Genomic DNA, 115,343 nt, shown 5'->3' on the forward strand with positions numbered 1-115,343 from the left:
GCTTCACATCGCGATGTACCAGACCCGCTTCGTGCACCTTGTGCAGAATTTCGCAGAGCTGGGCGATGGCCGATGCGGCTGCGGCAAGCCGTACAGGGCGCGTCGACAGCATGACGTCGTGCAGAAGTTCGCCCTCCACGAACTCCATGACGACACAGCGTCGGTTCTGAAAGGTACCTCTGTCGATGAGCCGGGGAATTCCGGAAATCTCGGACAGGCGGCCGGCCACGGAAGCCTCGTGGTCCAGTTCGTCGCCGATCGACGCGTACCAGCCTTCCGACTCGAACTCGCGAGGCTTCTGGAGCTTGACGGCCACCTTCCGGCCGGAAGGGACTTCGCGGGCGGCGTAGAGCATGCCCTGCGCTCCGCTCCCCACCATCTCCATCAACTCGAAGCGACCCAGGGCGAGTTCCCTCGAACGAACCATGAAGGTCCCCTCATGTACGGAAAGAGAAAGGACAGCAGCATGGCAGAAGCCTGGTCACTCCCCGACGGGATCCTCCGGGAATCGGACACAGTCGTCGTTCCCTTGGGGATGCTCAAGGGCAGTGACTTCCGTTGCCCCGCCGCCGACGCGTTGAAGGCCCGGGGGTACAGGGCCCAGATTCCCGTACGACGTCCCAAGGAACGGCTGGAGCACTTCACCTTCGGACCGTTCATGCGTGCGCTTGACGCCGGACCGGACCACAAAGGCTCCGCGGACGTGTCCGGAGGGAAGCCCGCCCACGACGGTCTGGTCCAGTGGACCGAGCACGCACTGGCGACGTATCGCGCGGCGTTCCCGTCCCACCCGGACTCGCCGATGGTGGAAGAACCCACCCCCTGGGCCTATCGACACCAGCTTCCTTCCCCGGACCGGCGAGGAGCCCGCGAATACCGGATCACCGTCTGGGGGCGTTGCCTTCGCTCGGCTGACGGCACGACGCGCGAACTGCGCCTTCCCGTCAACCGGCTGAGGGCCGCACCGTCGAGCGCGGGGCATGTCGCCGCAGCGGCGTTCGTCCTCGCCGAAGGCCGGCCAGGGCCCAAGCCCGCCCGCGTACGCGTAGTGGAGTTCGCCCTGCTCGACGGCCAGGTCAGGGTGCTGTTCGAAGGCACCCGTACAGAAGCCCTCGAGGCGTACCGGTCCCATGGCAGCCAGGCCCTCGCCGCCGTCCTCGACACCCCGGAGTACCGTCCGGGTTCCGCCTGTGCCGCATGTCCCTTCCTCTCCGCCTGCCCGGCCCTGCGCAAGGCGCCGGGGCTGCTGACCCTCGACGCCCCGGGCAGGACCCGGCGCACCTGGTCCGTGACCAACGGCCGCAACTACCGGACGTGCCCCGCCCGCGACCACCTGCGGCGCCTCCGCATCCCGGCCGTCGACGCGATCGAGAAGGGGGCGGACGTCGAACGGGGCCGTGCCGTCCACGCCTACCTGGCCACACGCCACGGCGACGGACCGACCCGCCCGTGCACGGCGGACATCCCCGAGAGGTGGGTGCCCGAGGAATACGAACTGTCCGAACAGGACCGTGCGCTCGGCGCCCTGCTGCTGTCCAGGCACGCCGCCGTGTGCCCGCTGCGTCAGGTACGGGACCGGAGCGACGTACGGCCCGAGGCCCGTGTCGTACGGTACGACTCCACCGCCGACGTGGTGGCCATCGCGGCTCCCGACCTCCTCTACCGCGACGGCGGCTCCTGGGTATGGCGGGAGACCAAGACCTCGCTCGCCGAACGGCGCGGCCGGGTGCCGCTCCTGGAGCGGTACCCCCAGCTGGCTCTGGGGGTCGCCCTGATCGCACGCGGTGACCTCGGGGGTGACTCCTCGGGATCCCGGATCGAACTGGAGACGCTCCGACCCGGGGGCGCCGACCTGGAGATCGTCGACCCCTTCGATCCCGGGACCCGGACCGCCGCGGACAAGGTGCTCAAGGAACTGACGGACACCTGGCACGGCGACAGCCGATTCGAGGCGACGCCGGGCAAGGAATGCGCGCGCTGCGAGATGGCCCGATGGTGCTCCGCCAAGCAGGAACCGGAGGTGGCCGCTTGACCTCCCAGGAAGCACGGCAGCGGACGCCTGGTGCCCTAGGGGACGACGCGGAGGCGTACGCCGCGCTCGCGCGCACAGTGGTCGACCTGGCGGCCGGGACCCGCCTGCGTGCGTTCGCGCTGCCCTATCCACCGGCGGCCCAACTCCTCTTCGACCGGATCGTACTGAGGTGTCTGGGCAGGGGCGAGACACCTCCCCGCAGCCTGCCCGACCTCCTGATGTGGTGCAGGGACGCGACACTCGGCCATCGGCTGTTCGGCCTGCCGCAGGGAGGGGAGGAACAGGCTCTGGTCCACCCCGACCGGCTGCTCCCGAGCCGGACGTGTCTCGAATGGGCGTCGCACGGCGAGGACGGCACGCCCGAACAGCAGGCCGTGCGAATCCTGGCCGAACTCGCCGACAGATGCGGCCCCGTGGACCGCTACCGACAGTGCCGGGCCTTCCTCGCCCGGCATCCGTCGGTCAGCATCCAGGACAGGTTTCCCGGCTCCGGACGATGGAACCCGACGGTGTGGAACCAGGTGAAACATCTGTACCACCCCGTCCCGGAGAACCTGCTCAGGAAAGGGGTGCTCGCTCTCTGCGCCGTATGCCGCATGCCGGCCCTCTCCAAGAATCCCCTTCCGGAGTCCCCGTCGGGCACCGCCCCCGTCTGCGAGAGCGAGAGCTGCGGGCCCGCGGCCGCGGCGAGCCTGATCAGGGAACCGGGCCGGCATCTCCTCCTGGAAGGGTCCCTGCGCGTCTTCCTCGCCCTGCCCCACCGGACGGAGCGTGACGTGCTGGCCCGACTCGCACGCGCCGGCATCACCCCCACGTTCCTCCCCTCGGGCCTGGGGGCCCACCGCATCGAGGGCGAGGGGACGGGAAGGCGCCTGATGAAGGTGTACGACCGTCGGCAGCCCGCCCTTCTCGCCTCCCGGGTGACCGAGACCTCAGCCGCACCGGACGAAGGCCGTGTGCTGGTCGTCGTCCCCCGGCAGACGAGTCAATCCCCGGGCTATCGCGCCGCGTTCGAGGCGGGACTCGGCACCGGCCCGCGCGGACGGGCCGCGCTGGTTCCTCCCGAAGGGGTGGTCCGCAGCCTCCGCGACCGGCGAACGTCCCGGAAGGAAGAGAAGGAGGAGAACGAGGATGCGTAGTCTCGCCCGCGCTCTGCCGCGCGTGCTGAACGAACTTTCCACCCATGCCGGACCGCACGTGGGAAAGCACCTGCTCGAAGCGCTGTGCCAGGTGGAGATCGGCCTGCACCTGCAAGGGAAGCTCACACCGGAAAGCCCTGCCGCACACGCCTGGGTGCTGTTCAGCGGCCACGAGTTCGCGAAGGCTCGAGGGGTCTCTCACACTCCGGAACACGAGGCGATGCTCAGGGTCGGCCGCTACTCGATGTGGACCCTGCGCCGACGACGAGCCTGGCGGGAGGCACTCCTGCACTACCAGCGCTTCGACCCCTCCCTGCGCGCCTTCGACGTGCCCGACCCGAGCCTGCCGGCGACCCCTGGGCATCCGTTCGTCGCGACCGGGCGTCGGGCCACCTACGACGAACTGCTCAAGGCGGCACCCCCGCTCGCGGGCAGGCAGCCCGACGTGGCGCAGGAAGGCCCGCACGCCTTCCCGGTGAGCCGCACACTGGCCGTCGTGGACCTGCCGTCCGTACCCCCCGCCCCCCTGGTGGCACACGACGTGGACGCCCTGCCCCCGGGCAAGGGGGAACCGCTGACCTTCTGTCTCGATGACCTGCGGGAGACAGCCGCGGAGATGGACGACAAGCGATACGCGAACTGGGTCGGCCGACTCGACGATCTCGTTCTGTCGACCAGCAGTGGGGAGGGGTTCGTCCGGGCCGAACGGTTCACCGTCGACCGCGTCCAGCACCTGCTGGGCATCGTGGGCGCGGGCAAGAGCACCCTGCGCGACATCATCGCGGTACACCTGGTCACCCGGCACGCCAAAAGGGTCACCATCGTGGTCACCGATGTCGCCGAGGTCCTCAAGCTGGTGGAACTCTACGGGACCCATACGAACGGGGCCGCCGCTCCCGTGCTCGGCGCCGGTGGCAAGGAGAAGCACGCCCAGCGTCTGCACCGGCGGCTCGCGGGGCGCGGGGAGCACCGGCTGCTCGCCCATGACGATCCGGCTTTCGCCCACCTGAGCACCTCATGCGTACTCAGCCTCATGCGCCGAGGACCCGCCGACGAGCCGCTGGCCTTCGGGGAGGCACCCTGCACCCGCTTGAAGCCCCCTGTGACCCAGCCCCGGAAGAGAGTGAACGGCAAACCCGCGCCCGAATGGCGGGAGCAACCGGTGAGCTGCCCCTACTGGGGGTCCTGCCCACGCCATCACTCCTCCCGGGAGCTGGTGGCGGCGGACATCTGGGTGGCGACCCATGCCAGCCTCCTGGACTCCAGGCCGCCCACCGCTCAGAACGGCGAACGCATCCAGTACCTGGAACTCGCCTGCCGACGGAGCGACCTCGTGATCGTGGACGAGGTGGACCGTGTCCAGATATACCTCGACCAGGCGTTCGCTCCCGCCGTGCTGCTGGCAGGAGGCGCCAAGAACGGCTTCATCGACGAGCTCAACGACCACAAGACACGTGAACTCTCCGTGGCCGGACGGACCCAGCTCTCCGACCGCGAGGTGGAGATCTTCAACGCCGCGTTGAACACCTCCACCGCCGCCACCGACCGCCTGTACGGGATGCTCGTCGCCGACCACGACCTGCGCACCTGGGTGCGCACCGGCTACTTCAGCGCCTGGACGCTTCAGCTGGGCCTCCTGGACGAGCGCTATCCGAGGTCTGCGGACGAAGGCGGGCCCGACCCGTTCCGCGCACCGCGCCAGGCACTCGCCGATCGGCTGGACGCCTTCCGGGACAACCCCTTCGGCGACCGGCCCCGGATGACCGTCGAAGAATTCGGCGAACTCACCGGGCTCCTCAGCGAAGTGCTGCACACCGGAAACCCCGAGACCACCCGGCGACGAGTGACCGAGGTGATGGACCGCGTCTTCGCCATGGAGCCCTGGATGAAGGCGAAGGAGGAGCGGTACGTGGAGGAGCACGCCGCATGGGAACGGGAAGCGCACCGGCAGCGGGGAAAACGACGGGGGAAGGAGCCCCAGCCCCCTCAGACTCCTACCGCCTGGCACGCCGAACTCGCCAAGCGCTTCGAGTTCACCCTGCTGCTGTGCGCCCTCGAACCGAAGCTCGCCCTGATCAGCGCGATGTGGCCGAGAGTCGAGGCGGCGCTCAAGCTCGGGCACAACTCCATGTACCGCCGCCCGGAAGCCTATGGCCCCATGGTGCCCGAGGCCCCCATGGGCAACCTGCTGGGATTCCAGTTCCGGGTCAGAGGACAGGACCGCGGCGGCGTCCGCAGCGGCGAGCTCACCTTCTTCCGGTGCAGTGGCATCGGCCGCGAACTCCTCCGGGCGATGCCTGATCTCGCCACCGTCGACGGACGTCCCGGTGCGCACGTCCTCCTGATGTCCGCCAGTAGCTGGGCAGGGAAGTCCAGCAGATACCACGTCGATGTCCCCGTCGGTGTGATCATCGAACCGCCGCCGGAGGCGGCTGAGCGCATCGGCGAGGAGAGCCTGATGCGATTCGAGTTCGTCGAGGGGGACGAGGAAGGCACCAAGCTGAGGCTCTCGGGATCCAGCCCGGAGGACCGCCCCGAAGTACTGCGGCGCATGACGCGATGGCTCGGCGCCTCGGCGGAGACCGCCACGCACGGCGGACCGCTGGAAAGGGAACTGAGGGAACTCCCCGATGGCCGGGACCAGATCCTCCTGCTGGTGGGCAGTTACGAGGAAGCACGCCTCGTGGCTGACACCCTGCACAACCTCAACTCACGCTGGAAGGACAAGGTCCTGCGGCTCGTCTCCGACGACGAGAAGGTCGACGACGAAGGAGACGGCGACTCCTCCGCCCGGACCTTGCGCCGAGGAGACGTCGAGCAACTCGCTGAATGCGATGCGGACATCCTCGTGGCGCCGCTGCTCGCCGTCGAACGTGGTCACAACATCCTCAACGAGGACGAGCAGGCGGCCATCGGCACGGTGTACTTCCTCGCCCGCCCCAACCCCCACCCCAACGACCTCTCCCTGGCGGTCCACTCGATCAACGACTGGATCGGCCGCGTCCGGGCGAGCGGCGAATTCGCCCGCTGGGTCCGCGACGCCGCAACGATGGACGAGGGGGCGGAGGAAGTACGAGCACAGGCCCGCCGCCGCTGGTCCCAGGTGCTGCGACGGAGCATGGCGTGGAGCCGTCTTGAGGAGGCCGACAGGATCCAGGTGACCTGGGACATGCTGGTCCTGATGTGGCAGGTCATCGGACGTCTGGTCCGCGGCCACGTACCTGCGCGGGTCGTCTTCGTCGACGCCGCCTTCGCGCCGAACCTCGCGGCGGATCCGCCCCTGCTCGACACCCCGGAGAGCAGCCTCCTGCACAGCGTGCTCTCCGTGCTCGACCCGTACCTCGTGGAGGGAAGCACCGAGCCCCCGCGCGACCGGTTCATCGTCCGCGCCCTCTACGAACCGCTCTGGAAGAGCCTGCGCCGCTGCCTTGAGGTACCGGCCGCCACCACCGAGACCGACACGCGACGAGGAGGAGACACATGTACCGAGTAATCCGCACCGCCGCCTACGAGCCCGACCCGGCCCACGGCCCTTGGACCGAGCCCCTGCACGTGGTGCGTCTCGAGGACGAACTCCACAAGGAACTCCTGAAGGTGTACGACCGGACCCGGAACGGGGAAGGACCGTCACGCTCCCTTCCCCTCCGTCGGCTCGACGCCCTGCTCCGCGCCATGGCCCCCGGAGTCCTCGCCACCGCGCGCGGCGCCGGTGGCGACGGCACGATGCCATGGCTGTACGCACGGGAACCCGTGCCACGGGAGGTTGTCGCCCCCCTCGTCGCCACCTGGGCAGCCGGGATGCTGCGGGCCCACGACGACGAGAACGAGGGGGACGACCTCGTACCGGACACCGCGCTGGACGATCTCGACAGAGCCCTCGGAAAACTGCCCCGTTGGGAGCGCGAATCGGTCGACCTCACCGAGACCACGACATCGTTGGGCGGGACGGCCGAGCCAGCCCGGCGGCTGTTCCGGCTTCTTCCGGAGCGGATCGCCTTCCATCTGGCACAGCGCCCCTTCCGGGCCCGGGGCACGGAGCTGGCCTTCCGGGTCGTCACCGCCGACCACGGCACGGAGCTGGTCTCCTGGCCGCCCCGGCAGTACGTCAGCAAGGGGAAGACCTGGTACTACTCGGCGCTCCTCACCGTGACCGTGCAGACCGTCCCGTTCATGGCGCGCTTCAGGGTGCACGTCTCCTACGGCATTCGTCGCTGGACCACCCGATTCCCGGCCCCCTCTCGTGGAGCGAGAGGGGCGACGGTGCTCCTGGACTCCCCTCTTCCCTGGCCCGACGGCCCCGACAGGGGCCACCGGCTCGTCACCAACGCGGTGGGGTTCGACTGGCGAAGGGGACGCCTCGCCTGGCGCGGGCACAGCCCCGCACTCCTGATCTCCGACCTCGACATCGTCCACCGCTACCCCGAGCCGGCCGAGTTGTGCGCGAAGCCGGAGAAATGGCTCGCCGGCGCGGGAGGCATCATGGCCGGCGTCGTCCACAGCTCCGCGCACGGTGCACATGGGGTCGGACCAGGACTGATGCCCCAGGAACGGGCGGAGCTGGACGAGTGGGTCGAGGAAGGGCTGGCGCCGATGTTCCGCCGGGTTCCGGATCTGACCCGGGTCACCCGGCGGAACATTCCCGCCCTCCTGTCCCGGCAGACCACTACGGAAGCCCCCGCCCGGGAGACCGCCGCGACGACCGCCAGGCGCGGCGTCCTCACCGGGGCACTCTCCGGCGGTCCACTCGACGTGGAGGTCCTGTGGCAGTCGGAGGAGACCCGGGAGGCCCTGCACACGGCCCTCTCCGACGTACTCGGAATGCCGCCGGGAGACAGGACCGGAGGACCGGAGGACGAGCGCTGGCACTGGCGAGGGAACGGTATCGACCTCAGGGTCCGGGCCCGCTCGGCGGGCGAGTTGGTCTCCTCACTGGAGGTGTCGGGAGACCGGAGGCGGCGCCGTGCGGCCCGTCTGGCGGAGGCGGTCGAGAGGCGGTCCGCACTCGTGGCCGATCACCTGGCGAGCCCGGACGGGGCGCGCGGCGCCGCGATCATCGAGATCGCGGGAAAGGACCGCTTCCCCGATCCCGACACCGATCCGAAGCACGCCTTGCGCATCGCCTGTGCCCGCCAGGAACGAGTCAGTCAGTTCGTCAACCTGCCCGAGGACTCGGCCGCGTCGCTGCCGCACCGGGCCCGGTGGGCCTGGTTGGACACGCTGCGTCAGCTCGGTGCCATTGAGCCCCCCGCCCACCGCGCCGGTGACGGGATTCCGGCGGACCTGCAGTACGCCGCCCTGTGGCTGGTGCGTCACACGCGCCGGGGACCGACCCGAAGCCCCGCACGTCGGCTGATCGCCGTACGCGTCCGGAGCGACGGCGGGCGGAGCACAGTGGAGGGGTGGAACGCGGAGCGGGCCGCCTGGGTGCCCTACCCCGACCTGCTGCTCTCGCTCGTGTCGGAAGCCGCTTTGACGGAGCCCGCCACGGTCGAACAGCACATTCGTTCGGTGCTGTTCCAGCTGAGGGACCGGCCGACGCTGCTCCTCGCGGACGTGGGCAACCTCCGGCAAGGCTGGCCTGGCCTCAAGCACGGGAACCTGGCCAGGGACCGGCTCTCCTTCGGCGAGGGGACGGCCCAGCGGCTGGCCCTCTACGGCCCCGATCTGCGGATCGTCCTCACCCGCGACGCGAACGGGCGGGACGAGGTGCCCGAGTGGTACGCGCACGACGGAGCGGGGAAAGCCGGCTTCTCCCAGGGTGTCTGGGGTCAGGACGAGCCCGACCGTCGAGTCTTCGTCAGCACGGCGGAGGTTCCCCACACCGCGACCCTGCCGAAAGGGCTCAGGAAGATCGTGCCGTCGACGGCGGCGGGCCGCACGGCGCCGGGCAAGACCGCCTGGAACCCAGCCCATCTGGAGCTGACCGTCCTCGGTTGTCTGACCGAATCGGCCCTGGCCGGAGCCGGTCGGCCGGACGTCCCCGCCGACCGCCCGGAGGAGTGGGCGACCCTCGCCCATCAGCTCCGCTTCCACGACGACTACCCGCCTCTGTCGCGCCCCTTGCCTCTCCATTTGGCCCGCCTGGCGGGGGAGTACGTCCTGCCTCTGGACACGAGCACACCTTGACGGCACCGAAGGCCGCAGCTCCCGGATCCCCGGGAGCGTGACGGCCCCAGATTGCCCAGGGCCAGCTTCGTCCCGGCCAGGTTTTCCAGCGGGGGAGCAGCGGAGAGGACCCGCGCGGTAGTCAACTGTGCTCCGTAGAGCCTGAAATCAATGGTAGATAAGCCACTCGGCTACCCTATGGGGCGGGTCAGCTTTTCGAGCGACTGACAGTACGTTTGATTGGTCAACAGGAAATCAACGACTGGCCTGCATTTGCGACGCTGCCCTTCGTTGAACTCAACCCAAGCGCCGTCTGGCGGGTTGAATCTCTGGACGAATCTGCGGTCGATGACTTCGAAGAGTTCGTATGAGAGCCCATGGCGTGCCATTAGTTCCGGGTCGTGAGGCCCCATGCCGTCGAAGTGGTAAAGGCTGAAGTATTCGGCTGCACCGTCGGACAGGATCTGACCCATCACCTCTGTCGGATCTGTCGGTTGTGTCTCGCCATCCCAGCAAGCGAATCCTTTGAAGATTCTCGTCTCGCCATGGGTGTCTATAATGAGTTCCAGGACTGGAAACGCCGAGGTGCTCTCATGGCGTATGGCGTGGCCGATGGCCGTGATGACATCCTGCGGATGGAAGATCCGCAGTGAGACTGTCGCCATTTTTTCCAGGTAGCCCAGCACGCTCTCCAAGCCGCTACTCCAGTTGAAGTTGCCTTCAAGGAACTGTGCCAACCGCCCGAGTGAATTCTCCCATCCGGGTGGGTGTCGCGGGGACGCCAGGATTTCGAGCCAACGGGAGTGCTCGCCAGCCTCGGAGAGCATTAGACCGATCAGCCCGTCGTCGGGCCACAGCATTCCTGAGGAGAAGCGGCCGCCGCGGATGACTCGGTCGACCTTCCAGGAATTCAGGATCTGGCGGAGCTTGTCCGGGTACCCGATTTCGATGGCCTCCGGGGTGATCCGCCGGGATGCCTGATAGGTGAGCTGATCATACTCGACGTATTCGGGGGACGTGTATGGCACTAGAGGGCGTCCGTCGGCGAAGTGCATGGAGACGGCAGCGTAGATGGCATGCTGATGGATAACGTGGCGGCTCTCCCCGTTGTGGTCGAGCAGCGCGAGGACGTAGTCGGAGATACCGGCGTGCCGCATCCCGTCGGCAAGCTCCAGTGCACCAGCGGACCTGGAATCATCGTCGCCGTATAGGAAAATGCTGTGCCACGGTAACAGTCTGGCGGCGGTTGGATCAGTAACCAGGGGCACCGGGACAATAGCGGTAACCCGCCCGGTGTCGTCCAGTATCAGCTGCTTCGCCTCGGCAGTGAACTTGACGTTGCGAACAAAGTCGGAGAACGGGACCAGGAGTTCCGACCAAGAGGTCGACAAAAGAATGCAGCGCAACCTTTCAAGGCCGATCCCGTGCCCGGCTCGAATAAGCATTGTGTACTTGAAGAGCTCGTGGATCGCTTGTCGAGATGTGGATTCACTGCGCTTCAGCTCGATGATGACCAGATTGCCCAGTGCGTCCCGCGCCAGGATATCCACGAAGCCGCGTGCGCCTTGTGTGTTCCTGAGGTGAAACTCGACTCCCACGAGCGAGAGTCCGGGCTCGATGAGCGCGAGGTTTTGAGCCAGCTCGTCCCGAATGTCAGCCTCGCTCCGGTCAGCCACCTTGGCCCCCGCCCTCCCGCAGCTCACGTTCGGCCTGTCTGACACGAATGAGCATATCCCGGGTTTTGCGGCACTGGGGGTGCTTCGTTGGATCGGCGGCTGCGTCCCGGCTTGGAAAGTCGGTGCTTTCTCAAGGTTGTTGAGTCCGGGCGGGGGCGTTACGGCCGTTGTTGCTGCAGTCGTGGGCTGGCGCTGCGGTGGTGCTTGCCGTGGCGACGTCGCAGGTCTCGGGTCGTATCCTCACTTCTCATGGCGACTGGCCTTCGGCCTGGCCTGTGCCGATGAAATGGCTCTTTCGCGTAAATGTTTCGGCTGGCCAGAGGAATCCCTGACCAGCCGAAACAGCAAGCGATCGAACCGCGTCTCCGCAGCTCGCGACCCTCTTACAGGTCGTAGTAAAGCTCGAACTCGTGCGGGTGCGGGCGGAGCTGGATCGGGGCGATTTCGTTGGTGCGCTTGTAGTCGATCCAGGTCTCGATCAGGTCCGAGGTGAAGACGCCGCCGGCCTGGAGGTACTCGTTGTCCTCCTCCAGGGCGGTGAGGACGGCCTCCAGGTTGGTCGGGACCTGGGGGACGTTCGCGTGCTCCTCGGGGGCCAGCTCGTAGAGGTCCTTGTCGATCGGCTCCAGCGGCTCGATCTTGTTCTTGATGCCGTCGATGCCCGCGAGCAGCAGCGCCGAGAAGGCGAGGTACGGGTTCGAGGACGGGTCCGGCGCGCGGAACTCGACGCGCTTGGCCTTCGGGTTGGAGCCCGTGATCGGGATACGCATGGCGGCGGAGCGGTTGCGCTGCGAGTACACCATGTTGACCGGCGCCTCGAAACCCGGCACCAGGCGGTGGTACGAGTTCACCGTCGGGTTGGTGAAGGCGAGGAGCGACGGGGCGTGCTTGAGGATGCCGCCGATGTAGTAGCGGGCGGTGTCCGAGAGGCCCGCGTAGCCCGTCTCGTCGTAGAACAGTGGGTCGCCGTTGGACCAGAGCGACTGGTGGACGTGCATGCCCGAGCCGTTGTCGCCGAAGATCGGCTTCGGCATGAAGGTCGCGGACTTGCCGTTGCGCCAGGCGACGTTCTTGATGATGTACTTGAACAGCATCAGGTCGTCGGCCGAGGCCAGCAGCGTGTTGAACTTGTAGTTGATCTCCGCCTGGCCGGCGGTGCCGACCTCGTGGTGCTGACGCTCCACCTGGAGGCCGACCCGCTCCAGCTCCAGGGACATCTCCGAGCGCAGGTCGGCGAAGTGGTCGACCGGCGGGGCCGGGAAGTAGCCGCCCTTGTAACGGACCTTGTAGCCGCGGTTGTTCTCCTCCGCACCGGTGTTCCAGGCGCCGGCCTCGGAGTCGATGTGGTAGAAGCCCTGGTTCGCCGAGGTCTCGAAGCGGACCGAGTCGAAGACGTAGAACTCGGCCTCGGGACCGAAGTACGCGGTGTCGGCGATGCCGGTGGAGGCGAGGTACGCCTCCGCCTTCCGCGCGATGTTGCGCGGGTCGCGGCTGTACTGCTCGCCCGTGATCGGGTCGTGGATGAAGAAGTTGATGTTCAGCGTCTTGTCGCGCCGGAAGGGGTCCACCCGGGCCGTCGACAGGTCGGCACGGAGCGACATGTCGGACTCGTGGATGGCCTGGAAGCCGCGGATCGACGAGCCGTCGAAGGCCAGCTCCTCCGCCGGGTCGAAGGCCGTGGCCGGGATCGAGAAGTGCTGCATCACGCCCGGCAGGTCACAGAACCGGACGTCGATCATCTTGACGTCGTTGTCCTTGATGAACTTGTTGACCTCGTCGGCGTTCTGGAACCCGTGCTTCGCGGACATCCAACTCCTCCTACTCCCGGCCCGGGGAGGGGCGGGGTTGCGGCTCGGTCGTGACGGCCAGTGCGGTGGCCACGCTGGACCCGACCATAGGCAGACGGGATTTCTCAAGCATGACCCATTTGTTTCGTCGAAGTTAACCGGGCTGGGTGCCTTCCGGGGGCCCCACCGCCTCCCGGACCCGCTCTCCCCACCCTCCCTTCCCGCCCCGCCGCCCCTCCTCTTCGTCCCGCTTCACCCACCCGGCCCCGGGTGATCCACGGCGGGCGCAGTACCGTGGTCGGGTGGACAACAGGCAAGCACTCGGATCTTGGCTCTCCGGACCCCGCGCGGCGGCGGAGGAGGCCGGTGTCGACTTCGGCTACCGCGGCCAGCAGCTGGGGCTGCCCGCCGAGGGGCCCGGTTCGATCGCCCGTCCCGGGCGGCGGCTCGGTGCCCTCGCCGTCGACTGGGCCCTCTGCACGCTGATCGCATACGGCCTGATCACCGACGGCTACAACCAGGCCACCGGCAACTGGGCGCTCGTCATCCTGCTCGTCCTGAGCATCCTGACGGTCGGCACCGTGGGCTCCACCCCCGGCAAGCGCCTTTTCGGTCTCCGCGTCGTCTCCGTGCACGGCGGGCGCCTCGGCCTCCCGCGCGTCGCGCTCCGCTCGCTGCTCGTCTGCCTGGCGCTCCCGGCCCTCATCTGGGACCGCGACGGCCGAGGCCTCCACGACCGCTTCTCCGGCGCCGTCCAGGTCCGTATCTGACCCCCAGGCCCCCAGGTCACAGGCCCGCCCCTGTCGGCGAACCAGGGCCGTAGCGCACCCCCGCCGAGCCTCGGCGGGCCCCGCAGCCGCCGTGTCGCCCGTACCCGCCCGTTCCGCCCGTACCCGCCCGTACGCGCGGCCCCCGTGCCCGTACCCGCCCACGAGAAAGGCCCCGGACCGATCGGTCCGGGGCCTTTCTCGTCAGGTCGGGCGTCAGCGCATCTTTCCGCCGCGCGGCATCCGCATGCCCTTGGGCATCGGGCCCTTCGGCAGTGGCATGTTGCTCATCAGGTCGCCCATCGCCCGCAGCCGGTCGTTGGCCGCGGTGACCTGCGGCCCGGTGAGCACCCGGGGCATCTTGAGCATGGTCGTACGGATTTTCTTCAGCGGCACCTGGCCTTCGCCGTCGCCGACGATGAGGTCGTGCACCGGCACGTCCACCACGACGCGGTTCATCCGCTTCTTCTCGGCCGCCAGGAGCGTCTTGACCCGGTTCGGGTTGCCCTCGGCCACCAGCACGATGCCGGCCCGGCCGACCGCCCGGTGCACCACGTCCTGGCTGCGGTTCATCGCGACCGCGGGGGTCGTCGTCCAGCCGCGTCCGACGTTCTGTAGAACCGCCGCCGCCGCTCCCGGCTGACCCTCCATCTGCCCGAAGGCCGCGCGCTCGGCACGCCGTCCGAAGACGATGGCCGCCGCGAGGAGCGCCAGGACGAAGCCCAGGATGCCCAGATAGACCGGGTGACCGATCAGGAAGCCGATCGCGAGGAGGACACCGAGTACGACGATGCCCACGCCAGCGACGACAAGTCCGACCTTAGGGTCGGCCTTCCGGGTCATCTTGTACGTGAGGGCGATCTGCTTGAGCCGCCCCTGGTTCGCAGCGTCAGCGCTGCCCGTGTTTGCCTTCCTCGCCATGCCTTGAAGTTTACGTGGCCCGTGACGCGCGGCCCGACGCGACCTCCATCACGCGCTGGGCCTCGACCCGGTCCTTGGCGTGGCGGCGGTCTTCGAGGACCGAGTTCCAGGCGTTTCGCCGGGCGGTGCGCTGTCCGGAGCCGAGGAGCAGCGCTTCCACGGCCCGCAGGGCGCCGGTGACGGACGGGATCGCCGTGACGCGCAGACGCGTCGATACGGCCGGCATGGCGGGGTCCTCCCTCGATTGCCGCGGATGGGACGAGGCGGGGGTGTGAGCAGGGGCCGCGGTGAGTGAAACCAGGCTCACAGGTCGGTGTTACCAGGGTGTGACCCGGCGGTCAAACACTGATGAAACGTTGGTACGGCCGGTCGGCGCAGCCCCGGGACGACGGAGCGGCCCGTACGTCCCCGCTGAGCTGCGGGGCCGTACGGGCCGCGTCACATCCGGCCACTACCGGCCGGTAATCACTCGTGCTCGGATTCACACGCCCTGCGTGGAAGCCCGCTTCTCCATGGCCTGCTGGAACAGCCGGCCCGCCCGGTACGAGGAGCGGACGAGCGGTCCCGACATCACGCCGGAGAAGCCGATCTCGTCGGCCTCCTCCTTCAGCTCCACGAACTCCTGGGGCTTCACCCAGCGCTCCACGGGGTGGTGCCGGACCGAGGGGCGCAGGTACTGCGTGATGGTGATCAGCTCGCAGCCCGCGTCGTGCAGCTGCTGGAGCGCCTCGCTGATCTCCTCGCGGGTCTCGCCCATGCCGAGGATCAGGTTCGACTTGGTGACCAGACCGTAGTCACGCGCGCGCGTGATCACGTCGAGCGAGCGCTCGTAGCGGAAACCGGGGCGGATCCGCTTGAAGATCCGCGGCACGGTCTCGACGTTGTGAGCGAAGACCTCGGGGCGCGAGTCGAAGACCTGCTCCAGAAGCTCCGGCACCGCGTTGAAGTCGGGGGCGAGCAGCTCGACCTTGGTCCGCCCGTCGGCGCGGTCCGCCGTCTGCTGGTGGATCTGGCGCACGGTCTCCGCGTACAGCCAGGCACCGCCGTCCTCCAGGTCGTCGCGCGCGACGCCGGTGATGGTGGCGTAGTTCAGGTCCATCGTGACGACCGACTCGCCCACCCGGCGCGGCTCGTCCCGGTCCAGCGCCTCGGGCTTGCCCGTGTCGATCTGGCAGAAGTCGCAGCGCCGGGTGCACTGGTCACCGCCGATGAGGAAGGTGGCCTCGCGGTCCTCCCAGCACTCGAAGATGTTGGGACAGCCCGCCTCCTGGCAGACCGTGTGCAGGCCCTCGCTCTTCACGAGACTCTGCATCTTCGTGTACTCGGGCCCCATCTTCGCCCGGGTCTTGATCCACTCGGGCTTGCGCTCGATGGGGGTCTGGGCGTTCCGGACCTCCAGGCGCAGCATCTTGCGTCCGTCGGGTGCGACTGCGGACACATCGGCTCCTGTAGCTTCGATTCTTCGGCGCACACCAGGGTACGCCGTTGCTTCCCATGTCTGATGACGTCTGGCCAACCTCTGGCCAGGGCCAGGCATTCCTCAGGCCGAGGCCGTCTCCACCGCGCGCCCCGTCTCCACCGGGCGTACGGCGTCCGCCTGCCCGGCCTCCGGGCGTTCGATCTCGCGCGGCTTCGGCTCGGCGTTCTCCAGGATCTCCCGCAGGTGCCTCTCCAGCACCGGCAGGACCTCCGCGATCGTGATGTCACGGCCCAGCTCGTTCGCGAGCGAGGCGACGCCCGCGTCCCTGATGCCGCACGGGATGATCCGGTCGAACCAGGTGTTGTCCGGGTTCACGTTGAGCGCGAAGCCGTGCATGGTGACGCCCTTGGCGACCCGGATGCCGATCGCGGCCAGCTTGCGGTCCTCGCGGCGCTGCCCGGCGTTGGACGGGGCGTACTCGGGGCCGTTCAGGCGGGGGTCGAACTCCTCGTCGGCCAGCCGCGGATCGAAGTCGAGCGACAGACCGCCGAGCGACGGGCGCCGCTCCACCGGGTCGCCGAGGACCCAGACGCCGCTGCGTCCCTCGATCCGGGTCGTCTCCAGACCGAACTCGGCGGCGGTGCGGATCAGCGCATCCTCCAGACGGCGGACATGGGCGACCACGTCCACCGGGCGGGGCAGCTTCATGATCGGGTAGCCGACCAGCTGGCCGGGGCCGTGCCAGGTGATCTTGCCGCCCCGGTCCACGTCCACCACGGGCGTCCCGTCGAGGGGGCGCTCGCTCTCCGTCGTGCGCCGTCCGGCGGTGTAGACCGGCGGGTGCTCCAGGAGCAGACAGATGTCCCCGGTCTCGTCGGCGAACCGCGCGGCGTGCACCTCGCGCTGCTTGTCCCAGGCCACCTGGTAGTCGACGGCTTCCGCGCCGAATCCCAGGCGGACGAATCGCAGCTCACTCACGGCCATGCCTCCTCATGGGTGCCGTCGGACCGGGGACCGGGGATCATCCCGGGCCGGCGCGGCACCGTGCGTCATTCGCGCCCCCGCAACTGTACGGCGGTGCCGGGGACACCCCTCCGGCAGGTGGACGGGGACCCCTGCGTCAGCGATGCCGCCAATCCTCACACGATCGGATGAATGTGGGGCGAAGCAGGCAGTACGGACCGTATAGACCGCTAAATTCGCGCCGTTCCATGAGGGTCCGACGGGACGGACGCCCGGACCCGGAAGGCAGGAGACCGCACAGCTGATGACGGAACGACCTCCGCAGCGCATCCCGAACCGCCAGCTCGCCGCGCTCATCGCCGAAGCGGGCTTCTCCCACGCGGGACTCGCGAGACGGGTGGACCAGCTCGGTCTGGAGCACGGCCTCGATCTGCGGTACGACAAGACGTCCGTGACCCGCTGGCTGCGCGGCCAGCAGCCGCGCGGCACCACGCCCGCACTCATCGCCGAGGTCTTCACCCGCAGGCTCGGCCGCCGCCTCTCCGCCCAGGACCTCGGCCTCGACGCCTGCGCGCCGGTCTACGCGGGCCTGGAATTCGCCGCCACCCCCGAGGAGGCGGTCGACATCGTCAGCGGGCTCTGGCGCAAGGACTCCGGCAGCCACGCCGAACTCCGCAAGATCGCCTTCACCCCCGCGGGCCTCGTCGTGCCCAGCCGGGACTGGCTGATCGGCCGCGCCGACGACCGGGTCGCCCGAGGCGAACCGGCCCCCGCCGCCCGCACCGCGCCCGCCGCCGCCCGCGCAGGACAGGACGGCGGCCCGACCTCGTACGCCTCCCGGTACACCCCGGACGGGCGTACGCCGGACGGACGGTCCCCGTACGACCCCCGGAGCGGGCAGGAGGGGCGCGCCCCGCAGGACCCCCGGGTGCCCGCGCAGAGCAGGGTCTCGCTGCCCCGGCAGCGCGGCACCGACCGGGGGCCCGGACAGCGGGTCTCCGGCGGCGACATCGCCGCCCTCCGCTCGGTCGGCGAACTCTTCCGCACCCTCGACCACGCCTACGGCGGCGGCCACGCCCGCCAGGCACTCGTCCGCTATCTGGAGCACGAGACCGAGCCCATGCTGCGCGGCACCTACGGGGAGGCCACCGGGCGCCGGCTCTTCGCCGCCGCCGCCGACCTCACCCGGCTCGCCGGGTGGACCTCGTACGACATCGCCGCCCACGGCCTCGCCCAGCGCTACTTCGTGCAGGCGCTGCGCCTCGCCCAGGCGGCCGGGGACCGGGCCTACGGCTCGTACGTGCTCCTCACCATGAGCTGCCAGGCCGTCTACCTCGGCCACGGGCGCGAGGCCGTGCAGCTGGCCCGGGTCGCCCAGCAGGGCGTGGGGCCCGCCGCGCCGCCCGTCGTCCAGGCGATGCTGCACGCGGTCGAGGCGCGCGGCCACGCGGTCCTCGGCGAGGCCCGCGCGTGCAGCGCCTCCCTCGTACGGGCCGAGCTGGCCCTCGGCGCAGCCCGGCCCGGCGACGAAGTGCCCTACTGGGCCCGGCCGTTCGACGAGGGCCAGCTCGCCGACGAGACGGCACACTGCCACCGGGACCTCCAGCAGTACCGCACGGCCGCCCAGCACGCCGAGCGCGCCCTGCAACTCCGCGCCCCCGGCTACGCCCGCAGCCGCCTCTTCTGCCGGGTGGTCCTGGCCACCTCCCGGCTCGCCCTCGGCGAACTCGACCAGGCCTGCGCCCTGGGTGCGGAGGCCGCCCAGCAGGCCGCCGAGATGCGCTCGGCCCGCGCGGTCGAATACGTCCGCGACTTCGAACGCCGTCTGGAGCCCTACCGCGACGCGGCGGCGGCCCGCACCTACCGGGACCGCGTCGCGGCGTTCGGCTGACACCGCCGCCCGGCCAGGACCTGCCCGGTCGCCGCCCCGTGGAGGGGGTGGCGACCGGGCGGTTCGGCGTGCGGGTCCTGACCGGGCGGCGGTGAGGGGATGCGGTACGGAGGTTCAGAGCGAGGGTTCGGTACGGGGGCGCGGTGCGGGAACGGATTCGGTACGGGGACGGGGCGCGGGGACGGGGCGGGTGGGTGCCCCGGCCCGTCCCCTCCCTCTCCCTCTTCCTCGTCGTCGTCGCCCGGTTCCTCAGGCCGCCGTCTCCTCCTCCCCCCACGGCTCGCCCAGCGGGATGCCCAGGTCCGTCAGGAGGGCCTCGGCGGCGTGGTGGCCGGAGATCAGGGCGCCCCGGGGGGTGCTCGTCGCGCGGTGGTCGCCGCAGGCGTAGAGGCCCGCGAGGAGACGGACCGGGCGGCGGGCGTCGTGCGGGGGAGCCATCGCGGGGACCGCGTCCGGCGTGTGGTGCAGGGCCAGCAGCTCCCAGTCGTCGGTGGACGTGCCGTACAGCGTCGCCAGGTGCTTGCGGACCCGGCGCTCGGTGTCGTCCGGCGGTGTCCCGAGGAGCGCCGAGGTGATCAGGGCCCGGCCCCGGGGCGCCCGGCTCGGGTCCACCGCGCTCATCACCGAGGTGTGCACGACCGGACCGCCCGGATCGGACTCCAGGAACAGCGACGGGTCGCCGGTCGGCGCCACGGGCGCCGTGTGGTGCAGCACCGTCACGGAGTGGAAGGCCGGGGTCCGCAGCCCCGGGAGCAGCTCGGCGGCGGTCCTCGCCCCGGTGGCGATCACCACCGCCCTACACCGGAACACGCCGTGCTCGGCCGTCGTGACCCGGGAGATCGACGCCTCGGTGACCCGGACTCCGGTCCGTACCGTGCCCGCGGGGAGCGCCGCCGCCACCCGTTCGGGCAGCGCCGCCGAACCGCCCTCGGGCGCGGCCAGCCTGCCCCGGGCGAAGGCCCGCAGCGCGAGGTCCGCGCGCCGGCTCGACATGCCGAGGTCCGGATCGCCGAGGAGCGCGGCGAGCAGCGGCCGCAGCACCCCCTGCACGGTCCGGGTGGGCAGCCGGGCCGTCAGCGCCTCGCGCGCGGTCCGCTCGGGGCGGGCCAGGAGCCGGGCGGTGGGGGTCGAGGCGAGCCGGACCAGCGACGCGCCCAGCCGCGCCTGGTCCAGCGAGGCCGCCGGATGCCGGGGGGCGCTCGCGAGGGCGCGCGCCACGCTGAACGCTCCCCCCACGCCCCGGTGGCCCATGCCCCGGGCCCCCGCCGCCACCCGGCGCGGGTGCGGCGCGCCCCACCGCGCGTACCGCCCGTCGTTGTGGACGAGCACTCCGGGGGTGAAGGGGCGCAGCACGAGGCCGTCGAGCCCCGGGACCGCCCGTAGATCCTCGTACGACTGGGTGAGCAGCGGCCCCACCCGGTCGAGCCGGAAGCCGTCGACGGTCTCGGTCGCCATCCGGCCCCCGATCCGGGGCTCGGCCTCCAGGACGGCGACCGAGAGTCCGGCGCCGGTCAGCCGGTGGGCGGCGGCGAGACCCGCGAGCCCGCCCCCCACGATGACGACGTCGACATCGGTACGCCGTACGGTCCTCGCGCTGTTCGTCCTGTCCGTCTGCGTGGTGTCTGCGCTGTTGAGCACGTGCCCCTCCCCAGGTCGGCCCGGCCAGTGGGGTGCCTATGCCCCCGACGGGCCTTCGGAATGCCCGAGTTCGCCGTTCTCGTCGAGCGTAGGCAGCGCTCCCACGGACGCCATCCGCGCGCGCCGGGGTGCATGCGGCACGGGGGAAGCACAGAGGCGTCCGGGGCGGGAGAGGGGCGGCCCGGCGGGGCCGGACGGGGGTGGCCGGGGCGGGGCTCGGGCGGCGGGTTCAGTGGCGTGCGGCTCTGATCGAGTCGTCGATCGTCGGGAACGCGAACGTGAATCCGGTCTCCGTCAGGCGCCCCGGCAGCACCCGCTGACTGCCCAGCACGTCCTGTGCGAAGTCGCCGAGGACGAGCCGCAGGGCGGGCGCGGGGACGGTGAGGAGGGTGGGGCGGCGCAGCACCCGGCCCATCGCCGCCGTCACCTCGCGGTTGGTGACCGGCTCGGGGGCGGTCAGATTGACCGGTCCCGAGAGCCCCGGGGTGTCGACGAGATGGCGCAGGGCTGCCACCTCGTCGTGGAGGGAGATGAACGACCAGTACTGGCTTCCGTCCCCCATCCGGCCGCCGAGTCCGGCCCGGAAGAGCGGGAAGAGCCTGCCCCAGGCCCCGCCCTCGCGGGCCACGACCAGACCGGTGCGGGCGTAGGAGACACGGATGCCCGCGTCCTCGGCGGGGGCGGCGGCGGCCTCCCACTCGACGCAGACGGAGGGCAGGAATCCGGTGCCGGCGGGGGCGCTCTCGTCGACCGCGCGGTCGCCGGTGTCGCCGTACCAGCCGAGCGCGGTGCCGCACACCAGGGACTCCGGCGGCTGGGCGAGGGAGGCGAGGGCCTGGGCGATGGCGGTGGTGCCGAGGACCCGGCTGTCGCGGATCTCGCGCTTGTACGCCTCGTTCCAGCGCCGTTCGCCGACGCCCGCGCCCGCGAGGTGGACGACGGAGTCGACGCCGACGAGCCCGGCGGCGTCGACGTACAGGCGTTTCGGGTCCCACTCGACCTCGTCGGCGGTACGGGCGGGGCGGCGCACGAGGCGGAGGACGTCGTGACCGTCGGCGCGCAGGGAACGGACCAGGGCCGAGCCGATGAGCCCGGAGGCCCCGGTGACGGCGACGCGCTTGCGGAGGGTGGAACGCTGCATGGGCCCATCCTGCCCGCTGCGGCCGGGGGGGCCGCGCGGTCCGGTGGGGGAGAGTCGCGCGATGCGGGGAGAGTCGCGCGGTCCGATGGGGGAGAGCCGGGCGGTCCGGTGGGGGGAGAGCCGGGCGGTCCGGTAGGGGAGGTCGCGCTGACCGGTGGGGGAGGGCTCGCCCTGGGGTGGGTGGAGGGCTGTGCCGTCCGGCGGGTGGAGGTCGTGTCACGCGGTGGGTGGAGGGACTGTGCCGCCCAGCGGGTGGAGAACGTGTCATACGGGGGCTGGAGGCCGTGTCGTGTGGTGAGTGGCGGGGCATGGCCCGGGGGCCCGTCGCGTGGCAGAGTGGCCGTCATGAGCGCGCCGGAGACGTCGATTCGGGTGGCCCGTCGCGAGGACGGGGACGTGCTGGGCGAGTTGGACCGGGTGAGCTGGTCGCCCCTGCACGCGGTGCTGCCCGCGCCCGTCCCGCCGTACGGCCCCTTCTTCGACGAGCGGCACCGGCCCGAGGACTGTCTGGTCGCGGAGCGCGCGGGCGCGGTCGTCGGGTACGTCCGTACGGTGCCGCCGACGGAGCTGGCCGCGACGGCGCACGTACGGCAGGTCCAGGGCCTCGTCGTCGCCGGGTCCGCCCGGGGGCGGGGGGTGGCGCGGGCGCTGCTGAGGGCCGCGATGGACCGGGCGCGGGCCGACGGCGCCGTCCGGATGACGCTGCGGGTGCTCGGGCACAACGCCCCGGCCCGCGCGCTCTACGCCTCCGAGGGCTTCGCCGTCGAGGGGGTGCTGCCGGGGGAGATGTTCCTCGACGGCGCCTTCGTGGACGACGTCCTGATGGGGCGGTCGCTCACCGGTTCCTGAGGGCGTCCGGGCCCCCGGGCACCGCGAGGAGGGCGCGCAGACAGCGGACGGCGAGGTCGGCGGGCGAGCCCTCGCCGGTGGCCGGGCCGTCCGTCTCGGCCCAGGTCTCCAGGGCGATCCGGATCGCGCTGGTGGTCGCCGCCGCCGTGAGCCGTACCTCCAGCGGGTCGGCGTCCGGTCCGGCGAGTCCGGCGACGACCTCCCGCAGCCGCTCCTCCGACTCCTGGTTGACCCGGTACCAGACGGCCCGCAGCGCGGGGTCCTCGGCGGCGGCGCGCAGCAGTCCGCGCGTCCATCCCAGCTCCTCCTCGCCTTCCGCGCCGGCGGGGGTGAGCGAGGCGGCGATGGAGGCTTCCAGGGCCTCGGGGAGCGAGGCGCCGGGGCCGGTGGCGGCGAGGAGGCCGCGCCAGTGGTCGGCGCCGCCCGCGAGGAGCGGGCCGACGGCGTCCTGCTTGGAGCGGAAGTAGCGGTAGAAGGTGCGCAGGGCGACACCGGCCCGCAGGGCGATGTCCTCGGCGGTGGTGCCGTCGGGTCCGTGCTCGGTGAAGAGTTCGGCGGCGGCGCGCGCGATGTCCAGCTGGGTGGCGGCCTTGCGGCGTTCCGTCAGCGTCCGGGTGGGGGGCGTGGGGCCCGGGGGCTTGTTGCTCACACCACGAAGCGTACGCGGACGCCTGCCGGGCATGCACGTCATGCATGCATGGCAAAACGTGCCACTTGGGCGTACGGTGGCAAGCGTTCCACCGGAGGAGAGTTCCCCGGAATCTTGGTATCGAGAGGTTTCGTCATGAACCAGCTGACCCGTTACGAAGGACGCCGCGCCCTCATCACCGGCGGCGGCTCCGGCATCGGCCAGGCCACCGCCCTGCGCCTGCTCGCCGAGGGCGGCCGGGTCGTGGCCGCCGACATCAGCGAGGACGGCCTGAAGGACACCGTCGCCAAGGCGGGCGACGCAGCCGACCGCCTCACCACCGTCACCGTGAACATCGCCGACGAAGCCTCCGTACGCGCCGGTGTCGCCGCCGCCGTCGAAGCCCTCGGCGGCCTCGACGTCCTGGTCAACGCGGCCGGAATCCTGCGCTCCTCGCACACCCACGAGACGAGCCTCGACTCCTTCGAGCAGGTGCTCCGGATCAACCTCACCGGCACCTTCCTCATGATCCGCGAGGCGATCCCCGCCCTCCTCGAAGGCAACGGCTCCGCCGTCGTGAACTTCTCCTCCACCTCCGCGCTCTTCGCCCACCCCTACATGGCGGCCTACGCGGCCAGCAAGGGCGGCATCCAGTCCATGACCCACGCGCTCGCCGCCGAGTACGCCAAGCAGGGCATCCGCTTCACCGCCGTCCAGCCCGGCTCCATCTCCTCCGGCATGACCGACGGCTCCGGCGCCAGCCGCCAGTCCGTCGGCCCCGGTCTGCCCGCCGACGCCGACATGGCGCTCTTCACGAAGCTCATGCCGGCCCTCGGCGAGGGCTTCGCGGGCCCCGAGACCGTCGCCGGGGTCGTCGCCATGCTGGCCTCCGACGACGGCCGGTTCATCACCGGCACCGAGATCCGCATCGACGGCGGAACCCACTTCTGACCCACGGCCACCCGGCCGGGCGGCGGGCGGGCACGGGCCTGTGACTTACGGCGTCAGGCCGGACGACGGGCAGGTACGGGACCCGGGCCCTACGGCGTCAGGCCGGGCGGCGGGCAGGTACGGGACCCGGGCCCTACGGCGTCAGGCCGGGCGGCGGGCAGGTACGGGACCCGGGCCCTACGGCATCGGGCCGGGCGGCGGGCGGTACGGGCCGGGGCGCACGGCACCCGGACCCGTACCGCCAGAACAGCCCAGGTCCCCCGCCCGCCCCCCGTACGCCCCTACGCCGTCCCGAACCGCTCCCACAAGCGCGGGAAGCGGGCCGCGAGCATCTCGTCGTCCCCCAGGTCCAGCGGCGCGCCCAGCGGCTCAGGGCCCGGTGCCGGCAGCCCCAGGTCCGGGGTCTCCGCCCCGGTCAGCCGCTCGTACGCCTCGTCCGCCGCGAAGCCGATCTCCTCGCCGTCCCCGTCGATCTCCACGTCGAAGTCGCCGAGCAGCTCCGCCAGCGCGTCCGGATCGTGCACCGCCCCCTCGTACACCTCCCGTCCCTGGCCGATGAGCCAGCAGCGGAAGGAATCGAAGGTCTCGTCACCCGCCCCGTCGAACAGCACCGCCGCCGCGCCCCACAGATCCCACAGGAACGCGCGGTTGAACCGGGCCTCGAAATGGCGCGCGTAGTCGAGCACGGAGTCGGGGTCAAGCCCGGTCAGCCGTTCCACGAGCAGCTCGGCCTGCTCCTCGGGGTCGCCCTCGGCGGCCTCGCGGCCGGCGTCGATGATCTCCCAGAACTCGGTCTCGTCCATCACGAGCACCAGCATCGTGGCTCCCCGCGCCCGACGCACCCGGAAAGCCCCGGGGAATCCGGCAGCCCGGGAATCCGGTGGGCCCCGGCGCTTCGGGAAGCCCCGGGAATCCGGACAGGAGATGTCGGGCATTCCTGCCACGCTGAGCCGCATGGAAACGAAGACGACGCCGAACCAGCCACTACGAGGACGGATCTGCCTGGTCGCCGGGGCCACCCGGGGAGCGGGCCGGGCCATCGCCGTCCAGCTCGGCACCGCCGGGGCCACCGTGTACGTCACCGGGCGCACCACCCGGGAGAAGGTCAGCGAGGTCGGCCGGGCCACCGAGACCATCGAGGAGACCGCCGAACTGGTGACGGCGGCGGGCGGCGAGGGCGTCGCCGTCCCCACCGACCATCTGGACCCCGCACAGGTCGAGGCGCTCGTCGCCCGGATCGACCGCGAGCGGGGCCGCCTCGACGTCCTCGTCGACGACGTCTGGGGCGGCGAGCACCTCATCGGCGGGGTCTTCGGCAAGAAGACCTGGGAGATCGACCTCGCCGACGGGCTGCGCATGCTGGAACTCGGCGTCCGCACCCACGCCATCACCACCCGCCTCGCCGCGCCCCTGCTGATCCGCCACCCCGGCGCCCTCCTCGTCGAGGTCACCGACGGCACCGCCGCCTACAACGGCACCCGCTTCCGCGAGAACGTCTTCTACGACCTCGCCAAGAACGCCCCCATCCGGATGGCCTTCGGCCTCGGCAAGGAACTGGCGGAGCACGGCGGCACCGCCGTCTGCGTCACCCCCGGCTGGCTCCGCTCCGAACAGATGCTCGCGGGCTTCGGCGTCACCGAGGAGAACTGGCGGGACGCTACCGCCGAGGTCCCCGACTTCGCGGTCTCCGAGTCCCCCGCCTTCCTCGGCAGGGCCGTCGCCGCCCTCGCCGCCGACCCCGACCGCGCCCGCTGGAACGGCCTCTCCACCTCCAGCGGTGAACTGGCGAAGGAGTACGGCTTCACCGACACGGACGGCTCACGGCCGGACGCCTTCGGCTTCATCATCGCGGGCGAGACGGGGACGCCGAAGGTGGACGACTACCGCTGAGACGGGAAAGGGGGGACGCTCCCGGTGCCGGGCGCGGCGGCGAGGGGCCGCCACGCCCGGCCGTGGGGGGCGCGCCCGGTCGCGGGGGAAGGCGACCGGGCGCGACGGGGCGGGGATGCCGCCCGGACTACGAGCCCTGGCCTGTGGGCTCCGGCCTCGACGTGACCACCGAGTGGCCCTGGCCTGTGGGCTGTGTCCTCGGCGCGATTACCGAGGAGTCTCGATCCGGACGGCCTCGGTGCGAGCATCGAGGAGTCTCGATCCGGACTACGGCCTCGGTGCGATTACCGAGGAGTCCCGGCCCGGACTACGGCCTCGGCGCGAGCACCGACGTGCCGTCGTGGACCGTGATGGCCTGGGCCGGGCAGACGTCGGCGGCTTCGAGCACCCGGTCGTCCGGCGCGACCGCCTCGGTCAGGGGCCGCGCGTGCTCACCGTCCACGGCGAACACCTCGGGCGCGATCGCGGCGCACATGCCGGACCCCATGCACAGGCCGGAATCGACCCTCGCGTTCCAGGACACCGCGCTCACCAGCCGATCGGCATGACGCGCGGACCGCGCACCAGCATCTCGGACTTCCAGGTGATGTCACCCGCCAGGTGAAGCCCCGGGAAGCGGGTGACCAGCGCCACCATCGCCTCCTGGAGTTCGAGCCGGGCCAGCGGCGCGCCCAGACAGTGGTGGGCTCCATGGCCGAAACCGAGATGCTGGTTGCCGTCGCGGGTGATGTCGAGCACCCCGGGACCGGAGAACCGCAGCGCGTCCCGGTTCGCCGCGCCCGTCGCGACCATGACCGGCTCCCCGGCCCGTACGAGCGTGCCGCCGACCTCCATGTCCTCGGTGGCGTACCGCGCCTGGGCCGCGCCGCTGCCCAGGGGCACGAACCGCAGCAGCTCCTCGACCGCCGAATTGATCAACTCGGGGTTCTTCCTGAGCAGTTCGAACTGCTCGGGGTGGTCGAGCAGGGTGAGGGTGAAGTTCGGGATCTGCGAGGCGGTCGTCTCGTGACCGGCCACGAGGATGCCCACGCAGAGGTCGACCAACTCCAGCTCCGACAGCCGGTCCCGGCCGTCGCGGGCCTCGATCAGGGCCGTCATCAGATCGTCCCGGGGCGCCGCGCGGTGCTCCGCGATCAGCCCGGCCATATAGGCGCGCAGCTCCTCGCGGTTCGCCTCGAACTCGGCCGCCGTCAGCGAACTCGTCGACAGGGCCGCGTCGCTCCACGCCCGGAACAGCGGCCGGTCCTCGGTCGGGACGCCGAGCATCTGGCAGATCACCGCGACCGGGATCGGCAGTGCGTAGAGGTCCACCAGATCGGCCGGCGGACCCGCAGCCTCCATCTCGTCGAGCAGGGTCGCCGTCAGCTCCCTCACCTGCGGGCGGAGCTTCTCCACCTGCCGTACGGTGAACGCCCGTGCGACCAGGGACCGCAGCCGGGTGTGGTCCGGCGGGTCCATGCTCAGGATGCCGCTGTCCCGGCTGCCCTCCGACTGGCGGGGCTCGTCGCGGCCGACCCCCATGGCCCGGCTGAAGCGCTGGTCGCCGAGGACGAACCGGGCGTCCGCGTACCGCGTGGCGAGCCAGGCGGGCTCACCGAAGGGGAGCCGGACGCGTAACAGGCCCGGCTGCTCGCGCACCCGCTCGTACTCCTCCGCGAGCTGAAGCCCCTCGGCGGTGTTGAAGGGGTAGGCGAGGGGGGTGGTATCGGCTGTGGTCACTAGGTCCTCCTAGTTGTAAGCACGTGCTTACAACGCTAGGACCGGTGCTCGAAGAGGTCAACATCGCTTTACGGCCGTTATCCTGACGGGCCGTCCGAGAGGAATGTCATGGACCGATCCGTCAGCGCTCGCGGCCGAGCGGGGGCCCTCACCGCCGACGGGGCGCCGGGCGGTGAGCGGCGCAGGGACGCTGCCGCCACGCGCCGCCGCATCCTCGACGCGGCCCGCGACCTCTTCGCCGAGCGCGGCTACGAGGCCGCCACGGTGCGGGACATAGCGGAGCGCGCCGGAGTCAACCAGGCCCTGATCTTCCGCTACTTCGGCTCCAAGCAGGGGCTGCTGACCAAGGTCGTCACCCGGGACGGCCTCGAACAGGTGCGGGCCACACCCCCCGAGGAACTGTTCGAGACGGCCCTCCGCTCGATGCTCACCGGCGGCCCCGACGGCACCGGCGACCGGTCCCTTGAGGTCTATCTGCGCTCCCTCGGCCGGGGCGAGGAGACGGACGAGGCCCTGCGCGAGCTGGGCGAGAAGTACCAGAGCGCCCTGGCGTCCCTCTCCGACGCCGAGGACGCCGTGCTCCGCGCCGACCTGGCGATGGCCTGGCTGCTCGGCATCGGCCTCCTGCGCTCGGTCGTCGCCCGCGACCCCCTGGCGAGCGCCGACCCCGACGAGGTCTGCCGCCTCGTACTCCCCAGGCTGGAAGGACTCTGGGAGGCACGGGGGGAGGAGGGGTAGCGAGCCCTGGCGCCCTCGGGGGACTTCCCGTACGTCTCCGGGGGGACTTCCCGTACGTCCGAGGGGACTCCCCGTACGTCCGGGGCAGGCATCCGTACGCCTCCAGGCGGCCCCCGTGTGTTCGTGGCGGACCCCGTACGTCTCCTGCGGCCCGCGTCCGGGCCAGGCCCCCGTGCCTCTCAGGCCGTTCCCTCGTACACCGCCGCCGTCCGCCGGGCCGCCTCCGCGAAGCGGGTGCGCAGGGAGGCGGGGGACACGACCTCCACGTCCGGGCCGAGGCCGAAGAGCTGGGCGAAGGCGACGTCCTCGTCCTCGACCCGGAGCGTCACCGTCACCCGGTCCGGACCGGGGGCCCCGTCGGCCCCGGCGGACCTGGCAGCCCCAGCGGTTCCGACGGCCCCGTCGGTCCTGTCCATCCCGCTGGTCCCGCCGGTCCCGCTGGTCCTACTGGTCCCGTCCGTCCCACTGGCCCGAGCCGCCCCGCCGTTCCCGTCCGCCCCGCCGGGCCCCGTCGTCAGTGCCTCCTCCGCCGCCGCTCGGTCCGTCACGTGCGGCAGGCGGCGGGCCCCCCTTTCGGTGAGGCGCAGGACCACCTCGGTGCGCAGGAGCGAGTGGGCGAACTCCGCCGACCGCTCCGCCCAGAAGGCCGCGAGGTCGAAGTCCTCGTCCCGCTCGAACCGCTCCTCCTCGGCCTCCACCGAGGTGAACCGGTCCACCCGGTACGTACGGAAGGACGATCCGGCCCGCGCGCACAGGTACCAGACGCCCGCCTTCAGGACGAGCCCGTACGGCTGGAGCACGCGCTCCACCTCGGTCTCCCGCCGCCGGTAGCGGGCGCGTACCACCCGGTCGTCCCGGGCCGCCTCCGCGAGCGGTACGAGCCACCGGGGCGTCTCGGGCTCCTGGTACCAGCCCGGCGCGTCCAGATGGAACCGGCGGCCCACCGCGTCGGGCGCGTCCCGCAGCGAGGGCAGCAGGGCCGCGCTGACCTTCAGCCGCGCCGAGGCAGCCGCCTCCGCGAGGCCGAGATCCCGCAGCGCGTCCGGCAGCCCGGACAGGAAAAGCGCCTCCGCCTCGCCGCGCGCGAGCCCCGTCAGCCGGGTGCGGTACCCGCCGACGAGCCGGTACCCGCCGATCCTGCCCCGGTCCGCATACACGGGAACCCCCGCCTCGGAGAGGGCGAGGGCATCACGGGTGACGGTCCGCTCCGACACCTGGAGTTCGGCGGCCAGTTCGGCGGCCGTCATCGAGGGGCGGGACTGGAGCAGCAGGACCATCTTGATCAGTCGGGCGGCGCGCATGAGGCCATCATGCGCGCCGCCACCGACAACCGGGCTCTACAGCCCGTAGCGCTCCCGCGCCTCCTTCACCGACGCGGCCGGGACCTCGCCACGGCGGGCCAGCTGCGCGAGGGCGGCGACCACGATCGACTGCGCGTCGACACCGAAGTGGCGGCGGGCCGCGTCACGCGTGTCCGACAGGCCGAAACCGTCCGCACCGAGCGAGGTCCAGTCCTGCTCGACCCACTGCGCGATCTGGTCGGGGACCTGGCGCATGTAGTCCGAGACGGCGAGGACGGGGGAGTCGACACCGGCCAGCGCCTTGCGCAGGTACGGCACCCGCTCCTCGCCGCGCAGCAGCGCCGCGTCCGCCTCCAGGGCGTCGCGCCGCAGCTCCGTCCAGGAGGTCGCGGACCACACGTCGGCGCCCACGCCCCACTCGGCGGCGAGCAGCTTCTGCGCTTCGAGGGCCCAGTGGATCGCGGTGCCCGAGGCGAGCAGCTGGATCCGCGAGGCGTTCGCGGGCAGCTCGATCCCGGCGGTCTCCGCCGTGTTGAAGCGGTAGAGGCCCTTGACGATGCCCTCGTCGATCCCGGCCGGCTTGGCGGGCTGCGGCATCGGCTCGTTGTAGACGGTCAGGTAGTAGAAGACGTCCTGGTCCTCGCCCTCGGCGGCCTCGCCGTACATCCGGCGCAGACCCTCCTTGACGATGGCCGCGATCTCGTACGCGAACGCCGGGTCGTACGACAGGGCGGCCGGGTTGGTCGCCGCGATCATCGGCGAGTGCCCGTCGGCGTGCTGGAGGCCCTCGCCCGTCAGGGTCGTACGGCCCGCGGTGGCGCCGACGAGGAAGCCGCGGCCGAGCTGGTCGCCGAGCTGCCACATCTGGTCGGCGGTCCGCTGCCAGCCGAACATCGAGTAGAAGATGTAGAACGGGATCATCGCTTCGCCGTGCGTGGAGTACGCGCTGGACGCGGCGATGAAGTCGGCCATCGAACCGGCCTCGGTGATCCCCTCGTTGAGGATCTGGCCGTTCTTGGCCTCCTTGTAGTACATCAGCTGGTCGCGGTCGACCGGCTCGTACGTCTGCCCCTTCGGCGAGTAGATGCCGAGCGAGGGGAAGAGCGACTCCATGCCGAAGGTGCGGGCCTCGTCCGGGACGATCGGGACCCAGCGCTTGCCGGTCTCCTTGTCGCGGATGAGGTCCTTGACCAGCCGGACGAAGGCCATCGTGGTGGCCATCGACTGGGCGCCGGAGCCCTTGTCGAAGGCGGCGAAGGCCTTGTCCGCGGGGGCGGGCAGCGGGGCGAGCGGGTGGGTGCGGCGGGCCGGGGCCGGGCCGCCGAGGGCCGCGCGGCGCTCCTGGAGGTAGCGGACCTCGGGCGAGTCGGCGCCGGGGTGGCCGTACGGCACCTGGCCGTCGACGAACCGCGCGTCCGGGATGGGGAGCTCAAGGAGGTCCCGCATGTTCTTGAACTCGTCCGTGGTCAGCTTCTTCATCTGGTGGTTCGCGTTCTTCGACGCGAAGCCCTCACCCAGGGTGAAGCCCTTGACGGTCTGCGCGAGGATGACCGTCGGCGCGCCCTTGAACTCCAGGGCAGCCTTGTACGCGGCGAACACCTTGCGCGGCTCGTGGCCACCGCGCGAGAGGTGGAAGCACTCCAGGATCTTGTCGTCGCTCAGCAGTCGCGCCATCGCGACGAGCGCCGGGTCCTTGCCGAAGAAGTCCTCGCGGATGTAGGCGGCGTCGCGGGTCTGGTACGTCTGGACCTGCGCGTCCGGCACCTCGCGGAGGCGGCGGACCAGGGCGCCGGTGGTGTCGAGCGCGAACAGCTCGTCCCAGGCGTTGCCCCACAGGGACTTGATCACGTTCCAGCCGGCGCCCCGGAACTGGGCCTCCAGCTCCTGGACGATCTTGAAGTTGGCGCGGACCGGGCCGTCGAGGCGCTGGAGGTTGCAGTTGATGACGAAGGTCAGGTTGTCCAGACCCTCGCGGGCGGCGAGCGCGAGGGCCGCGGTGGCCTCGGGCTCGTCCATCTCGCCGTCGCCGAGGAACGCCCAGACGTGCGAGGCGGAGACGTCCTTGATGGAGCGGTTCGTCAGGTAGCGGTTGAAACGCGCCTGGTAGATCGCGGAGAGCGGGCCCAGACCCATGGAGACGGTGGGGAACTCCCACAGCCAGGGAAGGCGGCGCGGGTGCGGGTAGGAGGGCAGGCCGTTGCCGCCGGACTCCTGCCGGAAGTTGTCGAGCTGGGCCTCGTCCAGGCGCCCGTCGAGGAACGCGCGGGCGTAGATGCCGGGGGAGGCGTGGCCCTGGATGTAGAGCTGGTCGCCGGAACCGTCGGCTTCCTTGCCCTTGAAGAAGTGGTTGAAGCCGGTCTCGTACAGCCAGGCGGCCGACGCGAAGGTGGCGATGTGACCGCCGACGCCGTACTTCGAGCCGCGGGTGACCATCGCGGCCGCGTTCCAGCGGTTCCAGGCGGTGATCCGGCGCTCCATGGCCTCGTCGCCGCCGAACTCGGCGACGGAGGGCTCGGCGGAGGTCGGGATGGTGTTGAGGTAGTCCGTCTCCAGGAGCTTCGGCAGGGCGAGGCCCGCGCCTTCGGCGTGCTGGAGGGTGCGGCGCATCAGGTAGGCGGCCCGATGGGGGCCGGCGGCCTTGGTGACGGCGTCCAGGGAGGCCGCCCATTCGGCGGTCTCCTCGGTGTCACGGTCCGGGAGCTGGTCGAGCTCACTCGGAATCTTGCCTACGGGATCGGTCATGATCGCCGCCTTCCGGACAGGTGGGGTGGAGATGGGGCCCTTGTCTGGCAGGACAGGGCGAAGGGCCGGGTGTGGCCCGCCGAAGACTGTAAACCGTCGATCGATGATCGATCAAAGGGTTGAACGAGGAAACCTCTTCAGATCGAGAAAGTCGGCACAGGGTGCCGCGAAAGAGGGCACCGGGTGCCTTGTTTTCGCAGGTGAGAACGGCTTTCTGAGAGGCATCTCGCACGAATGAGCGAAGCCTCACCAAGGAAAGACTTCGAACGTGGATACGTCGACGGATCTATCGAGACTTCGAATACGAGTTCCAGGGAGGGGCGGGGGAGCCTGGAAGGGGCCTGGAGGGGGCCTGGAGGGGCCTCCTGGGGCTGCGGAGACGGCCTCATGGCTCCCTCGGGGGTTCCCGGGGTCCCGGTGCGTGCCTCAGGCGCGTGGCGCGCACCCCAGGACGTGCGCCTTCACCAGGGCGCCGATGTTCGGGTCGCCCCTGCGGAAGGCCTCCACCAGCTCCTGGTGCTCCTCCGCGTACGACTTCTGGACCGTGCCGAGCCAGCGGATCGACAGGGCCGTGAAGACCTCGATGCCGAGGGTCTCCCAGGTGTGCAGCAGCACGCTGTTGCCCGCCGCCTTCACCAGCTCCCGGTGGAAGGCCACGGTGTGCCTGACCTGCGCGGTCCCGTCGGCGGTCGCGTCGGCCTCGTAGAGGGCCGCCACGTGCGGTTCCAGGGTCGAGCAGTCCGCCGCGAGCCGGCCGGCCGCCAGCTCGGCCGCGATCTGCTCAAGACCGGCCCGGACGGGATAGCTCTCCTCCAGGTCGGCGGCGGTCAGATTGCGGACCCGGACGCCCTTGTTGGGCGCCGACTCGATCAGCCGCAGCGACTCCAGCTCGCGCAGCGCCTCGCGGACGGGCGTCTGGGAGACCTCAAGCTCGGTGGCGATCCTGCGCTCCACGATGCGCTCGCCCGGCTTCCAGCGGCCGCTGACGATCCCCTCCACGATGTGCTCGCGGATCTGCTCGCGCAGCGAGTGGACGACGGGGACGGTCATGTAGCGGCTCCTCGGGGAGTGTGGGCTCTCAAGACAATACGGCGGCGCCCCCGCCCGGAAACACTTCCGGGCGGGGGCGCCGCAGGTGAGGCTCGTTACGTTGCCTTCCGGCGTACGTCGGTACGCCGGATTCCGGCTACGTCGTCACAGCCCGAGGTCGACCTCGAACTCGCCGGCCTCCAGGATCGCCTTGACCGAGGTCAGGTAGCGGGCGGCGTCGGCGCCGTCCACCAGACGGTGGTCGTAGGACAGGGCGACGTAGGTCATGTCGCGGATCGCGATCGTCTCACCCAGGTCCGGGTGGTTGATGACGACCGGACGGCGCACGGTGGCGCCGATGCCCAGGATGGCGACCTGGTTCGGGGGCACGATGATCGTGTCGAAGAGCGCGCCGCGCGAACCGGTGTTGGAGATGGTGAAGGTCGCACCGGCCAGGTCGTCCGGGGTGATCTTGCTGGCGCGCACGGCGCCGGCCAGCTCCGCGGTCTTCTTGGAGATACCGGCGATGTTGAGGTCGCCCGCACCCTTGATGACCGGGGTCATCAGACCCTTCTCGGAGTCCACCGCGATACCGATGTTCTCGGTGTCGAAGTAGGTGATCGTGCCCTCGTCCTCGTTGATCCGGGCGTTGATGACCGGGTGGGCCTTCAGCGCCTGGGCCGCCGCCTTCACGAAGAACGGCATCGGGGAGAGCTTGACGCCCTCACGGGCGGCGAACGCGTCCTTGGCACGGCCGCGCAGCTTCATCAGCTTGGTGATGTCGACCTCGACGACCGAGGTCAGCTGGGCCTGGCCGTGCAGCGCCTTCATCATGTTGTCGCCGATGACCTTGCGCATGCGGGTCATCTTGACGGTCTGACCGCGTAGCGGGGAGACCTCAAGGGCGGGGGCCTTCGGCGCGGCGGCGGCCGGAGCGGCCTGCGCCGGAGCGGCGGCCTTGGCCTTCGCGGCCTCGGCGGCGGCGAGGACGTCCTGCTTGCGGATGCGGCCACCGACGCCCGAACCCTTGACGGCCGTCAGGTCGACACCGTTCTCGGTGGCGAGCTTGCGGACCAGCGGGGTCACGTAGGCGCCGTCCTCCGCCGGGGCGGCCGGAGCGGCCGGGACCGGGGTGACGACGGCCGGGGCGATGACCGGAGCCGGAGCCGGGGCGGCCGGAGCCGGGGTGGCCACGGGGGCGGCCGGAGCCGGAGCCGGAGCGGCCACGGGGGCGGCCGGGGCGGGCGTGGCGAGCGGGGCCGCGCAGAAGCCGCAGCGGTCGCCGATCAGTTCCATGGCGCACCAGTGGCAGGTCTCGCGCCGTACGGAGGCGACGAGTTGGTAGAGGACGGGCAGGTCGGGGAGGTACGCGGTGAACTCGACGAGTTTCCCGGTGCCCCACCAGCCGGGCGAGGCGCCGGGGAGCGCGGTCTCCTGGACGGGGCCCTGGACTCCCCAGCGGGGGACGAGGGTCGCGGTGGGCCATTCGGTCGGGAGCGCACCGCGTGCGAGAAGGAGTTCGGTGCCGAAGTCGGGCCCGGCGAGCGGCGTTTCGGAATTGCCTATGCGAACGATCTGCGGGGTGGGGGCGGCGAGGACGGCGAAGTGGGCGCCGGGGAGCCAGCTCTTGAGGTGGGAGCCGAGGGTGACGGGGACCCGGTCGAGGCGCGAGACGCTGCCGAGGACGGCTCCGGCGTAGATGTAGTGGGCGAGCAGCCGGGCGGCGGAGGCGAGGACGCCGGGGCTGAAGTCGCAGCCCGCGAGCTGGCGGAGCTGGCGGACGAGGACGGCCGCGCCGAGCGGCGGCAGGTCGGTGCGGACCAGGGCGATCCGGTCGCTTTCGAGCAGGCTCCGGACGACGCGCAGACGTCGCTCGACGGCGGGCGGGTCGGAGGTGGGGCAGACGACGACCACGTGCCCGTAGCGGGCGAGGAGTTGCTGCATGTCGGCGAGGGAGGCGTCGAGCGAGCGGTTCTCGGGGGGCGGCAGGACGGTCGCCTGCGGGGTCCCGGGGTCGGCCGGGGGCAGCACCAGATCGGCGCTGGTGACCGCGATCGCTGTCGGCACGTCGGACCCCCCGTCCCCGTCGGCCTCCCGCCTCCCGGGGGCCGCGGATCACTTACCGCGTCCACGGCGTCACCGCGGGCCGCCGTCGCCTCTGCACCTTATCCACGCCACCCGGGGTGGTGAACACACAATCCGCCAAGCTCCTCCCTTTTCTTGGGACTCGGGCCCGTTCCGGAGGCCCTGACGCACCCGTCCCTCTCGCCCCGGTCGAACAGCGTTTACTGCCAGAGGTCTTGACAAGTCGATTGGTCTGGACCAGCTTGTTGCGACAACGGTGGCCACCGTCCGAACTCCCCCCTACCTCGCCGTACCCCCCATACGAGCCTCCCCGTACGACGGCGTCACGACGGCGTACGACACCTCCTGATCCCCCAACTCCCCCACTCGGAGGATGCACGTGGACCGCACCACCACCCGCCCGCACGGACGCCGCTGGCTCGGCGGAGCCATCGCGCTCGCCGTCGGCTCCGGGCTCGTCCTCGTCGGCGGAGCCGGCACCGCCCAGGCCGCGGACGTCAACGTCGCCAAGAACGCCGGGTTCGAGAACGGCCTCGCCAACTGGTCCTGTTCCGCCGGAAGCGGCGCCGTGGTCTCCACCCCGGCCCGCACCGGCGCCGGCGCGCTCAAGGCCTCCCCCGCCGGTCTCGACAACGCCAAGTGCGTGCAGACCGTGGCCGTGAAGCCCAGCTCCACCTACACCCTCAGCGCCTGGGTCCAGGGCGGCTACGCCTACCTCGGCGCCGCCAACACCGGCACGGGCACGGGAACCGTCTCCACCTGGACGCCCGACAGCCCCAGCTGGAAGCAGCTCACCACCACCTTCACCACCGGCGCGAGCACCACCTCCGTCGACATCTTCACCAACGGCTGGTACGGCACCTCCCCGTACTTCGTCGACGACGTCAGCGTCTACGGCCCCGACGGCGGTGGCGGCCAGGACCCCGACCCGGTCATCCCCGCCACTCCGGCCGGTCTCGCCGCGGGCACCACGACCTCCTCCTCGGTGCCGCTGAGCTGGACCGCCGTCCCCGGCGCCACCGCGTACAAGGTCTACCGCGACGGGGGCAACCCGGTCACGGTCTCCGGCACCTCGACGACCGTCACCGGTCTCTCCGCCGACACCGCGTACCAGTTCCAGGTCGCCGCCACGAACACCGCGGGCGAGTCGGCGAAGTCCGCCGCCGTCGCCGTCCGGACCGCCAAGGCCACCGAGCCCGGCCCCGGCCCGGCCGTGCCCAAGCACGCCGTGACCGGCTACTGGCAGAACTTCAACAACGGCGCGACCGTCCAGAAGCTCCGCGACGTGCAGTCGCAGTACGACATCATCGCCGTCTCCTTCGCGGACTCGACGACCACGCCCGGCCAGATCACCTTCAACCTGGACCCGGCCGTCGGCTACACCTCGGTCGCCGACTTCAAGGCCGACATCGCGGCCAAGAAGGCGGCGGGCAAGTCCGTCATCATCTCGGTCGGCGGCGAGAAGGGGAACGTCTCGATCAACAGTGACGCCTCCGCCACCGCCTTCGCCAACAGCACGTACGCCCTGATGCAGGAGTACGGCTTCAACGGCGTCGACATCGACCTCGAACACGGCATCAACTCGACCTACCTGACCAAGGCGCTGCGTCAGCTCTCCGCCAAGGTGGGCTCCTCGCTGGTCATCACGATGGCCCCGCAGACCATCGACATGCAGAGCACGGGCACGGAGTACTTCAAGACCGCGCTCGCCGTGAAGGACATCCTCACGGTCGTCAACACGCAGTACTACAACAGTGGTGCGATGCTCGGCTGTGACGGCAAGGTCTACAGCCAGGGCTCGGTGGACTTCCTCACCGCGCTCGCCTGCATCCAGATCCAGGGCGGTCTCGACCCGTCGCAGGTCGGCCTGGGCGTCCCCGCCTCCAGCCGGGGCGCGGGCGGCGGCTACGTCGACCCGTCGGTCGTGAAGAACGCGCTCGACTGCCTGACCAAGCTCACCGGCTGCGGCACCTTCAAGCCGGCCCAGGCCTGGCCGACCCTGCGCGGCGCGATGACCTGGTCCACCAACTGGGACGCGACGGCCGGCAACGCCTGGTCGAACGCGGTCGGCCCGCACGTCCACGGCCTGCCGTAACTCCTGGCACCCGAACCGTCGTACGACCGGCCCACCGCTCGGGCCGGTCGTACGGCAACCCCGCTCGCAGCGCCGCCGCTCCCCCGGCGGCGCTGCGGCGTTTCCGGGGCACGGAGGGGGGGCACGGGGGACACGGCGGGGGGCGGCTCAGGCGGGCAGGAAGCGGGCCAGGACCGCTTCCAGGGCCTCCGCCCACGCGTCGGCCTCGGCCGCCCGGCGGCCGGTGACCTCGCAGGCGTAGCTCTCGCCGCCGTACAGGACGACGGTGACCCGCAGCCGGCGGCCGCGCCCGGTCCGCTCGTGCCGTACGGCCCCGATCTCCTCCCAGCCGAACTCCGCTTCCTCGCCGAGGAGATGGAGCCGGACTCCGGAGCCGTCCACGACGACCCCGCACTCCCGGTCGGCCACCGAGAACTCCGGCACCGGCGGCGGGGCGGTCGGCTGCGGGGGCACGAGGGGAGGCGGCGGGACGAGCGCCGGGAGGACGTCCGGGGCCGGGTCCGGGAGCGGCGCCGGGAGCCCGGCCGGGGCCGCCGGGAGCGCCGGGACCCGCGCGGCGAAGCCCTCGGGGACCGCGTCCTGGACGTCGTACGCGCCGGAGGCACCGGAGACCCCGGAGACCCCGCTCTGGGCGCCGTACGCCTCCGGCACCGCGTCCCGTACGCCGGAGGAGACCGGCACCGGCACCGAAGCCGGAGCCCGCGTCGGCGCCGGAGCCCGCGTCGGCGTCCTCTCCGTGAGCGCGTCCAGGATCTCCTCCGGAGTGGGCCGGTCGGACGGGGACTTGGCGAGGCAGCGGGCCACGAGTCCGCGCAGGGGCTCCGGTACGGACTCCAGGTCGGGGGCCTCGTGCACGGCCCGGTACATGAGTCCCATCGGCGTGCCCGAGCCGAAGGGGCGGCCGCCCGTCGCGGCGACGAGCACGGCGCCCAGGGCGAAGACGTCGGTGGCGCCGGTGACCTCCTCGCCGAGCGCCTGTTCGGGGGCGAGGTAGCCGGGGGTGCCGAAGGCCGCGCCGGTGGCGGTGAGCCGGGTCGACTCGACCGCGCGGGCGATGCCGAAGTCCAGGACCCGGGGCCCGTCGGGGGCCATGACGATGTTGCCGGGCTTGAGGTCGCGGTGGACCAGACCGCAGGCGTGGATGGCCGCCAGGGCCTCCGCGAGGGCCGCGCCGAGGGCGCGCAGCCGCGCCTCGTCCATCGGGCCCTCGGCGGTCACCAGGGCGGCGAGGGTGGGGCCCGGGACGTAGGCGGTGGCGAGCCAGGGCGGTTCGCCTTCGGGGTCGGCGTCGACGACCTGCGCGGTGTGGAAGCCGCCGACCCGCCGGGCGGCGGCGACCTCGGCGCGGAAACGGGCGCGGAAGTCGGGGTCGGCGGCGAGTTCCGGCCTCGCCACCTTGACGGCGACGGCGCGCCCGCCACGCGACCGGGCCAGATAGACGGTCCCCATGCCGCCTTCGCCTAGCTTGTGTTCGATGACGTATCCGCCGATGAAGGTCCCCACGGGGCCAGTATGGCCGAACCCTCCACCTTGATTTGTTCATGACATGGCCGCACCATGTGGCCGGACCCCCGCACGCATCGGTCGCACACCCCACACTCCCCACCCAGGAGACAGCATGCGACGTCCCCTCCGCCCCAGGAGAGCCGCCGGCCTCGCGGCGCTCGTGGCGCTCGCCCTCGCGGCGCCCCTCTCCGCCCTCTCCACACCCGCCGGGGCCGACCCGGCGCCGCCCGCCGCCCGTATCGCCTCCGGCGCCGAGCAGACCATCCGGCAGTACGAGGTCGCCGGTCCCGCCACCCCGGAGGCCCGTACCGCGCTCGCCGCCCTCGGGGTCTCCGTCGACGAGGTCGACGCCCGCTCGGTGGTGGTCAGCGCCGACACCGCGCAGCTGAGGCGGATCCGGGCCCTCGGCTACCGGGTCACCGCCCTTCCCGGGCCCCCCGACCGGGGCGTGGCGGGCGCCTCCGCCCTCGGTCCGCTCGACTTCCCCGCCGCCGACGCGAAGTACCACAACGTCGCGGAGGCGAACGCGGAGATCGACCAGCGGATCGCCCAGTACCCGACCCTCATGAGCAAGCGGGTCATCGGGAAGTCGTACGAAGGCCGGGACATCATCGCCGTCAAGGTCAGCGACAACGTCGCCACCGACGAGAACGAGCCCGAGGTCCTCTTCACCCACCACCAGCACGCCCGCGAGCACCTCACCGTCGAGATGGCCCTCTACCTGCTGCGCGAACTGGGCGCCGGATACGGCACCGACCCCCGGATCACCAGCATGGTGAACGGGCGCGAGATCTGGATCGTCCCCGACCTCAACCCGGACGGCGGCGAGTACGACATCGCGACCGGCTCCTACCGCAGCTGGCGCAAGAACCGGCAGCCCAACTCCGGCTCCTCCTACCTCGGCACCGACCTCAACCGGAACTGGAACTTCAAGTGGGGCTGCTGCGGCGGCTCCTCCACCTCCAAGAGTTCCGAGACCTACCGGGGTCCGGCCGCCGAGTCCGCGCCCGAGGTGAAGGTCGTCGCCGACTTCGTACGTTCCCGGGTGGTCGGCGGGAAGCAGCAGATCACCGCGGCCATCGACTTCCACACCTACAGCGAGCTGGTGCTCTGGCCCTTCGGCTGGACGACCGCGGACACCGCGACGGGCATGACCCAGGACGACCGGGACGCCTTCGCGAAGGTCGGCACGAGCATGGCCGCGAGCAACGGCTACACGCCCGAGCAGTCGAGCGACCTGTACATCACGGACGGGTCGATCGACGACTGGCTGTGGGGCAACCAGAAGATCTTCGCCTACACCTTCGAGATGTACCCGACCTCGACCGCCGGGGGCGGTTTCTACCCGCCCGACGAGGTCATCGAGCGGGAGACCGCCCGCAACCGGGACGCCGTCCTCCAGCTCCTGGAGAACGCGGACTGCATGTACCGCTCGATCGGCAAGCAGGCCCAGTACTGCGCCTGACGGGCCGTGGACGGACGAGGGCGCCCCGGCCGGATTCCGGCCGGGGCGCCCTCCTCGCGCGGGGTCGGGGTTCAGCCCAGGACGGCGAGGGCGTCGATCTCGATGAGCAGGCCCGCCGGGAGGCCGACGTAGACGGTCGTACGGGCGGAGGCGGGCGCCTTGAGGCCCTGCTCCTCGAAGTACTGGTTGTAGATCTCGTTCATCTCGGCGAAGTGGTCCACGTCCGTCAGGTAGACGCGCGTCATCATCACGTCGTCCCAGCTCGCGCCGCCCTCCTCCAGGATCGCCTTGACGTTGGCGAAGGTCTGGAGGGTCTGCTCGCGCAGGGTCGGGCCCGCGACGGTCGGGGCCTGGCCCTCGACGGCGGGCAGGAAGCCGACCTGGCCCGCCACCTGGAGGATGTTGCCCTTCCGCACGCCGTGCGAGAACTTCGCGGGCGGGGCGGTGTGGGTGGCGGGGGTGATCGCGGTCTTCTCGCTCATGCGGTGTCCTTGGTCGGGGCGGTGCCGGAGTACTCGCGGCTGATGGCGTCCGCGGTGCGGCGCACCTGCGGGAGGAGGGTGAGGAGTTCCTCGGCGGTGACGACGACATTGGGCGCCGAGACCGACATCGCGGCGACGACCCGCCCGTCGGCGCCGCGGATGGGCGCGGCCACACAGTTGATGGACTCCTCGTGGCCGCCGAGATCGGTGGCCCAGCCCTGTTCGCGTACGGTCGCCAGCTCCTTGAGGAAGGCGGCGGCGTTCGGGGTCGAACGGGGCGTGTACGGGGGGTATTCGAGCTTCGCGGCGATGGCGCGGCGCTCGGGCTCGGGCAGGTCGGCGAGGAGCAGCTTGGCGACGGCGGCCACGGTGATCGCGACGGGCTTGCCGATGCGCGAGTACATCCGGACCGGGTAGCGGCTGTCGACCTTGTCGATGTAGAGGACCTCGCCCTCCTCGTGGACCGCGAGGTGCACGGTGTGCCCGATGCGCTCGTTGAGCGCGGTCAGGTACGGGTGGGCGATCTCGCGGATGTCGAGGTTCTCCACGGCTTCCTGGGCGAGGGCGAAGAGCCGGGCGCCGAGCCGGTAGCGCTGGTCCTGCTGCCGGTGCACGAGCCCGTGTTCGTGGAGGGTACGCAGCAGGCGCAGGGCCGTGGACTTGTGGACGCCGAGGGCCTCGGCGACCTGCCCGAGGTCGGCGGGGCCCTGGGCGAGCAGCGGCAGGATGCTGAGGGCCCGGTCGACGGTCTGGCTCATGGCGTGCGTACCTCCTGGTCGTCCCCGGTCCAGCCGGGGCCGAGGTGAAGTGTGCCCCAGGCCGTGTCGTCGAGTGCGGCCAGCCGGTCGGCGTGGGCGCGGCGGGGCGGGTCCGCGAGGTCGCCGGGGACGGTGAGGGCGGCGGCGGCCATGAGGTGTCCGTGCCGGATCGCGGCCCGGGTGCCGAGCCCGCGCAGGGTCGCGGAGAGGAACCCGGCGGCGAAGGCGTCCCCGGCTCCGACGGGGGCGACGACGTCGACGCGGGGGGCGGGGACGCGGACGACGACGGGCTCCCCGCCGTCGGCGGCGCCGGTCCGGTCGACGGCGAGCGCGCCGTGCTCGCCGAGCTTGACGACGAGCACGGTGGGCTCGGGGAGGGCCGCCACGACGGCCTCGGGGTCCGGCAGGCCCCACACCTGGGCGGCCTCGTCGGCGCCGACGAAGACGAGGTCGGCGCGGCGGGCGAGGTCGAGGAGGACGGGCCCCGCCTCGGCCGGGCCGCCGGGCCAGAGCGTGGGCCGGTAGTTGAGGTCGAAGGAGACGAGCGGGCGGCCCGGCCGGGGCGCGGTGAGTTCGCGCATCAGGGCCAGACAGTCGGCGGAGAGGGCGGCGGTGATGCCGGAGAGGTGCAGGATCCGGCCGTCGGCGACGGAGTCGTACGGGACGGTGTCCGGCGACATCGCGGAGGCGGCGGACCCGGCCCGGTAGTAGGCGACCTCGTGGGCGTCGGTGGCCCGGTCGGCGGCGGTGCGGAAGTAGATGCCGGTCGGCCGGCGCGGGTCGCGTCCCACGGCCCGCACGTCGACGCCCCGGGCGGCGATGGCCTCGACGAGGTGGTCGCCGAAGCCGTCCCGCCCGACCCGCCCGACCCAGCGGACCCGGTGCCCGGCGGCGGCGAGGGCACAGGCCACGTTGGACTCGGCGCCGCCGATCGCGCGGGTGAACGCGGGCACGTCGGCGAGGCGCCCCGGCCGCGTGGGCAGGAACGTCACCATGGACTCGCCGAGACAGACGACGTCGGGGGTGGTGGGGGTGTCGGGGGTGTTGGGAACGGTGGGGATGGCGGGAACGGTGCCGGTGACGGACGGGGCCGCCACTCGCGCCGGTTCGCCACCCCCCGCCGGGGCCGCCACCCGCGCCGGACCCTCGCTCCCCGCCGGGGCAAGCGCCCTCTCCGGACCCTCGCTCCCCGCCGGAGCCGTCACCCCGGCCACGCCCTCGCTCCCCGCCAGGCTCGCCGTCACAGTCGACTCCTCGATCCCGGTCAGACTCGCCGTCACGGTCGGCCCCCCGCTCCCCGCCAGGCTCGCCGTCACGGTCGGCCCCCCGCTCCCGGCTGCCGCCGGTCTGTCGCCCGGCGTCCCGGGACCCCCCTTCCGAGCCGTGTTCCGGCTCGGTTCCGTGGGCGTGTGTCCGCTCACTCTCGGGCTCCCCGTGGTTCGACCGCTCCGGATTCCATTGACCCGGCCTCGGCCCGGATGTTAGACAGCCATGAGCAAAATGCGCAATGAGTGTTGCACACTCTGCAACACCATGACGAGGAGGCCTCATGCCCGACCTGGCGAACGAGCGCGTCGACCACCGCTTCAAGGCCCTGCCCCCGGACGCCGAGGGCCTGACCGTCGGCCAGCTCTCCGCCCAGCGGCGCAACCTCTTCACCGGCGGCTTCACCACCCCCGTCCTGGCCCTCTCCGCCGAGTCCGTCGAGCACAACCTGCGGCTTCTGGAGACGTACGCCGACCGCCACGGCCTCGCCTTCGCCCCGCACGGCAAGACGTCCATGGCCCCCCAGCTGTTCGACCGGCAGCTGGCGCACGGCGCCTGGGGCATCACCGCCGCCGTGCCCCACCAGGCCCGTGTCTACCGGGCGCACGGCATCGCCCGGATCTTCCTCGCCAACGAACTCGTCGACGCCGTCGCGCTGCGCTGGCTGGCCGCCGAACTCGCCGCCGACCCGGACTTCCGCTTCGTCTGCTACGTCGACTCCGTGCGCGGGGTGGAGCTGATGGACGAGGCCCTGCGCGGCGCCGGGGCGACCCGCCCGGTGGACGTCGTCGTGGAGCTGGGCGCGGGCGAGGGGGCCCGTACCGGGGCGCGTACCGAGGCGGAGTGCGCGGCGGTGGCCGACGCGGTCGCCGCCACCGGCACGCTCCGGCTCGTCGGCGTCGCCGGATACGAGGGCGAGGTGCCGGACGCCGACCCCGAGCGGGTACGGGCCTGGCTGCGCCGGCTGACCGCCCTCGCCGCCGCCTTCGACGCGGCGGGCCGTTTCGGCCCGGCGGTCGGCGAGATCGTGGTCAGCGCGGGCGGCAGCGCCTGGTTCGACGCGGTCGCCGAGGTCTTCGCGGAGCTGCCCGAGCTGTCCCTGCCGGTCCTGCGGCTGCTGCGCTCGGGCGCGTACGTCTCCCACGACGACGGGCACTACCGGGAGCTGACCCCCTTCAACCGGGTCCCCGACGAGGGCGCCCTTGAGCCCGCGTTCCGGCTCTGGTCGCAGGTGGTCTCCCGGCCCTCGCCCGGTCAGGCGTTCACCAACGCGGGCAAGCGCGACGCCGCCTACGACCTGCACCTGCCCGAGGCGCAGGTGGTCCGCGACGGGCGGACCGGCGAGATCCGCCCCGCCGACGGCATCACGGTCACGGGTCTTTCCGACCAGCACGCCTGGGTACGGACCGGGGAGGGCGCCGATCTGGAGGTCGGCGACTGGCTGGGCATGGGCCTCTCGCACCCGTGCACGTCCTTCGACAAGTGGCAGCTGATCCCGCTGGTGGAGGCGGACGGCACGGTCGTCGACTACGTCCGCACCTTCTTCTGAGCGGCCCGGGAACGACAGCGGAAACGGCAGCAGGAACGGACAGGAGTACCCCCATGGACCTCGTCTTCCGTGACGCGGAGGTCGTCGACGGCACCGGAGCGCCCTCGTACCGCGCCGACGTGGGCGTCGAGGACGGCAGGATCGTCTCGATCGTGCGGGAGGCGGCGGCAGCGGGCTGTCAGCGCCCCACCGCCCGGCGCACGGTGGACGCCGAGGGCCTCGTCCTGGCCCCCGGCTTCATCGACATGCACGCCCACAGCGATCTGGCGCTGCTGCGCGACCCGGAGCACCTGGCGAAGGCGGCGCAGGGCGTGACCCTGGAAGTCCTCGGCCAGGACGGACTGTCGTACGCCCCGGTGGACGACCGCACCCTCGCCGAGGTGCGGAAGGCGATCACCGGCTGGAACGGCTCCGGGGACGACGTCGACTTCGACTGGCGCTCGGTCGGCGAGTACCTCGACCGGCTGGACCGGGGGCACGGCGGGCGGGGCATCGCGGTCAACGCCGCCTATCTCGTCCCGCAGGGCACGGTCAGGATGCTCGCGGTCGGCTGGGAGGACCGGCCGGCCACCGGCGCCGAGCTGGACCGGATGCGACGGCTTGTCGCCGAGGGTCTGGAGCAGGGCGCGGTCGGCATGTCGTCGGGCCTGACCTACACCCCGGGGATGTACGCGCCGGACGCCGAGCTGACCGAGCTGTGCCGGGTCGTGGCCGGGTACGGCGGCTACTACTGCCCGCACCACCGCTCGTACGGGGCGGGGGCGCTGCGGGCGTACGAGGAGATGGTCCGGCTGACCAGGGAGGCGGGCTGCGCCCTGCACCTGGCCCACGCCACGATGAACTTCGCGGAGAACGAGGGCCGGGCGCCGGAGCTGCTCGCGCTGCTCGACGCGGCCATCGACGCGGGCGCGGACATCAGCCTGGACACGTATCCGTACACGCCCGGCTGTACGACCCTGGTGGCGCTGCTGCCGAGCTGGGCGGGCGAGGGCGGCCCCGAGGCGGTCCTGGCCCGGCTGCGGGACGACACGGAGGCCGAGCGCATCCGGCACCATCTGGAGGTCGTCGGCTCGGACGGCTGCCACGGGGTGCCGGTCGACTGGGACACGATCGAGATCTCGGGGGTGACGGAACCGGGGCTCGCCCCGTACGTGGGCCGCCGGGTGGACGGCTGGGCGACGGCCCGCAGGCTCCTCCTGGAGGACCGGCTCGGCTCGACGATCCTCCAGCACGTGGGCCATGAGGAGAACGTCCGGACGATCATGCGGCACCGGGCGCACACCGGCGGTTCGGACGGCATCCTCCAGGGCACGAAGCCGCATCCGCGCGCGTACGGCACCTTCCCCCGGTACCTCGGCCGGTACGTACGCGAGCTGGGCGTCCTCTCCCTCGAAGAGTGCGTGGCGCATCTGACCGGCCGCCCGGCGGCCCGGCTGCGGCTCCAGGACCGGGGCAGGATCCGCGAGGGGTACGTGGCCGACCTGGTGCTCTTCGACCCGGAGACGGTCGGCGCGGGCTCGACGTACGAGTCCCCCAGAACCCTGCCGACGGGCATCCCGCACGTCCTGGTCGACGGCCGCTTCGTGATGGAGGACGGCCACCGCACGGACGCCCTCGCGGGAAGGTCGATCCGAAGGGGCCGGTAGGACGCCTGACGCCGGGCTGGGGGTACGGGCCCGGCCCGGAGGGTCCTGGGGGCGGAGGGTCCTGGGGCGGGAGGCCCTGGGGGCGGGGGGTACGGGCCCCGAGCCCCATGAGCCCAGGCTCGTGAGCGGGCAGGGCCTATCGCCCGGCGGGCTCCGCGCCGCGCCCCTTCGGCTCGGTGCCCGGGGCGGAGGCGCCCGAGGTCCCGGCGTCCGAGGTCCCGGCACCCGAAGCTGCGGCACCAGAAGTCGCGGCACCCAAGGTCCCGGCGCCCGAGGTCCCGGCACCAGAAGTCGCGGCACCCAAGGTCCCGGCGCCCGAGGTCCCGGCGCCCGAAGTCGCAGGTGTCGTGACCGGCCACGGATCCCGTCGCATCCACAGCAGCCCCGCCGCGAGGACCGCGCCCGCTGCGGCGAAGCCGTACCAGGGGGTGTGGCCCGAGGGGGCCGTCTCCCAGACGAGGGCCGCCGAGAGGACCGCGAGGAACTGGCCCGCGCGGCTGTGCCAGGCCGCCGCCGCGACCGCCGTGGTGCCCCACAGCAGGTACCAGGGCTGGACCATCGGCGAGAGCGCCACCAGGGCGACCAGGGCGAGGCCGAGGCCGAGGACCGGGTCGAGCCTGCCGCGCCAGGACCGGCGGGCCAGCTCCAGGACGACGAGGGCCGCGAGGAGCAGCCCGAGCTTCTGCACCGCGCCCTTGACCGGCTCGGGGTCGTCGCCGAAGAGCAGCCCGAGGCCGAGCCCGAGGTCGCTGCTGGCGGAGAGCGCGGTGTGGATGGTCCCGGCGACGCTCTGCGTCCGCAGCCAGCCGAAGCCGGTCCCGGCCGCCACCGTCGCGGCGGCGGCGACCGCCGAGGCGACGAGCCCCGGCAGGACGAGGCCCTTGAGGAGCCCCCGGACACCGCCCGCGCCCCGGGCGACGATCACGCCGATGAACAGCAGTGCCACCGCCGCCGGGGACTTGACCATCATCGCGAGGCCGACGAGGACGGCGCCGAGGACCCACCGTCCGCGCACCGCGAGCAGGACGCCCGCCAGCATCAGACCGGCCATCAGACCGTCGTTGTGCATGCCGCCGACGACATGGATCAGGACCAGCGGGTTGAGCGCGGCGAGCCAGACGGCCCCGTCGCGTCCGCCGCGCCCCTCGGCCAGTCCCCGTACGGCCCACACGATCAGGAGGAGCGCGCCCACCGCGAGCAGCCGCATGCCGAGGACGGCGGGGACGATCGCGCCGCCGGTCAGCGCGGTCACGAGCCGGGCCAGGACGAGGAAGGCGGGCCCGTAGGGGGCCGGGGTGTCGGTCCAGTGGCCGCCGACGGAGGCGGCGGCGTCCGCGCCCAGTTCGTCGGGGCCGAGGAGGGCGGGCCCGCCGCCGTACACGTCGTGGCCCTCGATGACCATGGCGCCCTGTGCGATGTAGCTGTAGACGTCGGCGCTGTGCAGCGGCGGGGCCAGGAGCAGCGGCGCGGTCCAGCAGGCGAGGGTGGCGCGGACGCCGGGGCGCCCGCCCCGGGCGAGGAGGACGCCGTACCGCCACCAGGCGGCGACGAGCAGGGCGAGACCGAGGTACGCGAGGAGGTTGCCCGCGGTGGCGAGCGCGGAGCCGCGCGGCTCCCACAGCCCCCAGCCGCCGCGCACCGGCAGCGTTCCGGCGGCCCAGCCGCCCGCGGCGACGGCGAGCGATCCGCCCATACCCAGCCACCGGCATCCGGAGGCGCTGAAAACCCACATGGGGGCCCAACCTATCCCGCCACACCGGCCCCGGAACTCACACCGCCCCCGCCCGTCCCTGCTCGTCCCCTCCTCCTTCTCCCCGCTCCTCCCCCGACGTGGTCCAAAACACGCGGCGGCCGGGGCCGCACGGCCGTAAGCTCGCGTCATGCAGGTGATCCAGTCCACGAAGCTCGCCAACGTCTGTTACGAAATCCGGGGTCCGGTGCTCGAAGAGGCGATGCGGCTCGAAGCCGCGGGTCATCGCATCCTCAAGCTGAACACCGGCAATCCGGCCGCCTTCGGTTTCGAGTGCCCGCCCGCGATCCTGGAAGACGTGCTGCGCAACCTCTCCGACGCGCACGGCTACGGCGACGCGAAGGGCCTGCTCGCGGCCCGCCGCGCGGTGATGAGCCACTACGAGACCAAGGGCATCCCGCTCTCCGTCGAGGACATCTACCTGGGCAACGGCGTCTCGGAGCTGATCCAGATGTCGATGCAGGCGCTGCTCGACGACGGCGACGAGGTCCTGGTCCCGGCGCCGGACTATCCGCTGTGGACGGCGTCGGTCTCGCTCGCGGGCGGTACGGCCGTGCACTACCGCTGCGACGAGCAGGCGGACTGGATGCCGGACCTCGCGGACATCGAACGGAAGATCACCGACCGCACCAAGGCGATCGTGATCATCAACCCGAACAACCCGACGGGCGCGGTCTACGACGACGAGATGCTGCGCGGGCTCACGGAGATCGCCCGGCGGCACGGTCTGGTGGTCTGCTCGGACGAGATCTACGACAAGATCCTCTACGACGGCGCCACCCACACCCCGACGGCGGCGATCGCGCCCGACCTCCTCGTCCTGACCTTCAACGGGATGAGCAAGAACTACCGGGTGGCCGGTTTCCGCTCCGGCTGGCTCGCGGTCTGCGGCCCGAAGCACCACGCCTCCTCGTACATCGAGGGCCTCACGATCCTCGCCAACATGCGCCTCTGCGCGAACATGCCGGCCCAGCACGCGGTGGCCGCCGCGCTCCAGGGCCGGCAGTCGATCGAGGATCTGGTGCTGCCGGGCGGGCGGCTCCTGGAACAGCGGGACACGGCGTACGAGCTGCTGACCCGGATCCCGGGCGTGACGTGCGTGAAGCCGAAGGGCGCGCTGTACCTGTTCCCGAGGCTCGACCCGAGCGTCTACAAGATCAAGGACGACCGGCAGATGGTCCTGGACCTGCTGCGGGCGGAGAAGATCATGGTGGTGCACGGGACGGGGTTCAACTGGCACGAGCCCGACCACTTCCGGATCGTCACGCTTCCTGCGGCGGTGGACCTGGCGGACGCGGTGACCCGGATCGGACGCTTCCTCGACGGGTACTCCCAGCGCTGACACCCCAGGGCCCGCACCGACTGATCCCGGGCCGCACCGGACGGCCCCGAGCCCGAGCAGCCCCGGGACCGCGCCACCCGGCCCACGCCCCGGCCCCGGCCCAGGGCCCGCACCGAAACGAACCCGGCCCACACTTCGGACAGCACTCAACTTTAGACAGAATCTAAGCTAGGATGGCTCCCGAGCACCCAGGAGGCCATCCCATGTACGAACCGATCCGCACCAAATCGGTCCACCGGATGGCCGACGACGCCCAGAGCGCGTATCCGCACCGCTCCCGCGAGGAGGAGCTGGACATCCAGCTCGCCGGACACCTCGCCGCCCTGCTCGCCGTCACCGACGAGCTGGGCGACACCGAGGCGGGCGATCTCCTCGCCCGGCAGGTGGCGCGGCTGCGCGGCGCACCGCCCGCCCGGCACTCCGGACCGGGCGGCGCGCCCGCCCGCGAGCTGCACCGCAGGGCGCACGCCCTCGCGGGCCGCGCCCTGGTCGTCGCCGCCTCCCGGGCGGACACGGTCGTCGCGATCCTCGCCGCCGGGCGGATGGACGCGCACACCGCCGCCCTGGCCGGGGAGACCCTGGTCGGCGCCCCCTGACGGCCCCGGTCCGCGCGGCACGAACCGCGCGGACCGGGCGCCACCCAACCACCGGCACCACTTCGGCCCACCCCGCGAGCGGCGGCCCCCGCTCCGGTTCGGTACCGGGATCGCCCCTTCACCCCTCGTCCACCCGACTCCCCCCGGAACGTGGGTTTCCGCGAGCACGCTGCCCGCGTGAGACGCATCCTGGGAATCGTCCTGGCCGCCCTGCTCCTCGGCGGCGTGGCAGCCGTCCTCGTGACGGGCGGCGACAAGGACACGGGCACGGCGACGAAGACCGTGCGAGGAGTGATCGGATCGGAGAAGAGCGAGTTCTTCGCCGACCCCGAGGTGGTGAAGGCCCTCGCCGCGAAGGGCTTCACCGTGGTCACCGAGACCTCCGGGTCCTGGGACATGGGGCAACTCCCCCTCGACGGCTACGACTTCGCCTTCCCCGCCTCCAGGGGCCCGGCCGACGAGCTGCGCGCCAAGGCGAAGGGGAAGGACCGGGCGGCGACCGCGCCCCTGCGCCCCTTCTACTCGCCGCTCGTCGTCGTCGCGCACAGCGCCGCCGCCCGGGTCCTCGCCGCCAACGGTCTGGCGGCCCTCGGCCCGCGCGGCACCAGCGGCACCCTGCGCATGGACGCCTATCTGGCGGCGGCCCGCGCCGACCGGACCTGGCAGCAGCTCAAGGGCTCCGCCGACCACACCGAGCTGCGCGGCACCCTCTTCATCACCTCCACCGACCCGCTGGCCTCCAGCTCCGGCGCCCTCTACCTGGCCGCGGCGAGCTATGTCGCCGACGGCGGACGGGTCGCGGGCGACAAGGCGGCCGTCACCCGCACGGCCCCGCTCCTGCGCAAGCTCGTCCAGGTCCAGGGCGCCCAGCAGACGGGCTCCGACGCCCCGTTCCGTGACTTCGTGAGCGGTGCGGGCAATCCCCTCGTCCTGGTCTACGAGTCCCAGGTCGCCGCCCAGTTGCTGGCCGGGCTCCCGATGGGCGACCTCGTCGTCCTCTACCCGGACACCACCGTCACCAGCGACCACACCCTCGTCCCGCTCACCGAGAACGGCCGCGCACTCGGCGAACTCCTCGCCGACGACCCGGAGTTGCGACGGCTCGTGGTCCGCCACGGCTTCCGGCCGCAGGGCGCGTCGAACGAGTTCACCACCGCGACGGCGGCCCACGACACCTATCTCAACCAGACGCTGACCGGAGTCCGCCAGGCGCCCGTGCCCACCGGCGAGGTGCTGCGCGAGATGGCCCGCCGGGCCCGCGACCAGGGGGACACCCCATGACCACACCCAGGGACCCGAGGATCCCCGCCTCCCCGAGAAGACCGAGCGCCCCGACGCCCCCGAGCACCCCGACAGGCACGAGACACACGATGTCGCTGACCCCGCCCGAGCACACCACCCCGCACACCACCCCGCACACCACCCCGCCCGACCCCCCGCTCGTCCTCACCCCGCCCGAGCCCGTCCCCCCGGTCCGCGCCGAGCAGGCCTCGGGGCTGGTCCCGCTGGACGAGGCGACCCGCGCGGAGATGACCCGCCGGGCCGCCGCGTACGTCGGCTCGCTCGGCGGACTCGATCCGCGCTCCCCCGAGTTCACGGGCCGGATCGACGAGATCGCGGACCTGGGCGCGGGCGAGCTGCGCTCCGCCGCCCAGCAGTCGAACCGCATGCTCGACCGCACGGTCCGCTCGCTCGGCTCCGGTGGCGGCGACGCCCGGAGCCGTGTCGGCGCGAGCCTCGTCGAACTCCGGCGCACGGTCGAGGACCTGGACCCGAAGGACACCCCCGCCAAGGGCCTCAAGGGCCTCCTCGCGAAGCTCCCCGGCGGCAACCGGTTCCGCGACCACGTCGCCAGGTACGCCTCCGCGCAGGCCACGCTGAACGCGATCGTCGGCGCGCTCCGCAGCGGTCAGGACGAACTGCGCAGGGACAACGCCGCGTTGAACACCGAGCGGGCCGTGCTCTGGGAGACCATGGGCAAGCTCCAGGAGTACGCGGTGCTCACCGAGGCCCTGGACACGGCTGTGACGGAGCGCGTCGCCCGGACGCCCGACCAGGCCCAGGCGGACGCCCTCCGCGCCGACGTGCTCTTCCCCGTCCGGCGGAAACACCAGGACCTGCTGACCCAACTCGCCGTCTGCGCCCAGGGATACCTGGCCATGGACGTGGTCCGGCGCAACAACGACGAGCTGGTCAAGGGCGTCGACCGGGCGGCGACGACGACCCTCTCGGCACTGCGGATCGCGGTGCTGCTCGCCGCCGCCCTGGAGAACCAGCGGAAGGTGGCCGAGCAGGTGGACGCGGTCCGCGCGACCACCGAGGCGCTGATCCGGGGCAACGCGGAGATGCTGGCGACCCAGGCGGGCGAGATCCAGCGGATCGCGGCCGACCCGGCGGTCGGCGCGGAGACCCTGCGCACCGCCTTCCGGCAGATCCACCGGACCCTGGACGCCATCGACGCCTACAAGGCGCAGGCGACGGAGTCGATGGCGGCGACCGTCGACGCGCTGTCGGCCGAACTCCGCGAAGCAGGCGCCCAGCTGGCCCGCAGCCGCCGCCCCGGCCCCCTGGAAGGAGGCGACCCCGCGTGAACCCCCGCAGCGCCCCCGCCCCCACCGACCCGAGCACCGTGACAAGGACCCGCGTGAGGACCCGTACGCTCGCCCGCCTCACGGCCTGCGGCCCGGCCCGGCCCCGGACCCGTACGGCCCCCGGGTCCCCCACGGCACCCGGCGCCGCCCCCCGCGAGCCCCGCTCCCGCCCCCTCGCCCGTCTCCTCTCCTCCCTCGCGCTGGCCCTCCTCGTCACCGCCACCGGCACCGCCTGTTCCTCCTCCGACGGCGAGGGCCCCGCCCCGCACGGGCAGGAGTACGCCCCGGGCACCCTGCGGGTCCTCGCCTCATCCGAGCTGGCCGACATGGCGCCCGTCCTCGACGAGGCGCGCGCGAGGACCGGCGTCACCGTCCGGCCCACCTACGTCGGCACCCTCGACGCCGTCGAGCAGATCGCCTCGGGCGCGGCGGAGAAGTCGTACGACGCCGTCTGGCTCTCCTCCAACGCCTATCTGCGGCTGCGCCCCGACACTGCGCGCCGGATCACCGGCGAGACCCCGGTGATGGCCTCGCCGGTGGCCCTCGGCGTGCGTCCCGAGGCCGTCGCCCGGCTCGGCTGGGACCCGGCGCGGGTCACCTGGTCGCAGCTGCACCAGGCGGTCGCCGCCGGGAAGCTGACGTACGGCATGACCGATCCGAAGCGCTCCAACTCGGGCTTCTCCGCGCTGGTCTCGGTGGCCTCCGGGCTCTCCGGCGCCCAGTCGGCGCTGACCGGGAAGGACGTGGCGGCGGCCACTCCCCGGCTGAAGGAGTTCTTCCGGGGCCAGCAGCTGACCTCGGGTTCCTCCGGCTGGCTGGCGACGGCGTACGCCCGCAGGACCGATGTCGACGCCCTGGTCAACTACGAGTCCGTGCTGCTCTCCGCGCCGGGGAAGCTGACCGTGATCCGGCCGTCGGACGGGGTGGTGACGGCCGACTATCCGCTGACCCTGCTCACCTCGGCCCGCCCCGAGGCGAAGGAGGCGGCCGGACGCCTCACCACGTATCTGCGCACCCCCGAGGCGCAGCGGAGGATCACCGCGACGACGCTGCGGCGGCCGGTGGTCGCCGGGGTGGAGCCCGCTCCGGCGCTGGCCCGCGAGCCCCGGCGCGAGCTGCCGTTCCCGGGCAGCCGGGCGGTGGCGGACGGGCTGCTCGACGCCTACGACAACACCCTGCGCAGGCCCTCCCGCACGGTCTACGTCCTCGACACCTCGGGCTCCATGGAGGGCGAGCGGCTCGACCGGCTGAAGTCGGCCCTGGTGGAGCTGACCGGGGACTTCCGCGACCGGGAGGAGGTGACCCTGATGCCGTTCGGCTCGGGGGTGAAGCGGGGCGAGGTGCGGACGCGCACGGTGGACCCGGCGTCCCCCAGGGCGGCGCTCGACGCGATCGCCGCCGACGCGCGGAGGCTGTCCGCATCGGGCGGCACCGCGATCTACTCCAGTCTCCAGGAGGCGTACCGCTTCCTCGGCAGGTCGCCCGGGGACACGTTCACCTCGATCGTCCTGATGACGGACGGGGACAACACCGACGGCGACCCCGCCACCGCCTTCGACGGCTTCTACGGCTCGCTTCCCGAAGCCCAGCGGCACACCCCGGTCTTCCCGATCCTCTTCGGCGACTCCGATCGCGGCGAGCTGGGCCACATCGCGGACGTGACCGGCGGGAAGCTCTTCGACGCCACCCGGGGCTCGCTCGACGGCGCGTTCGAGGAGATCCGTGGCTACCAGTGACGGGCCCCTCGCCCGGCTCGCCCGGTACCCCGGGTCCCGGAAGAACCTGGCGGGCTGCGTCGGCGGGCTCGCCGGGGTGGGCCTCGCGCTCGCCGGGACGGCCGGCCCGCTGTGGCCGCTCGTGGTCGCCGGTCTGTACGCGGCGGGGGCACTGCTCGCGCCGCCGGAGCGTCCGGACACCCCGGACTTCGCGACGGGGGGCGACCGGCTCGACGGGCTGCGGACGGACTTCGCGGCCCTGCGCGCCTATCTGGCCGAGGTCGAGCTGCCGTCGGCCGCGCGGGCGTCCCTCGCCGAGCTGGACGGACTCCTCGAAGCGCTGCTCGCGCCGGGCTGGGTCAGCGACCCCGAGCAGCTGCACGTGCTGGCCCGCGCGGTGCGCCAGGACGTCCCGGAGGCCGTCGACACCTTCGTACGGACCCGGTGGTGGTCCCGGTTCGCCCCGGGCGCCGAGCCGCCGGAGAGCCATCTGGAGCGGCAGCTCGCGGCGCTGCGCGAGGAGGTGGGGGCGGTCGCCGCCGCCCTGCGGGACGCGGAGGCGCTGCGGCAGCACATCCACACCCGGTACGTGGAGGAGCGCGGCGACCGGGGCGCGGGCCCGTGACGGCCGGAGGGCCGGGACGTGCGCCGGCCCCCGGAGCCTGAGGGGGCTCCGGGGGCCGGATGCGTCGTGGTGAGCCGTCGTGACCCCACTGGTCAGGGCGGAATGTCGGGGCAACCCACCACGAGTCTCGGAGGGACTAGCCGAGGCGCTCGACGAGCGCGTGGTACTGGTCCCACAGCTCCTTCGGCGTGTGGTCGCCGAAGGTGTTCAGGTGGTCGGGGACGAGGGCGGCCTCCTCGCGCCACACCTCGCGGTCGACCGTGAGCAGGAACTCCAGGTCCTCGGCCGGGAGGTCGAGGCCCTCGGTGTCCAGGGCGTCGGCGGTCGGCAGGACGCCGATCGGGGACTCCACGCCCTCGGCCTTGCCTTCGAGGCGCTCGACGATCCACTTCAGGACGCGGCTGTTCTCGCCGAAGCCGGGCCAGACGAACTTGCCCGCGTCGTTCTTGCGGAACCAGTTCACGTAGTAGATCTTCGGCAGCTTCGCCGGGTCCGCGTCGGCGCCGACCTTGACCCAGTGGGCCATGTAGTCGCCCATGTTGTAGCCGCAGAACGGCAGCATGGCGAAGGGGTCGCGGCGCAGCTCGCCGACCTTGCCCTCGGCGGCGGCGGTCTTCTCGGAGGCCACGTTGGCGCCGAGGAAGACGCCGTGGTTCCAGTCGAAGGACTCGGTGACCAGCGGGACGGCGGAGGCGCGGCGCCCGCCGAAGAGGATGGCCGAGATCGGCACGCCCTTCGGGTCCTCCCACTCCGGCGCGATGATCGGGCACTGTCCTGCGGGGACGGTGAAGCGCGCGTTGGGGTGGGCGGCCAGGGTGCCGGACTCCGGCGTCCAGTCGTTGCCCTTCCAGTCCGTGAGGTGGGCGGGCGCCTCCTCGGTCATGCCCTCCCACCAGACGTCGCCGTCGTCGGTGAGCGCGACGTTGGTGAAGACGGAGTTGCCCCACATGGTCTTCATGGCGTTGGCGTTGGTGTGCTCGCCGGTGCCGGGCGCGACGCCGAAGAAACCGGCCTCGGGGTTGATGGCGTGGAGCCGCCCGTCCTCGCCGAAGCGCATCCAGGCGATGTCGTCGCCGATGGTCTCCACGGTCCAGCCGGGGATCGTGGGCTCCAGCATGGCCAGGTTGGTCTTGCCGCAGGCCGACGGGAAGGCGGCGGCCACGTACTTCGCCTCGCCCTGCGGCGGGGTCAGCTTGAGGATGAGCATGTGCTCGGCGAGCCAGCCCTCGTCACGGGCCATGACGGAGGCGATGCGCAGCGCGTAGCACTTCTTGCCGAGCAGGGCGTTGCCGCCGTAGCCGGAGCCGTACGACCAGATCTCGCGGCTCTCGGGGAAGTGCGAGATGTACTTGGTGCTGTTGCAGGGCCACGGCACGTCCTCCTGGCCCTCCTCCAGGGGGGCGCCGAGGGTGTGGACGGCCTTGACGAAGAAACCGTCGGTGCCCAGCTCGTCGAGGACGGGCTGACCCATGCGGGTCATGGTGCGCATGGAGACGGCGACGTACGCGGAGTCGGTGATCTCGACGCCGATGGCGGAGAGCGGGGAGCCGACCGGGCCCATGCAGAAGGGCACGACGTACATGGTGCGGCCGCGCATGGAGCCGCGGAAGATGCCCTTCTCCCCCGCGAACAGCTCCTTCATCTCGGCCGGGGCCTTCCAGTGGTTGGTCGGGCCCGCGTCCTCCTCCTTCTCGGAGCAGATGAAGGTCCGGTCCTCGACGCGCGCGACGTCGGTCGGGTCGGAGGCGGCGTAGTACGAGTTCGGGCGCTTGGCCGGGTCGAGCTTCTTGAAGGTGCCCTTGGCGACGAGCTCCCCGCACAGGCGCTCGTACTCGGCCTCGGACCCGTCGCACCAGACGATGGCGTCCGGCTGGGTGATCTCGGCGATCTCGTTCACCCAGGAGACGAGCTCCTGGTGCTGGGTCGGAAGGTTCTGGGGAGCCGCGTTGTCGCGCGCCACGATCGCTCCTTGTCGAGGGTTTCTGTCTGGTGTGCCCCGTGGGGGCCGCGACCCGGATGCTTCGTAGCTGCTCATCCGGTGCCGACCGCACTCATTTGATCATCCGCCCGTTGCGCCCATATGTCCAGGGGGGTGCACACGTGAGCAGCGCCACTCGTATCCAGGACTTACGGCACCGTAGGTACGATTCGTTTTCATGACTGCCGCCACGCCGGAAGTGCCCCCGATCGAACTCCCGACGAAGCCCCGCCTCCGAGGCTGGCTGCATGCCGGGATGTTCCCCGCCGTGATCGTCGCGGGGCTCGTCCTGGTCGCCCTCTCCGACTCGCCCCGCGCCCGTATCGCCTGCGGGATCTACGTGCTCACCGCCTGCCTGCTCTTCGGCATCAGCGCGCTCTACCACCGGGGGAACTGGGGTCCGCGCGGCGAGGCGGTGCTCCGGCGCCTCGACCACGCCAACATCTTCCTGATCATCGCGGGCACCTACACCCCGCTCACCCTGCTGCTCCTGCCCGATTCCACCGCCGAGCCGCTCATGTGGGCGGTCTGGGTCGCCGCCGCGGCGGGCATCGCCTTCCGGGTCTTCTGGGTCGGCGCCCCCCGCTGGCTGTACACGCCCTGCTACATCGCGATGGGCTGGGCCGCCGTCTTCTTCCTCCCCGACTTCATGCGCACGGGCGGCATCGCCGTCCTCGTCCTCGTCGTCGTCGGCGGACTGCTCTACAGCGCGGGCGGCGTCATCTACGGCATCAAGCGCCCGAACCCCTCCCCGCGCTGGTTCGGCTTCCACGAGGTCTTCCACTCGCTGACCCTGGCCGCCTTCATCGTGCACTACGTCGGCATCTCCCTGGTCGCCTACCAGCACTCCTGACCCCGCGGGGCCCTCAGGGCTCCGCCGGGCCGCCCAGCGCCCGCCGGACGATCCGCGCCGACTCCGGATGGTCGGCGCACCCCCACACCCCGTGCGGGCAGTAGTCGGTGAGCGTCTGGTAGACGGGCCGGTGGACCGCGAACCAGTCGAGCATCGCCCGGACGTACGCCGGGTCGTCGCCGTTCCTGAACAGCCCCCACTCGGGATACGAGACGGGCTTGCCGTGCTCCGCCGCGAAACGCACGTGGTGGGCGAGCCCGTACGGCTCCGTCAGCTGCTCCTCGAAGGTCGACCCGGCGGGCTGGTCGTAGGCGTCGAGCCCGATCACGTCGACGACGTCGTCCCCCGGATAGCACTCCGGCCAGGGCACCGCGTCCCGCCCCCGGCTGGCCGTGAAGTCCAGCCGGAACCGCTGCCCCCGCACCGCCCGCAGCACCCCCGCCACCCGCCGGAAGTACGCCTTCCAGGCCGCCGGGTCCGGACCGCAGCGATGGCTGTACGTGGTGCCGTTCATCTCCCAGCCCAGGACCAGGACCGCGTCCCCGAGCCCGTGCCCGACGAGCCGCTCCCCCAGGATCCTGAAGTGCCCGTCGAAGGCGCCCGCCGCGCCCGCCCGCAGCCCCGCCCGCACCTCGGCGTCCGGCAGCCCCTCCTCGCTGCGGTCGAGCAGCGGCACGTTGAGCACGAAGAGCCGGCCGGGTCTGGCCCCCTTCCAGCGCGCCCACGGCCCGAAGAGCGCCGGGTGCCCCTCGATGTTGGACCAGCGGTCGCCCGGCAGATAGGTGTGCCCGACGGTCAGCGCGTCCCCGCCGAGCCAGGCCTGCGCCCGTGCGATCCGGCGCACCCCGGCCTCGTCGGAGCCGGTGAAGAAGCCCGAGGGCACCCCGGTCAGCGGATCGGGGTCGAGGACGGCGGCCCGGCCGGTCTCGGGCGCGATCCGGCCGGCCGGGAGCAGCAGGACGAAAAGGGCCGCGAGCAGCACGGTCAGTGCGGCTCGCGGCCAGGCGCGGCGGCGGGCCACGTCAGCTCGTCCAGAAGTCCCACCAGCGGGTCAGGATCAGCATCCCGATGATCCCGATGTGCAGGAGCGGCGGGGCGAAGGCGAACTCGCCGAAGAAGGTCCGCAGCCCGCCGGGCGCGGGGATCACCCCGTGCCGCACGTTGTGCGCGGTGACGTACCAGAACATGACGATCGTGGCGGCCCAGGCCAGACAGCACCAGAGGCAGAGCGCGTTGATCTCGTACAGCGACTGGTACATCAGCCAGGTGCAGAAGCCGACGCCGAAGAGCGTCCCGGCGTTCAGACCGAGCCAGAGCCAGCCCCGGTAGCGGGCCCCGGCGAGGAGTCCGGCGCCGAGGGCGACCACGACGGCGTAGGTGACGAGCCCCAGCATCGGGTTGGGGAAGCCGAAGACGGCCGCCTGCTCGCTCTTCATGACACTGCCGCAGGAGACCACCGGGTTGAGGCTGCACCCCGGCTGGAAGCCGGAGTCCTCCAGGAGGAGGAACTTGTCGATGGTGATCACCCAGCCGGAGAGCGTGCCCGCCGCCCCGGTGACCATCAGCATCCAGGCGAAGGCCCGGCCCGCTCCGATCGGCCCGGCGGTCTCCCGCCCGGCCGTCCCCTCCTGCCGCCGGCCCGGCACTGCGCCCCGTACGTCCACCGTCGCCATGACGCGGTCCCCTCCCCGCTCAGCCCTGGAGACGGCGGGCGGGCATCATCACATGGGCGCACGCGGCGAGGGTCTCCTCGTCGGAGACGTAGGCGCGCAGCAGCGCCTCGTCGACCGGGCGCCCGGGGGCTCCCCCGGGCCAGGGGCGCACCGAGCAGAGGAAGTAGACCTGCCCGGACTCGCGGGCCGCCGCCTGCCATTCGGCGGGCACCGGGCACTGCACCTTCAGGAAGGGCAGGCTGAGGACGGCGGAGCCACCCTCGACGAGCAGCGAGGCGTTGATCCCGGTGTCCTTGGCGAGGTCGAAGAGCCGGTCTCCCACGGAGAGTCCCATGGTCTCCAGGGCCGCCCGCATGGCCTGCTGACCGGCCTCCGGTCCGTCCCGGCCGTCGCCGAGCGAGTACGCCATGAGGAAGGGCGTACCGGCCGATTCGGCGGAGGGCTCGCTGGACCACGGGATCACCGTGAGAGTTCCCAGCGGAGAGGCGCTGCGCGCCGAGGAAACGACGTTGGAAGTGGTCATGGATCCGGATGCTAGTGCTCCAACCACCCTTTCCCCGCGCCGTTTTCACCCGAACGGTAGACATTCGCAACGCCGGTCGTCCGTACCGCAACGAACCCGGGGTTTCATCGTTGTGCCCTAAGGGCTCTTCCTCCTGTGGCGGAAGGACCCCCTGTCGACCCCGAGGAGATCACCTCATGATCATCCCGCGCCGCGTCGCCCTGCGGTCCCTCTACACCCTGGCCGTCACCGCGTTCACGGGGGGTGCGCTCGGCCGCGTCGCGGGCCGCCCGCCCTCGGGGGAACGCCCCGAGGATCCCCTCGATCCGCATGCCTTCGACGAGATGTACCGGGGGCGCCGGGTGCTGGGGCTCTCCGCGCCCGGCGGGGCGCCGCTCGCCTTCGTCGACGGCTGCCCGCTGCATCTGATGCGCTGCGCCGACGGCGGCTACGTCACCCCCATCGACCACTACGAGACCCATCCGACGCCGCTCGCCGCCGTCCGCGCGACCGTGGACGAGCTGGGGACCGCCCCGCTCTCCCCGCTCGCGGGCGCGCACGGCGTCCACACCGCTCCGACGGGAGGGAGCCCGCGTGGTGTACACGCGTAAGAACCAGCGCGATCTGACCAGGGCCGAGCGGCACGCGTTCGTCGCCGCCGTCCTGGAACTCAAGAGGACGGGGGCGTACGACGACTTCGTCCGGACCCACATCGACTACTACACGTCCGACGGCGAGGGGAAGCTGCGGACGGCCCACATGGCGCCGAGTTTCCTGCCCTGGCACCGCAAGTTCCTGCTCGACTTCGAGACGGCGCTGCGGCGGCTCGACCCCGGGGTCTCCGTGCCCTACTGGGACTGGACGCAGGACAGCAGTCCGGCGTCCTCGCTGTGGGCGGAGGACTTCCTCGGCGGCAACGGGCGGCGCAGCGACCTCCAGGTGACGACGGGGCCGTTCGCGCACTCCGCCGGGCAGTGGGAGATCACCCATGCGATGACCCGGCAGACGTTTCTGACCAGGGACTTCGGCCGTCCGCGCGATCCGATCACGCTGCCGACGGCGGCGCAGCTCGACGAGGTGACACGGGAGCGGGTGTACGACGCCTCGCCGTGGAACTCGACGAGTTCCACGGGCTTCCGCAACCGGGTCGAGGGCTGGTCGGGGGGTCAGGGCAACGACCGGTTCCGCATCCACAACCGGGTGCACCGGTGGGTCGGCGGGATGATGCTGGGCGGGGGTTCGGTGAACGACCCGGTGTTCTGGCTGCACCATTCCTTCGTCGACCTGGTCTGGTCGCGCTGGCAGCAGCGCAATCCGGGGGCCGGTTACCTTCCGGCGGAGCCGCCGCCCGTGGGTGACCCGCAGCGCGGGAAGGTGGTGGCCCGGAACGAGACGATGGCGCCCTGGGGGGTGACGCCCGCCTCGATGTTCGACCACAGCCGGATCTACCGCTACGTGTGACGGGGCGGCCGCGGACACGCGTGTCCCCCCGGCCCGAAGGACCGGGGGGACACGCGTCGGCATGGCTGGTCAGCCGCCGTAGCCGTAGCCGCCGTCGCTGTGACCGCCGCTGGCGTTGACGCAGGTGTTGCCGAAGGCCGGGTTCAGCAGACCGATGACGTTGATGGTGTTGCCGCAGAGGTTGACCGGCACGTGGACCGGGACCTGGACGACGTTGCCGGAGGCGACACCGGGCGAGTGGGCGGCGAGGGCCTCGGCGCCCGAGTCGGCGACGGCGAGGCCGGCTCCGGTGAGGGCAACGGCACCCGTGCCGGCGAGAACCGCGGCAGCCTTCGCGATGCGAGACATCAGAAACTCCTTGGACTGGAAAGCGGCCGCAGGGATCACGACCGTTGTGTCCCTTTCAACGCGGGGCGGCGGGGCGGGTCACGGCCTTTGCGCCGAAAGAGAAGAAGGAAAACCGAAAAAATGGCCCGCGGTCCGATTCCCGGCCCGTCATGCGAAAGAACGGGGCGTTTTCGGACCGCGGGCGACGCGTGTGCGAAGGGGTTTTCGTACGGCGCGGCGGACGGTCGTACGTCAGTCCGTCGCGGGGGCCAGTCCGAGCTGCGGGTCCAGGGCTCCGCTGAGCACCGGGGAGAGCAGTCCGAGCTGGGGGTCGCCCAGGTCGGGGAGGCCGTCGAGGCCGTTGCCGCGCGGGGCCGTGAGCGGGTTGCCGAGGACGGCGCCGGGGGTGGACGTCAGGATTTCCGAGTGCGGGCTGCTGAGCCGGGCGTGGCCGGGGTCGCTGTCCCGGAGAAGCTCGGGCAGCGGGGCGTCGACGAGGGTCCCGGGCAGGGTGCCGGTGAGCGGGACGCTGGGCAGGGCGAGGCCGGGCAGGGTGCCGAGGCCCTTCTGGAAGCCGGTGGGGGCGCCGGGCACCGGGACGGGCACGCCGGTCGCGATGGTCGGCGCGTCCATCGGCAGAAGCGGCTCCAGACCCTGGAGCGGGACGACCACCGGAGCTTCGACGGCGGCGGCGGGGGCGGCCAGGGCTGCGGAGGCGAGTGCGGTCATGAGGAGTCCCATGCCCGCGTGAGAGCGCAGATTCATATGAGGTGAACGACGTCGGTGGCCGAAACGTGGCGGGGTATATCCGTGTGCGGCCATGCGCCGGGCATGCGCCGGGCCCCCAACGGGTGACGTCGGGGGCCCGGTTGACGCCGCCTCTCCGGGGTCCGGGGAGGGCGTCCGTACGGGGTCAGTGACGGCGGGTGGCCGCCGCCCGGCCGCCGCGCACCCGCAGGAAGGTGCCGCCCGCGATGAGCGCGGCGCTGAGGGCTGCCGCTCCCCACAGCGCGGGGTCGTTGCCGGTCTCGGGGAGGTGCGGCGGGGAGGTGGGGGGCGTGGTCGGCGGGCTCGTCGGAGGCGTGGTGGGGGGCAGCGTGGGCGGGGTGGTGGGGGGTGTGGTCGGAGGCGTGGTCGGCGGGGTCGTGGGGGGTGTGGTCGGCGGGGTGGTGGGCGGCGTCGTCTCGCCGTAGCCGGGCTCCTCGCCGTACTCGTAGCCGCCGGGCTCCTCGCCGTAACCGGTGCCGGGGTGCTCGCCGTATCCGGTGGGCTCGGGGCTGGGCTCGCCGTAACCGGTGGGCTCGGTGGTGTGCTCGCCGTATCCGGTGGGTTCGGTGGTGTGCTCGCCGTAGCCGGTGGGCTCCCCGTAGCCGGTGGGCTCGGAGGTGTGCTCGCCGTAACCGGTGTGCTCGGGGGCGGGCTCGCCGTACGCGGGGGCCGAGGGCTCGGCGATGGGCTCCGCGTAGCCTTCGGCGGTGGGCTCGTTGTATCCCTCGGGCTCGGCGTAACCCTCGCCGTAGCCCTCCTCGCGGCTCTCTTCGCGGCTCTCCTCGCGACCGGCTTCGGCGTTTCCGCCTTCGGTCTTGCCGGTGGCCTGCTCCTGGCTCTTGCCGCCGCTCGCGGACTGGTCCTGGGGCGCGGAACCGGCTTCCTCGTGGTGCCGGCCGGACTGGTCGTGGTCGTTGTCGGACCCATGGGCCTGGGCGCCGGATTCCTCGGTCTGATGATCGGGTCGCTCCGCGGGGGAGCAGAGATCGCCGACGGCGGAGGAGATGAATTCGCCGAGTTCCCTGGTCTTGGCACAGACGTCGGCGGAGAGCGGAGCCCCCGCCTGGGCCCGGCCGACGGCGAGGCCGTTCGGGCCGTCGCCGGTCTGGGAGTTCACCGCCAGGGCCAATCCGCCGCTCAGGGACAGGATTCCGGTCGCTGCCGCCGCGGTGAGTACTTTCCTGCTGATGATGGACCGCATACCGCTCTTCCTCTGGAGAAAAGGGAGAGGCCGACGAGGATCCCCCCTCGCTCCGACCGGCCTGATCCACGCCGAACGTTCGCGTGTGACTGGCCCAGAGGGTATAGGTCGGCACACATCGCCCCGCGTGGACCACACGGCGGCCAATCTGAAAATCATTCAATCAGCCGACCGTGTGGAGAAGATCCGGAAGGATCCGCAATTCCCGGGGAAAGGCGACGCGCTGAGGTGGTGTCAGCCACCCAGCGGCAGGCCACTGCCCAGCGGGAGACCGCCGAGGAGCGGCGCCGCCTTGGTCAGCTTGTTCAGCTGGGAGGCCGTGTCCGTGATCTTCTTGACCGGGGAGCCTTCCGTGGTGCTGCTCAGCGCGTCCGACTTCAGACCGTTGGCGGCGATCGCCTCCAGGCCACCGTTCAGGCTGGTCGGGGTCAGCGCGTCGGCGGCCATGGCGGGGGCGGCGGCGCCCAGCGCCATCAGCGAACCGGCGACGACCGCGGCGACCTTGGTGGGCTTCATGGGAAATCCTTCCTCTGTTCTTTCAAGTCGCGTACGACAAGGGGCCCTTGAGCGCTCCCCGTACGGCGTTCTGCTTCTGTAACGAGAGGTACGCCCCCCGGAAACTCCGGGAGGGAGGTTTTCTCGACATGCACCCGATCGATATCGACCGGTGCTATTTGCCGATCACGCGCCCCCGAATCGATCACACGTACGTCCGACGCACAGAAATCGGAACCGGAACCGGCCGCCCGGGAGGCGTACGCGCGTTCGCCCTTCGTCCGTACGGGATCGCCGCTCCCTCGCGGAGCCTGCGGTTATAGCCCTCCGCTACCGCTGAACTACGCAGCGCCACACCTCCGTTCGGGTGAATTGCGGTGTGCGGCCTGCCCTTCGGAGGGGGTGCGCCGTTGCACCGGTCGGCACCCCGGGGGTGCCGACCGAGGGGCGATCCCGCCCCCGCAAGGAAAAAGCCGGTGCGCCCGCCCCCACGGGACGGGTGCACCGGCCGGGAAAGGACCGGTCAGACGTGCGCGATCAGAAGTTTGCGCAGGTGTTGCCGAAGGCGGGGTTCAGCACACCGACCACATCGACCGTGTTTCCACAGAGGTTGATCGGAACGTGGAGCGGAATCTGGAGGACGTTTCCGGAGAGGACTCCGGGCGAGTTGACGGCGGCGCCCATGGCGCCCGAGTCGGCGATGGCGGCACCGGTGGCACCGGCCACGGCGGCTGCGGCGCCCACGGTCAGAACGACGGCCTTGGCGATACGGGACATGGGGAACTGCTCCTCGGTCGGAATTCAACGCGGAGTGCGCGGACCGTCAGGCCCGGCTCCTTCAACAACGGCTCCGAATTCCATCGGTTGCTCTCCCGAACGGGTGACGTTCAACCGATCTTTGGGCCATAAGAGGGCCGCGAGAGGAAGGCGACGCGGAATGGCGCAACACGCTCAACGAGGAACCGGCCGCACGGATACGGGAGTTAGTATGTCCGGACATCTCATGCTCACCACCGCCCCGTACCGAGGTTATAACGGAACCGGACGCCGCTTCCGGTCCCGTCTCCCCTCCACTCCTTTCCTGTCTTTCACACGGACGACGTCCTCCCCCGTTCCCCTTCTCCCTGCCCCCGCGGGTCTTCCCTTCCTCCTCTCATCAAAGCGGAGAACCTGTATGCGGAATTCAGCGCCTGTCGCCGTGCCTCGCAGCGTGTCGCACACCCTGCCGTGTGCGACGGAATCCGGTCTCCCCGAATTCGGCACCGCCCGGCGCTGACGTGCTGCCTTCACTCGACACGGACCCCGCGTCCGTCACCGTCCTGCACACCGTCCAGCCCGGCGACGGCGGAGTCGCCCGGGTCGTCGTCGACCTCGTCCGCGCCCAGCTCGCCGCGGGGCTGCGGGTCGCCGTCGCCTGCCCGCCCGGCACCCCCCTCTCCGCCGCCGTCCGCGCCGAGGGCGCCGGAACCCTCGACTGGCAGGCCGGCCGGGACCCCGGCCCCGCGCTCCTGCGCGAGACCCGCGACCTGGCCCGGCTGATCCATGCCGTCCGGCCCACCCTCGTCCACGCCCACAGCGCCAAGGCGGGGCTCTGCTCCCGGCTCGCCGTCCGGGGCCGGATCCCCACCGTCTACCAGCCGCACGCCTGGTCCTTCGAGGCGGTCCAGGGGACGACCGCGGCCCTCGCCCGCCACTGGGAACGGTTCGGCGCCCGCTGGGCGGACCGGATCCTCTGCGTGAGCGAGGCGGAGCGGCGTACGGGCGAAGCCGCCGGGGTCGCCAGGGGCTCCAAGGGCTCCAGGGACACCGGGGACACCCGGGACTCTCGGGAATCCGGTGGCACCCGGGAATCCGGTGGCACCCGGGACACCAAGGCCGCCAGAGACACCGGAAGCACTGGGGACACTGGCGGCACTGGCGGCACGGGGAGTACCAGGAGCACCGGAAGCGCCGGAAGCGGCAGGGGCTCCGGGAAATGGTCCGTCGTCCACAACGGCGTGGACACCGCCCGGTTCGCCTTCTCCGGCCCGCCCCGCAATCCGGCGCCCACCGCCGTCTGCGTGGGCAGACTCTGCCGCCAGAAGGGCCAGGACGTACTCCTCGCCGCCTGGCCCGCCGTCCTCGCCGACGTGCCCACCGCCCGGCTCGTCCTGGTCGGCGACGGACCCGACCGCGAGCGGCTGCGCGACCGCGCGGGCCCCTCGGTGCGCTTCACCGGGGCCGTCGACGACACCGTCCCCTGGTACCGGGCGGCCGACGTCGTCGTCCTGCCGTCCCGCTGGGAGGGCATGGCCCTGGCGCCCCTTGAGGCCATGGCGACCGGCCGGCCCGTCGTCGTCAGCGACGTCGACGGGGCCCGCGAGAGCCTGCCGTCCGCCCACCGCGCCCCGTGCCTGGTCCCGCCCGAGGACCCGGCCGCGCTCGCCACCGCCCTCGGCCGCCTCCTCGGCAGGCCGGAGCTGCGGCACCGCCTGGGCCGAGAGGCCCACGAGCACATCCTCAGCAGTTTCGATGTCCGGCACACCGCCGAGGCCGTCGCGGACGTCTACCGCGCACTGGCCGGAGCGCGGGGTGCCGAGCACAGAGAGCCGATTGCGCAGTGACCACGGAAAGCACCAGCGTCCCCTCCTCGCCGGGCCCCTGGCCCACGGCGGGCCCGACCTTCGGCCTGGCCCCCCTCGTCCCGCGCCGCACGCCCCGGCTCTCGCTGCCCGCCCGCCGACGCCCCCGAAGCCGCTCCGGCACGGCCCCGCTCGTCGCCGCCGACGCCCTGGCCACCCTCACTGGCGCCCTGTTCCTCGGCCCCTCCCACCACGACATCCGGCTGCTCCTTCCGGTCGTGGCCCTCGTCCTGCTCCTCGACGGACGCGCCGGACTCCACCGCCCCGCCGCCTACACCCGGGCCCTCGACGACCTGCCCGCCCTCGCCTCGCGCGCGGGGCTCGTCTGGTGTCTCGCGGCCGCCTCGGTCGCCGCGTACTCCCCCGCCCTCGCCCTCGGCCCGCGACGGCTCTGCGCCGCCTACGGCGCCCACGTCGGCGCCGCCGTCCTGGTCCGGGCGGTGCTGCTGGCCCGGCGGCGGCGGATCGCGCGGGCCCACCCCCGGTCGACGCTCGTCGTCGGCGGGACCGGGGCCGCGCGCCGGTTCGCCACCGCCGCCGACCGGCACCCGGAGTACGGGCTGCGGCCGGTCGGCATCGTCGGCGTGCCCGCGCAGGGCGGCGCGGCCAGGACCGGCGGGGAGCCCGGCCTGCCGGTGCTCACCACCGCCGAGGAGATCCACCGGGCCGTCATCCAGAACGCCGTCCGCGACGCCGTCTTCCTCGACGACGACCCCGGACTCGTCCGGCTCCTCCAGCGGTACGGCTGCGCCACCTGGCGGGTCGGCGGAGAACAGGCGGGCGGGCCGATGGGCGCCCATGTGTGGGGGTACGCCCGGCGCCCGATCGTCCCGCCGGACGAGCGGCGCGGACTGGCCGCCAAACGGGCCCTCGACCTCGCGCTCGTCGTGCCCGCGCTCGCGTTCGCGCTGCCGGTCCTGCTGCTGTGCGCGCTCTCCGTACGCCTCTCGGACGGGCCCGGGGTGCTGTTCCGGCAGGAGCGGGTGGGCCAGTACGGGCGCCACTTCACGCTGCTGAAGTTCCGTACGCTCCGCCCCTCCGACGAGACCGAGTCGGCGACCCGCTGGAACGTGGCGGACGACCGGCGGATGAGCGCGGCGGGGCGCCTCCTGCGCAAGACCTCCCTCGACGAGCTGCCCCAGCTGTGGAACGTACTCCGCGGGGATATGAGCCTGGTCGGACCCCGGCCCGAACGCCCTTATTTCGTCGCCCAGTTCAGCAAGGTCCACACCGGTTACGCGGCCCGGCACCGGATGCCCGTGGGGCTCACCGGTCTGGCGCAGGTGCACGGGCTGCGCGGCGACACCTCCATCGAGGACCGCTGCCGCTTCGACAACCACTACATCGACCACTGGTCGCTCTGGCAGGACGTCTGCATCCTGCTGCGCACGGCCGCCGGCGTCGTCCGGCACACGGGGAGCTGACCATGGCCACGGCCCTCACCGTGCCGGCGGTCACCCCGGACGTCCGCGATCTGCTCCGCCGCGCCGGAGTCCTCTCACCGGTCCTCGCCGTGCTCGCGCTGCTGCTCGTCCCCGGCGGCGGCAGCCGGGACGGCACCGGCGGCACGGGCACGGTCGCCGACGCCGCCTCCGGGCTGCTCGTCCTCGTCTGTCTCGTCCGGGTGGTGCGCGGCGGGCACCGGCCGCTCACCCGGACGGCGGCCGTCGTCCTCGGCCTTCCCGTCCTCGGCGTCTGTCTGGCCTCGGTCACCTCCGCCGACCCGGCGGCGAGCCTGCCGGGCGTCGCCCGCTACCTCCAGCTCTTCGTCCTCGTCCCGGCGGCCGTGCTCCTCACCGTCCGCGACCGGCGGGACTTCGCCGTCGTCGTCTGGGCCCTGGTCGGACTCGCCCTGCTCCAGGGCGCGGTGGGCGTCGTCCAGTACCTGACCGGGACCGGCGCCTCCTACCAGGGCGAGGACATCCGGGCCGTCGGCACCTTCGGGCCCGTGGACGTCATGGGGATGGCGACCGTCGTCTCCTACGGTCTGGTCGCCGTCACCGGGATCGCGCTGGGGTCCCGGGCGGGCCGGACGCGGACGGCCGCGCTCTGCTGCGGTGCGCTGCTCGTCGTCCCGCTCGTCCTCTCCTTCAGCCGGGGCGCGTGGATCGCGACCGTCCTCGCCTGCGGGGCGCAGCTGCTGCTCTCCGGGCCCGCGCGGGCGGTGCGGGTGGCGCTCGCGGCGGGGGCGCTCGGGGTGGTCCTGGTCGGCGGTCTCGGCATCGGCTCGGCGATGGTCGAGGAGCGGGCGGCGAGCATCACGCGGGTGGCGGACGCGCCGGACCAGTCGGTCACCGACCGGTACACGATGTGGGCGGCGGCCGGGCGCATGTGGCGGGCCGAACCGGTCACGGGCGTCGGACTCAAGGGCTTCCCCGCGTACCGCGACTCGAACGCCTCGATCGCGCTGTCCTCGGGCAGCGACACGGCGGGCGCGGGCGCCGGATACGTGCGGCAGCCGCTGCTCTCCCCGCACAACATGTACCTCCTGGTCCTGAGCGAGCAGGGCCTCCTGGGGCTGCTCGCGCTGACCGGCGGCTGGCTGGTGCTGCTCGTCCGGGGGCTGCGCCGGCGCCGCTCGGGCGCGGAGTGCGCCCTCGTCGCCACGGGGCTGCTCGCCTGGCAGCTCGTCGACTTCGCGTACGCGGACATCGGCGGCCCCTCGACGGTCCTCATGTCGGTGGTACTGGGCCTCGCCGCCTGGTGGGCCCTCACGGAGGCCGGGAGTGCGTGACCCCGGGGCCGGCCGGCCGGAGACACCGAGGGACGGGGGGCACCCGAAGACACCGTGGGACCAGCAGAACCCGGGCCCTCACGGGGCCACCGGGACCGGTGGGACGCCGGGGGATGGGGGGTCTGGGGGGTACGAGGGACCCCCCGGGGTGCCCGGGTACGGCACTCGGGCCCCGGGGTCTGTAGAGCCTGCGGGGTCTGTTGCGCCTGCGGGGTCTGTAGAGCCTGCGAAGCCTGTAGCACCTGCGAGGTCTACGGGACCCACCGGAACCCGGGGGCGCACGGGAACCGCCGGGGCTCCCGGGGCCGCCGGGGCTCCCGGGCCCGCTGGGGCCGGTGCGATGCCGGGGGCTCCCGGACCTGCTGGGGCCGGTGCGACGCCAGGGACGCCAGGGGCACCCGGGCACCCGGAGTCCTCAGGACCCGCAGGTTCACCCGGGCCCGTACCCGCCCTCGTCCCGGCCCCCTCCCCCTCCCGACGGGCGGCCGAGCAGCAGGGCGCCGGGCCGCAGGGCCTGGGGAGGGCGGGCGACGGGCGACGGGCGGGTGTCCGGCGCCCGTCGACCGGGCGGCGCGGGCGACCCCGTACGCGGGGAGCGCACGCCGGGGCGGTCCCCGAGCGCGGGTTCCTGGCGAAGGCGGCCGCCGTCACCGCCGGGCTCACCGCCGCCGGGGCGCTGCTCGGGCTCGTCCGGGACCAGACCCTCGCGGGGTACTTCGGCGCGGGGGCGGAGACCGACGCGTTCCTGGTGGCCTGGACGGTGCCCGAGTTCGCCTCGACGCTGCTGGTCGAGGACGCCATGGCGCTGATCATGGTGCCCGCCTTCGCGCGGGCGCTCGCCCATCGCTCCGGCACCGGGCTCGCCGATCCGGTGCGCGCCCTGGTGCGGGGGACGCTCCCCCGGCTCGTCCTCGCCCTCGGTCTCGCCGCCGCGCTCCTCGTGGCCGCCGCGCCGCTGCTCGTCCGGGTCCTCGCGCCGGGCCTTCCCGATCCGGCGCTCGCGATCGACTGCACCCGGCTGACCGGCACGTGCGTGCTGACGTTCGCGCTGGTCGGCTACTGCTCGGCGGCCTTGCGGGCGCACGGCCGGTTCCTGCCGCCCGCGCTGATCTACGTGGCGTACAACGTGGGCATCATCGGCACCGTCCTGCTGCTGCGCGACCCGTGGGGGGTGCGGTCGGCCGCCGCCGGGGTCGCGGTCGGCGGCCTTCTGATGGTCCTCGTCCAGGCGCCGTCCCTGCTGCGGGAGCTGCGGGCGCACCCCCGGTCGGGGCGGAACCCGGCGGCACCCGTACGCAGGGACGGCGAGGGGCGGGGACCGCGCCCGCCCGCGTACCGGGGCGGCGAGGGCCGGACGCAGGAGCCGCTCGTACACCGCCCCGGCGAGGAGCAGCCCCCCGCGCCCGCCCCGTACCCCCGCACCGGGCACCGCACCCCGGAGCCACCCCCGTACCCCCGTACCGCCGAACACCGCACCTCTGAGCCGCCCCCGTACCCCCGTACCGCCGAACACCGCACCCCCGAGCCGCCCCCGTACCGCCCTTCCGGGCATCACGCCCCCGAGCCGCCCCCGTACCGCCGTTACCGCCGTGCCGAGCGCCCGGCCCCCGGGTCGTCCTCCTACCGAGGCGGCGAGACCCGGGTGCTGGTGCTCGGGCTGATCGCTCCCGTCGTCGCGTTCTCGCTCTGCCGGCAGTCGCAGACGCTGATCGAGCGGTTCCTCGCCTCGCCGCTGCCCGCCGGGGCCATCTCGCATCTGAACTACGCGCAGAAGGTCGCGCAGCTGCCGATGGCCTTCTCGCTCATGCTGTGCACGGTCAGCTTCCCGACGGTGGCCCGCGCGCTCGCGGCGGGGGACGCGGAGGCGGCCCGGCGGCGTGTCGAGCGGGATCTGCTGCTGGCCGCCGTCGTCGTCCTCGTCGGCGCGTCGACGGTGATCGCCACCGCCCCCAGGATCGTCGAACTCCTCTTCGAGCGCGGCGAGTTCGGGCGCCCCGACACCCTCGCGACCGGCGCCGTCATGCGGGTGTACGCGCTGGGGCTGCTCGGCCAGACGATGGTGGGGGCCCTGGTCCGCTGCTACTTCTCCGCCGCCCGGCCGCTCTGGTATCCGGCCGCCGCCATGGGCGCCGGGCTCGCCGTCACCACCGTCGCGGGGGTGCCCGGCGCCCACGCCTGGGGAGCCGTCGGCATCGCCGCGGCCAACGCCCTCGGCATCACCGTCACGGCGGTCATGCTGCTGCGCGGGGCCCACCGGCAGACCGTCCCGGTCCGGTCCGACCGGCTCGGCGAGCGCCTGTTGCGCCTGTCCGCGGCGGGCGCCCTGGCGACCGGTGCGGGCTGGCTGTGCTCGCTCGCGGCCGGTCCCGCGCTGCTCGCCGTCGCCGTCGCGGGCCTGGTCTCCGTCGCCGTCTTCGCCGTCTGCGCCGTCTTCGCCGTCCGCGGGTCCCGCGCCGCCCGCGTCGGTCCGGCCCCCGAGGTTCCGTCCCTGCCCCGCTCCGCCTCCCGGAGGAGGACCCCCCATGCCCGCCACCGCGCTGCGCCGCATGCTGCCGAAGCCGCCCCTGTGGGTGGCGATGTACCACTCGATCGCGGACACCGCTGACGACCCGTACCGGGTCACCGTCTCCCCCGTGCGCTTCGCCCGGCAGCTGTGCTGGCTGGGCGAGCGGGGACTGCGCGGGGTCTCGGTGCGGGAGTTGCTCGCCGCCACCGCCGAGGGCCGCGCGGCCGGTCTGGTGGGGCTGACCTTCGACGACGGTTACGCGGACTTCGCCGAGTCGGCGCTCCCGCTGCTGCTGCGGCACGGGTTCACGGCGACCGTGTACGTCCTGCCGGGCAGGCTCGGCGGGGAGAACGCCTGGGACGCGGCGGGCCCGCGCAAGCCGCTGCTCTCCGGGGACGGCATCCGGCGGATCGCGGAGGCGGGCATGGAGATCGGCTCGCACGGGCTGACCCATGTGCCGCTGACCGAGACGGACGAACGGACGCTCACCGCCGAGACCCGGCAGAGCAGGACGCTCCTGGAGGAGCTGACCGGCACGCCGGTGGACGGCTTCTGCTATCCGTACGGGCAGGTCGACCCGAGGGCGATCGGGGCGGTGCGCGCGGCCGGTTACCGCTACGCCTGCGCGATCGACCCGGGCCCGTACACCGGCGCGTACGCCCTGCCCCGGGTCCACATCGGCGAGGACGACACCGCCTGGCGCCTCGCGGCCAAGCGGCTGCTGCACCCGCTGCGCCGCCGCCGCCCCACCGACCTGACCCCGGTGCGGCCCGGCCCCGCCGTGGTGGGGGCGTCATGAGGGCGCCGCGTGTCGTCAGGGGGCTCGGGGCGGGGGTCGTGCGGGCCCCGCACGTGGTCGAGGGGCCCGTCTCGTGGGCGGGCGCCGTGCGGGCCCCGCACGCCGTCGCAAGGCCCGGGGCGGGGGCGGGCGTCACGAGGGCCCCGTACGCCGTCACGGGAGCGGGCGTCCTGCGGGCCCCTCGCGTCAGCACACGGCTCCCGGCGGGGGTGTCATGAAGGTCCTGCACGTCATCACGGGGCTCGGCATCGGCGGCGCGGAGCAGCAACTGCGGTTGCTGCTCCGGCATCTGCCCGTCGAGAGCCGGGTGGTCACCCTCACCCATCCGGGCGCGGTTGCCGAGGGCATCGAGGCCGACGGCACTCCGGTCACGCATCTGGGCATGGCGGGCAACCGCGACCTCGGCGCGCTGCCCCGGCTGGCCAGGATCGTCCGGCAGGGGCGTTACGACCTCGTGCACACGCATCTGTACCGGGCGTGCGTGTACGGCAGGGCGGCCGCCCGACTGGCCGGGGTGCAGCGGGTGATCGCCACCGAACACTCGCTCGGCGAGACGCAGATCGAGGGGCGACCGCTGTCGGCGGGGACCCGCGCCCTGTATCTGGCGTCGGAGCGGCTGGGCACGGCCACGGTCGCCGTCTCGCCCAGCGTGGCCCGGCGGCTCGCCGCGTGGGGGGTGCCCCCGGAGCGCGTCCGGGTCGTGCCCAACGGCATCGAGACGGACCGCTTCGCCTTCGACGCGGACGCCCGGCGGTACACCCGGCGGGCCCTCGGCATCCCCGAGGACGCGTATGTGGTGGGCGGGGTGGGGCGGCTGGTGCCGGGGAAGCGGTTCGATCTGCTCGTACGGGCGGTGGCCGGGGTGCCGGGGGCCCGGCTGCTGCTCGTCGGCGAGGGCGAGCGACGCGAGGAGCTGCTGCGCCTCGCCCACGCGTGCGGGGCGGCCGACCGGGTCCTGCTCGCGGGCCCCTGCGCGGACCCGCCGGTCCCCGGATCGGCCGCGCCCTCGCTGCCGGGGCTGCTCGCCGCGATGGACGTCTTCGTCTCCGCCTCCCCCGACGAGGCCTTCGGACTCGCCGCCGTCGAGGCCCTCGCCGCCGGTCTGCCGGTCCTGTACGCGGCCTGCCCCGCGATCGAGGACCTGCCCCCGGACGCCGCACCGGGCGCCCACCGCGTCGACGGCTCCTTGCCGGGCCTGATCGCGGCCCTTGAGTCGGTACGGACGGAGGCGCACCCCCGCATCCCGGACCCCGCACCAGCCACCAGACCCGCCCCCGCGTCGGACGTCGCGCGGCCCGCGCGCCTCCCCGTCCCCCCGGCCGCCCGTCACTACGACATCGCGCGCAGCGCCCGGCAGTTGACGGCGCTCTATCACCAGGCCGTCCACGGCACCCTCCTCCACGAAGCGAGAGAAACCGCCCCATGAAGAACACCCGTCCCGTGAAGGGCTCCCGCGCCAAGAAGAGCACCCCCTTCCGCGTCTCCCTTCCGCCCGGCCGCTGGGCGGTGCTGCCCGCCGCCGTCCTCGCGGGGGCCGTCCTCGGCGGGGGGTACGGGGCCTTCAGGACCCCGCAGTACGCGGCGACCAGTTATGTCATCGTCGTACCGGCGGAGCGGTCCGACCCGGCGAGCGCCGTCGGTTTCGCGCAGGCGTACGGGCGGGTGGCCGTCGACATCGCGGTGTCCGGCGACGCCCCGGTGTGGGCCGGGGTCGGCACCGACACCCTGCGCCGGAGCGTACGGGCGGAGACCTCCCCGGACGCGCCGATGATCTCGCTGACCGCCCGGTCGGAGAAGCCCGCGAAGGCGGTGGCCCTGGCCGACGGGGTGGCCCGCGCGCTCGTCCTGAACAGCGCGCACGTGGTGGAGAGCACGGGGGTGAAGGTCGTGCCGTTCTCCCGCGCCGCCAAGCCCGTCGCACCGGTCTCGCCCTCGCCTTCGCTCGCCGCCCTCGTCGGCGGCAGCGCGGGCGGTCTCCTCGCCGGCCTGGCACTGCTCGTCCGCCCCCGCCGCAACGGCGGACCCGGACGGAACGGCGAACCCCGGCGGGACGGCGACTTCCGGCACGACGGCGGGTCACAGCGGGACGCCAGGGCCCAGCGGGACGGCGGTGCCGCCACCGCACGGGAGGACGTCGCTCCGGCCACGCGGGGGGACGTCGCCCCGGCCACGCGGGAGGGCGTCGCTCCGGCCGTGCCCGCGTCCACCGCCGTGCCTTCCCCGGCGGCCGAGCACCAGCCGGAGGCGGTGTGAGCCTGAGGTCCCCCACGGCCCTGCGGATCGAGGTGTGCCGTGACGAGGAGAGGTTCGGGCGGCTCGCGGCCGAGTGGACGGCGCTGTACGGGCGCTGTTCCGCCGCCACCCCCTTCCAGTCCCATGCCTGGCTGCACTCCTGGTGGCTCTCGTACGGCAGGCCCGGTGCGCTGCGGGTGGTGCTCGTACGGCGCCCGGACGGGGCACTCGTGGCCGCCGCGCCCCTGATGCGGGCCCGGGGGCCGCTGCCCGTCCTCACCCAGCTCGGCGGTGCGATCACCGACTTCACGGACGTCCTCGTCGACGACGGCTGCCGGGCGGCGGCGCCCGCCCTCGCCCGGGGCATCGCGCGGGCCGCCCGGGGCGCGGTGGTCGACCTGCGGGAGGTACGGCCGGGGGCGGCGAGCGAACGGGTCTTCGCCCGCTGGCGGGGACCGCGCAGACGGCTGCCCGACTCGCTCTGTCTGGAGCTGCCCGCCCTGCCCATGGAGGGGCTCCTCGAACGCATCCCCTCCGGGAAGGCCCAGCGGGTCCGCGCGAAGCTGCGCAAGCTGGACGCCCTCGGCATCGACGCGCGGGTCGTCAGCGGCTCCGAGGTGCCCGCCGCCCTCGACCGGCTCCTGCGGCTCCACCGGCTCCAGTGGCAGGGGCGGGGGGTGACCGTCGAGCACACCAGTGAGCGGTTCGCCCAGCATCTCGTCCGCGCGGTGGGGCCGATGGTGGAGTGCGGGGACGCGATGGTCACGGAGTTCCGGCTCGCCGGGGACGTGGTGGCCGCCGATCTGACCCTGATGTCCCCCCGGCTCGCGGGTGGTTACCTGTACGGCGCCGATCCGGCGCTGCGGGCCCGCAAGGTCGACGTGGCCGCCATGCTCCTTCGGCACGGCGCCGGGGAGACCAGCACCGGCGGGCGGTCCACCCTGAGCATGCTGCGGGGCACCGAGTCGTACAAGCACCACTGGCGGCCCGAGACCGTCGGCAACCAGCGGCTGCTGCTCACGGGACGCGGTACGGCCCCGCTGCTCTGGCTGCGCGCCGGGGTCGCGGGCGCGCGCCGCTGGGCCTCCCGGCAGGCGCGCGAGAACACCCGGGTGGGGCAGGCGCTCGGCCGTGTCGCGACCTGGGCGGCGCGGTCCCGGGGCGGCGGGTGAGCCCGCCGCCCCGCCCGGTCGGAAGGGCCCGGTAGACAGGGCCCGGCAGACCGGATCAGAAGCGCCAGGGCACGTGCAGGCTGCCCCGCAGGAAGCCCCCGGACACACAGACCGGCCCGTCGACCAGCCCCCACGCCCCGAGCCCCGTGTCCAGACAGCCGACCACGTCCCCGGCCCCTGACCCTGCCCCGGCACCGGCCCCCGCCCCGGATCCGGTCCCGGTCCCCGATCCGGGCTGGACTCCCGGCTGGGGCCCGGTGCCCTGGCCGGGCCCGGTGCCGGGACCGGTCTCCGGTACGGGGTCGGGCTCGGGCCAGGACTCGGGGGCGGGCGCGGTCCCGGGCCCCGGTCCCGGTTCGGCCGGAAGCGTCGGCCCCGTCCCGTACAGCATCCGCCGGTACAGCGCCGACGACTTGGGGTTGTCCTCGCACCGCCAGACGCCGTGCGGGCAGTAGTCGGAGATCGTCTGGTAGAGCGGCCGGTGCAGCTTCATCCACTCCAGCATGCTCCGCAGGTACTCCTGGTTGTCGCCGTTCCGGAACAGCCCCCACTCGGGGTAGGAGATCCGCTTCCCGTGCGCGGCGGCGAAGTCGACCTGGGCCTTGAGCCCGTACGGCTCCGTCACGTGCTGGGCGAACGTCGAGCCCCGGGGCTGGTCGTAGGAGTCCATCCCGATGACGTCGACGACGTCGTCGCCCGGGTAGCACGCGGTCCAGGGAACGGCGTCGAGCCCCCGGGCCGGAGCGAAGTCGAAGCGGAACCGCTGGCCGGGCACGGACCGCATCACGGTGACGATCCGGCTCCAGTACGCCCTCCACGCGGCGGGGTCGGGGGCGCAACGATGGCTGTAGGTACTGCCGTTCATCTCCCAGCCGAGGACGACGATGGTGTCGGGGGCGCGGAGGGCGACGAGGCGCCGGGCGAGGGTGCCGAAGTGGTGGTCGTAGGCGCCGGCGGCGCCGGTCCTCAGCTCCCGGCGGACCTCGGCGTCGGAGAGCCCGTCCTCGTTGCGCTCCAGCATGGGCACGTTGAGGACGAACACCCGGTCGGGTTTCTCCTCGCGCCACCGCGTCCAGGCCGCGAGGAACCGCGGGGAGCCCTCGATGTTCTGCCAGAGGTCGCCGGGGAGGTAGGTGTGGGCGACGCGGAGTTCGCGTCCGCCGAGCCACCGCTGGAGTTCTCCGATACGGGAGACCCCGGGGTCGTCCGAACCGAGGAAGGCGCCCATCGCGCCACCGGGGACCGGTGCGGAGTCCTGGCCCGGGGCGGAGTCCCGACCGAGGGGGGCGCCCTGGCCCGGGGCGGAGTCCTGGCTGGTGGCGGGGGGTTCGGCGGCGCGGGCGGGGGACGGCGTCGCGACGGAGCCCGAGGCGAGGAGGCCGGCGGTGAACACCCCCAGCCAGGCTCGTGTCGCCCTCCTGCGGACAGTCGCCATGACCACTCCTTCCTCTCGGACACCTGGTGGCGATGCGCCCATCTGACGCTCGGAAGGTATTCCGGGCCCGCCGACCTGATATTCGATTCCGCCATGCCCACTGGGCCGTTGGAGGAATTCATCGCCCGGTCGGCGCACGCGGGAGCGGAGTGGAGCGGACGGGAGAGTGGGAGGAAATGCCCGGCACGGCATCTCGCGAACACGGAGAAGGGCCGGTCACCGGAGCGGACGCGCTCGGGTGACCGGCCCCGGATTCCTGGGGACCGCTGGGGTCAGGCGTTGATACAGGTGTTGCCGAACGCCGGGTTGAGCAGGGCGATGATGTTGACGCTGTTGCCGCAGATGTTGATCGGAACGTGGATCGGAACCTGGACCACATTGCCGGAGAGCACGCCCGGCGAACCGACGGCGAGGCCTTCCGCTCCGGCGTCGGCGAAGGCGGGCGAGGCCGCACCCATGGCCATGATGATTCCGGCGACGACGGCAGCGGCCTTCTTGCAGTTCATTTCTTTCTGCGTCCTTTCGATTGCGGAAGACTTTCACGGAACACAACGAACATGCCGCACAGAGGAAACCCGGACAACGGAAGAGCTGGTTGTTCACTCCGTTGCGGGCATGGCACTGGGCCGGAAGAGAACGGACGCCCTCTTCCGGCCCAGCGACGCACCGTGCGGATCAGCTGTTGCCGATGCCGTTCCCGGAGAGGACCGGGATGTCGTCCAGGACGTGCGACAGCGTCTCGTCGCCCTTGGCCTGGGTCGAGTTCTCCGCGCACTGCTGGTTCTGCGGCGAGGCGAGGACGTTGACGTCCTGCACGGCGATCGGGATGGCGCCGATGAGCGAACCGACGTTCGCCTTGATGGGGGCGCCGAGACAGAGCTTGTTCAGCGTGCCCTGGACGGCCTCGAACTGGGGGCTCATGTCGCCCGCGGTCGTCGAGTTGCCGAAGGACTGGCGCGCGGCGTTGCCGCTGAGCGAGGTGGTGCCGCCGTCGTCGGCGATGGCGAACGCCGGGGAGGCCGCCACCGCGGAAGCGCCGACAACAGAGGCCGTGACAGCCGCGGCCGCCATAATCTTCTTGATCACGGTGATTCCGTTCCTGTGTCCCACCAATCGACCTGATTGATGCGACCGGAACAACTGCGCTCCCCGGCTTTGGTTCCGGCCCTTCACCCGTTCGACTGGAGGCACGTTTCGCGCTGCCGCGCGCGCTCCGCCGAAGGAGTGATACGGCGGAACCCTTGCCGCCGCCCGCAGTTGACCGGATAGCTCCCTGCACGGAGCCGGTTCTATGAAGGGAACTACCGTGATCAAGAAGGTTATGGCCACCGCGGCCGCGACCGTCTCCATCGTCGGCGTCTCCGCTGTGGCGGCCTCCCCGGCGCTCGCCATCGGCAACGACGGCGGCACCACCTCGCTCAGCGGCAACCTCGCGCACCAGGAGTACGGAAACGCCACCACCTTCGGCAACATGAGCCCCCAGTTCGCGCTGGTCCAGGGCTCTCTGAACAAGCCGTGCATCGGTCTGCCGGCCAAGGTCAACGCCGGTTCGCTCATCGGCCTCGTCCCGATCGCGGTCCAGGACATCAACGTGCTGTCCTCCCCGCAGAACCAGCAGTGCACCGAGAACTCGACGCAGGCCAAGGGCGACGAGCCGCTGTCGCACCTGCTGGAGGACATCCCGATCCTCTCGGGCAACGGCGTCGGCAACAGCTGATCCGCCGCCCCGGGCCACGGCGTTCAGACGCCGGAGCCCACACGTCAGGGGCCGCCCTCCGGGGGCGGCCCCTTTCGCGTATCGGTTCGATGTCCACCGGGTTTACCAGGTGGGCCAGACCGGTGTCGCCATCAGCCGCTCCCATTCCCGGTCCGGCATTCCCGGGACCGTCCGCCCGGCCCGCGCCCACTGGTCCGCCAGGGCCGAATACACCGGGAAGGGAGTGTGGTCCGCCGGGGCGGGACCACTCCTGTGCCGGCTCCTCGGAATGAAGGCCATCCGCTCCCATTTCCCGGGATCCGGCGCCATCTTCGCTCCTTCCGCTGCGATTCCCGCATCATTACACAGGCCGCCGGGGAGGGTGATTCGCCGCCGCCCCGCCGTGTCGCGCCTACGGGTGCGCAGACGGCCGAAATACCGTACGGAGTTCACGAACACACCCGTACGGAGTTCACGGCCGCGCCCGCACGCGGTTTCTGTTCGTAGTCCGTCCGGTGGACATCGCGGAACCTCCGGGCTTCTGACCGGTTGATCAGTACGGCTCGGCACTCAGCGAGCCACAATCCGAAAGGCCTGAACAATGAAGAAGCTGTTGGCTACGGCTGCTGTAGCCGCGTCGGTCCTCGGCGTGACGGCGACGGGTGCCGGTCAGGCGCTCGCCATCGCCGATGACGGGGGCACCACCTCTTTCAGCGGCAACGGCGCGCTCCAGTCGTTCGGCAACTCCGCCACCTACGGCAACATGAGCCCGCAGTTCGCGCTCGTCCAGGGTTCCCTGAACAAGCCGTGCATCGGTCTGCCGGCCAAGGTCAACGCCGGTTCGCTCATCGGTCTCATCCCGATCGCGGTCCAGGACGTCAACGTGCTGTCCTCCCCGCAGAACCAGCAGTGCACCGAGAACTCGACGCAGGCCAAGGGCGACGAGCCGCTGTCGCACATCCTGGACGACATCCCGGTCCTCTCGGGCAACGGCGCCGGCAACAGCTGAGCCCCGTCGACCGGTGCGGTTCGGCCCCGCCCTCCCCTTCTCAGGGGGAGGGCGGGGCCGTCCCGTTTCCCGGCCCCGGACGGGGCCCTGTTCAGAGCTTGGCGCGGAGCCCCTCGGGATCGGTCACCGGCGCGTCGCAGACGAAGTGCCGGCAGACGTACGCGGCGGGGGCGCCGCCCACCAGCGGACGGCCCTCAAGCAGCGGGAACTCCTCGCCGCCGGGGGCGCCGAAGGCGAGGACGGCGCCGGGGGCGGTCGCCCGGAGCGCCGTACGGCGCAGCTCCCGGAACGCCTCGTCGTCGGGGGCGCCGACGACGGCGACCTCCCGGGGCCCGTCGAGCAGGGCCTCGGCGACGGCGAGCCCCCAGCCGATGAAGCGGGGCGCGCGGGGGCCGAGGGCCTTGACGACCCCGAGGGCTCCCTCGGCCGCCGCACGGTGGGCCTCGGACCCGGTGTGGGCCGCGTACGAGAGCAGCGCTCCGGCGGCGGCCGTCCAGCCGGAGGGGGTGGCGTTGTCCGTGGGGTCCTGCGGGCGGCGGATCAGGGGCTCGGCGTCGTGGGCCGTGTCGTAGAGCGCACCGCCCTCCCCGGTGAAGCGGTCCAGGACGATGTCGAGGAGGAACCCGGCGAACTCCAGCCAGGCGCCTTCGCCGGTGACGGAGGCGAGGGCGAGGAAGCCCTCGGCGACGTCGGCGTAGTCCTCCAGGACCCCCGCGTTGGCACCGGCCCGGCCGTCCCGTGAGGTACGGGACAGACGGGCGGACTCGTCCATGTGGACGCGGACGAGCAGATCGGCGGCCTCGGTCGCGCGGTCGACGAGGTCGGGGCGGTCGAAGAGGGCGCCGGTCTCGGCGAGGGCGGCGATCGCCAGACCGTTCCAGGCGGCGACGACCTTGTCGTCACGGCCGGGACGCTCGCGCTCGTCCCGGGCGGCGAGCAGCCGGGCCGTGATCGAGGCGATCCGCCCGGCGTCGGCCACGCCCGAGTCCTGAGGGAGCTGGAGGACCGAGCTGCCGTGCTCGAAGGTGCCGTCCTCGGTGACGCCGAAGTGGGCGGCGGCCACCGCGGCGTCCTCGGGACCGAGGACCTCGGCCAGCCGGGCCGGGGTCCACACGTAGTAGGCGCCCTCGACGTGCGCGCCGGTGCCGTCGTCGCTGTCGGCGTCGAGCGCGGAGGCGAACCCGCCCTCGGGGGTGCGCAGTTCACGGACCAGGAAGTCGGCGGTGTCCAGGGCGACCCGCCGGGCGAGGTCGCTGCCGGTGGCCTTCCACAGATGGGCGTACACCCGGCAGAGCAGGGCGTTGTCGTAGAGCATCTTCTCGAAATGGGGGACGACCCACTCGCGGTCCACGGCGTAGCGGGCGAACCCGCCGCCGAGCTGATCGTAGATACCGCCCCTGGCCATGGCCTCGCAGGTGTCGGCGGCCATCTGGAGAGCGCCCTCGGAGCCGGTACGGGCATGGTGGCGGAGCAGGAACTCCAGGACCATCGACGGCGGAAACTTCGGGGCACCGCCGAAACCGCCCCGTGCGGCGTCGTACTCGCGCGTGAGCCCGAGCAGCGCCTGCGCCAGCTCCTCCTCACCGGGAACCCCGTCGCCACCGCGCGCGAGGGACCGCCCGGCGAGATCCCGCACGATCCGCTCGGCGACCTCCCCGACCTCGTCCCGCCGCTCGTCCCAGGCGACCCGGACACCATCGAGCACCTCGGTGAAGGAGGGCATGCCGTGCCGGGGCTCGGGCGGAAAGTACGTACCGAAGTAGAAGGGAGCGGCATCAGGCGTAAGGAACACGGTCATCGGCCATCCCCCCTGCCCGGTGGCCGCCTGAACGGCCTCCATGTAGACCGCGTCGACGTCGGGCCTCTCCTCACGGTCCACCTTGACGGCGACGAAGTGCTCGTTGACCAGGGCGGCGGTGGCTTCGTCCTCGAAGGATTCGTGGGCCATGACGTGGCACCAGTGGCAGGAGCTGTAGCCGATGCTCAGGAGGACGGGCAGTCCCTTCTCGCGCGCCTCCGTGAAAGCCTCCGGCGACCAGGGCCACCAGTCGACGGGGTTGTCCGCGTGCTGAAGCAGATACGGCGAGGTCTCGTTCGCGAGGCGGTTCGGCATGACCCCATCCTCGCGCACCGGCCCGAGCCCTGCCCGTGCGCCACAGGCGACCTGGCTGAAGGGTGCTCCTCGGCGGTCGCCGCGTGTGCCTACGCCGAGGACGTACCCGCTGCGCTCCGGACCGCGGACCGGGCCCTCCAGTAGGCGGCGGTGTCCTGTCCGTTCTGCATCGCAGTGAACTCGCCGGTCCTCCGGGCGAGGGCGGCGGCTGGCGCCTCGCCCTCGATGCAGGACTCCAGAGCGATGCTCAGCGCACCACCGCTGAGGAACTCGGCGTACCCGCGTACGGACTCGACAATCATGAAACCGGCAGGATCGCCGTGTACCAGCGCGTTGCGGACGCGGCTCCGTCGCCCCTCCAAGACGATGCCCTGAGCGGCGTACCTCTCAAGCAGGGTCCGGTATCCGGCGTGATCGCTCACGCTGGAGAACATCAGGCTGATCCAGGCGCGCTCGTGCCGCGCGCGCCGAGCAGACCGAACACCTCGCCTGGTGCGAGTGCCGCGTACGCCGCGGGCGAGCGCCGAAGCAATGCGCGGACCGGGTACGAGGAGAGCCCGGTCGGCTGTTTCGGAAGGCTGTCGACCTCATGTGATCCGAATCGCGAAGGCTCTGGCTGCGCCAGCGGATCATTTCTTCACCTCCGCCATGTAATAGATGTTGTCGTACACTCTGGACATGAAGCCGACCCGCGCCGGGATCACCGAGAACATCTCCGTGTCCATGCCCACCGAGCTGGTCAGTGAGCTTCGCTCTCGCACCGGCCGCCGCGGGCTGTCCAGCTACATCACCGAGGCCGTCAGGCACCAGCTCGCCATGGACGGGCTCGCCGAGATCGTGGTGTCCCACGAGGAGGAGCACGGCGCGCTCACGGAGCAGGAGATCGAAGCCGCTCGTCGCGAGCTGTTCGGTGACGTGAACGCCGAGGGTGTCGAGCGGGGCGCCGCGTGAAGGAGCAGCCGGCCCGCTCGCTGGTGCTCGACTCCGAGGCGCTCTCCCTGCTGCTGCGCAACGACCGCAAGATGGCGGCTCGCATCGAAGCATCCCGGCAGGCTGGAGTTCCCGTCTTCGTGTCTGCGCTGACCATCGTCGAAGCCGCGCATGGGAAGACCGACCTGGCGCGCTTGAAGTGGCTGATCTCCCGGCTCCGGGTGGAACCCGTCAGCCAGGAGGACTCCCTGACCGCGGTGAGGTTGCTTCAGGATGCCGGCGGGCTACACGGGCACAAGTACGCGATCGACGCCCTCGTCGCCGCGCTCGCGCTTCGTGTGCCGGCTCCCGTGATCGTTCTGACCTCCGACCGTGACGACTGGTCGAAGCTCTGCGGGAAGCGCGTCATCATCAGGGATGTGTGAGCACCCTCGACCACTGGGTTTGCGAGTTCACTGACACCAGCGCCACGCGGAGTAGCCGACCGGCAGCAGGACGGGCACGTCGCGCCGTTTCGCTTCCTCGAACGCTTCGGGTCCCCACGGCCACCAGCCGACCGAGTTGTCGGCGTGCTGAAGCAGATACGGCGAGGTCAGCGCCTCCAACGCCACAACCGGCCGGCCCGGCTCCTTGCCAACGCCCTGGACGCCGCCGCGGGCCCGGACTGGAACGCCGACACGGACTTCGACGTCCGTTTACAGGACGTGCCGCTCACCAACCGCCGTCCGGACGTCACCGTCTACCGGGCGGACACCATCGACCTCACGCCCACCCGCCCCGCGCACGTCCTCCTGGTCGTCGAGGTCGTGTCGCCCGGCTCGGAGACCACCGACCGGATCGTGAAGGTGGACCAGTACGCCAAGGCGGGCATCCCCTTCTACTGGCGAGTCGAACAGGCCGCCACCGGTGTCCCGATCGTCTACACCCACGTCCTCGACCCCGCCACCAAGGCTTACCGGGACGGCGAGGTGTTCACCGGCGCCGTGAAGGCCGTCGCGCCATTTCCTGTCGCTGTCGATCTTGGCGTCCTGTAGGGGCAGCGAGAGGTCATCCGCCGTCGTTGCTTGACCGTTGGCCCACGCGTCGTTGTTCTTCGCGGGCCGATCGAGGCGGGCCGTCTCCGTTTCGGGAGAGTCCGTGGTGGTGAACTCGTCGCCGCGAGGCCGGTGTGAGGGCGACAGCGTGAATACCCGTCGGCAGGCGGCCCGTTCACGCGCCGGTGAGGGCCACCAGGGCCGTCAGACGGTTGTCGAGGGGGCCGGAGACCGTATGGACGGGGGCGCCCGCCGTGTGGAGGGTGTCCAGGAGAAGGCGGTCCGAGAGGACGCGGAAGTTCTCGGCGATGGGCGGTGTGCCGTCGTGCAGGGGGAACTCGACCGGGAGGTGGACGAAGACGTCGTACGAGGTGAGCGCGCGGTGCAGGAACTCGCGGCCCAGATGGTCGAGCACGGTGCGGTAGGGGTCGCCGTCGCCTCCGCCCGCCACCACGTCCCGTACGTCCGTGCCGGTGCCGGGGTGGAGGCCGACCGCGAGCCGGACCGTCGCGTAGACCCACTCGTGCAGGAGGGAACCGTCCGAGAGGAACCCCTTCGGGTACGCCGCCTCGGCCAGGAGCCGCTCGGCGTGACGGCGCACGACGAGCTGGACCAGTTCGGGCTCGGTGGCCTCCTCCAGCGAGGTGGGCCGGTGGCTGCCCACCGGGTCCCGCATGGGAGTGCCGTGGGCACCGGGCAGCCCGACGCGGGCCGTGGCGGCGCTGATCAGGGTGGTCTTTCCGGCTCCGTAGGCGCCGACGAGGGCGATCCTCACAGCAGTGCTCCCGGTGGGGTGGGATTCGGTTCGGGCAGAGGTACGGCGAGGGGGGAAGGCGCCTTCGGCAGCCGGTACCACCCGTGGTGGGCCGCGAGGCGGCGCAGGTGCGGGTCGTCACCGACGATCACGGCGCGCTCGGTCAGGGCGAGCATCGGCGCGTCGGAGACGTGGTCCCCGTAGGCGATCGAGGAGGCCAGGTCGATGCGGTGGGCTGCGGCCAGCTCCCGTACGGCCGCCGACTTGGCGTCGCCGATCATCGGCTGGTGCGGGCGATCGGGCAGCCTGCCGGTGTACAGGCGCGAGACCGGATCGATCTCGGGCTCGGTGCACAGCAGGTGATGGGCGCCGATGTGCTCCACGAGGGGCAGCAGCACGGCGGGGAACGAACCGGAGACCAGGACGATTCGGTAGCCGTCCCGGCGGTGGGCCCGCAGCGCTTCCAGGACGGGTTCGTGGAAGAAGCCGCCCCCGGCCACCTCGGCGAGGAACCACGCCTCGGCCAGTCTCGTGATCTCGACGGCGGGCGCTCCGGTCAGCAGCCGGAAGTAGGCGCGGTTGGTCTCCTCACGGCTGATCCCGGCCGTCGTCATGGCCTTCAGGCGCCGGCGGGCGTGCACGGCCTCGTGCGGGGGCCGTCCCCGGGCCGCGTACCAGTAGACGAGGAAGCGGAGGATCGCGGTGCCGCGGGTCAGAGTGTCGTCGACGTCGAAGAAGGCGGCGGGGCGGTGATCGGCGGAGGCCATGTCGGAGCCATCCCTGAGGAGGAGTGCGGTCGGCCCCGGCCGGGGCCGACCGCACTGCGGGCGGAGGGGGTGGACGAGAGACCCCGAGGTCAGGCGGCGGCGCCCTTCGCCACCAGCAGCTCGGCGACGCCGAGGGCCGTACCGGCCTCCTGGAGTTCGTCGTCGGCGACCTCCACGCCGTACTGGCGGCTGAGGTCCACCGCGACCTCGACGAGGATGAGCGAATCGAAGCCGATGCTCTCGAAATCCGTGTCGACGGAGGTGGTTTCGGCGGGGGCCTCGTACTTCTCGACGAGGAGGGTCAGGACCACGTCGGCGAGGGAGGCGGCGGATGCGGATGTGACGGAGTTGCTCATGGAACTGTGTGTCCTCTCCGAGGGTTCGGGGTGGTGTGGTGCACGGTTCCCGTGCCGAGTGCGCGGTGCTTCCGCGGGGTTCGGCACGTTTGGACGCTGCGCGTGGGCTGTGGGACGCCCCGGGCCGCGGCCCTGCCCGGCGGCGGTGGTGCGCCGGGCAGGGCGGTGCGGGACGCGCGACGGTACTGGTGCGCAGGGGAAAGCCGGGTCGCGGGCGCGTGGTGGGCATCGGGCCGCACCCGGGACGCCTGATCAGACCGGGACGACGTCCGGCCAGATCAGGGCGGCGGAACCCCAGGTCAGGCCGCCGCCGAAGGCGGTGAGCAACAGGCGGTCGCCGGTCTTGAACTTCCCCTCCGCAGCCGCGTCGGCCAGAGCCAGGGGAATGGACGCGGCAGAGGTGTTGCCGACCTTGTCGATGTTGGTGACGGCCCGCTCGGCCTCGATGCCGATCTGCTCCGCCACGGAGCGCAGGATCCGGAGATTGGCCTGGTGGCCGACGAGGTACTCCACCTCGTCGCTGCTCCAGCCGACGTTCTCCAGCAGGGCGAGCGAGGACTCCGACATGCGGCGGACCGCGTGGGCGAACACCTTCTTGCCCTGCATGGTGAAGTAGTGGTCCTCGGCGGTCGTCGGCACGTCGCCGGAGCGCTGCCGGGAGCCGCCCGCGGGGATCTTGATGAGGTCCCTTCCGGCGCCGTCGCTGCCCAGGTCGAAGCCGAGCAGCCGGCCCGGCTCCTCCGCGGTGCCCCGGCTCAGCACGACCGCCCCGGCTCCGTCGCCGAAGATCACCGACGTGGTGCGGTCGTTCGGGCTGAGGATGGTCGAGTAGGTCTCGGCCCCGATGACGAGCGCCCGCTCGACCCGGCCCGCCACGATGGCGTTGGCGGCGGCTTCGAGGGCGTAGACGAATCCGGAGCACACGGCGGCGATGTCGTAGGCCGCGGCGTGTCCGAGCCCCAGCCGCGCGGCGACGTCGGGCGCGGTGGCGGGGCAGGGGTGGTCGGGTGTGGTGGTGGCGACGACGAGCAGGCCGACCTCGGCTCCTTCGCCGAGTCCGGCGGACTTCAGGGCCGCGCGGCCCGCCTCGGTGGCCAGGTCACCGGTGGACTGGCCGGGCGGGGCCCAGTACCGTTCCCGGATTCCGGTGCGGGTGGTGATCCACTCGTCGGAGGTGTCGAAAGTGGTGGCGAGTTCGGCATTGGTGATTCGTCGGGACGGCAGATGCGTGCCGAGCCCGCGCAGGACTGCGTGCGGCATGGGTATCCCCCGGTTTCTTCTGGGTGGTGTCCGGTTCTGTGTGTCCTCGCTGTGGTGGTTCCGGTCTCCGGCAGGGGTGCGCGGGGATGCGGCCGTGCGGGGCCGCCGGAGTTCAGTCGGCGGCGCGGACGAGTTCCGAGCTGGTGTCGATGAGCGCGTACTCCGCCTGGGCCAGCTCGATCGCCTCGTCGATGCTCACCACGGGCTTGAAGCCGTAGACGTCGATGATCTTCTGGAGCCGCTCGGGTACGGAGCCGCCCACCGAGTGGTACGGGATGTTCAGCTCGTCCAGGGTCCTGAGCATCAGCTCGTCCGCGAGGGACCGGAAGCGCTCGTTGACCGGGCGGTGGCCGTCCGGAACCAGCGGGAACTCGATGGGCAGGTGGACGAAGGAGTCGTAGGTGGCACGGGCGTGCTGCTTGGCGGGCACCGCCATCTGCTCCAGGACCTTGCCGTAGAAGCCGATCTCCTCGGTGACCTCGATGCTGTCCAGGTTCACCGACTCGTTGGGGTTGATGCCGACCAGCACGCGGACGGTGCCGTACGCCCACTCGTGCAGGGACGATCCGTCGGAGACGAAACCGTCGGGCAGGTGGGACTCGTTGACCGCGCGCTCCTGGTTGCGCCGCATGATCAGCATGATCAGCTCGGGCGGGGTGCACTCCTCCAGCGTCTTGCCGGGGATGGAGATGGGCAGCAGTTCCCGCATGGTCTTGGCCGAGGACCGCGGCAGGCCGACCAGATGCGAGACGGCCATGGTGGTCAGGGTCTTGCCGACGGAGTAGGTGCCTGCGATGGCGAGCTTCACGAGATGTCTCCTGTGATGATCGGGGCGCTCGGCTCCGGTGCGCGAACGCCGTGGGTCGGGAAGAGGTTCGGGACGCCTACCGCGGCAGCCGGTGAACCACCGAGCAGACCACGGAGATGTCGGCGAGCTGCGCGGCGATGTCCGCCCGCCGCCAGGTCTCGCCGAGGTGGTTGTGGAGCAGGACGGAATCCCGCAGCTCGGCCCGCATGGGCAGCGGTCCGCCGTCGGCGGTCGCGCGCGGCCGGTGCGGCGTGGTCGCCTCCAGCAGGGTGCTGCGCATCCACAGGGTGTCCGAGTCGGCGCGGGGGACCTGGTCCAGCTCGTAGAGCAGTACCTGACCGATCTGGAGCGCCGTCACGAACGCGTCCACCAGGTGCACGGACGGCTGCTGCTCGCCTTCCATGCCGTCGAGCGTGCCCTCCGGCCCGCCGGTGAGCCGGACGTCCGCGGTGGTGACGCTGCTGCCGGGCCGGACCTGCATGCTCTCGACGCGCTGGACACCGAGCCTGCGGGTGTCGCCGTAGCCGCCGTCACGGACGACGGGCGCGGTGCGGGGCCGGGCGCCCGGGACGTCCGGGTGGTCGGCCTCCAGTCGGATGCGCAGGGTGCCGACGGTGGCCTCGACGGCGGTCCGCGCGCGGCCCGGCCGGGGAGAGGACAGCCGTCCGGCCAGCTGCGCGGAGACCGGGAAGCCGGTCAGGTCGTCCTCCACCGGCCGGTTCCCGGCCTTGATGCGGACCCGTGCGAGCCAGACGGTGGCGAGTTCCCGCTCGGTCAGTCCCAGGTGACTCGTGAGGAGGGCCTCCGTCAGCTGGGCCCCGAGCAGCAGAACGTCGACGGTGGAGAGGTGCGGCCTCTGGTCGGTGTCGCCCTTGCGGGACCAGTCGCTCGGATACTCGACCTGCGCGGTGGCGGCCAGCCGGGGTGCGTCCGAGGCCGCACCGTCCGGCTCCGGCAGGTGGAAGTCGGTGAGGCGGTGCCGGGAGCGCTTGTAACCCTCGCCGAAGAACCGGCGTTCGGGCGCGCCCAGATAGTCGGAGATGTTCGGAAGGTAGGGGGAGGCGACGGCCGGAACGGACGAGGCGGACTGAGCAGGCATCGGGTTCCTTCCCTGTGGTCGGGACGTGGCTTCGGGCGGTGCGCCCGGATCCTGCGCTCGGTACGGGCGCCGGGCCGGACGGCTGTGGGGCGCGGCCCCGCGCCCGGGTGGACCCGGCCGGCGCGGCACCGGCTACGGCACTGCCGCGAGGCTGGGCCCCACCGCGTCGTCGGCCGCGGTCGCCCCGGCGGACGCCGCGGGCCTCGCCCTTCGGAGCAGGAGGCTGATGACGAGGGCTCCGGCGAGTACAAGCAGGCCGTCGACGAGGATGCCGAAGGTGGTGCCGTCCAGGACCCCCGCGGCGGAGGCGACGCCGCCGTCCGGATCCCCGTACCGCGAGGCGGCGACCGCCGACATCACCGGGATGCCGAGCGTGAAGCCGATCCGCCGGGTCATGGCGGCCAGGCCGGTGGCCAGGCCCTGCTCCCGGTCCTCGATGCCGGAGGTGGAGACGACGGTGTACGAGACGATCGCCAGGACGTGGCCGAATCCGCCGACGAACGTGGCGAACAGGACGGCGGCGACCAGCAGGGTGGCCCAGGTCCGCGCGGAGTCCCAGCCCTCGCGCTCGGCGCTGGTGATGCCGTACACGAAGGCGAGCAGGCCCGCGGTGACGGTGATCGAACCGGGGACGTCCAGCTTGGGACGGTCCTCGGCGACCGCGTTGCCGATCACCAGCACGCCGCCGGCGAACAGGGCGATGCCGACCGGGACGTTGATGAAGAAGTCCCAGCGCCAGGAGAGCAGGTCGGTGAGCACACCGCCGAGGACCGCGCCGCCGGCGAATCCGAGGGAGAGCAGCGCCCCGTTCAGCCCGAGCGCCTTGGTGCGCAGCGGGCCTTCCGGGAAGCTGGTGGTGATCAGCGCCATGCCGGACGGCGTCACGATGGCAGTGGCGAGTCCCTGCAACACCCGGGCCGTGATCATCAGTTCGGGACTGTCGGCCAGGCCGCCGAGCAACGAGGAGACCGTCAGCAGGGCCATGCCGACGAGGAAGAGCTTCTTCCGGCCGATCAGGTCACCGATGCGTCCGAAGAGGAGCATGAGGCCCGCAGCGGTCAGCGCGAAGGCGGTGGAGATCCACTGAAGGCTGCCGATCCCGAACCCGAGGTCCGAGCCGGTCTCCGGCAGCGCCACCGTGAGGAGGGAGAAGTCGACGGCGAACAGGAACTGCGCGCCCGACAGGACGATGAGGACCGTCTTCTGCTTCCCTGTCATGGACAGTTCTGTGGAGTGTGTCTTCGGCATAGGCAGAAGCCTCACGGCGATCGTCCTCACCAAACAGTGCGCGCTCAACATATTGGTCCCCCCAACAGGCTCGGCCCGGCCCCGGCGCCGTCCCCGCACGCACGGCGGACCAGGACGTCCCGTGTCCCCGCCCGTCGGCCGCGCGATCGGCGCCTCCCCCGCCGGGCCGTCCCGCGTCGCGCCCCCGGCGGGTGCGCGACGGCCTGCCGGCCGGCCCCTGGCTCACTCCACGGGCTGCCAGGCGTACCCGTCGCCCGCGGCCTCCACCCGGCCGAAGACGACGTCGGCGAAGTGCCCCGCATAGCAGACGGTGCCGGGCCGGGCGGCCTCCTCCAGTACGGCCCGGCGTGTGCGGACCGCCTCCTCGCCCTCGCCGTCGAAGAAGACCCGCCACTCGGGGTGCGCCGTCTGCGCGGGAGAGTGCATGACGTCCCCGAGCACCAGGACCCGGTGGACGCCGTCGTCCCCGGACCGCCCGTCGGCCACCTCCACCACGTACCCCGCGTGACCGCTGGTGTGCCCTGGCCACTCCCGCAGCCTGACGCCGGGAAACACCTCGGCGCCGTCGGCGGGCGTCCGCACCCGGCCGGCGAGTCCCGCAGGCAGCAGGCTGCCCCGCTCCCGCCACTCGGCGGTGGTCATCACGAAGGAGACGGCGCCGAGGAAGTGCGCTCCGTCGGCCGCCTGCACCCAGCCGATGTGATCGTCGTGCAGATGTGTGAAGGCGACCGTGTCCACGGCTTCCGAGGGAACCCCTGCGGTACGGAGCTGGTTCATCAGGTCACCGCCCGCGAGCGCGCCGAGCGCGGGATGCGTCTGCGCCGCCGCCAGACGCCGTGGGCCGAATCCGGCGTCGATCAGCAGGGCGCGGCCCTGGTGCTCGACCAGCAGGCCCCCCACCGAGGCGACCAGCGAACCGTCCGGCCCCCGGTAGGGGGCCAGCCCGGCGAGGTCGTCGGGGCCCAGGCCGGTGAACCAGCCCTCGGGCCTCAACTGGACGAGCCCGTCGGGAACATGGGTCAACCGCCAGTCCCCGAAGGTGAGCGAACGCGGCGGCGAGGGACGGGTCAGCCGCTCCAGCGGCAGTACAGCAGACATGGCCAGGCCACTTTCGGCAGGGATGACGGGAACGGGAACCGAGGCGACGACGCGACGACGCGGCACAGGGCGGAGAAGGGGGCGAGAGGGGTGGAGAAGGCGGGGACCGGGTCGCCCGCCGGATCGGGCGGGCGACCCGGTTCTCAGGCGGATCGGGCGGGCGACCCGGTTCTCAGGCGGATCGGGCGGGCGACCCGGTTCTCAGGCGGATCGGGCGGGCGACCCGGTTCTCAGGCCGCTGCGCTTCTCACGTCCCGCTCCAGGCCGAGCAGCGGAAGAGCGCGCTCGGCACGGGTGCCGGGGACGGCCATGAAGACGGTGAGCCGCAGGCCCAGTCTCGGGGTGAAGTCCAGCGTCGTCCGCCGCAGCGACAGCTCACCGGCGCGCGGATGCTGGAGCAGGTCGATGCCGCAGGAGTCCTCGCGGACCTCCTGCGCGCTCCACAGCTTCGCGAACCGGTCGCTGCGCGCGAGCAGCCGGTCCACCATCGCCTCCAGCAACCGGTCGCCGGAGTGGTTCGCGGTGTGCGCGCGGAACCGCGCCACCATCGTGGGGGCGTCCTGCTCCCACTCCGCGTACCGGGTGCGTGTCTGCGGGTTGAGGAAGAAGTCCTCCATCAGGTTGCCGCAGCCGGATTCCAGCGCCAGCAGTTCGCGGGCGGCGGCGTTCGCCACCACCACGTTCCACAACCGGTCGGCGATGTAAGCCGGGTTGGGCAGCCAGTTGTCGACGAAGGGCATGAAGGTCTCCCCGTCCGGCTGGGACGAGAGAGCGAAGTGGGACGAGCCCAGACCGGCGAGCCTCCACACGTACTGCCGCTGGGTGTCGTCGAGGCTGAGGACCCGGGAGATCGCGCCGAGCACCTCGGCGGACACGTTCTCGGCCCTGCCCTGCTCGATCCAGGTGTACCAGGACACTCCCACACCGGCCAGGAGCGCCACTTCCTCACGGCGCAGGCCCGGCGTCCTGCGCACACCCGCTCTCGGCAGACCCACCTCGGCGGGGTTCACCTCCGCCCGGCGAGCCTTCAAGAACTGTCCGATTTCCTTTAATTGACGGCCGGTCGGCATGTTTCCCCGCTCCCTTGTCCACCCATAGACGCTGAGATGTACGCCACCCTACGCACCTGGCCCCCGGCCGCACTTGGCACGTGACGGGATCCGCGCACGCTCGCCTGATCCCCGACTCGGTTGTCCAGAAAGGGACTTGAGGCGCTTCGTGGTCATGCGCCAGCACAGCGCACCGCGCCGTCGTCCCTGGTCCGGGCCAAACTACGGCTCGTGGGTGGCCATCATGGTGGCGATGGCTTCCACGTGTGCGGCCAGCCTCCGCCGACGTTCCAAAGTGCGGCTTAGGCCGTCTCCTCCGGATCGCGCCGGACCTGCGCACCGAACCGGGTCGAGGGCCCGCTCCGGGGGCTGCTGCCGGACGGCGGTCCGGGCGGCGGTCCGGGCGGCGGTCCGGGCGGCGGTCCGGGCGTCCGTTCCGTACGACGCCCCACCGCCGACGTCCCACCGCCGACGCCCCGCCACGGGCATGCCGCCACCGACGTGCCGTCGCCGACATGCCGCCGGGCGCGCCGCCGTTAGAGCGGCTTTAGGCGGCCCCTCGACGATGGCGCGACCGGCGACACGACGCCGGGCAGTGCGGCGGCGGTTCGGCGTCACCTCCTCGCCCTCCGTTCCTTCGCGCCCCGGTCTCCGTTCTCCGGTCTCCGGTCCCCCGGAAGTCGTCGAGCGCATCGGGCCCGCCTACTCCGTCCGGCGGGCACAGAGCCCGGGAGGGCTGAACACATGACCACCGTCCATGGATCCGCCTCCGGAACCGTCCCGCCCTGCCTGCTGCCGAGCCAGCCGCTGCCCGACAGCGCGTCGATTCGACTGCTGTGTTTCCACCACGCGGGCGGCGCCGCCTCCTCCTTCGCTCCCTGGCAGGCCGGGCTCGGGCCGGACGTCACCGTGATACCCGTACAGCTGCCCGGCCGGGAGCGCCGGATGCGTGAGCCTCGGTTCCGGGACTTCGGGCGACTGCTGGACGAGTTGGACGAGCAGCTCGATCCCCTGCTGGACCAGCACTACGCGGTGTACGGGCACAGCCTGGGCGGCCTGATCGCGCACGAGCTGACCCGACGACGGGTGACGACGGGCCGGCGCGCACCGGAGGTGCTGATGGTGGGGGCTTGCGCACCGCCGCACCTGCCGCGCACGGCCGTGGCCCCGCGGACCGCATCGGACCACGAACTGGGCTCGTGGATGGGAGAGTTGAACGGGGTTCCCGCCACGGCCCCGGTGCGCCCGCAGTGGTTCCTCCGGTGCGTCGACCGGCTGCGGGACGACCTGGGCCTGGCGCACAGCCATCCGCGTCGTCCCGTCGTTCCGCTGCCCGTGCCGATACGGGTGCTGGCGGCGGCGCACGATCCGCTCCTCCCGCCCGAGCAGGCCCGGGAGTGGGCCTGGCACACCACCGGCGACTTCCAGGTGCACACCGTGCCGGGCGGCCACTTCTTCCACCGGGAGCACCCCGAGGCCACGTTGCGGGTGATCGCGCGGCTGCTCCCGGTCGCGGCGGGGCGCTCCGGGGCCGAAGGACGGGCCTGGATTTCCGCGGTGTAAAAGCGGTGCTTCACCCACCGGCCGGAAACCAAGAACTGGTCAAGAAACATGGGCAGGACATCCCCATTTCGCACGCTGTGGATTGTCTGCACCCCTGAACACTTCCCCACCATTCACATAGCGGTGGTTATCTTGAGACCGTCCCGCACATTCTGACGGGTGCACGACGGCTGCCACGGAACATCGTCGCACCGTCGCCGGAGCGTCCCATACATCCAGTATGCGGACGCTCCTCCGCCCTGCGACGCAGGCCATTCGGCGCCGCATGCCGATCCACCAGGAATAACGGGACGATCTTGGAAAGGGATCACCCGGTCCAGGGGAAAGGTTTCAGTCATCGTGGGATCATTATTGGCTATCACGAATACCTCACGGAAGACGTCGGTGCGCTGCGATGAATCACTGCGCCTGTCGCAGGCGCTCCGGGGCATCCGCGAAGGCCGCGGCGGAGTCGTCGAGTTGCACGGGGACCCCGGGTCCGGAAAGAGCCGGCTGCTGTCCGTCCTGATGGCGGCGGCCGAGGACCAGGGAGTCCGGGTGCTCGACGGCCGCTGTCAGCCCGCGGAGCAGGACGTGTTCGGGGTCTTCACCCGGGCTCTCGGCGACCTGGTGACGCCCCAGGCCCTGTCCCGGCTCGCTCCGGTCCACGCCGAGCTGATCCGGACGCACCTGTGCGTCCTCCGCGACAGCCCGGCACCCCCGCCTCCGCCGCTCCCGCTCTCCCACGCGGTGCACGCGCTGCTGGCCGACGCCGCCGACGGGGGGTTGCTGCTCGTGCTCGACGACTTCCACCGGGCACACCCCAAGGCCCAGGAACTCGCCGACCACCTGGTACGCCGCGACCCCGGGGCACCCGTCCTCGTCGTCATCGCCCAGCGGTCCCGGCAGGCCGACCCGTCGCTGCTCGGCACTCTCGCCTACGGTGCCGAACAGGGACGCGTGACCCGTGTGGCGCTGGGGCCCATCGACCCGGATCAGGCTGCCCGCCTGCTGAACGTACGGCCCGACACCGGCTGGCTGCGGTCGGCGTACCAGGAGAGCCAGGGAAACATCCTGGATCTGCTGGTGCTCGGCGAGGCGGCGCCACTGCGCCCCTCCCTCACCACCGATCTGGTCACCGGCCCGCTCGCCCCGCTCACCGTGGAACTGGAAGCGCTCGACCCCGTCGAACGCCAGGTGGCCGAGTGCGCCGCCGCGCTGGGCGACCCCTTCACCCGCGAGGAACTGACCGACGTCTGCGAACTCCCCTTCGACCAGGTGTGCGCGACGGTTTCCAGGCTGGTCCGGCTCGACATCCTGCGCCCACTGCCCCACTCCTTCACCCAGTACGTCTTCCGCCAGCCGGTGTTGCGCGCGCTGGCTCACGAGCGGACGGACCAGTGCCGGCGCCGGCGGGCCCACCGCAGGGCGCTGGCCGTCCTCAACCGGCGCGCCGCACCCGCTGCCGAGCGCGCCGTGCACATCGAGCAGTCCACCTCCGCCTTCACGCCGGAGGACCTGGAGACCCTGGCCCTGGCGGGCAAGGAGACCACGCTCAGCGCCCCCGAGGACGCCATACGCTGGCTGCTGCTCGCGCTGCACGGTCTCGCCCCGGGCGACCGCTCGCCCGGCCGGCTCCTCGGCCTGATTCCGCCGCTGGCCCGAGCGTTCCAGGCCGCCGACCGCCTCGACGACAACGCGGCGCTGCACCTGTTCGCCCACGATGCCGGGGTACGGCCGGACGAGGCCCGGCACGCCGTGATACGCGTCTGCGTGCTGGTGGAGTGCCTGCACGGACGGTTCACCGAGGCCGACGCGATGCTGCGTACGGAACTCGCCCGGGTCGGGTCCGCCGCGGACACCGATCTGCTCTCCCGGCTGACGATCTTCCGAGGCATCCTGTCCTCCCTGTGCAACGACGGCGAACTGGCCTCCCACGCCTCCGCTGCGCTCCGGCTGGCCCGCACCGGCGGCCGGCCGACCACCCTGGCCGGCGCCCTGTCGCTGCACGCACTCGCCGAACTGACCGCCGGCCGCACGGCGGGGGCCCTGGCCGCCTACGACGCCGCCGTACGGCAACTGGACGAGCTGCCCGACAGCGAACTGCGGCTGCACACCGAGTACCTCGCGCTGCTCGGTACGTGCGCCCTGTCACTGGGGCGACCACAGGAGGCCGAAACCCGCTTCGCCCGGGGCCTCGCCGTCTCCGCCGGCCACCACCCCGATGCCATGCTGCCCGCCCTGTACGGGGGGCTCGCCGAGGCCCAGCTGCGGCAGGGACGGCTGGAGAGCGCGCTGCCCTCGGCCGCCGAAGCAGCGGACCTGGCCGGCCACCTCGGCGCGGACCGGCTGCGGGCGTACGCGATGGCCCAGGAGGCACTCGCGGTCACCTACGGGGAACCGCCGGGCAGCAGCCGCGCCTCGGCCCGTACGGAGGAAGCGCTGCGGGCCCTGCACCACTGGCAGGACTCCTGGCATTCGCTGGCCGTGCTGACGGTCGCCGAATCCCTCCTGCTCCAGGGCAGGCAGGAACGCTGTCTCGAACTGCTGCTCAGGCAGGGCGCGCCCGACTTCGGCGCGCTGAGCCCGCCCCGGCAGGCCCGGGCCTACGAACTGCTCGCCCTGGCCTCCGCGTCCAGCGGCGCCCGTGCCTCGGTCTGGGCCGAGCGCGCTTCCCGGGTGATGGAGGACTGCCCCCTGCCGCACTCCCGGGCCTACGCCCTCCTCGCCCGCGGCCACGCGCTCTCCCAGCAGAACGACTGGAACGCCGCGATCACCGCCTACCGCAAGGCCGAGCGCCTTTTCGACGGGGCGCAGCTGAGGCTCCAGAGCCTGCGTGCGGCGGTGCGTACCGCCGAGGCCGCGAGTTCCGGCCGTCGGCCTGAGGAGGCCCGGGAACTCTGGTCCGCCGCACGGGAGCTGGCCGATCACTGGCATATGCCGCTCTTCTCCCAGCCGCCGTCGGGCGGCTTCCCGGAGGGCCCCCAGGAGGACGACCGGCTTCCGGCTCCGGCCTCTCCTGAGTGGCAGGACGCCGGCCTCGCGTCCCTGACACGCCGCGAGTTGGAGGTGGCGCACCTGGTCGGCACCGGGCGGCGCACCCGCGAGGTCGCCGAAAAACTGCGGGTGAGCCCCCGCACGGTCGAGGTCCACCTCGCCCGGATCTACCGGAAGCTGGAGATCGGTTCCCGGGCCGAGTTGGCCGGTCTCATGGCCGTACGTATTTCTACTGATGCACGTAGGCCGCATTACTGAGAATCTAGATGAGTTCTACGGGTACAGCACGCACGCGGCGTCCGAAACCGGTACGGCGCGCGGCGAGGGGACGTCCACGGGGCGGGAGGACTTCCGGGTGACGGAAGGACGCCCGCCCAGCGGACGGACGCGGGTGTTCCGGCACCACGGCGAGGCGCGGAGGCCTCTGCCGGGTGCCCTCGGAGGACCACCGGCCGGCCCCGAGGCGACGGTCTGCCGCACCCTATTGCCCCGACGAGTGACGGCCGGTGCAGTGCCGAGCCTCGTCGGATCTCCCCCCACGAGGAAGGCACCATCGTGCGATTCGAGATCCTGGGAAGCCTGCGCATCATCGACGGCCAGAACGTGTTCACGGTCACGGCGCCGAAAATGGAGTCGCTGTTCGCGGCCTTGGCTGTGCGTGCCGAGGACGTCGTCTCCATGGACCAGATGAGCACCGAGATATGGGGGGACGGGCCACCCCGCCGTGCCGCGGCCACCCTGCACGTCTACATCTCGCAGCTGCGCAAACTGCTCGGGCGCGTGGACCAGGACCACAGCCCGATCGTCACCCGGTTCCCCGGCTACGTCCTGGAACTCGGCGACGGGAGCCTGGACGCGGACGAGTTCCAGCGCTACGCCCGCCAGGGCCGGGCCGCGTTCCGCCTGGGCCGGTACCAGGAGGCGTCCGCAGCCTGCCACCGGGCGCTCGCGCTGTGGCGCGGCACGGTCCTCGGCGAGCTGCGCGGCGGCCCCATCGTGGACGAGTTCGCCACCTGGGCGGAGGAGACCCGGCTGGAGTGCGTCGAGTGGGGCAACGAGGCCGATCTGATGATCGGACGCCACCGTGAACTGGTGGGGCCGCTGTACGCGCTCGTGCACAGGCATCCGCTGATCGAGGCGTTCCACCGGCAGCTGATGCTCGCCCTGTACCGCTCCGACCGGCGGGCCGACGCCCTCCAGGTCTTCCGGCGGGTGCGCTCCGTGCTCGACCGCGAGCTGGGCATCGCGCCCTGCCGGGCGCTGCACGAACTCCACCAGCAGATCCTGGCCGACGACGAGTCCCGGGTGCCGGCGGCTGCGTGACCCGCCGGCACAGGGGTCTTCCCTCAGCCCGGGACCGGCCGGCCTGCCGCGCCCGGCGCCGCCGTCGGGCGCGGGCTCACCGGCGCTCCCCGCCTCACTCCGCGGCGACGAGGTCCAGCAGGTTTCCGGCCAGGTCGAGGGTGTGGCCGACGCTGGAGGCCGCGAAGGTGAAGTCGACGAAGGTCTCCTCCGCCGGCAGCACCGAGCGCGCCTTCAGCACCTCCTCCGCGACCACTTCCACCGGGGTGCCCGCGGCCACGTTGACCCGGAGGATCATGCTGATCGCGGCCGGGTCGCGCCCCGCCTTCTCGGCCGCCTCCCGGATGGTCGCCCATCCCTGGGTGAGCTGCGTCAGGGGGAAGGCCTCGGGCGCCCACCACACCGGCATCCACCCGTCGGCCCGCTCTCCGACGCGCCGCAGCGCCCGGGGTCCGAACGCGCCGAGGTAGATCGGAGGACGGGGCCGCTGCACCGGTTTCAGCTCCACATGACCGGCCGGGATCGTGAACAGCGGCCCCCGGTGGCTCACGGGGTTGGCCGTCCACCAGGCCACCAGCACGTCCAGCAGCTCGTCGAACCGCGCGCCGCGTCCTTCGAACGGCACCCCCGCGGCCTCGTACTCCTCCGGTGACCAGCCGCTGCCGAACCCGGCGACGAGCCGGCCGCCGCTGGCCACGTCGATGCTGGCCAGGGCGCGGGCCAGCAGCGCGGGCGGGTACCACGGTGCGTTGATGCCGCTGCTGCCCAGCCGGACCTCGGCGGTGACCGCCGCCGCGACCGCCAGTGCGGTCAACGGGTCCGCGGCCACCCGGAATTCCTCGGGAATGGCCGTGGAGCCCGGCGAATAGCCGACCACCGGATCCACCGGTGTCAACAGCCGGTCGCCGACCCAGAGACTGGTCGCGCCGATTTTCTCCGCGTCGGCGGCGAACCGGGCGATACCGTTCACCTCGTTGGCCGCCGGACCGAATGTCGGAAGACCGAAGCCCAGACGCATATGTCAGCTCCACCCACTATGGAATGCCATCGGAAAGGAAAGTGCGAGAACCTGCCGGAATCCTTCCGGCAGCGCGGTCCACGCTAGGGGATCGGGAATGGGTTGCTCCAGGGTGCGTTGGTACCCGTGTCAAGGATGCTGGTGGTACGGCCCATAGGAGAAACGGACTCCCCCCTGGCTCTCCGGTGGCCACCTATATTCGTTCAGGTGTCGACCCATCCGAGACAGACAGGGGATGCGATGTATCCGGAACGACTCAAATTCGGCGCGTTTCTGGCACCCTTCCACCCGCTCGGCGAGGACCCCACTCTCCAGTTCGAGCGGGACCTCGAAATGATCGAGCTGTTCGACCGGCTCGACTACGACGAATTCTGGATCGGCGAACACCATTCGCTGGGCTGGAACAGCATCGGGTTCCCCGACCTGTTCGTGGCCGCCGCCGCCGCGCGTACCCGCCGGATCAAACTGGCCACCGGTGTGATGACGCTGCCCTACCACCACCCGTTCATGGTGGCCGGCCGCGCCCTGCATCTCGACCATCTGACCCGCGGCCGCTTCATCCTCGGGGTCGGGGCGGGCAGCAGCCCGGTGGACGCGCACATGCTCGGCCGGGAGTGGGGTGAGATGCGCCGCGTGTTCAGCGAGTCCCTGGAGGCTGTCGTGGAGCTTCTCCACGGGGACCAGCCGGTCACCAGGAAGACCCCCTGGTTCACCCTTCAGGACGCCAAGCTCCAGCTGGAGCCCTACCGCGGCGGCAAGGTGGAGATAGCCGCCGCGAGCGTCGCCTCGCCGCACAGCGTGCGACTGTCGGGACAACTCGGCATCAGCACCGTCTCGTTCGGGGTCTCGCGACCCGGTCACCGGCCGCCGGACATGAAGACGCAGTGGCGCTACGCCGAGGAGGCCGCCGAGGAGCACGGCAGGACCGTCGACCGCCGGAACTGGCGGATCACCCTGCCGATCCACGTGGCCGAGACGCGGGCCCAGGCCATCGAGGACGTACGGGCCGGCTACCAGCGCTGGGCCCACGAGTACTGGGGCGATCTGCGCGGCCTCGACGTGACCATCCCCGGCGTCGATCCGGAGAACGCCATCGAGGCGGCCATCGAGGCCGGCAGCGCCATCGTGGGCTCGGTCGAGGACTGCGTGGCGGGCATCCAGCGCATGCAGGAGGAGACCGGTGGCTTCGGCACCCTCCTGGTGTACTTGCAGGACTGGGCCGGTCCGGAGCAGACCAAGCGCAGTTACGACCTGCTCGCCCGCTATGTGGCACCCCACTTCACCGGTTCGGCGCGCCCGCTGGCCGAGTCCGCGCGGTGGTACCAGGAGAACCGCGACCTGTTCGGCGGCAAGCTCACGCTGCCCGACCACGGAGCACGGCCGCGCGGCGCCGACGCGGGCTGAGCGGTCGTCCGTGAACGCCGCTGCCGCACCCTGCGAACACCGCACGGTGCGGCAGCGGCGTCGGCGGCGGACACCGCCGACGGTGGAGTTCCGGGGGGACTTCCGGCCGGTCGGACGGTCAGGCGGTGGCGAGTGCGGCCTCACGGCGCTCCCCGCGTGCGATCAGCAGCCAGGCGCCGACGGCGGCGGCGAGGTACGCGACACCGACCACCGCGAAGCACCACGCCGGCCCGCGGTCCCAGTCTGAGGTGGTGCCGAGGACCACGCCCATCGCGGCGATGCCCACCAGGGTGCCGATCTGGCGGTTGGCGTTCAGCACGGACCCCGCCACGTTCGTGTGCTCGGCACCGGCGGCGTCCACCAGGGCGGCCGTCATCCCGGGGGAGATGATGCCCGCGCCGATGTTGGCGAGGCCCACGGCCACCGCGAGCACCCAGTAGGGCGTCTCCGCGGAGACGGTGACCATGGTCAGCGACGCGATCCCCGCGACCAGCAGGAAGACCGTCAGCAGCGCTCCGTTGGAGAACCGCGCGGAGATGCGCGAGTAGACGATGTTGGCCAGCGGGAACCAGATCGTCATCGGCAGCAGTTCGAGCCCGGCCCGGAATGGACTGGATCCCCGGGCGTGCTGGAGGTACAGGCTCAGCATGAACATGCTGCCGTACAGCGCGAGGTTGAACAGGAAGCCGACCAGGTTCGCCCCGGCGAAGCGCGGGCGCTTGAACAGGCTCCACGGCATGACCAGGTTGGCCGCACGCCGCTCGCGTACCACCAGCGACAAGGCGGCGGCCACCAGTACGGCGTACGCCACCAGCATCTCACCGGCCCCCCATCCGAGCCGGGGCCCCTCGATCAGCGCGAAGCTCAGGGCCGCCAGCGCCACGATCCACAGGAGGTGGCCGGGCACGGCCAGCTTGGTGGGGCGGACCTCGGTCGCCACGATGCAGCGCTTGGTCAGCAGCATCCCGACGATGCCGATGGGCAGGTTGAGGATGAAGATGCTCTGCCAGCCGAACGCGCTCACCAGCAGGCCGCCGACGGTCGGGCCGAGGCCGGCGGAGGTGGCCACGATCGCCGACCACAGCCCCAGCATGCGGGTGCGCTCCCGCTTCTCCGGGAACGAGAACACCAGCAGGGACAGCGAACTCGGCATGAAGAGTGCCGCTCCCACGCCCTGGAGGAGACGCGCGGCGATGAGGAAGCCCGCGTCGGGTGCCAGCGCACAGCCGAGGGAGGCGACGAAGAAGACCGCCATGCCCCACAGGTAGACGTTCTTCGCCCCGAGGCGGTTCGCCAGACCACCGGCCAGCAGAAGCAGCGAACTGAACACCAGGACGTAGCTGTCGACGATCCAGGTGAGTTCCGGCAGCGAGGCGCCCAGCTGGTCCTGGATCGCCGAACCCGCGACGTTGATGACGGTCACGTCCAGGGCGGCCATGACGAAACCGGTCGCCAGGGCGGTCAGCCGCAGACCGGGGGACACTTGCCGCGGAGGCGCCGCCCCACTTGTCAGCGGCACTGCTTGGGACTCGGCACTGGGCATGTCGTCTCCTCCGGAAGGCTCGCTGGGCGCTGAACGACCGCACCGCCGACATCCGCGGTCAGGGATCCCTCCCCGTGTCCATTGAAGCCACTATGACGATGGCGGTCAAATTTGATAACCATCATCGTATGACCGCTGTCGTACGATGAAGATGTCGCGCCGGAACGCAAGGAGGCAGAGTTCACGTGACCACGCAGACCGCCGGACGCATCACCGACCACCTCGCGGCCGAGGACATCACGCTCCAGGGCGTGCTGGACGCGCTGACCGACCCGGTGAGGCGCAGCATCGTGCGCCAGCTCGCGGACGCCGAGAACGGCATGGCGTGCGGGACCTTCGACATCAACGTCACGCGCTCCACCAGCACCCACCACTTCAAGGTGCTGCGACGGGCCGGCATCCTCCGCCAGGAGTACGCGGGCACCGTGAAGACGAACTCCCTGCGCCGGATCGACCTGGACCGCGCCCTTCCCGGCCTGCTCGACGCGATCATCGCCGCAGCCCGCCACGAGGCGGGCCGGTAGCGGGCGCGACCGGCTCCGCCCCGGCCGCCCGGCGGCGTCCCGCGCGGGTCACCCGGCCCGGTCGGCCCCGCCCGGTCCCGCCGGTCCCACCCGGTCCGGCCGGCCGACCCGGTCACCGGCGATCTGGGTCGGCAGGTAGAGCATCAGCAGCGGCTCGGACCTCTGGTGAAGCCCCATGACCATGTGGTGGAAGGCCGCCCGGCGGCCGGGCGCGGGCCGCACCTCGACGGTCGCGATACCGGTGTCCCGGGTCTCGTGCCGCGCCCACAGCCGGTCGAAGTCCTCGCTCGCCGAACACAGCCTCCGCGCCAGGCGCTCGAAGTCCGGATCGTCGAGGAACCGCACCGCCTGGACCCGGAACTGGCCGACCAGACGGCTCGCCTCGTCCAGCCAGTGCGGGTAGCGGTTCCTGTTGCGTCCGTCGGTGAAGAACGACCAGAGGAAGTTGGAGCCCGCTTCCCGCACGCCGAGGAGTGCGCGCGCGGGTGCGTTGCCCGCCAGGACGTTCCAGTACCGGTCCACCACGAAGGCCGGGGCGGGCTGCCACACCTCGACGGCGAGCCGGAGCCTGCACAGCTCCTCCGGGGACATCTCCTGCCGGGCGGCCGGCGGATTCATCCCCGCCAGCAGATACAGATGGGCACGCTCGGTGCGGTCCAGGCCGAGCGCCTTGCTGACCGCTTCGAGCACGTCCTCGGAGACCTTGATGTCCCTGCCCTGTTCGAGCCACGTGTACCAGGAGGCGCTCACCCCGGCCAGTACGGCGACCTCTTCGCGCCGGAGGCCCGGCGTGTTCCGCCGCCCGCCCGCCCTCAGCCCGACGTCACCGGGCGAGATCCGGGCGCGGCGGGATCTGAGGAAGTGGCGCAGCGCGGCACGCCGCTCCCTGTCGGCGTCTCTGACGTTCCAGGTCTCCTCCTGGCCCCATGCGACACGGCTACTCACGAAAGCCACCCTCCACACGCGAAGAACCAGTCCGGGGCACCGGGACCGGCTGTCAGAAGGCGAGGATCAGACGCCCTCGTACGCCACCCGCGTCCAGCCGCCGATGGGCTTCGGCGGCGTGTTCGGGGGCGAGCACCTCGGCGGTGCGCAGGGTCAGCACCCCCTTCTCCGCCAGGGCGGAGAGTTCCTCCAGGGCGGCGCGCTTGGCGGGGTGCGTCATCACCACCACTCCCTGGACGACGATGTCGCGCTCGGAGGCCAGCTCGAAGGGGCGGCACTTGACGAAGCCGCCCCCGTCCTTCACCACGCCCAGGGCGTGGGCCCCCACGATGGCGGCGTCGACGACTCCGTCGGCCCCCTCGGGGACGGCGGCACGGTAGGCGGCGGCGAGATCGGCGGAGTCGGCGGCGCGCGGGACGACCACGTCGGCGCCGAGCCCCCGGATCAGATCGCGGTCGCGGTCGGCGGCGTCGGCGACGACCCGGAGCCCGCGGTGCTTGGCGAGCTGCACCACGTACCCGCCCAGCGCGCCCGCCGCCCCCGTGACAGCCAGGGTCGCCCCTTCGGGCAGGCCGAGGAGGGACAGGGCGAGGTGCGCGGTGAGACCGTTCATGGGCAGGCCGGCGACGTCACGGAGGTCGAGGCCCCTGGGCGCGGCGACGACCTGCTCGCGAGGCACCACGACGTACTCCGCCTGAGCCCCGCCGGTGGGGTGGAAGGGGTTCACGAACGCCATGACCGGTTCGCCCACGGCGAGGTCGACCCCGTCACCGACGGCGTCGACCACCCCGGAGGCGTCCATGCCGGGGATGTGGGGAGGCTCCTGATCGGCCATGGCGGCGGCCAGGTCCCCCGCGCGCAGCAGCAGGTCGGTGGGGTTGACCCCGGCGGCGGCGACCCGTATGCGGACCTGCTCGGGGCCGGGCACGGGCAACGGACGGTCGATGACCTTCAGTACTTCGGGTCCGCCGAACTCTTCGATGCCGACAGCGCGCATGGTGGGGGTTCCTTCCACGAATCGATTCAAGGGGCCGGCCGCGACAAGGGGCTCGCGCTCGTTCGCCGGAAACCCGGATCGGGCCTGGTCATCCCTGGCATGACCTCAATGATTCACCGGCAGGGGGTCCGCAACCAGTTCGCAAACGTCATATGGCCAGCACCAACACCCAAGGAACGCATGCGTGGTGGTACGGCTCCCGGGTGAACGGAACCCGGCACAGACTCGCCCTCTTCGCCGACCGGATCAGCTCCTACGATTTCCCCATACGAGCGATCAACTGTCGTACATCTGTGCGGTGGTTACCTTCTCACGAGGAGAACGATGGCGACTCGTCTGGATGCCCCCGCCTTCGACTCGGCCCACTTCCGCCGGGTGCTCGGGCACTTTCCGACCGGTGTGGTGGCCGTCTCGGCCATGGACGGTGACGAGCCGGTCGGCCTGACCGTGGGCTCGTTCGCTTCGGTGTCCCTGGACCCGCCCATGATCGGCTTCTTCCCCAGTGTGACCTCCACCAGCTGGCCCCGTATCGAACGGGCCGGCACCTTCGTGGCCAACGTACTCGCGGAGCACCAGGCGGAACTGTCCTCGGTGTTCGCGACCAGCGGGGGCGACAAGTTCGGCCGGCTCCCCTGGCAGCGGTCGGCCACGGGCGCCCCGATACTCGACGACGTCGCCGCGTGGATCGAGTGCGAGGTGGCGGACGTCGTCCCGGCCGGGGACCACCTCTTCGTCCTGGGCCGCGTCCTCGACCTGGCGGTGGCGGGTGACCCCCGCCCCCTGGTCTTCTTCCAGGGCGACTACGCACGCCTCGCCGGCCGATGACACGGCCGCCGTGGCGCACGAGGCGGCACTTGCCGCTGCCCCGGGTCCGCGCCGCGCACACGAAGACCTGACCGTCCGATTCGTCCACGACCTGCGCACCCACGCCACGGCGGCGGCGCCTGCACGAGTAGTGGACCCGAACCCGACCATCGCCCACACGGTCGCATTCGGCGAGCGCCCCGTCGAGCAGCACGCACTCCGGGCCGGGCTCACGCAGAACCTTCGGCGGGCCCGGCGACCGGTCGGCCAGGAGGCCGGTGACCGCGGTGGTGCGGGCGTGGAGGGTGCCGACCGATGTACCGAAGGTCGCGGCGACTTGGGCCAAGGTGTCGCACTTGCACAGGTACACCAGAGCGACGAGCGCGCGCCTGTGCGGCGGAAGCCTGCAGCGACGTTCACCCTCACGGGTGACGGTGAGCACCATGACCCACTCGGCCAGTGCATGAGGCAAGTCGAGTACGACAGGAAAGGAACCCAATGATGCATCTGTGCTGGCGAGTTGAGACTTCGAGCATCCTCCTCAGCGGCACGGACGCCTCGCGCGTTGCGGCCTCACCGCCGCCACCCGACCGGTGGCCACTCCGAGAAAGCCCATCAGCACCGATGGCACACGGAGTAATCGACTGACAGCAGAACGGGCACGCCGCGCCGCTTGGGCTCCTCGAACACCTCGGGACCCCATGGCCACCAGTCGACCGGGTTATCGGCGTGTTGGAGCAGATACGGCGAGGCCGCACCAGCCAACCGGTTCATACGAGCCGGCCTCTCACAAGGCCCAGGGTCCTCACATGAAGGCCGCACAGGCGTTACCCCCAGGCCAGCGTGAGACTGCGGTCACTCCAGGCCCTGTCTCCGCACCCAACCCGTCACAGCACCCGATTGAGAATGGCGTGATGCCCACATGCTCGATCAAGGCAGTCGCATGTCAAGTCTCGACCGCGACTACACCGGCAGGCGGTGACGCAATCAACGTAAACACCCAGAGCGGCTACAGGCTGTCCCGTGAAGCAAGCAGCAGATCTACCGATGGATACTCGTCGCAGGCGCTGGGCTGGTCGCGACGGGGGTTCTGTCAGTTGGCCTGCGAGTTAAGGTGATCCGGTGGGTGGGTGACGCGTTTCCGGGCTGGATAGAGGTGCAGTCGAGGGGCAAGTTGGTCGCTGGTTGGCAAGGCTCCGGCCTTCGGTACAGCAGAGGCCCTCGGGCCGAGCTCTGACTCCGCCAGTAGCGAGAGTCGCCTGAGTGGTGGTCGAGACAGCAACAGCAGACTTGGTGGACAGCGCCGCCGCCACTGCTTCCACCTCCGCACATGGCATCACCACCTTCAGCGGAGAAGACGAGTTCAACGTCAGACGGAGCCAGCTCGCTCCATGCCGACGAGGTTGTGCAGCCAGGCGATGCTGAGCATGACGGTGTGAACGCCATCGCCCCCCCCAGGCGGCAGTCACGGAGGATCGTCCAGGCCTTCGGCCTGGCAAGGACATACTCAACGCGTGCGGACCTGCTCATGGGGGCCTGTTGTGGCCCTGTGTCCAATCGGATAGATCCCCTTCCTTGCGGCGGCGGTGCGGCATCACGAGCCCAGTCCCTGAGCAGCTGCCGTCGGCGATGGTCTTCGTGTTGCCGGCGGCGGACTTCGCGCCGGACTCTCATCACGCCCGGCAGCCGGCGCGATTGCCCAGCCGACCACCATGACCAAGCGGGTGTCAGCGCCGATGACCGCCTGATGGTTGGTGGAATCGCGATAGCTCTTCGGCTACTCAGCGACCTTGTGGCCCCAGTGTGGGCACCAGGGCGCCGTCCACAATCAGCACCGCATCCCGGGCGAACCGCCGACGGGGATGCAGCACAAGCCGCGCGCCAGGGGCATCGATCACCCGATCCGCAGCCGACTCGACACACCGAAAAGCGGGGCCAGTTGCCTCATTGTGAGGTTCGTCCGCCAGTACACGTCAACCAACAGCACCCGGCCCTCCAAACGATGGTTTCCATGACCGACCCCGGCCCGAGGAGTCAGTACCCTCACGACGCAGCGCGGTCGGCAACCTGCCAACTCAAAGGCGCGTTGGGCCTATTAATGCAGGCAACAGAGTGCGACGAGAGCGACGTTCGGCCAACTCCGAGAAGCCAATATCCAGGCCTCTGCATGGGGTCACGCCTGTTCAAGACGAAAAACACTCACCTTGCCGATCCGATCTCGAGCGCACAAATCTCCTGCACTCATCAGCGAAATCGCAGCCCGACGATATGTGAAGCGAGCGATGCGGTCACCGGATGACGACAATCGGATGGGAAGCGGGGTCGCCAATCCGGCTCAGCAGGAGGTGCTGGAAACGCTGAGCTGTTCGACACAGCTGTTCATCAAGAAATACTGAGAGCTGTTGCCAGCCACCCACTTCACAGTCGTGTCGCACATGCCTGCGATGCAACTTTTCTGATTGACTGTCCTCAGCTATCCCAAGGTCACCCACGAGAGGGAGACAGGTGAAACAGTCAAGCCGAAAAGAACGGAGTGGGCTGCGGTACGAGCTACCCACAGTGCGCACACGATTCGTACATCAAGTTAAGTTCATGCTCGCCGCTGGCCATCACCCGGATGCCTTCACGAGCCGACAGCTGGAAGTTCCTGGAGTTTCAGATCATCGCAAGGGACTGGTCCCCGCTTTCCTGCGTTCTTGCGGCCTGCTTATTCGCGATGGCGGACGTGGCGTCTTCCGTGCCACACCTGCAGCACGCAGAATTGCCGAGGCATGGGGTCGCGACGTAGTGCTCGGCCGTCGCGAGCTGGCCGTCGTGCTGGCACCCAGCTGGTTCGCCGAAGTCGCTCGTCAAGAGTCGAAGGGACACGGCGTGAAACGATCCGCCCTTGCATCTTGTCTGCTAATCGCTGCGAATGCGCCGGACACCCGACGCGGCGAGGCCGCGATTCTGATCATGTGGCTGCTTGAAGCCCAGCTACTGCAGCCTGTGGACGAGGACTGCGTCTGCTGGAATGCGGAGGCCCTCGCTTCCTCCCTTCCGGGGACAGTGCCGATGGTGGCGGCGGGTGGACCAGAAGAAGACGCACGCGACGTTCGCTTTGATGCACGAGTGACCGCTGCGGCTCTCGCCGACGAATCCTCGCCAGCATCAATGCAGGCCAAACCTATGCCCACCGGGATCAAGAGCAGTGCAAGCGTCGAAAAGAACGGGCAGGAGGCGACCTTCGATCCAGTTTTCTGCCCCACTTCAGGCCCTGATCCAAATGGCCGATCACGATTCGCCTCACCGGTCGAAATGACCGCACTGGAACGCCTCTCTGGAACACCCCACACTACGGTCAGCACGGCCGGGATCGCCGAGGACGAGATGCCCGAGAGTCGCTACCCCCTCGACAAACAGCCGCCTTCGGATGGCGAATCCCCGCCAGAGGGCGATGCGATCCCCCCGCAATCGGCATGGAACCCTAGCGCGCGGCCTGCCAGGCAAAGGTCGCAACTGATGGAACTGGCCCGACTGGGTGAACTTGCCGGCCACCCCATCAAGCTGCACGAGTTGCTTCAGCTCACCGAAGAGGAATTGCTCTCCATGCACCGGGGGCTACGTCGCTTCGTCGACGCCACCACAGATATCAGGCACGACAACATCAGGCCCTGATCATCCGTTCACAGCGACCCTCCGGACGCGTAAAAGATCAGCCCTGACGGCAAAGAGCGCGAATTCTATTCCCGCCAGGGCCCTTCCCATCAACCCGCCTACCAGGAAGCACTCCCAGATGGAGGATTCAGTATGCCCTCAGGCAAAAAGAGAGCCAGCTACCACGCTAGCGGGAACCCACTGCGGATCCAAAGCGACTCACGCCTTCGAGTCCGTCTTTCCCGCCGACTGAGTGCCGGCTCGGCAACTGCTCGAAGCAGATGCGGCCCGGATGGAGCAATGGGCCAAGTGATGCCCGCAGTCCGGCACCTTCACCCCGTCCGAGGCGACTGCTTGCAGCACAGCTGCCAGTGCCCGTCCAGGCGACGGCACCCGTCTGTGACGGTCGCGGCAGGGCCAAGGCCACGAGCTGCAGGGTCACCTCACCGTTCTCGTTCTCGTAGGAAACCGCTTCCACTGGCTCGCACGCTGGCCCAGCGACCAAGTGCGCCGAGCGTTCCGCCCACTGCCATGACGTGGCCCTCGTGCAGGTGGAAGCACCCCCGGGACACCCGCACCACAGTGAATTCCCCGACAAGGTACTCACGTCGAGGCTTCGCCCAAGTCAGGCCGTGGCGGGCGGGCTTGCCCCCTGCGCCAGCCTGCGGCGCGTCCGTTCCTGGAGCCCGAAAGGGTTACTTTCGCCGTCCCGAAGCATTGCGCCCTGTGGCTGCCTCTCCTGCGGCAGACCGATCAGGCAACTGGGTAATGTGGTGGATGCTGACGGCCGGGCTAGGCTCCGGCCTGACCGGTCTCTTCACATACGCGGTCATCGGCCATTCCGGTGCCCCACCAGCAGTCGCAGAGGTGGCCGGCATCACCACCTGGGTAGGGACGGCCAAGCTCTTCGTTGCCATGCCGGCAGCGATTAAGGCACTGAGAGACCTACGCTCCTGAGGTTCTCTCCTCCGACCGGACGCAACCCTCTGCGGCTAATCAACGGTAAAGGCTCCTTCCCCACCGCAGAAGGAGCCCTCACCCACCTGAGATGGGCGGACGTGAGGTACTTGGCCTGTCTGGCTTGGGGCCGAGTCCGCTAAACATTCGACCTCGCCTGCCACAACTGGAATCCCCCGTAAGGAGCCCTGAGCGGCCTCCACGCCTTGGCACCGGCCTACGTGTTTGAAGGGCCGATGCCGACAAGGTCCACTTGAAAAGCGGCGACGGGCCGCTCTGGACACGGAATGAGTCCCGCGGCATTGCGCTCGGGCTGGTCGGCCACGGAGCCGGTCCGTCGGCCGCCGCGCCGCACGTACGCCCATGGGCCTGGTTCGAGAGCAGGCGGCCGCTTCCCGGCGTCGGCCCCCTGTCCGACCAGCCCGTGCGCTTCGGAGCGGACGGTGGGACCCACGGCCTCCGATGGGAGACCCGCCACCGCATCACCATCGCCGCACACGCCCGTGAATGGGACATCATCCTGTGAACAAGACCACCGCCGCGTCGCATACGCCATCGAGCGCGGGCGAAGCCGCCGGATTCGTCGCCGCGCAGACTCTGCTGGCCCTGGACGCCCGGCATCCGTTCGTCGCCAGATCGCTCATCGACGCACAGGACATGCACCGAACCGTCATGAGCGGCTTCCCCGGCTGGGTGGACGATGGCAGCCCGGACCCGCGTGCCCAGATGGGCATCCTGTCGACCTGGACCGTCGACCTTCGTCAGGCACGGCTCAATCTGGTGGTCCAGTCGTCGCTCCCCGCCGACTGGAGCGGTATCCCCCGCGCGGCCCTGGCCGAGAAGCCGGAGCCCCTCACCGTCGACCGCACCTTCCGCATCGGCGACCAGGTCGCTTTCCGTACGGTCGTCAATCCTGTACACAGCGTTCCGCCTCCCCCTGGCTCGCCGCCGAAGACCAGGGGGACCCGAGTCCCCCACACCCGTCCCGAACATGTGAAGGGGTGATTCGCGCGCCGCCTCCAGCCGCCCGGCGAACCTGCGGTCGCCCGGGGCGGTGTCACCCGCATCGGAGCGGACACCGACATCGACCGGATCGCCGTACGCATGCTTCCGAACGTCTCCAGCCCGGCACCGCACAAGGGCCTGCGCATCGCTCGTGCGGAGATCAAAGGCACCCTCACGGTCACCGACCCCAAGGTGTTCGTCGCGGCCCTCGCCCAGGGCATCGGCCACGCACGCGCGTACAGCTGCGGGCTGGTCCTCGTGCGCTGAACGGCCCGGCCGCCCGTCGAAAACACCCCCACCCCGCCCCCGGCCGAAACCGGCCCGGGACGGGGTGAGGTGCAAGCGGAAGTGGCTACTTGCCGGTAGTCGCCGGAGTGTCGGTGGGTGTCGACGGGTCCGGGGTTTCCTCGAAGGAGACCTTGCCCATGTGGCGGTTCATCGACTTCATCAGGAGCCAGACCGCGACGGCGAGGACGGCGAAGACCACGAAGCCGAGGACTCCGGGGGTGACCTTGTTCTTGTCCAGCTCTTCGGCGGCGAAGGGGACCCACTGGGTCAGTGCCAGATGTGCGCTCATGTCAGTCATTGTCCCGGACGCCCGCGAAGAGATCTTGCTCGGGGAGGGAAGTCGGCACCAGCGCCTTGCTCAGCTCGTACTCCTCCGTCGGCCAGACCTCCTTCTGGATCTCCATGGGGACCCGGAACCAGCCGCCGTCGGGGTCGATCTGGGTGCGGTGGGCCAGCAGCGCCTTGTCGCGGATCTCGAAGAAGTCGGCGCAGGGGACGAAGGTGGTCAGCGTCCGCTCCTTGCGCTCGAAGTCCTTCCAGCGCTCCAGCCACTCGCCGTACGGGGACTCCAGACCGCGCGCGAGGAGCGCCTCGTGCAGGGCGGTGGTGCGGACGCGGTTGAAGCCCTGGTTGTAGTAGAGCTTCAGGGGCTGCCAGACCGGGCCGAACTCGCTCTCCGGGTACTTCTCGGCGTCGGTCGCGCCGTCGAAGGCCACCATCGTGATCTTGTGGGTCATGATGTGGTCGGGGTGCGGGTACCCGCCGTTCTCGTCGTAGGTCGTGATGACCTGCGGGCGGAACGAGCGGATCTTGCGGACCAGTTCGCCGGCCGCCTTGTCGACGTCCTCCAGGGCGAAGCAGCCCTCGGGAAGCGGCGGCAGCGGGTCGCCCTCGGGGAGACCGGAGTCGACGAACCCCAGCCACTCCTGGGACACGCCCAGGATCTCGCGGGCCTCGTCCATCTCCTTGCGGCGCACCTCGTGGATGTTCCGCTCGATCTCGGGGTCGCCCTGAAGCTGGGGATTGAGGACCGAGCCACGCTCGCCGCCCGTGCACGTCACCACCATGACGTCCACCCCCTCGGACACGTACTTGGCCATCGTGGCCGCACCCTTGCTCGACTCATCGTCGGGGTGGGCGTGAACGGCCATCAGTCGCAGCTGCTCAGTCAAGACTCGATCCTCAGTGATTCGACGCGGAGGGTGGTCTCTATAGTGACGGAATCGGGGGAGGGAAAATTCCGCCACCCCCGGCTTCGAGAGGATCGATCATGAGCGCGGCTCCAGAGCAGCTGCCCGAGGGTCGCTACGGGCGCTCCGCGGACGAGGCGGCGGACCGCAAGCTCAAGATCACGGGCGCGGTGCTCGGAGTCCTCTTCCTCGGCCTGATGGGCTGGTTCGGCTGGCACTACGTGGTCGACAGCAAGATCAGCGCCGAGATGATCAAGTTCGACGTGGTGAGCGCCACCGAGGTCCAGGTCCATCTGGAGATCCGCAAGGACGAGGGCGTCAAGGGCGTCTGCACCCTGCGCTCGCGCTCCGAGGACGGCGCCGAGGTCGCCCGCAAGGACGTACGGGTCGACGACCCGGCCGGCCGGGTCGATCAGGTCTTCTCCCTCCGCACCACCGCCCGCGCCACGAGCGCCGAGCTGATCGGGTGTACGACCCGGTAGCGGTGGGTAGGGACGGGGTGTCGAGTCCTGGCGAGTCACCTCGGTGACCTGGGGAGACTCAATCCTCGTGGTTTATGTCCTCCCGCTTTTCGCCACTCATTGTTAGGCTCGTGGTTTCGCCCACCCGGACAGCACCGCTGCCCGTGTAGGGCGTTGCTTTGTATTCCCAGTACCTACGAGGAGCACCTGTGACCCAGACCAGCGACAACGTCACCTGGCTCACCCAGGAGGCGTACAACAAGCTCAAGGACGAGCTTGAGTACCTGTCTGGTCCCGCGCGTACCGAGATCGCCGCGAAGATCGCCGCCGCGCGCGAAGAGGGCGACCTGCGCGAGAACGGCGGGTACCACGCGGCCAAGGAGGAGCAGGGCAAGCAGGAGCTCCGGGTCCGCCAGCTCACCCAGCTGCTCCAGCACGCCAAGGTGGGCGAGGCCCCGGCGGACGACGGCATCGTCGAGCCCGGCATGGTCGTGACCATCGCGTTCGACGGTGACGAGAACGACACGATGACCTTCCTGCTCGCCTCCCGCGAGTACGCGAGCGGTGACATCGAGACGTACTCTCCGCAGTCGCCGCTCGGCGTCGGGCTCAACGGCAAGAAGGCCGGTGAGGACGCCGAGTACGAGCTGCCGAACGGCAAGAAGGCCTCGGTGAAGATCCTCAGCGCGAAGCCGTACTCCGCCTGAGACGCCTCTCCGATCGCTTGAAGGGCCGGCCCCCGCGTGGGGCCGGCCCTTCGTGCACGTGTGTGGCGCGGGGCCCGGCAGGCGGACCCTACGGCCTCAGGAGGCCGCCGAGCGGTACTTGTGCACCGCGAGGGTCCGGAAGACGACCAGGATGACCAGGGAGAAGAGGAGCGAGGCCCAGACCGAGTGCCGCATCGGCCAGGCCTCGGACGCGACCACGCCCGGGTTGCCGAAGAGCTCCCGGCAGGCCTGGACGGTGGCGCTGAACGGGTTCCACTCGGCGATGTGCCGGATCCACGGGGTCATGCCCGCCGTCGGCACGAAGGCGTTGGAGATGAACGTGACCGGGAAGAGCCAGATCAGGCCGCCCGAGGTCGCCGCCTCCGGGGTGCGGACCGAGAGCCCGATCAGGGCGCCGATCCACGAGAACGCGTAACCGAGGAAGAGCAGCAGCCCGAAGGCGCCCACCGCCTTGGGCAGCCCCTCGTGGAAACGCCAGCCGACGAGCAGCGCGACGACCGCGAGGACCACCAGGGTGAGGGCGGTCTGCACGAGGTCCGCGAGCGTACGCCCGGTGAGGACGGCGCCCCGGGCCATCGGCAGCGAGCGGAAGCGGTCGATCAGGCCCTTGTGCATGTCGTCGGCGATGCCCGCGCCCGCGCCCGCCGTGGCGAACGTGACCGTCTGGGCGAAGATGCCGGCCATCAGGAACTCGCGGTACGCCTGCGGGCTCGTACTGCCGTCGACGACCAGCGAGCCGCCGAAGACGTAGCTGAACAGCACCACGAACATGACGGGCTGGATGAGCCCGAAGATGACCATCTCGGGGATTCTGGTCATGCGGATGAGGTTGCGCTGGGCGACGACGAGGGAGTCGCCGACGGACTGCGCGATCCGGCCGCGCGGGCGCATCGCCGGTGCGATGAGGGTCTCGGTTCCGCCGGTCACTTCGCCGTCTCCTTCGTACGCCCCTGGCCCCGCCCGTCCGGCCCGTCCGGCCCGTCCCGCCTGCCCTGTCCGTCCCGTCCGTCCTGTCCGGCCCGTCCGGGCCGCTCCGCCGTCCCCTCGCCGTTCTCCCCGCCGTTCTCCTCCCGCTGCTCGGCGGTGTGGCCGGTGAGGGAGAGGAACACGTCGTCGAGGGTGGGGCGGCGCAGTCCGATGTCGTCGATCTCGACCCCCACCGCGTCCAGCTCGCGGATGACCTCGGCGAGCAGCCGGGCGCCGCCGGAGACGGGGACGGTGAGCTT

General features: G+C 71.7%; 97 protein-coding genes and 6 pseudogenes (2 of these 103 cut by a window edge). 46 read left to right on the forward strand and 57 right to left on the reverse strand.

The window, feature by feature from the left end; all coding sequences use genetic code 11:
- On the reverse strand, positions 1–427 hold the start of the coding sequence (locus BU197_RS25385; protein ID WP_223183076.1) for a serine/threonine protein kinase. The gene continues 461 nt to the left of window position 1, outside the view; the window shows 427 of its 888 coding nt (coding positions 1–427); it begins with the start codon at positions 425–427; its stop codon lies off the left edge, out of view.
- A gap of 276 nt (positions 428–703) precedes the next feature.
- Between BU197_RS25385 and BU197_RS25390 the strand changes: the two genes are divergently transcribed.
- From BU197_RS25390 to BU197_RS25405, 4 genes are read left to right on the forward strand one after another with little or no spacing between them, the layout of a single operon-like run.
- Positions 704–2,032 carry a PD-(D/E)XK nuclease family protein gene (locus BU197_RS25390; protein ID WP_317452147.1) on the forward strand — a complete coding sequence of 443 codons (1,329 nt, stop codon included), beginning with the start codon at positions 704–706 and terminating at the stop codon, positions 2,030–2,032.
- The gene (locus tag BU197_RS25395; protein ID WP_188270639.1) at positions 2,029–3,171 is read left to right on the forward strand and encodes a hypothetical protein; all 1,143 of its coding nucleotides are present in this window, start codon (positions 2,029–2,031) and stop codon (positions 3,169–3,171) included. The genes BU197_RS25390 and BU197_RS25395 overlap by 4 nt, the downstream gene beginning before the upstream one ends.
- On the forward strand, positions 3,164–6,664 hold the full coding sequence (locus tag BU197_RS25400) for a hypothetical protein (RefSeq protein ID WP_188270640.1): 3,501 nt from the start codon (positions 3,164–3,166) through the stop codon (positions 6,662–6,664). Before BU197_RS25395 ends, BU197_RS25400 begins: the two co-directional genes overlap by 8 nt.
- A complete protein-coding gene (locus tag BU197_RS25405) occupies positions 6,652–9,297 on the forward strand; it encodes a pPIWI_RE module domain-containing protein (RefSeq protein WP_188270641.1) in 2,646 nt (881 codons plus the stop codon). Before BU197_RS25400 ends, BU197_RS25405 begins: the two co-directional genes overlap by 13 nt.
- 170 nt (positions 9,298–9,467) lie before the next feature.
- On the opposite strand, the gene BU197_RS25410 is transcribed toward BU197_RS25405, so the two are convergent.
- Positions 9,468–10,997, reverse strand: a complete 1,530-nt coding sequence (locus BU197_RS25410) for an endonuclease NucS domain-containing protein (RefSeq protein ID WP_317452148.1) — start codon at positions 10,995–10,997, stop codon at positions 9,468–9,470.
- Positions 10,998–11,335: 338 nt separating this feature from the next.
- A complete protein-coding gene (gene glnA, locus BU197_RS25415; RefSeq protein ID WP_188270642.1) occupies positions 11,336–12,760 on the reverse strand; it encodes a type I glutamate--ammonia ligase in 1,425 nt (474 codons plus the stop codon).
- A 281-nt stretch (positions 12,761–13,041) separates the two neighbouring features.
- Here glnA and BU197_RS25420 point away from each other — a divergent pair, with 281 nt between their 5' ends.
- Positions 13,042–13,509, forward strand: coding sequence for an RDD family protein (locus BU197_RS25420; RefSeq protein ID WP_188270643.1), 468 nt, complete (start codon positions 13,042–13,044; stop codon positions 13,507–13,509).
- Between the two features lie 213 nt (positions 13,510–13,722).
- Here the strand turns inward: BU197_RS25420 and BU197_RS25425 are convergent, their stop codons facing one another.
- From BU197_RS25425 to lipB, 4 genes are all read right to left on the reverse strand, one after another.
- Positions 13,723–14,427: a DUF4191 domain-containing protein gene (locus tag BU197_RS25425; protein ID WP_188270644.1), complete on the reverse strand. Its 705-nt coding sequence runs from the start codon at positions 14,425–14,427 to the stop codon at positions 13,723–13,725.
- Between the two features lie 10 nt (positions 14,428–14,437).
- Positions 14,438–14,653: a hypothetical protein gene (locus BU197_RS25430; RefSeq protein WP_188270645.1), complete on the reverse strand. Its 216-nt coding sequence runs from the start codon at positions 14,651–14,653 to the stop codon at positions 14,438–14,440.
- A gap of 255 nt (positions 14,654–14,908) precedes the next feature.
- Positions 14,909–15,865, reverse strand: coding sequence for a lipoyl synthase (gene lipA, locus BU197_RS25435; protein ID WP_188270646.1), 957 nt, complete (start codon positions 15,863–15,865; stop codon positions 14,909–14,911).
- Between the two features lie 102 nt (positions 15,866–15,967).
- Complete coding sequence (lipB, locus tag BU197_RS25440; RefSeq protein ID WP_317452149.1) at positions 15,968–16,825, reverse strand: lipoyl(octanoyl) transferase LipB; 858 nt, start codon at positions 16,823–16,825, stop codon at positions 15,968–15,970.
- 289 nt (positions 16,826–17,114) lie between these two features.
- On the opposite strand from lipB, the gene BU197_RS25445 reads away from it, so the two are divergent.
- A complete protein-coding gene (locus BU197_RS25445; RefSeq protein WP_188270647.1) occupies positions 17,115–18,701 on the forward strand; it encodes a regulator in 1,587 nt (528 codons plus the stop codon).
- A gap of 249 nt (positions 18,702–18,950) precedes the next feature.
- On the opposite strand, the gene BU197_RS25450 is transcribed toward BU197_RS25445, so the two are convergent.
- Positions 18,951–20,339: an NAD(P)/FAD-dependent oxidoreductase gene (locus BU197_RS25450; protein ID WP_188270648.1), complete on the reverse strand. Its 1,389-nt coding sequence runs from the start codon at positions 20,337–20,339 to the stop codon at positions 18,951–18,953.
- Positions 20,340–20,568: 229 nt separating this feature from the next.
- Complete coding sequence (locus tag BU197_RS25455; protein WP_188270649.1) at positions 20,569–21,480, reverse strand: TIGR01777 family oxidoreductase; 912 nt, start codon at positions 21,478–21,480, stop codon at positions 20,569–20,571.
- A 345-nt stretch (positions 21,481–21,825) separates the two neighbouring features.
- Here BU197_RS25455 and BU197_RS25460 point away from each other — a divergent pair, with 345 nt between their 5' ends.
- Positions 21,826–22,329: a GNAT family N-acetyltransferase gene (locus tag BU197_RS25460; protein WP_188270650.1), complete on the forward strand. Its 504-nt coding sequence runs from the start codon at positions 21,826–21,828 to the stop codon at positions 22,327–22,329.
- On the opposite strand, the gene BU197_RS25465 is transcribed toward BU197_RS25460, so the two are convergent.
- Complete coding sequence (locus tag BU197_RS25465; protein ID WP_188270734.1) at positions 22,316–23,011, reverse strand: TetR family transcriptional regulator; 696 nt, start codon at positions 23,009–23,011, stop codon at positions 22,316–22,318. The genes BU197_RS25460 and BU197_RS25465 overlap by 14 nt on opposite strands.
- 102 nt (positions 23,012–23,113) lie before the next feature.
- On the opposite strand from BU197_RS25465, the gene BU197_RS25470 reads away from it, so the two are divergent.
- Positions 23,114–23,908 (forward strand): SDR family NAD(P)-dependent oxidoreductase, encoded by a 795-nt coding sequence (locus tag BU197_RS25470; protein WP_188270651.1) that lies wholly within the window; start codon positions 23,114–23,116, stop codon positions 23,906–23,908.
- Positions 23,909–24,189: 281 nt separating this feature from the next.
- Here BU197_RS25470 and BU197_RS25475 read toward each other — a convergent pair whose 3' ends face one another.
- Entirely contained in the window at positions 24,190–24,711 is a 522-nt protein-coding gene (locus tag BU197_RS25475) for a DUF4240 domain-containing protein (protein ID WP_188270735.1), read from the reverse strand.
- A 151-nt stretch (positions 24,712–24,862) separates the two neighbouring features.
- On the opposite strand from BU197_RS25475, the gene BU197_RS25480 reads away from it, so the two are divergent.
- A complete protein-coding gene (locus BU197_RS25480) occupies positions 24,863–25,798 on the forward strand; it encodes an SDR family oxidoreductase (RefSeq protein ID WP_223182698.1) in 936 nt (311 codons plus the stop codon).
- A 307-nt stretch (positions 25,799–26,105) separates the two neighbouring features.
- On the opposite strand, the gene BU197_RS25485 is transcribed toward BU197_RS25480, so the two are convergent.
- Both BU197_RS25485 and BU197_RS25490 read right to left on the reverse strand, forming a co-directional pair.
- Positions 26,106–26,330: a ferredoxin gene (locus tag BU197_RS25485; RefSeq protein ID WP_188270653.1), complete on the reverse strand. Its 225-nt coding sequence runs from the start codon at positions 26,328–26,330 to the stop codon at positions 26,106–26,108.
- A complete protein-coding gene (locus BU197_RS25490) occupies positions 26,327–27,517 on the reverse strand; it encodes a cytochrome P450 (RefSeq protein WP_188270654.1) in 1,191 nt (396 codons plus the stop codon). The genes BU197_RS25485 and BU197_RS25490 overlap by 4 nt, the downstream gene beginning before the upstream one ends.
- Before the next feature lie 108 nt (positions 27,518–27,625).
- On the opposite strand from BU197_RS25490, the gene BU197_RS25495 reads away from it, so the two are divergent.
- Complete coding sequence (locus BU197_RS25495) at positions 27,626–28,255, forward strand: TetR/AcrR family transcriptional regulator (protein WP_188270655.1); 630 nt, start codon at positions 27,626–27,628, stop codon at positions 28,253–28,255.
- Between the two features lie 179 nt (positions 28,256–28,434).
- Here the strand turns inward: BU197_RS25495 and BU197_RS25500 are convergent, their stop codons facing one another.
- From BU197_RS25500 to sucB, 4 genes are all read right to left on the reverse strand, one after another.
- A complete protein-coding gene (locus tag BU197_RS25500; RefSeq protein WP_188270656.1) occupies positions 28,435–29,556 on the reverse strand; it encodes a helix-turn-helix transcriptional regulator in 1,122 nt (373 codons plus the stop codon).
- A gap of 36 nt (positions 29,557–29,592) precedes the next feature.
- Positions 29,593–32,298 (reverse strand): pyruvate dehydrogenase (acetyl-transferring), homodimeric type, encoded by a 2,706-nt coding sequence (aceE, locus tag BU197_RS25505; RefSeq protein WP_188270657.1) that lies wholly within the window; start codon positions 32,296–32,298, stop codon positions 29,593–29,595.
- 426 nt (positions 32,299–32,724) lie between these two features.
- Complete coding sequence (locus BU197_RS25510; protein ID WP_188270658.1) at positions 32,725–33,348, reverse strand: GntR family transcriptional regulator; 624 nt, start codon at positions 33,346–33,348, stop codon at positions 32,725–32,727.
- A gap of 144 nt (positions 33,349–33,492) precedes the next feature.
- Positions 33,493–35,394, reverse strand: a complete 1,902-nt coding sequence (gene sucB / locus BU197_RS30785; protein ID WP_317453410.1) for a 2-oxoglutarate dehydrogenase, E2 component, dihydrolipoamide succinyltransferase — start codon at positions 35,392–35,394, stop codon at positions 33,493–33,495.
- A 391-nt stretch (positions 35,395–35,785) separates the two neighbouring features.
- On the opposite strand from sucB, the gene BU197_RS25520 reads away from it, so the two are divergent.
- On the forward strand, positions 35,786–37,507 hold the full coding sequence (locus BU197_RS25520; protein ID WP_188270659.1) for a chitinase: 1,722 nt from the start codon (positions 35,786–35,788) through the stop codon (positions 37,505–37,507).
- A gap of 147 nt (positions 37,508–37,654) precedes the next feature.
- On the opposite strand, the gene BU197_RS25525 is transcribed toward BU197_RS25520, so the two are convergent.
- Positions 37,655–38,956, reverse strand: a complete 1,302-nt coding sequence (locus tag BU197_RS25525; RefSeq protein WP_188270736.1) for a serine/threonine-protein kinase — start codon at positions 38,954–38,956, stop codon at positions 37,655–37,657.
- A 169-nt stretch (positions 38,957–39,125) separates the two neighbouring features.
- On the opposite strand from BU197_RS25525, the gene BU197_RS25530 reads away from it, so the two are divergent.
- Positions 39,126–40,478, forward strand: a complete 1,353-nt coding sequence (locus BU197_RS25530; RefSeq protein WP_188270660.1) for a M14 family metallopeptidase — start codon at positions 39,126–39,128, stop codon at positions 40,476–40,478.
- A 71-nt stretch (positions 40,479–40,549) separates the two neighbouring features.
- Here BU197_RS25530 and BU197_RS25535 read toward each other — a convergent pair whose 3' ends face one another.
- From BU197_RS25535 to BU197_RS25545, 3 genes are read right to left on the reverse strand one after another with little or no spacing between them, the layout of a single operon-like run.
- Complete coding sequence (locus BU197_RS25535) at positions 40,550–40,960, reverse strand: RidA family protein (protein WP_188270661.1); 411 nt, start codon at positions 40,958–40,960, stop codon at positions 40,550–40,552.
- Complete coding sequence (locus tag BU197_RS25540; RefSeq protein WP_188270662.1) at positions 40,957–41,718, reverse strand: IclR family transcriptional regulator; 762 nt, start codon at positions 41,716–41,718, stop codon at positions 40,957–40,959. Before BU197_RS25540 ends, BU197_RS25535 begins: the two co-directional genes overlap by 4 nt.
- A complete protein-coding gene (locus tag BU197_RS25545) occupies positions 41,715–42,713 on the reverse strand; it encodes a sugar kinase (protein ID WP_411158535.1) in 999 nt (332 codons plus the stop codon). The genes BU197_RS25540 and BU197_RS25545 overlap by 4 nt, the downstream gene beginning before the upstream one ends.
- Positions 42,714–43,267: 554 nt before the next feature.
- Between BU197_RS25545 and BU197_RS25550 the strand changes: the two genes are divergently transcribed.
- Positions 43,268–44,533 (forward strand): alanine racemase, encoded by a 1,266-nt coding sequence (locus BU197_RS25550; RefSeq protein WP_188270663.1) that lies wholly within the window; start codon positions 43,268–43,270, stop codon positions 44,531–44,533.
- Between the two features lie 53 nt (positions 44,534–44,586).
- The gene (locus BU197_RS25555; RefSeq protein ID WP_188270664.1) at positions 44,587–46,179 is read left to right on the forward strand and encodes an N-acyl-D-amino-acid deacylase family protein; all 1,593 of its coding nucleotides are present in this window, start codon (positions 44,587–44,589) and stop codon (positions 46,177–46,179) included.
- A 136-nt stretch (positions 46,180–46,315) separates the two neighbouring features.
- On the opposite strand, the gene mptB is transcribed toward BU197_RS25555, so the two are convergent.
- Entirely contained in the window at positions 46,316–47,911 is a 1,596-nt protein-coding gene (gene mptB, locus BU197_RS25560) for a polyprenol phosphomannose-dependent alpha 1,6 mannosyltransferase MptB (RefSeq protein ID WP_223182839.1), read from the reverse strand.
- Between the two features lie 148 nt (positions 47,912–48,059).
- On the opposite strand from mptB, the gene BU197_RS25565 reads away from it, so the two are divergent.
- From BU197_RS25565 to BU197_RS25590, 6 genes are all read left to right on the forward strand, one after another.
- The gene (locus BU197_RS25565; RefSeq protein WP_188270665.1) at positions 48,060–49,271 is read left to right on the forward strand and encodes a pyridoxal phosphate-dependent aminotransferase; all 1,212 of its coding nucleotides are present in this window, start codon (positions 48,060–48,062) and stop codon (positions 49,269–49,271) included.
- A gap of 203 nt (positions 49,272–49,474) precedes the next feature.
- The gene (locus BU197_RS25570; RefSeq protein WP_188270666.1) at positions 49,475–49,867 is read left to right on the forward strand and encodes a hypothetical protein; all 393 of its coding nucleotides are present in this window, start codon (positions 49,475–49,477) and stop codon (positions 49,865–49,867) included.
- A 150-nt stretch (positions 49,868–50,017) separates the two neighbouring features.
- On the forward strand, positions 50,018–51,148 hold the full coding sequence (locus BU197_RS25575) for a hypothetical protein (protein ID WP_188270667.1): 1,131 nt from the start codon (positions 50,018–50,020) through the stop codon (positions 51,146–51,148).
- Positions 51,149–51,237: 89 nt separating this feature from the next.
- Complete coding sequence (locus BU197_RS25580) at positions 51,238–52,458, forward strand: toxic anion resistance protein (RefSeq protein WP_188270668.1); 1,221 nt, start codon at positions 51,238–51,240, stop codon at positions 52,456–52,458.
- 200 nt (positions 52,459–52,658) lie between these two features.
- Positions 52,659–54,194 carry a substrate-binding and vWA domain-containing protein gene (locus BU197_RS25585; RefSeq protein WP_223182857.1) on the forward strand — a complete coding sequence of 512 codons (1,536 nt, stop codon included), beginning with the start codon at positions 52,659–52,661 and terminating at the stop codon, positions 54,192–54,194.
- On the forward strand, positions 54,181–54,798 hold the full coding sequence (locus BU197_RS25590) for a hypothetical protein (RefSeq protein ID WP_188270669.1): 618 nt from the start codon (positions 54,181–54,183) through the stop codon (positions 54,796–54,798). Before BU197_RS25585 ends, BU197_RS25590 begins: the two co-directional genes overlap by 14 nt.
- A gap of 136 nt (positions 54,799–54,934) precedes the next feature.
- Here the strand turns inward: BU197_RS25590 and BU197_RS25595 are convergent, their stop codons facing one another.
- A complete protein-coding gene (locus tag BU197_RS25595; RefSeq protein ID WP_188270670.1) occupies positions 54,935–56,758 on the reverse strand; it encodes a phosphoenolpyruvate carboxykinase (GTP) in 1,824 nt (607 codons plus the stop codon).
- Between the two features lie 196 nt (positions 56,759–56,954).
- Here BU197_RS25595 and trhA point away from each other — a divergent pair, with 196 nt between their 5' ends.
- On the forward strand, positions 56,955–57,629 hold the full coding sequence (gene trhA, locus BU197_RS25600) for a PAQR family membrane homeostasis protein TrhA (RefSeq protein ID WP_188270671.1): 675 nt from the start codon (positions 56,955–56,957) through the stop codon (positions 57,627–57,629).
- Between the two features lie 13 nt (positions 57,630–57,642).
- On the opposite strand, the gene BU197_RS25605 is transcribed toward trhA, so the two are convergent.
- The 3 genes from BU197_RS25605 to BU197_RS25615 are packed head-to-tail and all read right to left on the reverse strand — an operon-like array spanning position 57,643 to position 59,825.
- On the reverse strand, positions 57,643–58,650 hold the full coding sequence (locus BU197_RS25605) for a glycoside hydrolase family 26 protein (RefSeq protein ID WP_188270672.1): 1,008 nt from the start codon (positions 58,648–58,650) through the stop codon (positions 57,643–57,645).
- 1 nt (position 58,651) lies between these two features.
- Positions 58,652–59,302, reverse strand: a complete 651-nt coding sequence (locus tag BU197_RS25610; protein ID WP_188270673.1) for a vitamin K epoxide reductase family protein — start codon at positions 59,300–59,302, stop codon at positions 58,652–58,654.
- Between the two features lie 19 nt (positions 59,303–59,321).
- Positions 59,322–59,825, reverse strand: coding sequence for a DUF5949 family protein (locus tag BU197_RS25615; protein WP_223182838.1), 504 nt, complete (start codon positions 59,823–59,825; stop codon positions 59,322–59,324).
- A 176-nt stretch (positions 59,826–60,001) separates the two neighbouring features.
- Here BU197_RS25615 and BU197_RS25620 point away from each other — a divergent pair, with 176 nt between their 5' ends.
- Together BU197_RS25620 and BU197_RS25625 are read left to right on the forward strand one after the other, a co-directional pair.
- A complete protein-coding gene (locus BU197_RS25620) occupies positions 60,002–60,415 on the forward strand; it encodes a tyrosinase family oxidase copper chaperone (protein WP_188270674.1) in 414 nt (137 codons plus the stop codon).
- Entirely contained in the window at positions 60,399–61,265 is an 867-nt protein-coding gene (locus BU197_RS25625; RefSeq protein WP_188270675.1) for a tyrosinase family protein, read from the forward strand. The genes BU197_RS25620 and BU197_RS25625 overlap by 17 nt, the downstream gene beginning before the upstream one ends.
- 69 nt (positions 61,266–61,334) lie before the next feature.
- Here the strand turns inward: BU197_RS25625 and BU197_RS25630 are convergent, their stop codons facing one another.
- The 5 genes from BU197_RS25630 to BU197_RS25650 form a co-directional block, all read right to left on the reverse strand.
- Complete coding sequence (locus BU197_RS25630; protein ID WP_188270676.1) at positions 61,335–61,613, reverse strand: chaplin; 279 nt, start codon at positions 61,611–61,613, stop codon at positions 61,335–61,337.
- Positions 61,614–61,844: 231 nt separating this feature from the next.
- Positions 61,845–62,321 (reverse strand): hypothetical protein, encoded by a 477-nt coding sequence (locus tag BU197_RS25635; RefSeq protein WP_223182837.1) that lies wholly within the window; start codon positions 62,319–62,321, stop codon positions 61,845–61,847.
- A gap of 184 nt (positions 62,322–62,505) precedes the next feature.
- The gene (locus BU197_RS25640; protein ID WP_188270677.1) at positions 62,506–63,561 is read right to left on the reverse strand and encodes a hypothetical protein; all 1,056 of its coding nucleotides are present in this window, start codon (positions 63,559–63,561) and stop codon (positions 62,506–62,508) included.
- Positions 63,562–63,795: 234 nt separating this feature from the next.
- On the reverse strand, positions 63,796–64,077 hold the full coding sequence (locus BU197_RS25645; protein ID WP_188270678.1) for a hypothetical protein: 282 nt from the start codon (positions 64,075–64,077) through the stop codon (positions 63,796–63,798).
- 516 nt (positions 64,078–64,593) lie between these two features.
- Entirely contained in the window at positions 64,594–64,833 is a 240-nt protein-coding gene (locus tag BU197_RS25650) for a chaplin (protein ID WP_188270679.1), read from the reverse strand.
- Positions 64,834–65,333: 500 nt separating this feature from the next.
- Here BU197_RS25650 and BU197_RS25655 point away from each other — a divergent pair, with 500 nt between their 5' ends.
- The 8 genes from BU197_RS25655 to BU197_RS25695 all read left to right on the forward strand — a co-directional run bounded on the left by BU197_RS25655 (position 65,334) and on the right by BU197_RS25695 (position 76,120).
- Positions 65,334–66,659, forward strand: coding sequence for a glycosyltransferase family 4 protein (locus BU197_RS25655; protein ID WP_317452088.1), 1,326 nt, complete (start codon positions 65,334–65,336; stop codon positions 66,657–66,659).
- Positions 66,656–68,101, forward strand: coding sequence for a sugar transferase (locus BU197_RS31385; RefSeq protein ID WP_188270680.1), 1,446 nt, complete (start codon positions 66,656–66,658; stop codon positions 68,099–68,101). The genes BU197_RS25655 and BU197_RS31385 overlap by 4 nt, the downstream gene beginning before the upstream one ends.
- Positions 68,102–68,103: 2 nt before the next feature.
- Entirely contained in the window at positions 68,104–69,411 is a 1,308-nt protein-coding gene (locus BU197_RS25665; RefSeq protein WP_188270681.1) for an O-antigen ligase family protein, read from the forward strand.
- A gap of 340 nt (positions 69,412–69,751) precedes the next feature.
- A complete protein-coding gene (locus BU197_RS30795; protein WP_223182836.1) occupies positions 69,752–72,016 on the forward strand; it encodes a murein biosynthesis integral membrane protein MurJ in 2,265 nt (754 codons plus the stop codon).
- Positions 71,934–72,716, forward strand: coding sequence for a polysaccharide deacetylase family protein (locus BU197_RS25680; RefSeq protein WP_188270682.1), 783 nt, complete (start codon positions 71,934–71,936; stop codon positions 72,714–72,716). The genes BU197_RS30795 and BU197_RS25680 overlap by 83 nt, the downstream gene beginning before the upstream one ends.
- Positions 72,717–72,930: 214 nt before the next feature.
- Positions 72,931–74,142: a glycosyltransferase gene (locus BU197_RS25685; protein ID WP_188270683.1), complete on the forward strand. Its 1,212-nt coding sequence runs from the start codon at positions 72,931–72,933 to the stop codon at positions 74,140–74,142.
- Entirely contained in the window at positions 74,139–74,969 is an 831-nt protein-coding gene (locus BU197_RS25690; protein WP_223182835.1) for a lipopolysaccharide biosynthesis protein, read from the forward strand. Before BU197_RS25685 ends, BU197_RS25690 begins: the two co-directional genes overlap by 4 nt.
- Complete coding sequence (locus BU197_RS25695) at positions 74,966–76,120, forward strand: GNAT family N-acetyltransferase (RefSeq protein WP_188270684.1); 1,155 nt, start codon at positions 74,966–74,968, stop codon at positions 76,118–76,120. The genes BU197_RS25690 and BU197_RS25695 overlap by 4 nt, the downstream gene beginning before the upstream one ends.
- 55 nt (positions 76,121–76,175) lie before the next feature.
- Here BU197_RS25695 and BU197_RS25700 read toward each other — a convergent pair whose 3' ends face one another.
- The 3 genes from BU197_RS25700 to BU197_RS25710 form a co-directional block, all read right to left on the reverse strand.
- Positions 76,176–77,555 (reverse strand): hypothetical protein, encoded by a 1,380-nt coding sequence (locus BU197_RS25700; RefSeq protein ID WP_411158533.1) that lies wholly within the window; start codon positions 77,553–77,555, stop codon positions 76,176–76,178.
- Positions 77,556–77,827: 272 nt separating this feature from the next.
- Entirely contained in the window at positions 77,828–78,061 is a 234-nt protein-coding gene (locus BU197_RS25705) for a chaplin (protein ID WP_188270685.1), read from the reverse strand.
- A 169-nt stretch (positions 78,062–78,230) separates the two neighbouring features.
- Complete coding sequence (locus tag BU197_RS25710) at positions 78,231–78,641, reverse strand: rodlin (protein ID WP_188270686.1); 411 nt, start codon at positions 78,639–78,641, stop codon at positions 78,231–78,233.
- A gap of 220 nt (positions 78,642–78,861) precedes the next feature.
- On the opposite strand from BU197_RS25710, the gene BU197_RS25715 reads away from it, so the two are divergent.
- Together BU197_RS25715 and BU197_RS25720 are read left to right on the forward strand one after the other, a co-directional pair.
- Complete coding sequence (locus tag BU197_RS25715; RefSeq protein WP_188270687.1) at positions 78,862–79,272, forward strand: rodlin; 411 nt, start codon at positions 78,862–78,864, stop codon at positions 79,270–79,272.
- 580 nt (positions 79,273–79,852) lie between these two features.
- Complete coding sequence (locus BU197_RS25720; RefSeq protein WP_188270688.1) at positions 79,853–80,260, forward strand: rodlin; 408 nt, start codon at positions 79,853–79,855, stop codon at positions 80,258–80,260.
- Positions 80,261–80,351: 91 nt separating this feature from the next.
- Here BU197_RS25720 and BU197_RS25725 read toward each other — a convergent pair whose 3' ends face one another.
- Together BU197_RS25725 and BU197_RS25730 are read right to left on the reverse strand one after the other, a co-directional pair.
- Positions 80,352–82,373: a thioredoxin domain-containing protein gene (locus BU197_RS25725; protein ID WP_188270689.1), complete on the reverse strand. Its 2,022-nt coding sequence runs from the start codon at positions 82,371–82,373 to the stop codon at positions 80,352–80,354.
- A gap of 89 nt (positions 82,374–82,462) precedes the next feature.
- On the reverse strand, positions 82,463–82,795 hold the full coding sequence (locus BU197_RS25730; RefSeq protein WP_188270690.1) for a hypothetical protein: 333 nt from the start codon (positions 82,793–82,795) through the stop codon (positions 82,463–82,465).
- A 256-nt stretch (positions 82,796–83,051) separates the two neighbouring features.
- Between BU197_RS25730 and BU197_RS25735 the strand changes: the two genes are divergently transcribed.
- Together BU197_RS25735 and BU197_RS25740 are read left to right on the forward strand one after the other, a co-directional pair.
- The gene (locus tag BU197_RS25735) at positions 83,052–83,324 is read left to right on the forward strand and encodes a hypothetical protein (protein WP_188270691.1); all 273 of its coding nucleotides are present in this window, start codon (positions 83,052–83,054) and stop codon (positions 83,322–83,324) included.
- Positions 83,321–83,728 carry a type II toxin-antitoxin system VapC family toxin gene (locus BU197_RS25740; protein ID WP_188270692.1) on the forward strand — a complete coding sequence of 136 codons (408 nt, stop codon included), beginning with the start codon at positions 83,321–83,323 and terminating at the stop codon, positions 83,726–83,728. Before BU197_RS25735 ends, BU197_RS25740 begins: the two co-directional genes overlap by 4 nt.
- 33 nt (positions 83,729–83,761) lie before the next feature.
- Here BU197_RS25740 and BU197_RS25745 read toward each other — a convergent pair.
- A pseudogene (locus BU197_RS25745) lies at positions 83,762–83,914 on the reverse strand (DUF255 domain-containing protein); the annotation flags it as partial.
- Between BU197_RS25745 and BU197_RS25750 the strand changes: the two are divergent.
- A pseudogene (locus BU197_RS25750) lies at positions 83,906–84,337 on the forward strand (Uma2 family endonuclease); the annotation flags it as partial. The pseudogenes BU197_RS25745 and BU197_RS25750 sit on opposite strands and share 9 nt — an antisense overlap.
- 175 nt (positions 84,338–84,512) lie before the next feature.
- On the opposite strand, the gene BU197_RS25755 reads toward BU197_RS25750, so the two are convergent.
- The 9 genes from BU197_RS25755 to BU197_RS25795 form a co-directional block, all read right to left on the reverse strand.
- Positions 84,513–85,112: an AAA family ATPase gene (locus BU197_RS25755; RefSeq protein WP_188270693.1), complete on the reverse strand. Its 600-nt coding sequence runs from the start codon at positions 85,110–85,112 to the stop codon at positions 84,513–84,515.
- Entirely contained in the window at positions 85,109–85,858 is a 750-nt protein-coding gene (locus tag BU197_RS25760; protein ID WP_188270694.1) for an HAD family hydrolase, read from the reverse strand. The genes BU197_RS25755 and BU197_RS25760 overlap by 4 nt, the downstream gene beginning before the upstream one ends.
- Positions 85,859–85,947: 89 nt before the next feature.
- On the reverse strand, positions 85,948–86,214 hold the full coding sequence (locus BU197_RS25765; RefSeq protein ID WP_188270695.1) for an acyl carrier protein: 267 nt from the start codon (positions 86,212–86,214) through the stop codon (positions 85,948–85,950).
- 252 nt (positions 86,215–86,466) lie between these two features.
- Complete coding sequence (locus BU197_RS25770) at positions 86,467–87,474, reverse strand: beta-ketoacyl-ACP synthase III (RefSeq protein ID WP_188270696.1); 1,008 nt, start codon at positions 87,472–87,474, stop codon at positions 86,467–86,469.
- 112 nt (positions 87,475–87,586) lie between these two features.
- Positions 87,587–88,282, reverse strand: a complete 696-nt coding sequence (locus BU197_RS25775) for an AAA family ATPase (protein ID WP_188270697.1) — start codon at positions 88,280–88,282, stop codon at positions 87,587–87,589.
- Positions 88,283–88,358: 76 nt separating this feature from the next.
- Positions 88,359–89,381 (reverse strand): AvrD family protein, encoded by a 1,023-nt coding sequence (locus tag BU197_RS25780; RefSeq protein ID WP_188270698.1) that lies wholly within the window; start codon positions 89,379–89,381, stop codon positions 88,359–88,361.
- 132 nt (positions 89,382–89,513) lie between these two features.
- Positions 89,514–90,599: an MFS transporter gene (locus tag BU197_RS25785; RefSeq protein WP_188270699.1), complete on the reverse strand. Its 1,086-nt coding sequence runs from the start codon at positions 90,597–90,599 to the stop codon at positions 89,514–89,516.
- Between the two features lie 252 nt (positions 90,600–90,851).
- Positions 90,852–91,727 carry an MBL fold metallo-hydrolase gene (locus tag BU197_RS25790; RefSeq protein WP_188270700.1) on the reverse strand — a complete coding sequence of 292 codons (876 nt, stop codon included), beginning with the start codon at positions 91,725–91,727 and terminating at the stop codon, positions 90,852–90,854.
- A gap of 230 nt (positions 91,728–91,957) precedes the next feature.
- Positions 91,958–92,797, reverse strand: coding sequence for a helix-turn-helix domain-containing protein (locus tag BU197_RS25795; RefSeq protein WP_223182833.1), 840 nt, complete (start codon positions 92,795–92,797; stop codon positions 91,958–91,960).
- A 723-nt stretch (positions 92,798–93,520) separates the two neighbouring features.
- Here BU197_RS25795 and BU197_RS25800 point away from each other — a divergent pair.
- The 3 genes from BU197_RS25800 (at position 93,521) to BU197_RS25810 (ending at position 98,638) form a co-directional block, all read left to right on the forward strand.
- On the forward strand, positions 93,521–94,339 hold the full coding sequence (locus tag BU197_RS25800; protein ID WP_188270702.1) for a thioesterase II family protein: 819 nt from the start codon (positions 93,521–93,523) through the stop codon (positions 94,337–94,339).
- Positions 94,340–94,723: 384 nt separating this feature from the next.
- Complete coding sequence (locus BU197_RS25805; RefSeq protein WP_188270703.1) at positions 94,724–97,573, forward strand: helix-turn-helix transcriptional regulator; 2,850 nt, start codon at positions 94,724–94,726, stop codon at positions 97,571–97,573.
- Between the two features lie 297 nt (positions 97,574–97,870).
- Entirely contained in the window at positions 97,871–98,638 is a 768-nt protein-coding gene (locus BU197_RS25810) for a BTAD domain-containing putative transcriptional regulator (RefSeq protein ID WP_188270704.1), read from the forward strand.
- 94 nt (positions 98,639–98,732) lie between these two features.
- Here the strand turns inward: BU197_RS25810 and BU197_RS25815 are convergent, their stop codons facing one another.
- Positions 98,733–99,635: a TIGR03619 family F420-dependent LLM class oxidoreductase gene (locus tag BU197_RS25815; protein WP_188270705.1), complete on the reverse strand. Its 903-nt coding sequence runs from the start codon at positions 99,633–99,635 to the stop codon at positions 98,733–98,735.
- Positions 99,636–99,875: 240 nt separating this feature from the next.
- On the opposite strand from BU197_RS25815, the gene BU197_RS25820 reads away from it, so the two are divergent.
- On the forward strand, positions 99,876–101,039 hold the full coding sequence (locus BU197_RS25820) for an LLM class flavin-dependent oxidoreductase (RefSeq protein ID WP_188270706.1): 1,164 nt from the start codon (positions 99,876–99,878) through the stop codon (positions 101,037–101,039).
- 118 nt (positions 101,040–101,157) lie between these two features.
- On the opposite strand, the gene BU197_RS25825 is transcribed toward BU197_RS25820, so the two are convergent.
- Complete coding sequence (locus BU197_RS25825; RefSeq protein WP_317452087.1) at positions 101,158–102,522, reverse strand: MFS transporter; 1,365 nt, start codon at positions 102,520–102,522, stop codon at positions 101,158–101,160.
- A 245-nt stretch (positions 102,523–102,767) separates the two neighbouring features.
- Between BU197_RS25825 and BU197_RS25830 the strand changes: the two genes are divergently transcribed.
- On the forward strand, positions 102,768–103,106 hold the full coding sequence (locus tag BU197_RS25830; RefSeq protein WP_188270708.1) for an ArsR/SmtB family transcription factor: 339 nt from the start codon (positions 102,768–102,770) through the stop codon (positions 103,104–103,106).
- A gap of 48 nt (positions 103,107–103,154) precedes the next feature.
- On the opposite strand, the gene BU197_RS25835 is transcribed toward BU197_RS25830, so the two are convergent.
- Entirely contained in the window at positions 103,155–104,051 is an 897-nt protein-coding gene (locus BU197_RS25835) for a helix-turn-helix transcriptional regulator (RefSeq protein ID WP_188270709.1), read from the reverse strand.
- Between the two features lie 52 nt (positions 104,052–104,103).
- On the reverse strand, positions 104,104–105,048 hold the full coding sequence (locus tag BU197_RS25840) for an NADP-dependent oxidoreductase (RefSeq protein ID WP_188270710.1): 945 nt from the start codon (positions 105,046–105,048) through the stop codon (positions 104,104–104,106).
- Positions 105,049–105,372: 324 nt separating this feature from the next.
- Here BU197_RS25840 and BU197_RS25845 point away from each other — a divergent pair, with 324 nt between their 5' ends.
- Positions 105,373–105,873 carry a flavin reductase family protein gene (locus BU197_RS25845; protein WP_188270711.1) on the forward strand — a complete coding sequence of 167 codons (501 nt, stop codon included), beginning with the start codon at positions 105,373–105,375 and terminating at the stop codon, positions 105,871–105,873.
- Between the two features lie 244 nt (positions 105,874–106,117).
- Here the strand turns inward: BU197_RS25845 and BU197_RS31540 are convergent.
- From BU197_RS31540 to BU197_RS30805, 3 pseudogenes are all read right to left on the reverse strand, one after another.
- Positions 106,118–106,297, reverse strand: a pseudogene (locus BU197_RS31540) (transposase family protein); the annotation flags it as partial.
- Between the two features lie 173 nt (positions 106,298–106,470).
- A pseudogene (locus tag BU197_RS25850) lies at positions 106,471–106,626 on the reverse strand (DUF255 domain-containing protein); the annotation flags it as partial.
- A 595-nt stretch (positions 106,627–107,221) separates the two neighbouring features.
- Positions 107,222–107,924, reverse strand: a pseudogene (locus tag BU197_RS30805) (transposase family protein); the annotation flags it as partial.
- 520 nt (positions 107,925–108,444) lie between these two features.
- Here BU197_RS30805 and BU197_RS25860 point away from each other — a divergent pair.
- Both BU197_RS25860 and BU197_RS25865 read left to right on the forward strand, forming a co-directional pair.
- A complete protein-coding gene (locus tag BU197_RS25860) occupies positions 108,445–109,509 on the forward strand; it encodes a hypothetical protein (protein ID WP_188270713.1) in 1,065 nt (354 codons plus the stop codon).
- A 1,458-nt stretch (positions 109,510–110,967) separates the two neighbouring features.
- Positions 110,968–111,717: pseudogene (locus BU197_RS25865) on the forward strand (type I-E CRISPR-associated protein Cas6/Cse3/CasE).
- Positions 111,718–111,802: 85 nt separating this feature from the next.
- Here BU197_RS25865 and BU197_RS25870 read toward each other — a convergent pair.
- Together BU197_RS25870 and mca are read right to left on the reverse strand one after the other, a co-directional pair.
- Positions 111,803–112,036, reverse strand: coding sequence for a hypothetical protein (locus BU197_RS25870; RefSeq protein ID WP_188270714.1), 234 nt, complete (start codon positions 112,034–112,036; stop codon positions 111,803–111,805).
- Positions 112,029–112,910 carry a mycothiol conjugate amidase Mca gene (gene mca / locus BU197_RS25875; protein WP_188270715.1) on the reverse strand — a complete coding sequence of 294 codons (882 nt, stop codon included), beginning with the start codon at positions 112,908–112,910 and terminating at the stop codon, positions 112,029–112,031. Before mca ends, BU197_RS25870 begins: the two co-directional genes overlap by 8 nt.
- Before the next feature lie 98 nt (positions 112,911–113,008).
- Here mca and BU197_RS25880 point away from each other — a divergent pair, with 98 nt between their 5' ends.
- Positions 113,009–113,410 (forward strand): DUF4307 domain-containing protein, encoded by a 402-nt coding sequence (locus BU197_RS25880; protein ID WP_188270716.1) that lies wholly within the window; start codon positions 113,009–113,011, stop codon positions 113,408–113,410.
- A 188-nt stretch (positions 113,411–113,598) separates the two neighbouring features.
- Positions 113,599–114,096 carry a transcription elongation factor GreA gene (greA, locus tag BU197_RS25885; RefSeq protein ID WP_188270717.1) on the forward strand — a complete coding sequence of 166 codons (498 nt, stop codon included), beginning with the start codon at positions 113,599–113,601 and terminating at the stop codon, positions 114,094–114,096.
- Positions 114,097–114,192: 96 nt separating this feature from the next.
- Here greA and BU197_RS25890 read toward each other — a convergent pair whose 3' ends face one another.
- Together BU197_RS25890 and BU197_RS25895 are read right to left on the reverse strand one after the other, a co-directional pair.
- Positions 114,193–115,008 (reverse strand): ABC transporter permease, encoded by an 816-nt coding sequence (locus BU197_RS25890; protein ID WP_188270743.1) that lies wholly within the window; start codon positions 115,006–115,008, stop codon positions 114,193–114,195.
- A gap of 32 nt (positions 115,009–115,040) precedes the next feature.
- On the reverse strand, positions 115,041–115,343 hold the final stretch of the coding sequence (locus tag BU197_RS25895; protein WP_188270718.1) for an ATP-binding cassette domain-containing protein. It continues 804 nt past the right edge of the window; only the last 303 of its 1,107 coding nucleotides appear in the window; its start codon lies beyond the right edge, outside the window; its stop codon occupies positions 115,041–115,043.

Source organism: Streptomyces sp. CBMA291 (genome assembly GCF_014596525.1).
GTDB lineage: Bacteria > Actinomycetota > Actinomycetes > Streptomycetales > Streptomycetaceae > Streptomyces.

Coding starts and splice junctions, on each gene's coding strand:
- BU197_RS25400 (WP_188270640.1), top strand. CDS start 3,164: ATGCGTAGTCTCGCCCGCGCTCTGCCGCGCGTGCTGAACGAACTTTCC.
- BU197_RS25405 (WP_188270641.1), top strand. CDS start 6,652: ATGTACCGAGTAATCCGCACCGCCGCCTACGAGCCCGACCCGGCCCAC.
- glnA (WP_188270642.1), bottom strand. CDS start 12,760: ATGTCCGCGAAGCACGGGTTCCAGAACGCCGACGAGGTCAACAAGTTC.
- BU197_RS25425 (WP_188270644.1), bottom strand. CDS start 14,427: ATGGCGAGGAAGGCAAACACGGGCAGCGCTGACGCTGCGAACCAGGGG.
- BU197_RS25430 (WP_188270645.1), bottom strand. CDS start 14,653: ATGCCGGCCGTATCGACGCGTCTGCGCGTCACGGCGATCCCGTCCGTC.
- BU197_RS25445 (WP_188270647.1), top strand. CDS start 17,115: ATGACGGAACGACCTCCGCAGCGCATCCCGAACCGCCAGCTCGCCGCG.
- BU197_RS25455 (WP_188270649.1), bottom strand. CDS start 21,480: ATGCAGCGTTCCACCCTCCGCAAGCGCGTCGCCGTCACCGGGGCCTCC.
- BU197_RS25460 (WP_188270650.1), top strand. CDS start 21,826: ATGAGCGCGCCGGAGACGTCGATTCGGGTGGCCCGTCGCGAGGACGGG.
- BU197_RS25465 (WP_188270734.1), bottom strand. CDS start 23,011: ATGCCCGGCAGGCGTCCGCGTACGCTTCGTGGTGTGAGCAACAAGCCC.
- BU197_RS25470 (WP_188270651.1), top strand. CDS start 23,114: ATGAACCAGCTGACCCGTTACGAAGGACGCCGCGCCCTCATCACCGGC.
- BU197_RS25475 (WP_188270735.1), bottom strand. CDS start 24,711: ATGGACGAGACCGAGTTCTGGGAGATCATCGACGCCGGCCGCGAGGCC.
- BU197_RS25480 (WP_223182698.1), top strand. CDS start 24,863: ATGGAAACGAAGACGACGCCGAACCAGCCACTACGAGGACGGATCTGC.
- BU197_RS25495 (WP_188270655.1), top strand. CDS start 27,626: ATGGACCGATCCGTCAGCGCTCGCGGCCGAGCGGGGGCCCTCACCGCC.
- BU197_RS25500 (WP_188270656.1), bottom strand. CDS start 29,556: ATGCGCGCCGCCCGACTGATCAAGATGGTCCTGCTGCTCCAGTCCCGC.
- aceE (WP_188270657.1), bottom strand. CDS start 32,298: ATGACCGATCCCGTAGGCAAGATTCCGAGTGAGCTCGACCAGCTCCCG.
- BU197_RS25510 (WP_188270658.1), bottom strand. CDS start 33,348: ATGACCGTCCCCGTCGTCCACTCGCTGCGCGAGCAGATCCGCGAGCAC.
- BU197_RS25520 (WP_188270659.1), top strand. CDS start 35,786: ATGCACGTGGACCGCACCACCACCCGCCCGCACGGACGCCGCTGGCTC.
- BU197_RS25525 (WP_188270736.1), bottom strand. CDS start 38,956: ATGGGGACCGTCTATCTGGCCCGGTCGCGTGGCGGGCGCGCCGTCGCC.
- BU197_RS25530 (WP_188270660.1), top strand. CDS start 39,126: ATGCGACGTCCCCTCCGCCCCAGGAGAGCCGCCGGCCTCGCGGCGCTC.
- BU197_RS25535 (WP_188270661.1), bottom strand. CDS start 40,960: ATGAGCGAGAAGACCGCGATCACCCCCGCCACCCACACCGCCCCGCCC.
- BU197_RS25540 (WP_188270662.1), bottom strand. CDS start 41,718: ATGAGCCAGACCGTCGACCGGGCCCTCAGCATCCTGCCGCTGCTCGCC.
- BU197_RS25545 (WP_411158535.1), bottom strand. CDS start 42,713: ATGGTGACGTTCCTGCCCACGCGGCCGGGGCGCCTCGCCGACGTGCCC.
- BU197_RS25550 (WP_188270663.1), top strand. CDS start 43,268: ATGCCCGACCTGGCGAACGAGCGCGTCGACCACCGCTTCAAGGCCCTG.
- BU197_RS25555 (WP_188270664.1), top strand. CDS start 44,587: ATGGACCTCGTCTTCCGTGACGCGGAGGTCGTCGACGGCACCGGAGCG.
- mptB (WP_223182839.1), bottom strand. CDS start 47,911: ATGTGGGTTTTCAGCGCCTCCGGATGCCGGTGGCTGGGTATGGGCGGA.
- BU197_RS25565 (WP_188270665.1), top strand. CDS start 48,060: ATGCAGGTGATCCAGTCCACGAAGCTCGCCAACGTCTGTTACGAAATC.
- BU197_RS25570 (WP_188270666.1), top strand. CDS start 49,475: ATGTACGAACCGATCCGCACCAAATCGGTCCACCGGATGGCCGACGAC.
- BU197_RS25580 (WP_188270668.1), top strand. CDS start 51,238: ATGTCGCTGACCCCGCCCGAGCACACCACCCCGCACACCACCCCGCAC.
- trhA (WP_188270671.1), top strand. CDS start 56,955: ATGACTGCCGCCACGCCGGAAGTGCCCCCGATCGAACTCCCGACGAAG.
- BU197_RS25610 (WP_188270673.1), bottom strand. CDS start 59,302: ATGGCGACGGTGGACGTACGGGGCGCAGTGCCGGGCCGGCGGCAGGAG.
- BU197_RS25615 (WP_223182838.1), bottom strand. CDS start 59,825: ATGACCACTTCCAACGTCGTTTCCTCGGCGCGCAGCGCCTCTCCGCTG.
- BU197_RS25620 (WP_188270674.1), top strand. CDS start 60,002: ATGATCATCCCGCGCCGCGTCGCCCTGCGGTCCCTCTACACCCTGGCC.
- BU197_RS25630 (WP_188270676.1), bottom strand. CDS start 61,613: ATGTCTCGCATCGCGAAGGCTGCCGCGGTTCTCGCCGGCACGGGTGCC.
- BU197_RS25635 (WP_223182837.1), bottom strand. CDS start 62,321: ATGACCGCACTCGCCTCCGCAGCCCTGGCCGCCCCCGCCGCCGCCGTC.
- BU197_RS25640 (WP_188270677.1), bottom strand. CDS start 63,561: ATGCGGTCCATCATCAGCAGGAAAGTACTCACCGCGGCGGCAGCGACC.
- BU197_RS25645 (WP_188270678.1), bottom strand. CDS start 64,077: ATGAAGCCCACCAAGGTCGCCGCGGTCGTCGCCGGTTCGCTGATGGCG.
- BU197_RS25650 (WP_188270679.1), bottom strand. CDS start 64,833: ATGTCCCGTATCGCCAAGGCCGTCGTTCTGACCGTGGGCGCCGCAGCC.
- BU197_RS25665 (WP_188270681.1), top strand. CDS start 68,104: ATGGCCACGGCCCTCACCGTGCCGGCGGTCACCCCGGACGTCCGCGAT.
- BU197_RS30795 (WP_223182836.1), top strand. CDS start 69,752: ATGCCGGGGGCTCCCGGACCTGCTGGGGCCGGTGCGACGCCAGGGACG.
- BU197_RS25680 (WP_188270682.1), top strand. CDS start 71,934: ATGCCCGCCACCGCGCTGCGCCGCATGCTGCCGAAGCCGCCCCTGTGG.
- BU197_RS25685 (WP_188270683.1), top strand. CDS start 72,931: ATGAAGGTCCTGCACGTCATCACGGGGCTCGGCATCGGCGGCGCGGAG.
- BU197_RS25690 (WP_223182835.1), top strand. CDS start 74,139: ATGAAGAACACCCGTCCCGTGAAGGGCTCCCGCGCCAAGAAGAGCACC.
- BU197_RS25700 (WP_411158533.1), bottom strand. CDS start 77,555: ATGGCGACTGTCCGCAGGAGGGCGACACGAGCCTGGCTGGGGGTGTTC.
- BU197_RS25705 (WP_188270685.1), bottom strand. CDS start 78,061: ATGAACTGCAAGAAGGCCGCTGCCGTCGTCGCCGGAATCATCATGGCC.
- BU197_RS25720 (WP_188270688.1), top strand. CDS start 79,853: ATGAAGAAGCTGTTGGCTACGGCTGCTGTAGCCGCGTCGGTCCTCGGC.
- BU197_RS25725 (WP_188270689.1), bottom strand. CDS start 82,373: ATGCCGAACCGCCTCGCGAACGAGACCTCGCCGTATCTGCTTCAGCAC.
- BU197_RS25735 (WP_188270691.1), top strand. CDS start 83,052: ATGAAGCCGACCCGCGCCGGGATCACCGAGAACATCTCCGTGTCCATG.
- BU197_RS25760 (WP_188270694.1), bottom strand. CDS start 85,858: ATGGCCTCCGCCGATCACCGCCCCGCCGCCTTCTTCGACGTCGACGAC.
- BU197_RS25765 (WP_188270695.1), bottom strand. CDS start 86,214: ATGAGCAACTCCGTCACATCCGCATCCGCCGCCTCCCTCGCCGACGTG.
- BU197_RS25770 (WP_188270696.1), bottom strand. CDS start 87,474: ATGCCGCACGCAGTCCTGCGCGGGCTCGGCACGCATCTGCCGTCCCGA.
- BU197_RS25780 (WP_188270698.1), bottom strand. CDS start 89,381: ATGCCTGCTCAGTCCGCCTCGTCCGTTCCGGCCGTCGCCTCCCCCTAC.
- BU197_RS25785 (WP_188270699.1), bottom strand. CDS start 90,599: ATGACAGGGAAGCAGAAGACGGTCCTCATCGTCCTGTCGGGCGCGCAG.
- BU197_RS25790 (WP_188270700.1), bottom strand. CDS start 91,727: ATGTCTGCTGTACTGCCGCTGGAGCGGCTGACCCGTCCCTCGCCGCCG.
- BU197_RS25795 (WP_223182833.1), bottom strand. CDS start 92,797: ATGCCGACCGGCCGTCAATTAAAGGAAATCGGACAGTTCTTGAAGGCT.
- BU197_RS25800 (WP_188270702.1), top strand. CDS start 93,521: ATGACCACCGTCCATGGATCCGCCTCCGGAACCGTCCCGCCCTGCCTG.
- BU197_RS25815 (WP_188270705.1), bottom strand. CDS start 99,635: ATGCGTCTGGGCTTCGGTCTTCCGACATTCGGTCCGGCGGCCAACGAG.
- BU197_RS25820 (WP_188270706.1), top strand. CDS start 99,876: ATGTATCCGGAACGACTCAAATTCGGCGCGTTTCTGGCACCCTTCCAC.
- BU197_RS25840 (WP_188270710.1), bottom strand. CDS start 105,048: ATGCGCGCTGTCGGCATCGAAGAGTTCGGCGGACCCGAAGTACTGAAG.
- BU197_RS25845 (WP_188270711.1), top strand. CDS start 105,373: ATGGCGACTCGTCTGGATGCCCCCGCCTTCGACTCGGCCCACTTCCGC.
- BU197_RS25860 (WP_188270713.1), top strand. CDS start 108,445: ATGCTCGCCGCTGGCCATCACCCGGATGCCTTCACGAGCCGACAGCTG.
- BU197_RS25870 (WP_188270714.1), bottom strand. CDS start 112,036: ATGACTGACATGAGCGCACATCTGGCACTGACCCAGTGGGTCCCCTTC.
- BU197_RS25880 (WP_188270716.1), top strand. CDS start 113,009: ATGAGCGCGGCTCCAGAGCAGCTGCCCGAGGGTCGCTACGGGCGCTCC.
- BU197_RS25890 (WP_188270743.1), bottom strand. CDS start 115,008: ATGCGCCCGCGCGGCCGGATCGCGCAGTCCGTCGGCGACTCCCTCGTC.